Below are 114,543 nucleotides of genomic sequence, written 5' to 3' on the forward strand. Positions count from 1 at the left end.
GCCCCCGCCGGTATGTCGTATTGGCAGGTCGTCCGAAATTGCTGTGTGTTCATCATGGGCATATCCACGGTAGCGCGCCGCCCGGTCATGGCGGCGCGCCCCGTTGGTACTACTTCGCTAAGTACTACTTCTTAACGATGTCGTAGGCGTAGAACTGCGAGTTCAACCCGTTGATCGGGTAGCCGCTGAGCGTCGACGACGCCACGACGATCTGCGGGTAGAGGTAGAGCCAGTCACTCGCAGCATCGGCGACTATCTGCTCGTTGGCCTTCTTCAGCAGGGCCGTCTGGTCGGCGGTGCTGGTCGCCTGCTCGGCATCACCGATCCACTGGGTCACTTGCGTGTTGTCGTAGCCCCAGTAGAAGTCGGGGTTCCCGTAGAAGACCACGTCGCGGTCGTTGACGTGCTCCTGCAGGGTGGCGACGAAGTCATGTGCCTTGTACACCTTCGAGTACCACTCGTCGGCCGTGATGGTGTTGATCGTCACCGTGACGCCGATATTGGCTAGCTCGCTCTTGATGAACTCGGCAGCAGCGGGGTGCGGGTCGTAGTTCGGGGTGTCGAGGGTGAAGGTGAAGCCGTTCGGCAGACCGGCCTGCGCCAGTTCTTTCTTGGCGAGCGACGGGTCGTAGGGGTTCACACTCGTGAGGTTCTCGTACCAGGGGTCGCTCGGCGGAACCATCGACCCGGTCAGGGTGCCGTACTTGCCCCAGATGGAGCTGAGCAGCTTCTTGTTGTCGATGGCCGAGGTGACCGCCTTGCGCACCAGCACGTTATTGAACGGTGCGACCTTGTCGTTGAAGGCCAGCAGCAGCTTCGTCGTCGACTTGCCGTCGCTGACCGTGTAGTCGTTGTTCGAGGTGAACTGGCTCAGCGCGTCCGGGCTCTGCTCGCTGGTGACGATGTCGACCGCGTTCGTCAGCAGCGCGTTGTTCAGCGCCGTCGCGTCGGAGAAGTAGTTGAAGACCACCTCGGCGTTCTTCGCCTTGGTGCCCCAGTATCCGTCGAATCGCGTCAGGCTCAGGGTGCTTCCGCGCTTCCACTGGTCGAGCTCGTAGGGGCCGGTGCCGTCTTCGGACTTGGTGAAGTTCTTGGCCGCGTGGTTGTAGATCGACACGTAACTGAGGTTGTACGGCAGCGAGATCGAGCGACCCTTGAGGGTGATGACGACGGTGGAGTCATCCGGCGTCGCGACCGAGGCGATCGGCGCGAGGCTCGACTTGCGGGCCGACTGCGACGTGTCGGAGAGCACCTTCTCGATGCTGAACTTCACGTCTTTCGAGGTGAGCGTCGCGCCGGAGTGGAACTTCACGCCGCTCCGCAGCGTGAAGGTGTAGGTGAGGCCGTCTGCTGAGGCGGTGTAATCCTTGGCGAGCAGGTTCTCGACCTTGCCATCGTCGGTGAGCCTGAACAACCCCTCGTAGACGTTGCCGCTGAGTGCTTCGGTCACGCCCTGGCCACCGCCGGCGGTGTTGTCGAGGTTCTGCGGCTCGTAGACGGAGCCGATCTCGATGGTCGCGTTCTTGCCGGTTCCGTTGCCGGTGCCGCTTCCGCTCGACCCGCTCGCCGCGCACCCCGCGAGGGCGAGCGTAGCGGTCAGGGCGATGCCTATCAGGAGTGGTGCTTTCTTCACGGGTGGATCTCCAGTGCTGTGTCGGGTCTGGTGCGTCTCGTGCTGCTACGGCTGGTGGTGGTGCGTCTAGTGCTGGTGCGTCTGGTGCTGGTGCGTCTAGTGGTTCTCGAAACCGTCAGCGAAGACGATGTCGCGCTCGCCGGCTTCGATGGGCACGGTGAAGCGGTTCTGCTTGGGCGGCAGCGGGCAGTTGTACTGGTCGCTGAAGCCGCACGGCGGTACGAAAGCCTTGTTGAAGTCGAGCACCACGCGACCTTCGCTGTCGAAGTCGCTGCCCTCCGGACGCTCCACGAACAGGAACCGGCCCGACGGATAGGTCCCGCCCTCGGCGAACGGCAGCTGGTTGGTCGGGTCGGCAAAGACGAGCAGCAGAACGCCGCCGTCATCGAACGCGCTGAGCGTGTAGTCGACTCCGTCGCGGCTGAAACGGATGTCCCCGGGCACGGCCAATTCGCGCGTGCTGCCGTTGTCGCGCAGGTGCTCGAACGCCACGGTGCGGTCGGCGCCGACGTGGGTGAACTCGGCCTCGATCACCCAGTCGGGATTGAACGGGAAGACCGGCACCTCGTCGAAGTGCTGGATGGCCGGGGAGTTCGCGTCCCAGAGGCGGATCCCCTCCTGCGGACCACCGGTGTCGAGGTCGAGGCGGTGGAGGCGAGTCACGGTGACGGTGTCTGGCTGACCTTCGAGCGCCGCGGCATCCGTCACCGTCTCGCCGGCGTTCAGCCAGCGGGTCTCGATGAGGGCGAGGTCGCCCTGTGGGCCGGTGACGCGGGCGCGGCGCGCGGCGCGCCAGCCATCGCGAGAAGTGCGGGCGGCATCGACGGTAGCGGGAGCAGTCACGGGTCAATCTTTCTGTTCGTGGGGTCGAGGCGGTAATCCGATTGCGGAATGTGTCGTGCGGAATGTGTCCGCGGCCATCTGGCCCTAACGGCAGCGGAGGTGTTCGTATTCCTGCGCCCGTGCCGCGGCGGTTCTCCGTCATGGGACAATTGACCGTCCGGTGCGTTTGCGCCGTGTGGCACCCCCAGCACAGACAGAGGAATTGCGTGAGCCCCAGAGCAGTGAAGGCCCTCGAGCCGGCATCGACCGACCCCGCCTTCATCCGCAATTTCTGCATCATCGCGCACATCGACCACGGCAAGTCGACGCTCGCCGACCGGATGCTGCAGATCACCGGAGTGGTCAGCGATCGCGATATGCGGGCTCAGTACCTCGACCGCATGGACATCGAGCGCGAGCGCGGAATCACCATCAAGAGCCAGGCGGTGCGCATGCCGTGGGAGCTCGACGGCACTACCTTCGCGCTCAACATGATCGACACCCCCGGCCACGTCGACTTCACCTACGAGGTGTCGCGGTCGCTCGCCGCCTGCGAGGGCGCGATTCTGCTGGTCGACGCGGCGCAGGGCATCGAGGCTCAGACGCTCGCCAACCTGTACCTGGCCCTCGAGAACGACCTCGCGATCATCCCGGTGCTGAACAAGATCGACCTGCCGGCAGCCGACCCCGAGAAGTACATCAAGGAGATCGTCGGCCTGATCGGGTGCAAGCCCGAAGACATCCTGCTGGTGTCGGGCAAGACCGGCATCGGCGTGCCGGAGTTGCTCGATGAGGCGGTCCGCCGCATCCCGGCACCGACCGGAGACGCGGCGGCCCCGGCCCGCGCAATGATCTTCGACTCCGTGTACGACGCCTACCGCGGAGTCATCACCTACGTGCGCATGATCGATGGCAAGCTCAGCCCGCGCGAGAAGATCATGATGATGAGCACCAAGAGCGCTCATGAGGTGCTCGAGATCGGCGTGAGCGCACCGGAGCCGACGCCGACCAAGGGGCTCGGAGTCGGCGAGGTCGGCTACCTGATCACCGGGGTGAAGGATGTCCGGCTGTCGAAGGTGGGCGACACCGTCACCTCGTTCGCAAAGCCCGCCACGGTCGCGTTGCAGGGGTATTCGGAGCCGATGCCGATGGTCTTCTCCGGGCTGTATCCGATCGATGGTTCCGACTATCCGGTGCTGCGCGAGGCGCTCGACAAGTTGAAGCTCAGCGATGCAGCGCTCGTGTATGAGCCCGAGACATCCGTTGCCCTCGGTTTCGGCTTCCGCTGCGGATTCCTCGGGCTGTTGCACCTCGAGATCGTCACCGAGCGGCTGGAGCGCGAGTTCGGCCTCGACCTGATCGCGACCGCGCCGTCGGTGATCTACGAGGTCACCACCGAAGACAAGAAGCGCACCACGGTCACCAACCCGAGCGAGTTTCCCGGCGGCAAGATCTCGTCGGTGAGCGAGCCGATCGTGAAGGCGTCGATCCTGACCCCGAAAGACTTCGTCGGCACCGTCATGGAGCTGTGCCAGGGCCGGCGCGGAACCATGAACGGCATGGAATACGTCGGCGAAGACCGGGTCGAGCTTCACTACACGATGCCGCTCGGCGAGATCGTGTTCGACTTCTTCGATCAGCTGAAGAGTCGCACGCAGGGCTACGCGTCGCTCGATTACGAGCCCACCGGGGAGCAGGACGCGGACCTGGTGAAGGTCGACATCCTGCTGCAGGGCGAGGCCGTTGACGCGTTCAGCGCGATCGTTCACCGTGAGAAGGCGTACGCCTACGGCGTGCTGATGACGGAGCGGCTCAAGAAGCTCATCCCGCGCCAGCAGTTCGAGGTGCCGATTCAGGCGGCGATCGGTGCGCGCATCATCGCCCGCGAGTCGATTAGCGCCATGCGCAAAGACGTTCTCGCTAAGTGCTATGGCGGTGACATCACCCGTAAGCGCAAGCTGCTCGAGAAGCAGAAAGAGGGCAAGAAGCGCATGAAGATGGTCGGCCGCGTCGAGGTGCCGCAGGAGGCCTTCATCGCCGCGCTGTCTGGTGACACCGAGGCGAAAAAGAAAGAGAAGTAGCGCTTCGTCAGCTAGTTTCGTGAGATGAAATCAGCTACGGCTCAGACCCTTCTCGTCGTCGTTGCGCCGATCTGCATAGTCCTCGGGTTGGTCGGGCTCGGCGCGACAAACCGTTACGAATCGAATCTCGCGCTCGGCCTCTTTGTGATCGGCGGCATCGCGGCGCTGCTTCGTCTGGCGATCCACGGCCAGTCGCCCCGCTAGCGGACGCGAAACTCCCCACCGGGCGCCTTCGGAAACTCAGGACTGTGGTCGAGCGGCGCCGCGCTGAGGTGCCGAGCGTGAGTGTTCCGTGACCCGTTTCCTGAGTTTCCGAAGGATGCGTCGCTCGGGCAGGGATGGGCGGGGGTAGAAACCCCGCGTATTCTGTCCGCATGAGCCCGAACTGTGCCCGACGGTCGGCGAGCCCCCGATGAACAGCGTTGCGCTGTGGCAGCGGCCGGTGAGCTACGCCGCGGTCGGCGGCACTAAGGCTCCCGACCTGATGAGCTACCCGCCGGTCGGTTACCGGCCATACGAGGGCAGGGAGCGCATCGGGCACGGTGATGCGCGCTGGCAGTTCGCCTGGAACGCCGTGCTCACCTGGGGCATCCAACGCCGCAGCGGATTCCGCGTCACGCTCACCGATAGCCCCGCGGCCGTCACCGATCTCACCTACACCCCCGTGCGATTCGATGACGCGGGGGAGCCGCTCACCGCCGCGGTGGTGGGCGCAGCTCCCTCGGATGGCGAGCACCTCATCGTGCCCGGAGACACCGCTCTGCTCGGTATCCCGTTCGGGCCGTTCCGCGTCGGGGCCCCGGCCCGCGTCGTGTACGTAATCGACGAACCGGATCGCAAGGGCTTCGCCTACGGGACTATCGCCGGACATCCCGAGTCTGGCGAAGAGTCCTTCATCGTCGAGCGCGGGCCGGACGGCACGGTGTGGCTCGAGATTCGCGCGTTCTCGCGGCCATCGAACGCATTCTGGTGGATGGTCTACCCCGTGTTGCGGCTGTCTCAAGCCTTCTACACCCACCGTTACTTCCGTTCCCTGGCGGGCAAGATCTCCTAACCTTCTCGGCGGCCGTAACGGAAACTCAGGACTCTGGTCATAGCGAGCCGGTCGCACGGGCGTAGCACTGCGGTGTGCGTGACCGTCGTCCTGAGTTTCCCGCGAGGGCGGGCGGCGGGAGCACCACGTAGGCCGGGGATAATTGGCTAATGCCCAGCGCCCTCCCCCTCGCCGATCCGGCCCCAGCCGATGGGCTCCTGCCCGCTTCCGTCGCGGACGGTGTGAACGACCGCAACTTCGGCGTGTACCTGCACGTACCTTTCTGCCGCGTGCGCTGTGGCTATTGTGATTTCAACACCTACACGTCGGACGAGCTTCGGGGCGCCAAGCGCACCGACTACGCCGGCCAGGCCATCGCCGAGGTCGCCCTCGCCGGCAGCGTGCTCTCTGGGCTCCCGCATCGCGATGTCTCCACCGTCTTCTTCGGCGGCGGCACGCCGACCATGCTGCCCGCGACCGATCTTGCTGCGATGCTCGCGGCCGTGAGCAACACCTGGTCCCTCGCGCCCGGCGCCGAGGTCACCACCGAGGCGAACCCCGACTCCGTCGATGCCGCCTACCTGCTCGAGTTGGCGGCCGCCGGGTTCACCCGGGTCTCGTTCGGCATGCAGTCCGCCGTGCCGCACGTGCTCGCCACCCTCGAGCGCACTCACGACCCGGCTCGCGTGCCGCTGGTCGTCGAATGGGCTCGCGAGGCGGGACTCGATGTCAGCCTCGACCTCATCTACGGCACGCCGGGGGAGTCGCTCGACGATTGGCGCGCCTCCCTCGAGCACGCGATCGCGCAGCGTCCTGACCACATCTCCGCCTACGCGCTCATCGTCGAAGACGGCACCAAGCTCGCCCGCCAGATCCGGCGCGGCGAGGTCGCCCAACCCGACGACGACCTCCAGGCCGACATGTACGAGCTCGCCGACCGTCTGCTCGCCGACGCGGGCTACGAGTGGTACGAGGTCAGCAACTGGGCAAAGCGCACCGAGCCGGTGGCGACGGATACCGTGGCCGACCCGATCACGGGCGGCGAGTCCGCAGAAGACCTGGCCGAGCATCGCTCGCGCCACAATCTCGCCTACTGGCAGGGCCACGATTGGTGGGGAATCGGCCCGGGTGCCCACAGTCACGTCGGCGGTGTTCGCTGGTGGAACGTGAAGCATCCGGCCGCCTACGCCGAGCGGATGCTCGCAGGCGTGTCCCCGGCGGCGGGCCGCGAGACGCTCGATGCCGAGACGCGACGCGTCGAGCGGGTGTTACTGGGGTCGCGGATCCGTGAGGGGATCGCGGTGCGGGAGCTGACGGCATCCGGTCGCACGGCGGTCGCCGGCCTGATCGCCGAAGAACTCGTCGATCCGCGCGCAGCCATTCGCGGCACGATCGAACTGACGCTGAAGGGGCGGCTGCTCGCCGACCTGGTGGTGCGGCGGCTGCTCGCCGAAGACTGACGCGCTAGCGGATGAAACGGATCGCCAGCGGGTACTCGTAGTGCTCGCCCGTGTTGGCGGCGACGGCGGCGATCACGCTGAACACGATGTTGAGCGCGGCGACCGCCAGCAACACCAACAGGCCGACGATGAACCAGCTGGTGAAGATTCCGACGATGTAGCCGGCCAAAACCGTGAGTTGGAAGTTCAGCGCGGTGCGGGTCTGCTGGTGGATGAAGGCGCCGCGATCCCTGAGCACGAGATACCCGATCAGGGCGGGCAGGAAATGGAAGACGATGCCGCCGACGTGGATGAGGGTCGCCCAGAGGCGCTCGTCGCTCGCGGAGAGGGGCGGGACTGCGGTCGGCGTGGTATCTGACATGGGCCCATTAAAGCAAGAAGCCCGGCGCGAACTGCGCCGGGCCTCGTGCGACGAAAGCTACTTGATGAAGCGGAAGTTGAACGGGTACCGGTAGGCGATGCCATCCTTCGCCTTGGTGAAGGCGATGATCGAGAAGATCAGGCCGATGAGCCAGGCGATCCAGCCGAGTCCGCCGAAGATCGAGCTTCCGCCGTAGGTCACGAACAGCAGAGCGACCGAGAGGATCGTGCCGACGATCCCGAGCACGATCTCCGCGATCAGGATGGTGATCTGGAAATTCAGCGCCTCTTTGGACTCCTGCCGAGTAAACGTCCCACGGTCCTTGAAGACAAGGAAGATGATGAGTGACGGCAGGATGCTGAGGATGCCGCCGAGGTGAGCAAACGACGCCCACTGCCGGTCTTCGGCCTCGGACAGCGGCACGGCCGGTTGAGGGGCCGGAGCCGCGGGAGGTGGTTGGGTCATCTCGTGTGCCTTTCGACATGCTGCGGTGGGAAACGGGTCGGACTGGCCTTCGTGCGCACAGCGTGTGACACGCCGGTGTGAACACGTGCATAAGCTAGCGCTTCAGCGGCGCGCCGTGCAATGGCTGAGCCGCTATTTCTCGCGGTACAATTGGCAGTCTGAGGAGGCGAGTGCTAACAGCTCGCGCGTGATTCGAGAGGTGGTGCCCGTGGTTTCCGAACGCAGTCTCGAAGTGCTGCGGGTCATCGTGCAGGACTACATCGCCTCTCGCGAACCGGTCGGGTCGAAGTCGATCGTCGATCGCTACTCGTTCGGGGTGTCTGCCGCGACAATCCGCAATGACATGGCCCTGCTCGAAGAAGAGGAGCTGATCGCAGCCCCGCACACCTCGTCCGGTCGCATCCCGACAGACAAGGGCTACCGTGTCTTCGTCGACCAGCTCGCCGATCTGCGCCCACTGACATCCGCTCAGCGCACGGCGATCGAGACCTTTCTCGGCGCGTCCACCGACCTCGACGAGGTGCTCAGCCGCACCGTGCGCCTGCTCTCGCAGCTGACGCATCAGGTCGCTCTGGTTCAGTATCCGTCGCTCAGCCGGTCGCGCATCCGTCACATCGAATTGGTGCGCCTGGCTTCCGGCCGGATGATGACGGTGCTGATCACCGACACCGGCCGGGTCGAGCAACGGCTCATCGATATCCCGACCGGACTCACCGATCCGTTCTTCGACGAACTGCGCGCGAAGCTGAATTCGAGTCTCGGCGGCCTCGGGCTCGCCGAGGCCGCGGAGAAACTCGCCACGCTGCCGACCCAGTTCTCGCGGGAGGACGCTCCGACCGTCGAACTGATCACCATCGCCCTGATCGATCAGGTGCTCGCCAACCGCGCGGACAAGCTGGTCATGGCCGGCGCGGCGAACCTGGTGCGGACAGAAGAAGACTTCACCGGGAGCATCTACCCGGTGCTCGAGGCGATCGAGGAGCAGGTCACCCTGCTTCGCCTGTTCGGTGAAATGGCGCCGGATCAGAACGGTTTCGCCGTCTCGATCGGGCAGGAGAACGCCTCGTTCGGGCTCGGGGAGACGTCCGTGCTTACCAGCGGATACTCGACCTCGGGTGGTGAACTATCTCGTCTGGGCGTGCTCGGCCCGACCCGCATGGACTACTCGAACAACATGGCGGCGGTGCGAGCCGTCGCCCGCTATCTTTCCCGCCTTCTCGGCGAGAACTGACATCGGCGTCATCGACCGGCAGACAGCCGTCGATGCTGCGCCGGAAATGTAAAGGATCACTGTGGCAGACCACTACGAAGTACTCGGCGTCGACCGGAACGCCTCCGCCGACGAGATCAAGAAGGCGTACCGGCGCTTGGCGCGCGAGCTGCACCCCGACGTGAACCCGGGGGCGGATGCCTCCGAACGCTTCAAACTCGTCACCCACGCGTACGACGTGCTCTCCGACCCGCAGCAGCGCCAGCAGTTCGACGCCGGACCCCAGGCCGGTTTCGGCGGCGGCGGCGGCAACTTCGGCGGATTCGGCGACATCTTCGAGACGTTCTTCGGGGGAGGTCAGCAGACCCGCGGGCCCCGGTCTCGTCGCGAGCGCGGCCAGGACGCCCTGGTGCGCGTCGAGGTCGACCTCGACGACGTGATCTTCGGCACCACCCGCGACATCGAGGTGGACACCGCCATCCTCTGCGAGACCTGCAACGGTTCGTGCTGCGCGCCGGGAACCCAGCCGGTCACCTGTGACATCTGCCACGGCAGCGGACAGATTCAGCGCACCGTGCGCAGCCTCCTCGGCAACGTGATGACCTCGAGCCCCTGCGGTACCTGCCGCGGCTACGGCACCGTCATCCCGAACCCCTGCGGCACCTGCCAGGGTCAGGGTCGCGTGCGCGCCCGCCGCAGCATCCCCGTCGACATCCCCGCCGGTGTCGACACAGGACTGCGCCTTCAGCTGCCGAACCAGGGCGAGGTCGGGCCGGCCGGCGGCCAGAACGGCGACCTGTACCTCGAGATCAAGGTGCGCCACCACGACGTCTTCAGCCGCAACGGGGACGACCTGCTCGCCACCCTTGAGGTGCAGATGACGGATGCCATCCTCGGCACCAAGACCACGCTGAAGACCCTGGATGGTGAGGTCAGTTTCGACATCAAGCCGGGCACGCAGAGCGCGGAGGTGATCACGGTCAAGGATCGCGGCATCACCCGTCTGCGCGGCAACGGTCGCGGTGACCTGAAGATCGGCATTCAGGTGGCGACACCCACGAAGCTGAACCACAAGGAACAGAACCTGATGAAGCAGTTCGCCGACCTGCGCAAGCCGGCCGCACCGACGCTGACACACTTCCAGCAGGGCCTGTTCCAGAAGCTGCGCGACCGCTTCCTCAACATCTAGCCAGCTCCGCCCGACCCGGGGGGTTCGGAAACTCAGGACAATGGTCATGTGCTGCCGATGCGCGCCCGGAGTTCGGGGAATCCGTCCTCGGGGCCTTGACCACTTTCCTGAGTTTCCGAAGGGACCCCTCACCGCATGGCGCACTTCTATCTCAGCGAAGACCTCGAGCCCGTCGAGATCGGCGCGCAGATCTCGGTCACCGGCTCCGAGGCGAAGCACGCCGTCACGGTGAGTCGCATCCAGGTGGGGGAGTCCATCGCGATCGGCAACGGGTCCGGTTTCGTCGCGACCGGTGAGGTGGTGAGTGCCGCGCCGACCGAGTTCGTCGTGAAGGTCGAGCGGGTGTCATCCGTCGCCCCGGTGAGCCCCGCGATCTGGCTCGCCCAGGCGCTCGCGAAGGGCGACCGGGACGAATACGCGGTGCAGCAGGCCACCGAGCTCGGCGTGGACGGGGTGATCCCGTGGTCGGCGCAGCGATCGATCTCCAAGTGGGAGGGCCCTAAGGTGCGCAAGGGCCGCGACCGCTGGATGGCGATCGTGCGGGAGGCGACCAAGCAGTCGGTGCGCGGGTGGATCCCCGAGGTGGGCGACCTCGTCTCCACTCCTCAGCTCGCCCTCCTGGCCAAAGAGACGCGGATGCTCGTACTCGACCCGACCGCGAGCGGGACGCTCAGCGGACTCGACCTGGACGGCCGCGACCTCGTCGTCGTCGTCGGACCGGAGGGCGGAATCGCGCCTCCCGAGCTGTCACGGCTCGAGGGTGCGGGCGCTGAGCTGGTGCGGCTCGGCGACAACGTGTTGCGCACCTCCACCGCGGGGCCAGCCGCGATCGCGGTGCTCAGCGCGAAGCTCGGCCGCTGGTAGCGAGCACCGCTGACAGCGAACGACCGCGCGCCGGGGTGGGCCTCTCACTTAAGATTGGTCGCATGTCCGCTCCCGAGAAAACAGTCTTCGAGCTCATTGTGGAGCGCGCTATTCCGGCCGACATCGTCTTCGAAAACGACCGGGTGATCGCGTTCCGCGACATCGCCCCGCAGGCCCCGGTGCATCTGCTGGTGGTGCCGAAGAGTTCCGAATACCGCAACGTCACCGAGCTCGCCGCCGGTGATCCCGCTCTGCTCGCCGAGGTCGTGGCCATCGCCCAGCAGCTCGCCGACGAATACGCAAGTGGCGAGTACCGTCTCGTGTTCAACACCGGTTCGTCCGTCGGACAGACCGTTTTCCACGTGCACGCCCACCTCCTGGGCGGCCACCTCCCGGAAGGCTCACTTGCCTGATCGTTCGATTCCCCGTCCCGTCGCCGGAGCGACGGACCGCGTTGAGAAGCGCGTCGACGGCGTCGCCATGGTGCGACTTCTTGGTCCGCAGGACCGACTGCTTAAAACGATCGAGCGGCAGTATCCGCTCGTCACCGTGCTCGTGCGCGGCAATGAGATCACCCTGGAGGGTGACACCGATCAGGTCCACGCCGCCGTGCGCCTGGTCGACGAGCTGATCGAGATGGTGCGCGGCGACCGCGACCTTGGCGAGCAGGAAGTGACCGAGTCGGCAAAGATGCTCCGCAACGACCCCCAGTCCAGCCCCGCCGAGTTGCTCAGCCAGGCGATCCTCACCAGCCGAGGCAAGAGCATCCGGCCGAAGACGCTCGGCCAGAAAGACTACGTCGACGCCATCGATGAGAACACCATCGTGTTCGGCATCGGACCAGCCGGTACCGGCAAGACCTACCTGGCGATGGCGAAGGCGGTGCAGGCTCTGCAACGCAAAGAGGTGAGCCGCATCATCCTGACCCGGCCCGCCGTCGAGGCCGGCGAGCGACTGGGCTACCTGCCCGGAAGCCTCACCGACAAGATCGACCCGTATCTGCGCCCGCTGTACGACGCGCTCAACGAGATGATGGATCCGGAGATCGTGCCGAAGCTGCTCGCTGCCGGCACCATCGAGGTCGCCCCGCTTGCCTACATGCGCGGGCGCACCCTGAACGAGGCCTTCGTGGTGCTCGACGAGGCGCAGAACACCAGCCCCGAGCAGATGAAGATGTTCCTCACCCGGCTCGGACACGGCTCGAAGATGGTCGTGACCGGTGACATCACCCAGGTCGACCTGCCGGTGGGCGCGAGCGGTCTGCAGTTGGTGACCCGCGTGCTCGACAACATCGACGAGATCTACTTCGCGCGCCTGACCAGCCAGGATGTCGTGCGGCACAACCTGGTCGGCCGCATCGTCGACGCCTACACCAAGTACGACTCCGAGAAGCTCGCTGATCGGTACGAGCGGGAAAACCGCCGCGAAAACCAAGGACGCGCAGAATGACCATCGAGATCAACAACGAGTCGACGATCCCCGTCGATGAGGCTGCACTGCTGCGCCTGGCCGCCTTCGCCCTCGACAGCCTGCACGTGCACCGCGATGCCGAGCTCGCGATCGTGCTCGTGGACGAGGGCGCAATGGAGCAGTTGCACCTGCAGTGGATGGACGAGCCCGGCCCCACCGACGTGCTGAGCTTTCCGATGGACGAGCTGCGCCCCGGTACCGAGGATGCGATCACCCCCGCCGGTCTGCTCGGCGACATCGTGCTCTGCCCGCAGGTGGCCATCGTCCAGGCCGAGGCGGCTGGCCACTCACCGCTCGACGAAATGCTCCTGTTGACGACCCACGGCATCCTTCACCTTCTCGGCTTCGATCACGCGGAGCCCGACGAGGAGAAGGAGATGTTCGGCCTGCAGAAGGAGATCCTCACCGCATTCGCCCGTTCCGACGGGTCGGATGCGGAGCGATGGACCTTCCCGCGGCTGACCTCCGAACAGTCGGCTTCCGAACAGTCGACGGAGTAGTGCCGTGATTCCGATCTTCATCAGCGTGGCCGTGCTGCTGGTGATCTTCGGCGGCCTCCTCGCCGCGGTCGACTCCGCGCTCAGTGTGCTCTCTCGCGCCGACCTGCTCGAGCTGGCGGCGCACGCAACGCGGTCCCGCAAAGCTCTCAGCGCGATGGCGACGGATGTCGGCGCTCACATCAACGCGATCAACTTCATGCGTGTGGTTGCCGAGACCGCCGCGGCCGTGCTCGTGTCGCTCGCGCTGGCGTACCGCCTGGACTGGTGGCTGGCACTGATCATCGCCGTGCTCATCATGACGGTGGTCTCCTTCGTGCTGGTCGGGTCGAGCCCGCGCAGCGTCGGTCGGGTGCATGCTCGTGCGGTCATGCGTTTCTCGGCGGTGCTGGTGCACGCCGTCCGGGCGTTCCTCGGACCCATCGCCGCCGCCCTGGTCGCCATCGGCAACCGGGTCACTCCGGGGCGGACGGCGACCTTCTCCTCGGAGGAACAGCTGCTCAGCATGGTCGACGAGGCGACGGAGCTCGACGTGCTCGAGGAGGACGATCGCGAGCTCATCCACTCGATCTTCGAGTTCAACGACACCGTGGTGCGCGAGGTGATGATCCCGCGAACGGACATGGTCACCATCGACGCGGTCGAAGACGTCGGTACCGCGATGGGACTGTTCCTCAGCAAGGGCGTCTCGCGCATGCCGGTCATCGGGTCGGATGTCGATGAGGTCATCGGCATCCTCTATCTGCGGGATGTCGCGCGCCTCAGTTACGAGCGACCGAAAGGTCTCGACGGGGTGACCGTCGACTCGCTCGCGCGAACGGCACTGTTCATCCCCGAATCGAAGAAGGCTGACGACACCCTGCGCCACATGCAGCTGGAGTCGAATCACCTCGCGATGGTGGTGGACGAGTACGGCGGAATCGCCGGGCTGGTGACACTCGAGGATCTCATCGAGGAGCTGGTCGGTGACATCTCCGACGAGTACGACCACGAGGTGACCGAGGTCGAGGACCTCACGGGTGGGCGCTACCGTGTGGCCGCACGTCTGCCTGTCGACGAACTCGGGGAGCTGTTCGACATCGAGCTGGAAGACGACGATGTCGACTCGGTCGGGGGACTCCTGACCAAGGCCCTCGGAAGGCTGCCCCTCCCGGGCTCCACCGCCACGTACTCTGGACTCATCCTTACCGCCGACCGTACGGAGGGTCGCCGCAAGCGACTCAGCACCGTGCTGGTCGAGCGTGACCAGGCCCTTCTCGACGCGCAGGCCGCGTTCCGCCGCACCACCACTGGAGACGACAATGCTGAATGACGCCGAGTTCCGAGCCGGATTCGTCTCCTTCGTCGGGCGCCCGAACGTGGGCAAGTCCACGCTGACCAACGCGCTGGTCGGCGAGAAGGTCGCGATCACCTCGTCGAAGCCGCAGACCACCCGCCGCGCCATCCGGGGCATCGCGCACTCGGAGCAGGGTCAGCTGATCCTGGTTGATACCCCCGGCATGCACCGCCCGCGCACACTGCTCGGGGAGCGGCTCAACTCCATCGTGCAGTCGACCCTCGGCGACGTCGACGTGGTCGGCTTCTGCGTGCCAGCCGACGAGAAGATCGGCCCGGGCGACCGCTACATCAACGAGCAGCTCGACTCGTTCCCGCGGGCGAAGAAGGTGGCGATCGTGACCAAGATCGACGCCGCCTCGCGCCCCGCCGTGGCGGCCCAGCTGCTGGCGGTGTCGCAGCTGCGGGAGTGGGAGGCGATCATCCCGGTGTCTGCCACCAGCAAGATCCAGCTGGACACGCTCGCGACCGAGCTGATCCGTCTGCTGCCGGTGTCGACCGCGCTGTACCCTGCCGACTCGGTCACCGAGGAGAGCCTGGAATCGCGGATCTCGGAGCTCATTCGCGAGGCCGTGCTCGAGGGCGTCGAAGACGAACTGCCGCACTCGATCGCGGTGACCATAGACGACATCGTCGAGCGAGACGACAAGGATCTGGTCGAGGTCTTCGCCAACCTCTTCGTCGAGCGGGACAGCCAGAAGGGCATCATCATCGGACACCAGGGCTCGCGTCTGGCCGACGTGGGCGCCCGGGCTCGGGCTCAGATCGAGCCGCTCGTCGGCAAGCAGGTGTTTCTGTCGCTGCGCGTGAAGGTCGCGAAGGACTGGCAGCGCGATCCGAAGCAGCTCGGCCGCCTCGGCTTCTAGCCCGCGCCTCACCGCCGCCCCGCTACATCCCCGCGTCCCACCTTCGGAAACTCAGGATTGTGGTCGGCCTCTGGCCCGCACGCGGGGCCTGTCGGGCGCGGATGCGACCAGAGTCCTGAGTTTCCCTATGAGGGTGCACGGGTGGCCACCTCGCGACGACGGAGGTCCAGGACATGAGGAGCGGGCGACCTCTCGGGAGGCCGGGCGACACGGGTAGGCGGCCTTGTCACGGCAGCGTCGGTACCCAGCGTCGGTACCCAGCGTCAGTGCCCACCGTGAGTGCCCACCGTGAGTGCCCACCGTGAGTGCCCACCGTCAGTGCCCACCGTCAGTGCCCCTCATCAGGTTTCTCCAGGATTTTCTGAAGACTCACACAGGAAGCGCGAAATCACACCTGGGGCAGCGTCGACCCTCGCATACTGACTCACGGCACCCGCTCGAAAGGCACGACCGTGATCTCCGCACTGCTCTCGCTCCACCTGATCAGCGGGCCGTTGCCCGTCGTGGTCATGGCCCTCGGAGCGGCTGCACTGGTCGCGCTGCTCGTCACCCGCCGGTGGCGTCGCTGGTTGCCCGTTGCAGGGGTCGTCGGGCTTGCCGGACTCGGACTCGGCTATCTTCTCTGTTGGCTTCTCGGGGATGTCCTCGACCTCTTCGACGTGGATCTCTCCTTCACGACCCGGACCTGGTTCGCCGTTCTGGTAGCTGGCATGGCGCTCGGAATCGCCCGATCGTTCCGCGCGGGCCCGCGTTCGAAGGTGTTGGGTGCCGTGGTGGTGGTGGTGGCGGTGCTCGTCGGATCTGTGGGGATCAATGCCGATCTTGGCGAGTTTCCGACGGTGAAGGATGCGGTGGGCCTCGGTGGATACCGCCCGCTGGTCCTCCCCGCTCGTGGAGCGAGCGAGCCGATCGACACGTGGACCTCGCCGGCGCACATGCCGCAGAACGGTCGGGTCGGCACGGTTACCATTCCCGCGACGAGCTCGCATTTCGCTGCGCGACCGGCGATCGTCTACCTTCCGCCTGCCGCGCTGGTCGCTCGTCCGGCCAAGCTGCCCGTCCTCGTCATGCTCTCGGGACAGCCGGGAGCGCCCTCCGACCTGTTCACGTCCGGCGCGCTCGCGAGCGCACTCGACTCCTATGCGCACAGCCATGACGGGTTGGCTCCGATCGTCGTGGTGCCAGATCAGTTGGGGCAGGAGACGGCGAACCCGATGTGCGTCGACGGCGCGCTCGGCAACTCCGCGACCTATGTCACCCGCGATGTCGCAGCCTGGGTCCATGCGCATCTCACGGCACTATCGGGGCCGGCCGACCGGGGGATTGGCGGCTTCTCCCAAGGGGGAACCTGCTCCATCCAACTCGGCGCAGCACACCCCAGCCTCTACGGCAGCATCGTCGATATCTCGGGCCAGGTCGCGCCGAAGCGAGGCACAGTGCAGCAGACCATCGACGCGGGTTTCGCAGGCTCGCGGTCCGCATACGAGGCTGCATTACCCGCCGCGATCTTGGCCCGGTCAGCTCCGTACACGAACAGCTTTGCGCTCTTCGCGGTGGGATCGGGCGACCAGCGATACGGCCCGGGGCTGAGGCAGGTCGCCGCTGAGGCGTCGGCGGCCGGGATGACGACGCATCTGTACGTCTCCCCGGGAACCGCGCATGATTGGCACACCGTGCGCTACTCGTTGGCCAAGATGATTCCCGCGATAAGCGAGCATTGGGGGTTGATATCCCATGGTTAGGAAGACATTGCGCCGCCATCCGACCACCATCGTGCTCGTTGCTCTCACGCTCGTCGGGGCTGTACTCGGCCGCGGGTTCCTCGGCCCTACCTCATCCGTTTCCTTCGCCCTCGGTACCGGATACGAGCAGGTGGTCGGCTTCCACCGATGGTGGACACCGTTGACGTCGGCGTTCCTCACGGACGGCGGCCTCGATCTCCCGCTCGTCATCATCGCCATGGTGGTCGTGGTCGGCGCGGCGGAACGACTCATGGGTAGCCGCAGAACAGCCATCGCGTTCGTCACCACTGCACTGGCCGGGGTGGTGGTCGGAGTCGTGGTGCAGTCCGTCGGCTCGGCTCTCGGCGAACTCTGGTCGCGGCGGGTGAGCGAGATCGTCACCCTCGACCCCATGACAGCGATCGCGGGCACCATCATGACGGCCAGCGCGTTCGCCGGCCCACTGTGGCGCCGGAGAATCCGCGTCGTCACCGGGTCCATCGTGCTGATGTTCCTCCTCTACGCAGGTGACCCCTCCGACCTCTACCGAAGTCTCGCGACACTCGCCGGTCTCGGCCTCGGGGTCGCGCTCCACCCGACCGACGGTCCGCTTCGCTGGCAGCGCAGCTCGCACCGGGAGATGAGGGTGCTCCTTGCCGCGGTCGTCGCGATCACCGCGATCGGTCCGGCCATCACGGTCTTCAGCAGGGTGCGCCTCGGCGCGCTGGCGCCGCTGGGGCTGCTCCTCACCGATGCTCGTCCTGGAGGCGTGTCCACCGTCGACGAGTGCCGCGCCCTCGCCATTACCCACGCGTGCCTTCACGACATGACCCTGGAGCGAATCAGTGGCGTGGGTCCGGTGCTGTTGACCATCCTCCCGATGCTGACCCTCCTCGTCGCAGCGCTCGGCCTGTTGCGCGGCCGCCGATTCGGGGCGTGGCTCGCCATCGGGGTCAACGTCACCCTCGCGGCGCTCGCCGCTTACTTCTACGGCCTCCTTCCCTTGGTGGGCGACCCGGTGCGGGTGCACGGAACGCACTACTGGGAGGTGACGATCTCGCTCACCGCGTCTGTGCTGCTCCCGCTCGCGATCGCGTTGTTCGTGCTGGCCAACCTGCGGCACCTGAGACTTCGTGCGTCGCGGGAGACTGCGGTGCGCTACATCCTCACGGTGGCCATCGCGCTGGTCGGACTTTCTCTGCTCTACGTGGGTGGCGGGTGGCTGCTGAGTTCGCGCTTCCATCCCCGCGTCGGGCTCGCTGACTTACTTCTCGACCTGCCAGAGCGATTCGTGCCGATCGGTCTGCTCAAGGTGGACCGCCTCGCCTTCCTGCCCACAGACACCGCGACACACTTTCTCTACTACTGGATCGGGCCGGTGTTCTGGCTCACCGTGGTGGTCGGCGCGCTGCTAGTTGTCCTCCGCGCGCGGACTGCGGATGACGTGGCCGGGTCGGCGCGTATCCGCTCGCTACTGACGGGTGTTGGTGGTGGCTCGCTCTCGTATTGGGCGACGTGGCCCGGAAACTCCTACTGGTTCTCGCGGTCGGGCGAGGCAGGCGTGGCCTACCGTGTGATCGGCGACGTCGCGATCACCTCGTCGGAGCCGATCGGTGCACCGGATGCAGCGCTCGCCGCCATCGAGGAGTTCGCGACGTTCTGCGACGACAACGGGTGGACCCCCGTCTTCTACTCGATCCACGAGAGATACCTGGCGGAATGTGAGCGTCTGGGGTGGTCGTCGATGGGCGTCGGCGATGAGACCGTCGTGTTGCCGCAGCAATGGAAGACCACCGGGAAGCGTTGGCAGGACGTGCGCAGCTCGATAAACCGCGCGGAACGTGCCGGAGTGCGGGCGGTGTGGACAACCTATCCGTCGCTATCGGTTGCCCACGCGGCGCAGATCGGGGAAATCTCGGAGGCCTGGGTGGCCGAAAAGGAATTGCCCGAGATGGGATTCACCCTCGGTGGGATGGATGAGTTGCACGATCCGGCAGTAGGGCTGATGCTCGCCTGCGATGCGGACGATCGCGTGGTGGCGGTGACCAGTTGGCTGCCGACGTACCGCGATGGGCGCATCGTGGGGTGGACGCTCGACTTCATGCGGCGAGCGCCTGACGGGATGAACGGGATCATGGAGTTCGTGATTGCTCGTGCGGCAGAGCAATTCCGCGACGACGGGATCGAATTCATGAGTCTCTCGGCCGCTCCGCTCGCACACGGCGGAGTCGAGGTCGAACAGAGCGCGGCGGCCCGCACCCTCGCGTTCGTCGGCGCGCGGCTGGAGCCGGTGTACGGCTTCCGCTCGTTGTTCGCGTTCAAGCGAAAGTTCCAGCCCGAGTTCCGCCCGCTCGCGATGGCGTACCCCGACCCGCTGGCCTTGCCCGCGATCGGACTCGCGCTCGCCCGTGCCTACGTGCCCTCGCTGTCGGTGCGCGGCGGCATCCGCTTTCTCCGTTCCCTCGGCCCCGCCTCCGCCCCGGCTCCGGTTCCGGCTGCGCCTCCTGCCCTCGCCCCGGAGACGATAGACCCGCGCCCGGCGCCCGGGCCTGCAGTCGCCGTTCCGGAGCCCAACTCGGCAGCGCACGGCGCCACTCGAGGTACCGACCCCGCCCCCGCCCCGTCGGAAACTCAGGAAAGCGTTCCGGTCAAGACGTGAAACGGGTCCGCTCGGCAGCGGCAGTCGACCAGACTCCTGAGTTTCCAGCGGCGCGGGCCGCGGTGCTAGCCTGAAGACGTGCTTTCCGGTCTGCTCCTCCTTAGCTGCCGCGACGAGTCCTAACCCAGGCCTCACTCGTCGCGGCCAGTGCTGATCAAACGCAGCGTCATTGGCCTCACCCCCACCAGACGAGAGCAAAGACATGAAGAACACCCAGTCGGCTTCTGCAATGCCGATCCACAAGTACCGCCCGTACCGCGAGACCCTGGGCGTCGATCTGCCTGACCGCACCTGGCCGTCCAAGCACATCACCGAGGCGCCGCGGTGGTGCGCAGTCGACCTGCGTGACGGCAACCAGGCCCTGATCGACCCGATGAGCCCCGAGCGCAAGCGGATCATGTTCGATCTGCTCGTGAAGATGGGATACAAGGAGATCGAGGTCGGCTTCCCGAGCGCGAGCCAGACGGACTTCGACTTCGTCCGCACGCTCATCGACGAAGACCTGATCCCCGACGACGTCACTATCCAGGTGCTCACCCAGGCGCGCGAGAGCCTGATCAACCGCACCTACGAGTCGCTGATCGGTGCGAAGCGGGCCATCGTTCACCTCTACAACTCGACCAGCATTCTGCAGCGCGACGTGGTGTTCCGCACCGACAAGCAGGGCATCATCGACATCGCTCTTGAGGGCGCCCGGCTGTGCAAGGCTGCAGAGCCGATCGCCGCCGGCACCGAGATCTTCTACGAATACTCGCCAGAGAGCTACACCGGCACCGAGCTCGAGTTCGCGCTCGACGTCTGCAATCAGGTCATCGAGATCTTCGAGCCGACGCCCGAGCGCAAGGTCATCATCAATCTTCCCGCGACGGTCGAGATGGCAACCCCCAACGTCTACGCCGACTCGATCGAGTGGATGTCGCGGCGCCTGAACCACCGCGAGAACGTCATCCTGTCCCTGCACCCGCACAACGACCGCGGCACAGCGGTGGCAGCGGCCGAGCTCGGCTACCTCGCCGGAGCCGACCGCATCGAGGGCTGCCTGTTCGGCAATGGGGAGCGCACCGGCAACGTCGACCTGGTTGCCTTGGGCATCAACCTGTTCACCCAGGGCATCGACCCGCAGATCGATTTCAGCGACCTCGACGCGGTCAAGCGCACCGTCGAGTTCGTCAACCAGCTGCCCGTCCCCGAGCGTCACCCCTGGGCCGGCGACCTGGTCTACACCGCATTCAGCGGCTCCCATCAGGACGCCATCAAGAAGGGCTTCGAGGCGATGGCGACGGATGCCGCGGCCCGCGGCATCACGGTGGACGAGCTCACCTGGGCAGTGCCCTACCTGCCCGTCGACCCCAAGGATCTCGGACGTAGCTACGAGGCGGTCATCCGGGTCAACTCGCAGTCGGGCAAGGGCGGCGTTGCCTACCTGCTCAAGACCGACCATGCGCTGGATCTCCCGCGCAAGCTGCAGATCGAGTTCTCCGGCGTCGTGCAGACCAAGACCGACGCCGAGGGCGGTGAGGTCACCAGTGATCAGATCTGGGAGATCTTCCAGGACGAGTACCTGCCCGCGAGCTCGCCCGACGACAAGTGGGGCCGTTTCGAACTCGCCTCGACGCGCACGTCGAGTGACATGTCGGGCAGCACCATCCTGCTCACCGAGCTGCGGGTGGGCGACGACATGATCACTGCCGAGGCGGTCGGCAATGGTCCGATCGCGGCGTTCCTCACCGTGATCGCCGACCAGGGCGTGGAGGTCAAGCTGTACGACTACGTCGAGCATGCGCTCAGCGGCGGCGGGGATGCGGTCGCGGCGGCGTACGTCGAGCTGGACGTCAATGGCACGCGCCTCTGGGGCGTCGGCATCGATGCGGACATCTCCACGGCATCCCTCAAGGCGGTCGTGTCGGCGGTGAACCGCGCGGTGCGGTCGGCTTCGAGTGACCGTGAGCTCGCCGCGGTCTAGGGCGCGCCCGGTGTCCTGAGTTTCCATTTGTCTCTTTGCGGGCACCCCGCTCCAGTCAGATAACGGAAACTCAGGAGTGCGGTAACGGGTCGGGTCTGAATTGGCTCTCTGTGCAGGCGGCCGCGACCGGTGTCCTGAGTTTCCCCCGCGGCGCGTGGTGGGACGGGTGCCGAGCGACCCGCCAGTATCCTGAGGCAATGACGTCGGGGGAGCAGCTTCACGCCCGACCGCTCGCCACCCGCATCGTCGATCACGCCGCGATCGCCCGCAACATCGAGCGACTACGCCCCTCCAGCGGGGCCGGCATCATGGTCGTCGTCAAGGCAGATGGCTTCGGCCACGGCATGCTCGATGTCGCCCGCACCGCCGTGGCGATCGGCGCGGAATGGCTCGGCGTCGCCACCGTCGACGAGGCTCTTGCCCTGCGCGCGGCAGGCATCGACGCCCCCGTGCTCTGTTGGCTCGCTGACCCCTGGACCCGGTTGACGGATGCCGTGGCCGCCACCGTCACCATCTCCTGCGCCAACATCGAGACCCTCCGGGCGGTGGCCGATGCAGCGCGCATTACCGGCAGCACAGCCCAGGTGCACCTCGAGCTCGACACCGGCATGGCCCGCGGAGGCGCTGAACGCGCGCGCTGGGCCGAGCTCTGCGCCGCGGCCGCTCACCTCGAGGCAGTGGAGGTAACCGGAATCTGGTCGCACCTCGCCCTCGCTGCCGACCCGGACCCGCTGTCGACGACAGCACAGCGAGAAGCGTTCGAGCACGGGGTGGCCCTCGCCAGAAAAAGCGGCCTGACCCCGCGAGTGCTCCACCTGGCGAACTCCGCTGCCGCCCTCGATCACGAGCAGACCTGGTTCGACCTGGTGCGCTGCGGCGCCGGCGTGTACGGCATCGAAACCGTCAGTGACCGCGTGCACGGCCTCGAGCCGACGATGCGTGTTGTGAGCCGTGCCACGCAGGTGCGTCGAGTTGCCGCCGGCAGCGGCGTGAGTTACAACCACGCCTATGTGACCGAACGCGAGACGACACTCGTGCTCGTGCCGGTGGGCTATGGCGACGGGGTGCCGCGCGGGCTGTCGCACGGCGGCCAGGTCGTGATCGACGGCGTGCGGCATCCGATCGTCGGGGCCATCTCGATGGACCAGCTCGTGGTCGACGTGGGTAACGCTCCCGTAAGACTCGGAGCCGAGGTCGTGCTGCTCGGGTCACCGCGCGCGGGCGAGCCGGACGCCCAGGAATGGGCCGACGTGACCGGTACGATCGCCCATGAGATCCTCACCGGTCTCGGCGGCCGCATGGCAAGAGAACACATCAACCAGGTAGGGACAGCATCATCGTAAAGCGCATCGGCATCATCTTCGGCGGGGCTAACAGCGAGCACGAGGTGTCGCTGAACTCCGCCAGAAGTGCCTTCGACAACCTGGATGGCGAGCAGTTCGAGGGCGTGCTGATCGGCATCGACAAGTCCGGTCGCTTCCACCGGGTCGAGACCGTGGATGCCCTGGCCGACGCCGAAGGCGGCACACGGTTCCCGGATCTCGACGACATCGACGTCGCCTTCCCCGTGCTGCACGGACGATTCGGCGAAGACGGCACCGTGCAGGGTCTGCTCGAGCTGTCCGGAATCCCCTATGTCGGCTGCGGGGTGCTCTCGAGCGCACTCGCGATGGACAAACTGCTCTCCCAGCAGGTGCTGGAGGCCGCGGGCATCCCGACCATTCCGACCCGCGGCATCACCGCCGATACTCGCGACGAGGCGATCGAACTCTCGGCAGAGCTCGAGTACCCGCTGTTCGTCAAGCCGAACCGCGCCGGGTCGAGCGTCGGCGCGAGCCGCGTCGAGACGCCCGACGAGTTGCTCGCCGCCATCGACCTCGCGCTCGAGCACGACACAACTGCGCTGGTGCAGATGGCTATTGTCGGCGACGAGATCGACCTCGGCGTTCTGCAGGCCGTCAATGGAACGCTCGGCGTGGGGGCGCCGCTGCGCATCCGCCCGACCCACTCGGTGTTCTTCGACTACGAGGCCAAGTACACGGCCGGTGGCGCCGAGCTCGAGGTGCCGGCCCAGATTCCAGACGCCCTCGCCACTCAGCTGGGGGAGTACGCGCAGCAGGCCTTCCGCGCCCTCGACTGCGAGGGTCTTGCCCGCGTCGACTTCTTCGTCGGCGAGGACGGCACCATCACCCTCAACGAGGTCAACACCCTGCCCGGGTTCACCGCCTTCAGCCAGTACCCGCGCATGTGGCAGGCGGTCGGCGTGAGCTACACCGAGCTGCTGACGAGGCTCATCGACCGGGCTGTCGCGATCCGCTGACCCAGGTACACACGCGATAATCGGGGGATGCCTCTCTACCGTGACGAAGCCGTCGTGCTGCGCACCCACAAGCTGGGTGAGGCCGACCGCATCGTCACGATGCTCACCCGGCAGCACGGCAAGATCCGTGCGGTGGCGAAGGGCGTTCGCCGCACCGCGAGCAAGTTCGGTGCACGGCTCGAGCCGTTCATGGTCGCGGATGTGCAGCTGTTCGAGGGGCGAAGCCTCGACACCATCACCCAGGCCGAATCGGTCGGCTCGTACGGCGCCGAAATCACCGCGGACTATGGCAGCTACACGGCCGCCAGCGCCATGGTCGAGGCTGCCGACAAGCTGACGGATGCCGAGCCTAGCCTGCAGCAATACCTGCTGCTGGTCGGTGCGTTGCGCTCCCTCGCGCGCACCGAGCACGGCTCCAGCCTCACGCTCGACTCCTATCTGCTCCGCGCGCTCTCCATCGCCGGCTGGTCGCCGAGCTTCATCGACTGCGCCGTCACCGGCGCGCCCGGGCCGCACTCCGCCTTCGTCGTGCAGCTCGGCGGCGTCGTCGCCGACGAGGTCGCCCCGCCCGGTGCCCCGCGGCTCGACCCCGGCACTCTGGGGCTGCTGTTCTCGCTCCTGACCGGCGATTGGGCAGCGGCCGACGCGGCGGATGACCGCACCCGCTCTCAGGCGAGTGGCGTCGTCGCCGCATACACCCAGTTCCATCTCGACCGCGGACTCCGCTCCCTCGAGCACGTCGACCGCAGCCGCATCCCCTCCCAGGAAGTGTGACTCGATGCCCGTAGCCAAGACCCACCGCGACGCCGTCGACTTCAAGCCGGTCGACTGGACCGGTCTCTACCCGCCAGCCTTGCCGAAGGCCGCCGTACCCAACCACGTCGCGATCGTCATGGACGGCAATGGGCGCTGGGCCAATGGCAAGGGCCTCACCCGCGTCGAGGGTCACAAGGCCGGCGAGGCGTCACTCCTCGATGTCGTGGCGGGTGCCATCCAGATCGGCGTCAAGCACCTCAGCGTCTACGCCTTCTCGACCGAGAACTGGAAGCGTTCGCCAGATGAGGTCCGGTTTCTGATGGGCTTCAACCGCGATGTCCTTCACCGCCGCCGCGACCAGCTCAACGACTGGGGAGTGCGGGTGCGCTGGGCCGGACGCCGCCCCAAGCTCTGGCGATCGGTCATCGACGAGTTGCAGTTCGCCGAGCGACTCACCGCGGGAAACTCCACGTTGACCCTCACCATGTGCGTGAATTACGGCGGACGTACGGAGATTCAGGATGCCGTGCGCCGGATCGCCGACGAGGTCGCTGCGGGCAGGCTGAAGCCGTCCGGAATCTCGGAGAAGGTCATCCAGAAACACCTGTACCAGCCGGACCTTCCCGATGTCGACCTCTTCGTTCGGAGCTCGGGCGAGCAGCGCACCAGCAACTTCATGCTCTGGCAGAGCGCATACGCCGAGATGGTCTTCCTCGACACGCTCTGGCCGGACTTCACCCGCGACGACCTCTGGCAGGCGATCTCGTTGTATGCGTCGCGCAACCGACGGTTCGGCGGCGCGATTGATGCGCCGAGCGCCTAGTTGCGCGGAGCCGCATGCCGCTAGGCTGCGGGCGTGAGCGAGATCATCCCTGTCCCTGCCCCGGCGACACCCGAAGCGGCGCTGGTGCAGATCGGCGACGTCGTCTTCAGCAAGAGTTGGGTGGTCACCCCGATCGGTGCCCGGCCGATCCAGGGCACACAACTCTTCGTCACCGACCTCAGCCGCACCGAGTCGAAGATCCCCACCTGGGCGATCGTGCTGGCGGTCGTCCTCGCCTTCTTCTTCCTGCTCGGACTGCTCTTCCTGCTGGCGCGGGAGAACCGCACGGTCGGCTATCTGCTGGTGACGGTGCAGAACGGCGACCTGGTTTATGCAACGCAGATCCCCGCGCCGAACCCCTTTGTGGCACAGGACATCAACGGTCGCGTCACCTACGCCCGCCAGCTCATAGCCGCCGCCTGACCGCGCCCGCTGCGCGCTTCCCGTTCCCTGTCGAGGACCTAGCGCCTCGCCATCTTCGGAAACTCAGGACTCTGGTCGCGAGCCACGCGGTTAACGCCGGAAAACCGGCGCTGTGACGACCGCTTTCCTGAGTTTCCGTAACGCAGGAGGGTCATGCGCCCAGCGCAGTCGACAGCGGGCCAGCGAACCACCGCTCGTCGGTACGCTGGAGCCATGGCCGCACCCGACAAACCCCCGTTCATCTCGCGTTTGCGTCATGCGCTGGTCGGGCGCCACGAGGTTCCCGCTGCGAGCGGGCGCAACCCGGGCATGCTGGGGCACGCGCCCGAGCCCGGGCCATTCGACGAGCCGCCGGCCGAGCCGATCGAGCTCGCCGGACCGCTGCCGTGGGAGCTCCGCGAACCCGAAACCAGTGACACCGGTACCAGTGACACCGAGACAGAGGACTAGAAATGACCGCCATCCGCACCGGGATCATCGGCTACGGCCTCTCGGGACGTATCTTCCACTCGCCTTTCATCGCCGCGAACCCCGACTTCTCGCTCGACCTCATCTCCACCTCGAACGAGGCGCGAGCGCAGCAGGCGCGGGAGCAGCATCCCTCGGCCACGGTCGTCGCGACGCCGGACGAGCTGCTCGACGGAGAGCTCGACCTGGTCGTGCTGGCCTCCCCGGCGCAGGTGCATCTCGAGCAGGCGCAGGCGGCCATCGCCGCTGGGATCGCGGTCGTCATCGATAAGCCGTTCGCGGCATCCGTCGTCGAGGCGACCAGCATCATCGAGGCGTCTGAGGATGCCGGGGTGCCGCTGACCGTGTACCAGAACCGCCGCTGGGATGGCGATTTCCGCACTGTGCAGAAGCTCCTCGCCGATGGCACACTCGGCCGGGTGCACCGCTTCGAGTCGACGTTCGAGCGCTGGTCGCCGGCACTTCGCGACCGGTGGCAGGACACTACGCCGACCTCGGCTGGCGCGGGCATCACCTTCGACCTGGGCAGCCACCTCGTCGATCAGGCCGTGCAGCTGTTCGGGCCGGCGACTCTCGAGACCGCTGAACTCTCGGTGCTGCGTGAGGGCGGGGTGAGCGATGACGAAGCGTTCCTCTCGCTGCTGCACGAGAGCGGGGTGCGGTCGCATCTCACGATGAGCCGATTCGCCGCACAGAACGCGCCGCGGTTCCGGGTTCTCGGGTCGGCATCCGGATACACGGTGCAGGGTCTCGACGGGCAGGAGCCCGCGCTCATGGGCGGTGCCCAGCCGTCGGATCCGGGATTCGGCGACGTGCCCGAGGACCGCTGGGGACTGCTCGGCATCACCGGGTCGGCCGACGTGCCACCGACGCCATACCCCACCGAGCGCGGCGAGTACGCGGCGTTCTACGCGGGCGTCGCCCAAGCGCTCCGCGATGGCACTCCGATGCCGGTGGCCCCGCGCGACGCACTCGCTGCTCTCGATCTGATCGAGCAGGCGCATCGCCGCACCGGCATCTGACCGAAGCTGCACGCCGAGCTTCACCCGGCAGCCCCTTCGAAAATTCAGGAAATTTGTCGTGCCAGCCCAACCACGGTCCCGAATGCTCGGTCGTGGTGCTGTGAACCGCACACCGTCTTCCTGAGTTTCCGAAGCGTGGGCGCGCTCAGGAGGGTGTGAGGCCCCAGTCGTCTCCGCGCAGTGCACGCAGCAGGCTCATGCTCGCAGCAAGCGCCGGCACTCGGGCCGCGCCCTCGTTGGCCACCGCCTGGATGCTCCGGATGCTCGGCTTCCGGAGCTCACGCGTCACCGCCCCGGCGGGAAGCGCAGCGGTCGCGAGCGCCAGCCGCGGCAACATCGCCACTCCGAGTCCGCTTGCGACCATGCTGAGTACGGCACCGGCGTTGTCTGTCTCGAAGCCGATCCGCGGGATGAACCCCTCCGCCTCACACACAGCGAGGAGGTGGCCGCGGCAGCGCGGGCATCCGGCGATCCATCGTTCGTCGCCCAGCCTGGTCACGTCGACCCGGTCATCCGCGGCGCGCGCATGCCCGGCCGGAAGCACCACGACGAGCTCCTCGGTGAACAACGGCACCACGAGATCGGTGACATCGGGCTCACCGCGGTCACCGGGGTACGAGAAGGTGATCGCGACGTCGATCGCGCCCTCCCGAAGCATCGCAATGGCTTCGGGTGGCTCGGTCTCCAGGTAGCTCACATGGACTCCCGGGTGACGCTCCGCCATGCCGGCGAGGAACCTCGGCACGATGGTCGATGACGCCGTGGGAAACGCGGCCACCCGCACGGTGCCCGATCGCAGCCCGGCGAGATCCGCGAGCTCGCCCGCGGCTGCGTCCAGCGCTGAGGTGATTGCGAGCGCGTGGCGTGCTAGCAGCTGCCCTGCCTCGGTGAGTCGCACGGTGCGGCCGGCGGGCGCGACGAGCGGGAGTCCGATCCGACTCTCGGCGCGTTGCAGGTGCTGGCTCACGGCTGGCTGGCTGTAGCCGAGCATCCGTGCAGCTCCGGTGATGCTGCCGCTGTCGGCGATCGCCCGCACGATGCGGACGGTGTGCAGATCGAGATCCATTGACTCAGGTTATTGGTTGCATGGCACATGTCGTCTTGTCCAATGGATGTTGACCGCCCAGGCTGGTCACATGTCCCCGTCACCCCGGCTCGGCCGCGCCGTCGCCAGTTTCGCATCCCCGCGGGGATACCTCGCCGCCGCGACGATGGGCCTCCCGACCGCCGAGACGCTGGCTGCACAGCGTGCCGATCTCGATCTCTGGGAGTCGGCTCAGCGCAACCCGATGGATTATGACGGCGTCGTTTCGCGCACACGCGAGTCATATGCCCGACTCGTCGGCGTCGCCGCCGCCCGGGTGGCGATCGGCTCACAGACCTCCGCCATCGCGAGTGTCATCGCCGCGGCAGTGCCCGCCGGCGCCGAGGTGCTCACCGTCGACGGCGAGTTCAGCTCGATGGTCTTCCCGTTTCTTCAGCGCCGCGATGTGAGGGTGCGCTCCGTTCAGGTCGGGCAACTCGCCGAGGCTGTGGGCGATGACACGTGGCTAATTGCGTTCTCCCACATCCAGTCGTCCACCGGGCAGGTCGCCGATGTCGACGCGATCGTGGCGGCCGCGAAGCGCCATGGCGCGTACACGTTCTGCGACACGACGCAGTCCGCGGGGGTACACCCGGTGGATGCGTCCGTATTCGATGCAACCGTCTGTCACGCCTACAAGTGGTTGTGTTCGCCGCGCGGGGTCGCCTTTCTCACGCTGTCCGCGTCGTTTCAGAAACTACTGACGCCGACGCAGGCGGGCTGGTATTCGGGGGACGAGATCTGGCAATCGTGTTACGGGCCCGCAATGCGACTCGCCGACGACGCCCGGGCGTTCGACGTGTCTCCCGCCTGGCCCGCGTGGGTCGGGGCGGAGCCTGCCATCCGCATGTTCTCCGAACTGGACATCACCGAGATCTGGGATCGGGTCGCCGGCCTGGGCAATGCGCTGTGCGATGGCCTCGGGATCCCGCGGCAGGAGCGCGCGATCGTGACGTGGGCCGACCCTGACGGTGTCGACCTCGCGGCGTTGGCGGCAGCGGGCATCCGTGCGTCGGGTCGAGCGGGGAGGCTGCGAGCCGCCTTCCACCTCTGGAACGACGATTGCGACGTTGCGGCGGTGCTTGCCACCCTGCTGCCCCTTCGGAAACTCAGGACTGCGGTCACGACCACCCCGGAGGTGAACGATCTCCGTGTGCCAGTCTCCTGAGTTTCCAAAGGGCGGGGGATCGCTAGGCTGAAGGCTGCAATTCGACCGCCCACTCAGACCGCGCACCCAGCACGGCTGACCTTTGGAGTTACACGTGGCCAACGCCTCCCCGCTCGATCCCGTCATCAACCTCGCGAAGCGCCGCGGTTTCGTCTTCCAGTCGGGAGAGATCTACGGCGGATCGCGCTCCGCCTGGGATTACGGGCCGCTCGGCACCGCCCTCAAGGAGAACATCAAGCGCCAGTGGTGGCAGTTCATGGTGCAGGGTCGCGACGACATCGTCGGCCTCGACTCCGCGGTCATCCTTCCCCGCAAGGTCTGGGAGGTCTCCGGCCACGTCGAGGTATTCAGTGACCCCCTGGTCGAGTCGCTCTACACTCACAAGCGCTTTCGTGCCGACCACCTGCTCGAGGCCTATGAGGAGAAACACGGTCACCCGGCCCCGAACGGCCTCGCCGACATCAAAGACCCCGACACCGGCCAGCCCGGCAACTGGACCGAGCCGCAGAACTTCTCCGGTCTGCTGAAGACCTTCCTCGGCCCGGTCGACAACGAGGAGGGGATGGCGTACCTCCGCCCTGAGACGGCGCAGGGGATCTTCACCAACTTCGCGAACGTCATGGGTGCGGCGCGCATGAAGCCGCCATTCGGCATCGCGCAGGTCGGCAAGAGCTTCCGCAATGAGATCACGCCCGGAAACTTCATCTTCCGCACCCGCGAGTTCGAACAGATGGAGATGGAGTACTTCGTCGAGCCCGGCACCGACGACGAATGGTTCCAGTACTGGATCGACGCCTGCGAAGAGTGGTTCCTCGGGCTGGGCATGACGCCGGACAACATCCGACGCTACGAGCACCCGACCGAGAAGCTGTCGCACTACTCGAAGCGCACTGTCGACCTCGAGTACCGCTTCCGCTTCGCCGGCAGCGAGTGGGGCGAGTTGATGGGCGTCGCCAACCGCACCGACTTCGACCTGAAGACGCACTCGGAGGGATCCGGCGTCGACCTCAGCTACTTCGACCAGACCAAGAACGAGCGCTGGATCCCCTTCGTGATCGAGCCTGCATTCGGTTTGACACGCGCTCTGATGGCGTTCCTGGTCGATGCATACCACGAGGACGAAGCCCCCAACACGAAGGGCGGCGTGGACAAGCGCATCGTGCTGCGACTCGACCGCCGTCTCGCGCCGGTGAAGGTCGCCGTGCTTCCGCTGTCGCGCAACGAGCAGCTCTCCCCGGTGGCGAAGAACCTCGCAGCCGACCTCCGCAAGTACTGGAACATCGACTTCGACGACGCCGGAGCCATCGGCCGTCGCTACCGCCGCCAGGACGAGATCGGGACGCCGTTCTGCATCACGGTCGACTTCGACACCCTCGAAGACAACGCTGTGACTATCCGCGAACGCGACTCGATGGGACAGCAGCGCATCTCGCTCGAAAAAGTGCGCGGGTACCTCGCGGAGCAGCTGCTCGGCGCTTGACCCGCCCCGGGCCGCTGCGTCGCGCGGTCGCCGCGTTGCGCACGCCGGGCGTCACGTCGCGCGTGCCCACCTTCGGAAACTCAGGATTGTTGCCCCCGGCCCCAACGAGATTCCCGGATTTCCGGGGATGCGTGGTTGATGCCAGCTCACTAAGTCCTGAGTTTCCGTTGGGGTCTGCTCGTCCACAGATGAGCAGACGAGCGTCCTCTCCACAGAACCCGAGTTCAGGTCACGGTGAGCGGATGCCGCGGCTCACGATGTCTGCATGCGAGACATTGCCGCTATCGTCGACTCCCTCGGCGGGATGGCCCAAAAGCAACAGCTGGTCGCCCGCGGCGCGCGTGACCTCGACCTGACCGCCGCGGTGAAACGCGGCGACGTGATTCGGGCACGGCAGGGGTGGTACACGACCCTCCCGACAACCGATTTGCGGGTAAGGGCCGTACGGGTCGGCGGCCGCCTCACCGGTATCTCGGCGATTCTGGCGGCCGGCGGCTGGGTGCTCGGCGATCATCAGTTGCACGTCTCCGTGCACGACAACGCTGCGCGGCTCCGCTCGGTCCGCGACCGCCATGTCCGCTTCGATGTGACAGCGCCTCACGGTGTCGTGCTGCATTGGGATTCGAGGGATATCCGCGATCGAGGCGACGCGACATCCGTCGGCCTGATGGACGCCCTTCACCGCGTGGTGCTCGACGAAGACCTCGAGACCGCGGTGGCGGCCATCGACTGGGCGCTCCGCACCGGGCGCATCGAGCAATTCGACCTGGAGTTGCTCGTCCTGGGGCTGCCCGCAGACTTCGAAGGCCTTTCGCGCTGGGCGGATGATCGCTGCGACTCGCTGCCGGAGAGCCTCAGTCGCACGCGGCTCAGGAGCGGTGGCCACCGGCTCAGATCGCAGGTTCCGCTGACGACGGGCGAGCGGATCGACCTGGTCGTCGACGACACCGTGGCGCTGGAGATCAATGGCGAGGAGTTTCACGCGCCGAGGTTCGAGCAGGACCATCACAAGGGTGCGGTGACCACCATCGAAGGCTTTCACAGCCTGCGCGCGTCGGCGCGGATGGTGTTCACCGACTGGCAGCTCGTCGAAGCCCAGATCGACGCTGCCCTCGCCATGCGCTCGCCCCAGGGAAACTCAGGAGTCGCTTCGCCCGCGCGGGTGAACATCCCCGGAAGTAGGCGACGGCGCAGACGAGAGCGGCGACGAAGTCCTGAGTTTCCGATGGGTGTCGGCGGGAATACGCGTCGGGGTGGCGCGTTGGCACTGACATGAGTGAGCCGATCAAGGTAGACATCTGGTCCGACGTGCAGTGCCCCTGGTGTTTCATCGGAAAGCGTAAGTTCGAGGCCGGCGTCGCCGAATTCGGGGGAGCCGTCGAGGTGGAGTACCACTCCTTCGAACTGGCACCCGACACCCCGGTCGACTTCGAGGGCACCCCCATCGACTACCTGAGTGACCGCAAAGGCATCTCCCGCGACCAGGCCGAGCAGATGATCGGCCGCGTCACCGACATCGCGAAGTCCGTGGGCCTCGATTATGACTACGACCACATTCACCAGACCAACACGGTGAAGGCGCACGAGCTGCTGCACTATGCCAAGTCGAAGGGCCGTCAGCTCGAGATGAAGGAGCGCCTTCTGGAGGCGTACTTCGTCAACGGTGAACATGTCGGGCGCATCGCTGACCTGGCCGACATCGCGGCAGACCTGGGCTTTGATCGCGATGACGTGGTGCGCGCGCTCGAGTCCGAAGAGTTTCTCTCCGACGTCAAGGCCGACGTCGCGCAGGCGACCGAGTACGGCATCAACGGGGTTCCGTTCTTCGTGATCGACGGCAAGTACGGTGTGTCCGGCGCTCAGGAGGCTGCGGCGTTCGCTAACGTGCTCGCCAAGGTCGCCAGCGAGAGAGAGTCAGTCCAGTGACGGATGCACGCACCATCCCCCTCACCATCCTGGGAGATCCGTCAGCGGCGGCCTGCGTCGGCGACTTCTGCGCGATCCCTGAGCACCACGAGCAAGCGATCGTCAACGCGCGCCTTGACGACGACAACGTCTAGTCCGCGCTGACCCTGTGGACGGATGACTCCTCCACAGATTCGACGGATGTCGCTGCCGCGCTCCCCACGGTCGTCACGCTGGAGCGATGACGATTCCCCACTACGACGACACCGCTCTCGAGATACTCGACACTGACGCACTCCTCATGGTTCGCGTCGAGCAGCTGGTGGGCCGCGCGCTGCGCCGCCAGCTCTGGCTGATGTTTCTCGACCACGACGACGTGCAGCTCCCGTTGCTCATGCCGTCGGACATTCCACGACGGCCCGAGGCGGACTCGGTGATCAAATTCGCCGACTTCCTCACCGATCTGATCGCGGAGGTTCGCGCCAGCTCTGTCGTGTTCGTGCTCGAGCGATTCGGCTCGGACACGATCAGCGACGACGATCGACTCTGGCTCCAGCTGGTGACGGAGGCCGGACGCCTCGCCAGAGTGCGAGTGCGTGGCCCGTTTCTCAGCCACGAACGAGGAGTGCGTACCGTCGGTCCCGAGGACATCGGATCGATATGACTCAGCTGATGTCGGCCACGGTTGCGTGGAACGCGGCGATGAACGAGTCCGCGTCGACGAACGCACTGTAGCCGTGCGCGCCCGCGCCGAGCGCGATGCGCGATCCCGTGATGGACGCGTCCGCATAGACGGGCCAGTCACCGTAAGCGCCGAGCGGGGTGATGGTTCCCCGCGCATACCCGGTTGCCTCCAACGCCAGCTCCGGCGACGGCAACGAGAGCTTGTTGACACCGACGAGGGCCCGCAGCTTCGCCCAGGAGATCTGCCGGTCGCCGGGGACGAGGGCGAAGAGGTACTCGCTCGGCGCACCCTCGGGGGTGTGCTTGCGCACCACGAGAGACTTGATGATCTCGCGGGGCGTGAGTCCGAGCAGCTCTGCCGCATGCTCGAGGCTGTCGGCGGGTGGCCGCTCGACGATCTCTATCGCGAGGCCGCGAGCCGCGGCATCCGCTTCGACTCGTGCGGTTCCGGTGAGGGGTTCGGTCATGTCGGGTGCCTTCCACGCGCTGACGGTACGCAGCGAGCCTATCGAGGTCAGGCGAGCCGTCACCCAGAGAGAACATGGGACAATCGTGGGGTGACCATGACCGCAGCCCCGCAGAAGAATCTCACGATCGGGCCACTCGAGCTTGATGTTCCGGTGATCCTCGCGCCGATGGCAGGCATCACCAACACCGCCTTCCGTCGGCTTTGCCGCGAATTCGGTGCAGGGCTCTACGTGTCCGAGATGATCACCAGCCGCGCGCTGGTCGAGCGCACCGAGGGATCGATGCGCCTCATCAAGCACCACGAGTCGGAGACGCCGCGCAGCATCCAGCTTTACGGCGTCGACCCGAAGACCGTGTCCGAGGCCGTGACGATGCTCGTCGCCGAGGACCGGGCCGATCACATCGATCTGAATTTCGGATGTCCGGTGCCGAAGGTCACCCGAAAGGGCGGCGGCGCCGCACTCCCGTGGAAGCTCGACCTGTTCCGCGACATCGTCGAGGGAGCGGTGAAGGCTGCAGGAGACCGTCCGCTCACCATCAAGATGCGTAAGGGTATCGACGCAGACCACCTCACCTACCTCGAGGCCGGGCGCATCGCCGAGGGCGCAGGGGTGTCGAGCATCGCGCTGCACGCGCGAACCGCCTCCGAGTTCTACAGCGGTCACGCCGACTGGTCGGCCATCGCGAAGCTCAAGCAGACCATCACCAGCGTGCCGGTGCTCGGCAACGGCGACATCTGGTCGGGCGCCGACGCAATCCGCATGGTCGAAGAGACCGGCTGTGACGGCGTCGTCGTCGGGCGCGGCTGCCTCGGGCGACCGTGGCTGTTCGGCGAGTTGTCTGCCGCATTCCGTGGGGAGACCGACATCCCGCAGCCGTCGCTCGGTACCGTCGCCGCGACGCTGCGGCGGCACACCGAGCTACTGGTCGATTTCTTCGACGGCGACGAGGATCACGCGTGCCGCGACATCCGTAAGCACATCGCCTGGTACTTCAAGGGGTACCCGGTCGGTGGTGAGGTGCGAGCCGCCCTGGCGACCGTGGAGAGCCTGCAGCAGATGGACGATCTGCTGGGCACGCTCGACTGGGAGCAGCCGTACCCGGGGTCCGACGCGGAGGGTCCGCGCGGTCGCGCAGGAACTCCGAAGCGTCCTTCGCTACCCGATGGCTGGTTGCTGAGCCGCGAGCTGGAGCAGTCCGGCCGGGCCGAGATGGCGGAGTTCGAGCTGAGCAACAGTGGCGGCTGATCGCGGCGCCGGCCTGACCGGCATGGGGGAGCGAGTGGCAGCAGAGACCTACGGCGAGCACGACACGGCGCGGTGGTATCCCGAACAGCATTCCAGCAGGCGCAGCGACTTCGCACGCGACCGCGCTCGGCTGCTGCACTCGAGCGCGCTGCGTCGTCTCGCGGCAAAGACGCAGGTGCTCAGCCCCGCCGCCGGACTCGACTTCGCTCGCAACCGCCTGACCCATTCGCTCGAGGTCGCACAGGTCGGTCGCGAACTCGCTACCAGCCTGGGGCTCGATCCGGATGTCGTGGACACCGCCTGCCTCGCGCACGACCTCGGACACCCGCCGTTCGGCCACAACGGCGAGAAGGCTCTCAGCGTCTGGGCTTCTGACATCGGCGGCTTCGAGGGCAATGCGCAGACCCTGCGGGTGCTGACCCGCATCGAGCCGAAGGTCTTCGGCAGCGACGGACGGTCGTACGGGCTCAACCTCACCCGGGCGAGCCTTGATGCGAGTTGCAAGTATCCCTGGCCGGACAGCTCGGCGGTCGACGATCCGAGCGGGCGCTCGAAGTTCGGCTTTTACGCCGATGACGTGGATGCATTCACCTGGCTGCGGCAGGGCGCACCCGACCGCCGGCTGTGTATCGAGGCTCAAGTCATGGACCTCTCAGACGACATCGCCTACTCGGTCCACGACTTCGAGGATGCTGTGGTGAACGGCTACATCGACGTCGCCGCCCTCGGCGCTCGGGTCAACCACAGCGATCTGGTCGATTCGATGTTCTCGTGGATCGGGGGCGAGTTCGATCACAACGAGCTGATCGCCGCGTTCGATCGCCTCGATCTGCTCGACGTATGGCTCGACACGTGGGACGGCTCGCGCCGTGATCAGGGCCGACTGAAGAACCTGACCAGCCAGCTGATCGGACGCTTCGCGGGCGCTGCGGTGCAGGCAACGCGGGCAGCAGACGGCGATGGCAGCCTCATCCGCTTCCGAGCCAGCATGGTTGTGCCGCGCGAGATCGCCGCGGAGATCGCCGTGCTGAAAGGCATCGTCGCGGCCTTCGTCATGTCGCACAATACGCGGCAGCCGATCTACGCCGAACAGCGGGAGATCCTGACCGAACTCGCCGAGACGCTGTTGGCGCGGGGCGATTCCGTGCTCGACGCTGGCTTCGCGGCCGACTGGCGCGAGGCCAGCACTGACGCCGGCCGCAAGCGCGCGGTGGTGGACCAAGTAGCGTCCCTCACCGACCAGTCGGCGATGTCCTGGCACGAGCGCCTCGTCCGCTAGCGAAGCCCCGAACGCAACTCCTGAGTGTCCATAGTTGCCCGAGCCGAAATCGGAAACTCAGGAAAGTGGTCGCGTTTCGCCGTCGACACGTGCGCGGTGGGCGACTCCCCGCGCACAAGTCCTGAGTTTCCGTGGGGTCGCCCACAGGTGGGGCCGCCCCGGCCGGAGCGACCCCGCGCGAAAGTAGACTGGGCGGGTGCCCGGACTGATCAGACGCAATGACATCGACGAGGTGCGGGCGCGCGTCAACATCGCCGACGTGGTAGGGGACTACGTCACCCTGAAGGGCGCCGGTGTGGGCTCCATGAAGGGCCTCTGCCCGTTCCATGACGAGCGCAGCCCGAGCTTCCATGTGCGCCCCGGTGTCGGTCGGTACCACTGCTTCGGCTGCGGCGAAGACGGCGATGTCTTCAGCTTCTTGCAGAAGATGGACCACACCACGTTCTCCGAATCGGTCGAGCGCATGGCGGCCCGCATCGGCTTCGAGCTCCACTATGAAGACGGCGGCAACGCCAACCCCGACCAGGGCAACCGCGCCCGCATCCTCGGCGCCAACGAGGCGGCGGCAGCGTACTTCGTCGGCCAACTGGTCACGCCCGAGGCGGAGCCCGCCAGGCAGTTCCTCGGTGAGCGTGGCTTCGACCCCGCCGCCGCCCAGCGTTTCGGCGTCGGCTTCGCGCCGAAGAGCTACGACGCCCTGAGCAAGCACCTCAAATCGAAGGGTTTCACCGAGGCGGAGCTGCTCGCCGCCGGACTCGTCGGGCAGGGCGATCGCGGCACGTACGACCGATTCCGCGGCCGCCTGGTCTGGCCGATTCGCGACGTCACCGGCGCCGCGCTGGGGTTCGGCGCTCGGCGCCTGCTGGATGACGACCAGGGCCCCAAATACCTCAACACCCCCGAGACGGCGGTGTATCACAAGTCGCACGTCCTCTACGGGCTGGACCTGGCAAAACGTGACATCTCCCGCGGCAAACAGGTCGTGGTCGTCGAGGGCTATACGGATGTCATGGCCTGCCATCTCGCGGGCGTCACGACCGCGGTCGCCACCTGTGGCACCGCTTTCGGGGTGGACCACATCAAGGTCGTCCGCCGCGTGCTGGGCGACTTCGACAACGCCGATTCGCACGGGCTGGGTGAGGTCATCTTCACCTTCGACCCGGATGAGGCCGGCCAGAAGGCGGCGAGTCGCGCTTTCGCCGAGGAGCAGCGCTTCGCCGCCCAGACCTTTGTCGCGGTCGCGCCCGACGGACTCGACCCGTGCGACCTGCGCCTGCAGCGCGGCGACGACGCCGTGCGGCGGTTGATCACGAACAAGAAGCCGATGTTCGAGTTCATGCTGCGGCGCGTGCTCGCGGAGTACAACCTGGACACGGTCGAGGGCCGGGTCGGCGCGCTCCGGGCGTCCGCGCCGGTGCTCGCGGGCATCCGTGATCAGTCCCTCACCTCGGGCTACGTGCGCAGTCTCGCGGGCTGGCTCGGCATGGACCTCGGAGAGGTCGGTCGCGCGGTGACCTCGGTGCGGGGGCGCCCGGCCGAACCGCAGCGCAGAACGCAGCATCAGCCGGAGTCGGCCCAGACGGTCGTGCAGGACGCGATCGTCGGACCGTCCATGATGCAGCTGCCCACCGACCCATCCACGCGTCTCGAGCGCGACTCGCTCATGGCGATGCTGCAGTACCCGGAGTCCATCGGCATCGACCTGGTGCGCCGTGCCAGCCAGGCCGTCTACTCCAATCCGTCGCTGGCGGTGGTGAGCGACGGCATCACCGCGGCGCTCGGCTCGCCCGATGGTCCCGCAGCCTTCGCCACCACGGCGTGGGTCGACCGGGTGGTTGCCGAGGTGCCGCTGCCGTACGCGAACCTGGTGAAGGAGCTTGGCGTGGCTCCGATCCCCGAGAAGGAGGGGCGCGAGCTCACCATTTACGGCCGTGGGGTCACCTCCACCATGGTCGACCGTGATCTGTTGCGGCAGAAGACCGAGCTTCTCGGTGCGCTGCAACGAACGGATGCCGTGGCCGAGCCCCAGCGCTACCGCGACCTCCAGGTCGAACTGGTCCGCATCGAGGCCGAGCGGCGCACCCTCCGCGGGGACTGAGCCCGCCTCACTGCGGGCCACTCCCTGTGTTGCAGGTGGGTAAACATTCCGCCGTTTTGCCCCCGTGAATTGGTGGCCGACTCCGCTTCTCTGATAGCAAGGACGCATACAGCAATGCACGGCCCTCGTTCGGGGTGCCTTTTCGTGGTCTGCCGCATGCGCTCCCGAAGTCAATGAGCGCTCGTGGCCTGCCCGAGTGCTTTCAACCAAGAGAGCCGAGTGCTTTCGACCAAGAGAGGTAGACGCATGACGTCCGCATCCATCTTCCGCAAGCGTTCGCTTGCACTGCTGGGGGTCGCCGCCGTTGCGGCAATCACCCTGGCGGGTTGCTCGGCCGGCGGGGCAAACAGCAACAACGCTGCCTCCACGCCGCTCACCATCGGCACGACTGACAAGGTCACCGTGCTCGACCCGGCCGGTTCGTACGACAACGGCTCGTTCGCCGTGCAGAACCAGGTATTTCCGTTCCTCTTCAACACCCCGTACGGCAGCCCGGACGTTCAGCCCGACATCGCCGTCTCCGGTGACTTCACCTCGCCGACCGAGTTCACGGTCAAGCTGAAGCCAAACCTCAAGTTCGCCAACGGTGACAAGCTCACCTCCTCCGACGTCAAGTTCACCTTCGACCGCGACCTGAAGATCGCGGACGAGAACGGCCCGTCGTCGCTGCTGTACAACCTCGCGAGCGTCGCGGCCCCCGATGCGACCACCGTCGTGTTCACGCTCAAGCAGGCGAACGACCAGGTCTTCAAGCAGATTCTGTCGAGCCCCGCTGGCCCGATCGTCGACGAGCAGGTCTTCCCGGCCGACAAGCTCCTCAGCGACAACGACATCGTCAAGAGCAACGCCTTCGCCGGCCAGTACACGATCAAGAGCTATAACTTCAACAACCTGATCTCCTACAAGGCGAACCCCAACTACGACGGGGTGCTCGGCAAGGCGAAGACCGATGTGGTCAACGTCAAGTACTACACGTCGCAGTCGAACCTCAAGCTCGACGTGCAGAAGGGCGATGTGGATGTCGCCTTCCGCAGCCTGTCGCCCACCGACGTCTCGAGCCTCGAGAAGGAAAAAAACGTGACCGTTTACCACGGTCCCGGTGGCGAGATCCGCTACTTCGTCTTCAACTTCCAGACCGCTCCGTACGGAACGAAGACACCGGATGCCAACCCGGCCAAGGCTCTCGCTGTGCGCCAGGCGGCTGCCGACCTGGTCGACCGCGACGCTCTGTCGAAGGATGTCTACAAGGGCACGTACTCGCCGCTGTACTCCTACGTTCCGGACGGCCTGACCGGTGCCACCACGGTGCTGAAGGACCTGTACGGCAACGGCAAGGGCGGCCCGGACGAGTCGAAGGCCAAGAAGACCCTGCAGGACGCCGGCGTCACCACCCCGATCAAGCTCGACCTGCAGTACAACACCGATCACTACGGTGAGTCGTCGAGCGACGAGTACGCGGCACTGAAGAGCGAGCTCGAGACCGGCGGCCTGTTCTCGGTCAACCTGCAGTCCACCGAGTACGTGCAGTACTCGAAAGACCGCAAGGCCGGCGTCTACTCGGTGTTCCAGCTCGGTTGGTTCCCGGACTACTCCGACGCTGACAACTACCTCACGCCGTTCTTCTACAACCCGACGGACAAGGAGGCGTTCATCCTCAACCACTACGACAACCCGACCGTCGACGGCCTCATCCTCAAGCAGGGTGTGACCAGCGACAAGGCCGAGCGGGCGAAGATCATCGAAGAGATCCAGGCGGATGTCGCCGCGGACCTCCCGACCATCCCGCTGCTGCAGGGCGACCAGGTCGCTGTTGCGGGGAAGGATGTCAAGGGGATCAAGGACACGCTCGACGCGTCGTTCAAGTTCCGCTACGGAGCGCTCTCGAAGTAGGTCAGCGACTAAATAGCACGAAATAGCACGGCGTTCACGCGGCTAGAGTTTTCTCACCGTGTGAACCGAGGGCGACCCGCACGCAGGTAGCGGGTCGCCCTTTCCATCTGCATCACCTTTGATCGATTGGTCACGATGACGTCAACCGCCGTTACGACGGATGCCCCTCCCGGGGTTCCCGAGCCGACAGCAGCGAAGAAGACCAGGGGTGGCAGCCTCGGTCGCTACATCCTGGTGCGCTTCCTGCTCATCTTCCCGACCATCTTCATCCTGGTCACGATGGTGTTTCTTCTGCTGCGGGTGATCGGCGATCCCATCACCGCATCGCTCGGCGGCAAGCTCAACGCCGTGCAACTGCAAGAGCGCATCCATGCCGCAGGCTATGACCGCCCGATCCTGGTGCAGTACTTCGAGTACCTCGGCCAGATCTTCACCGGCAACTTCGGCACCACCATCAGCGACAACCGCCCGATCAGCGAGGTGCTGCTCACCTACGGCGGCGCGACACTCGAACTCGCCTTCTACGCGCTGATCGTCGCCTTCGTGGTCGGTATCCCGCTCGGCATGCTCGCCGCGTACCTGCGTGACCGCTGGCCCGACGCGATTCTGCGGGTTCTCGCCATCCTGTTCTACGCCACCCCGGTGTTCTTCGCCGGTCTCCTGCTGAAACTCGTGTTCGGAGTGTGGCTCGACGTGCTGCCGATCGCGGGGAGAGCGTCGACGAGTACCGAGCTGGAGATCCAGCTGCTGCCCAACAAGACCGGCATCTACCTGATCGACTCGTTCCTCACCGGCGACCCGGCCGCCATCGGCGACGTTCTGCAGCACGCTGTGCTGCCCGGCATTGCGCTCGGCCTGCTCACCGCGGGGGTCTTTCTCCGTCTGGTGCGCACGAACGTCATCGGAACGCTGTCCTCCGAATACGTCGACGCGGCGCGTTCGCGCGGTGTGAGCGAGTTCCGGCTGGTTCGCAAGCACGCGTACAAGCCCGCCCTGGTTCCGATCATCACGGTCATCGGCCTGCAGATCGCGCTGCTGCTCGGTGGTGCGGTGCTCACCGAGACGACCTTCGAATGGAAGGGGCTCGGCTTCATGCTGGCCCAGTACCTCTCCGCGCGTGACTTCGTGGCCGTGCAGGGCATCGTCGCGCTGCTCGCGGTCATCGTCGCCGTGACCAACTTCATCGTCGACATCATCGCGGCACTTGTCGATCCCCGAGTGAGGTACTGATGACCACCATCGCCACCCCCAAGCGCCCGCTCTGGCAGCGCATCCCGGTCGTGCACCAGCTGCGCCAGAGCGTCGGCCTGCAGCGCGGCATGCTCATCGCCGGACTCGTCATCACGGCGATCTTCGTGCTGACCGCGATCTTCGCGCCGCTGCTCGCCCCGTATCGGTACGACCAGCTGAAAGATGATTCGGGCAACTTCGGCGCACAGTTGCCTCCGGGCGGCAAGCACCTCCTGGGCACAACGGTCGGCGGCTACGACGTGCTCTCCCGGGTGATCTGGGGAGCGCAGACCGCGGCCCTGGTCATCGTCGTTGCACTCGTCCTCTCTGTTTTCGCGGGCATCCTGATCGGTCTGGTCTCCGGTTATATCGGTGGCTGGGTCGACCGTGTGCTGGTGACCATCGGCGACGCCGTCTACGCCTTCCCGAGCCTGCTGCTGGCGATCGTGTTCTCGATCGTGATCTCCGGCGGTCAGTCGGGGCTCTGGCCTGGAATCCTCTCGGCCGCGGTCTCGATCACCGTGGTATTCATCCCGCAGTATTTCCGGGTGATCCGCGCCGAGACGGTGCGCATCAAGTCCGAGGCGTACGTCGAGTCGGCCAAGGTGATCGGGGCGAGTAGCGCGCGCATCATGTTCCGCCACATCCTGCGCAATGCCACCCGGTCGCTTCCACTAATCTTCACCCTCAACGCGTCAGAGGCCCTGCTGACCCTCGCAGGTCTCGGCTTCCTCGGCTTCGGCATCGAGCCGACGAAGGCTGCCGAGTGGGGCTACGACCTCAACAAGTCGATCTCGGACGTCACGAGCGGAATCTGGTGGACGTCGCTGTTCCCCGGCCTCGCCATCGTGCTGGTCGTTCTCGGACTCACCCTGGTGGGTGAGAGCCTGAACGACCTGGCCGACCCGCGGCTGCGTACCCGTCGCCGCAGCGGTGGCGCGGCGACCGTCGCAGCGGTATCGACCGTGCCCGGGGGCAGCCTCGATATGGTCTCCGACATCGACGAGCTCGAAGCCGACGACCCGGATGCACGCGAACGCGAGGAGCAGAGATGAGCACGCTGAAGCGGGGCGAGCAGGCGGTCGGCATCACTGACCTCACGGTCACTTTCGCCACCGACGGTGGGGATGTCCGCGCGGTCGACGGCGTCAGCCTGGCGGTCGCCGCGGGCGAGGTTCTCGCCATCGTCGGCGAGTCGGGCAGTGGCAAGACCGTCACCGCCAAGACGATCCTCGGCCTCCTGCCCGAGACGGCCACGGCGTCGGGGGTGGTGCTGCTCGGCGGCGACAACGTCGTCACCGTCAGCCACTCGCGCCTGCGCGAATTGCGGGGCGCCAGCGCCGCGATGGTGTTCCAGGAGCCGTCCACCGCGCTGAATCCGGTGTACACGGTCGGCTGGCAGATCATCGAGGGGCTGCGTGCCCACGGAAAGTACAGCAGGGCCGAGGCGAGGGCGAAAGCCGTCGACATCCTGACCAAGGTCGGTATTCCAGATGCCGCGACCCGCATCGACTACTACCCGCACCAGTTCTCGGGCGGGCAGAAGCAGCGCGTGGTCATCGCGATGGCGCTCGTGCTCGACCCCGCCGTCATCGTCGCCGACGAGCCGACCACCGCGCTCGACGTGACGGTGCAGGCCGAGATCCTCGACCTGCTGCGGCGTTGCCGCGACGAGTTCGACACGGCGATCGTGCTGATCACCCACAACATGGGTGTGGTCGCCGACCTTGCCGATCGGGTTGCCGTGATGTATCAGGGCGAGCTCGTCGAGCAGGCGGACGTCGTCACGCTGTTCTCGAATCCGCAGGCGGACTACACCAAGAAGCTTCTCGCCGCCGTGCCGCGCATCGGCACCGGAACCGCACAGACGCGCGAGCGCGCGATCGACCGTGCCCTCGCCCCGACCGAGTCGCTCGTCGTCGCGAATGACCTCGTCATCGAGTATCCGGGTCGCCTCGGTCAGAAGGGATTCCGAGCGGTCAACGGGGTCAGCTTCGAGATCGGCACCCGAGAGGTGCTCGGGCTGGTCGGTGAGAGCGGATCGGGAAAGACCACGATCGGGCGCGCCATCGCCGGCCTCACCAAGGTCAGCGGTGGGTCGCTGAAGGTGCTCGGCCAGGAGATGCTCGGGGTGAAGGAGCGGAACTTCCGACCGCTGCGCAAAGAGATCGGCTTCGTCTTCCAAGACCCCGCCACCAGCTTCAACCCGCTGCTCACCATCGCCGAGTGCGTGGCCGAGCCGCTCATCGTTCACGGGGGAGCGGCGGATGCCCTCGCCGCCCGCACCCGAGTGCACGAGTTGCTCGAGGCAGTGCAGCTGCCGCGCTCGTTCGGGGACCGCTACCCGCACGAACTGAGCGGTGGCCAGCGACAGCGTGCCTCGCTCGCCCGCGCTCTCGCCTTGCAGCCCCGCCTGTTGATCGCCGACGAGCCGACCAGCGCCCTCGACGTCTCGGTGCAGGCCCGCGTGCTCGAGCTGTTCGCCGAGCTGCAGAAGGAATTCGGCTTCGCTGCCCTCTTCATCAGCCACGACCTCGCGGTGGTTGACCTGCTCGCCGACCGCATCGCGGTGCTGTACCACGGTGATCTGGTTGAGGAGGGGACTGGCGCCGAGGTGTTGGGAGCGCCGCGACATCCGTACACCCGTCGTCTGCTGGCATCGCTGCCGGTGCCCGACCCTCTCGACCAGGAGCGCCGCCGCGAAGAACTGCGAGCGATCGTCGCGGAAGAACGCGCGGCGAGCGTGAAGGAGGCTGGCTGACATGGTCGCATCGGGGGATGCACTTCCGGTGGTCAGGGCGCGGGACGTCTCGATCCACTACCGCTCCAACACCGCGTCGCCCGAGTATGTGGCGGTGCGCGGCGTGACGCTCGACATCGGTCTGGGCGAGGTCGTCGGTCTGGTCGGCGAGGCCGGTGCCGGCAAATCGACGCTCGGTCTCGCCATGGCCGGGCTTGCCTACCGCACCCATCCCGGCCTCGGTGTGCCCGAGATCTGCGGGGGCACGCTCGAGGTGCTCGGTCGACGGATGCGTCGGCTCGGCCACCGTGGGCGCGACAAGATCACGCTCCGGGTCGGCCACCTGCCGCAGGACGGCGCCGAACGCCTCGACTCCACCTTCACCATCGCTGAGAGCATCGCCGAGCCGATCTACCGCCGTGACCGCAAGTTCAACACGAGGGAGGCGGCGGACGCCGTCGCCTACCTGGTCGATGCCGTGCGCCTTCCCCTCAGCGTGATGAACCGGATGCCGTGGGAGTTGAGCAGTGGACAGCGGCAACGGGTCGCGCTGGCCCGCGCCCTCATCCTGGAGCCGGTGCTCCTGATCGCCGACGAGCCGACCCGCGGCGTCGACGTGTCGGTGCGGCAGGGTGTGCTCGATGCCTTGCGCGACCTGCAGCAGGATCGGGCGTTTTCGGCGCTGATCATCAGCAGTGACCTGTCGGTCGCCACCAGCATCTCCGACCGTCTTGCGGTGATGCAGCACGGCATTCTGGTCGGCCTCGGTACGCCAGCCGAGGTGCTCGAGCGGCCGGAACACGAGTACGTCAAAGACCTGTCGCGCACACGCCCGACGATGATCCATCCCGAACCGATCGACCGCACCCTCGACCTCGAAGGAACCACTCCATGAGTCAGCACCGCGCCGTTATCGCAATCCAGGCCGAGCCGCTGGCGGCCGATCTTCGGCCCGAAGGAGGGCCGGTCGCGATCGTTCCTGAATTCGACGACCTGTACGCCGAAGCCGTTCGTGCGGGAGGCGGCGTCGTTACCGACACCGACCTGGACGCTCGCGCCATCGTCTGGACCTCCCACGGCGCTGGACCACTCGAGGGGTACCTCGACACTCACCGCAACGTGGGCTGGGTCCAGCTCCCGCTGGCCGGAGTTGACGCGTACCGCGAGCTGATCGCCCGGCGACCAGACCTGCTCTGGACCAGTGCCAAGGGGTCGTTCGCTCAGCCGGTCGCCGAGCACGCCCTCACCCTGACCCTCGCCCTGCTGCGCGAACTGCCGAAGCGCGTCCTGGCCAGAACCTGGGATACCAACAAGACCGGTACCTCGCTGTTCGGTCTCGAGGTGCTCATCGTCGGAGCGGGCGGGATCGCCCTCGAACTGATCCGCCTACTCGAACCGTTCGGCGTCAGAATCACCATCGTGCGCCGCAGCCCAGACGCCGTTCCCGGCGCGCATCGCACGGTGACCGCTGAGCACCTTCTCGACGTGCTCCCCGACGCCGACGTCGTCGTGATCGCCGCGGCGTTTACCGACGACACCAAACACCTCATCGGTGAAGTCGAGCTGACCGCCATGCGTGACACCGCCATCCTGGTGAACATCGCCCGCGGAGGACTCGTCGACACGGATGCCCTGGCAGGAGCCCTCGCCAGCCGACTGATCAGCGGCGCCGGCCTCGATGTCACCGACCCGGAGCCGCTCCCCGACGGACACCCGCTCTGGAGCGAGCCGCTTGCCATCATCACCCCGCACGTCGCCGACACCCCGGAGATGGTGCAGCCGCTGCTCGCAGCGCGAATCCAGGAGAACACGGAGGCCTTCCTCGGCGACGCTCGGTTCGTCGGAGTCGTCGATTCGACGCTCGGCTATTGACCGATTTCTGGGTCGGGTCGTACACCGCGTCGATGGGTGGCCAGGCGCGAGGGATCGGGTGGGCGCAGACTCGGGACGACGGCACGCTCGAGTACCGCGGCGTGGCCGCCGAAGCCTCCTCGCCGTCGTTTCTCGCGCATGGCCATCCGAATTCCGTTGGCGCCGGCATCCTGTACGCAGTTGATGAGGCAGCAGCGCGCATCGAGGCGTATCGTGTCGTCGCCCCCGGGATGCTCGAGCCCCTCGGCGGCCAGGCGACGAGTGGCGCGGCCCCCTGTCACATCTCGGTGACTCAGGATCACCTATACGTCGCGAACTATGTCGGAGGAACTGCCGACCGATTCACACTGAACGTCGACGGAAGTGTCGGTGAGCTTGTCGACACGCTGCGCGGCACGGGTTCCGGGCCGCACGCGGCCCAGGAGGGCCCGCACCTGCACTCGACCCTGCCGGTGGGGGAGAGTGTTCTGAGCGCCGATCTCGGTTCGGACCTGGTGCGCGAGCAGCGGCTGGTCGGCGGCCAACGCGATCCGGCCGAGGCGACGTTTGCCATCGACGAGACGATTCGCCCCGACTCGCCATCACTCATGCTTGTCGCCGAAACGGAGTTCCCGCCCGCAACCGGTCCCCGCGATCTGCTGCTGACCGACGGCGAGATCTTCGCCCTCGGCGAATTGAGCGGTGCGCTGTTTCGTCTGAACGAGCATGGCGCCATTCTCGCCTCGGGCCGTTCCGTCGCCGACTGGGCACCGGGCGATCACGCCGCCGCCCTCGCGGCCTACGGCGACTGGCTCTACACCGGCCTCCGCGGCTCCAACCGCATCGCAGTCGCCCACCGCGGCGACCTCGCGCCGGCGTTCTCGCTTCCCACGGGCGGTGACTGGCCGAGGCACCTCATCGTCGCGGGCGAGACCCTGCACGTGGCCAACCAGCTCTCCAGCACGGTGACCAGCTTCCGCCTCGACCGGACCACCGGCATCCCCACCCCCGTCGGCGCGCCAGCCGCTGTCCCGTCACCCACCTACCTTCTGCCTGCCTAGCCGGCGCCCGCGCCTCCGCCGGTCCTGCTGGCGTCCGCGCCACGCCTGCCCCGCTCGCGCTCGCGCCCCGACTGCCCTGCCCTGCCCTGCCCTGCACCCTTAGGGAAACTCAGGAAGGTGGTCGCGGCTCCCCACGAGCGATCGGGCGGCATCCCGCTTGGCGTGACCACTTTCCTGAGTTTCCCAATCCGCGAGGGGATTTCGAGCAGGCGCAGCCCCGCCGCACCAGCCAACTCGGCCAACCCCATCCGCGGCAGCGCCCAACGGAAACTCAGGACTCTGGCCAGCGCGAGGCCCGATACACCCGCGTATCGCGGGGCGCGGTGACCACATTCCTGAGTTTCCGAAGGGGGGAGGCGAGGGTAGGCGAGGGAGATGCAAGGTGGGAGGTGGGGAGGGACCGGGCGGGCGCGACGCGCGCGGGATGCGTCGATTTTGCAGAAGCCCAACCTTTGGTAAAGTAATCACGCTGTTCACAGCAATCCTCGATAGCTCAATTGGCAGAGCATCGCACTGTTAATGCGGCGGTTCTTGGTTCGAGTCCAAGTCGGGGAGCTCGATAGTCGCAAGGGGCTCCACCCCCTGCGACTTTCGTTCGTTAAAGGCGAAGTTCGCCCGGGCGAAGGAGGCGCACGTGAGTATCTTCCTGCTGGCGATGGATCATCGCGATTCTCTCGAGCGCGACGTGTACGGATTCACCGCCGACCCGACACCCGAGCAAGCTGCGCAGATCGTGCACGGCAAGTCGCTCATCTTCGACGGCCTGCTGGCCGCAATCGACACGGCCGCGGGCGGCTCGTCACCCGTCCAGTCCGCGAACGGTGGGCAAGCGACTACCAGCGCAGCGGATGCCGCCTCCGCCGGTGTCCTCGTCGACGAGCGTTTCGGTGCTCAGGTCGCCCGCCGAGCGCACGAGCGGGGAGTGGACCTGGCGATGCCCATCGAGAAGAGCGGCCAGAAGCACTTCACCCTCGAGTACGGCACCATCACCGGCGGCGAATGGCTCGACCACATCGCCGACTTCGACCCCGACCAGGTGAAGCTCCTGGTGCGCGACAACCCCGACGACGCCCCGGATGCCCGCGAGAAGCAGTTCGAAGATCTCGCCCTGGTCTCCGAGCTGCTGGCCGAGGCAGCCCGGAGCTTCATCATCGAGCTGCTGGTTCCGGCGAGCCCGTCACAGCTGGCCAGCGTCGACGGCGACGTGGACCGTTACGATCGCGATGTCCGTCCAGCTCTCACCGCCCGGGTGATCACCGAGTTCCAGCAGCACAAGATCGAGCCGACGATTTGGAAGATTGAGGGGCTGGAGACCACCGAGGCCGCCGAGCTGATTGTGCGCACCGCACGCCAGGGCGGACGCGACGAGGTGTGCTGCATCGTGCTCGGTCGGGATGCGCCAGCCGACCGCCTCGACCACTGGCTCACCATCGCGGCTCCGGTGGAGGGGTTCATCGGCTTCGCGATCGGCCGCAGCATCTGGGAGCAGCCGCTGCGCGATCACCTCGCCGGCGGCTCAGAGCAGGAGTTGGTGGCGGCGGTCGCCCGCAACTACCGGCGCTTCGCCGACACGTACGCCGCCGCATCCGCTCTCCCCGAGGGGTCAGTACTCCCCAGGGAGTAGCCCGCAGGCTCCGCAGAGCGGATGTCGCGGTGCCCACCCCGAACTACGATCAAGGCATGCCACACTCGGGTCGGTTCGCGCGCGAGCGCTGGCGCGACCGCTGGCAGGAGCCGGGGATCGAGCACGAGATCGAACGGCACGCCCGCGTGCAGCAGTCCTCCCGCTGGGCCCGGCTCTGGGTGCCGGTGATCATCAGCCTGTTCGTCCAGGTGCCGGGGTCCTTCGTTCACGTGGTCCCCGGGCACGGTCTCGAGCGCGTTACCGAGTCGTCACTCGGCTGGTTCGTCCTCTCCCTCGCCATCACCCTGGTCGGGCCTATCGTGTTGATCGGCGCGCGCCGGTGGCCCGGTCCGGTGATCGCGGTGACCGCGGCGGCTGCGTCGGCCGACATCCTGCTGTTCCACGACGTGAACAGGCCGCCATATGTGGCCCTCGCCTTCGCCCTGGTCTCGTCGATCGTTCGCGGTGCGCGGCTCTGGGCCTGGATCTCGGTCGCGGCCGCCTGGGTGTTGGTGATCGCGATCGCGTTGCTCGGCGGGCTTGATCTGCCGCCGCAGCGCATCGCGGCGATCACGCTCGGCATCCTGATCGTCATGGGGCTCGGGGAGGCCGTTCGCACGCGCCGCGACAACTTCCTCGAGTTCTCCCGGCGGTTCGCCGAACGCAAACAGTCGGAGGTGCAGGCCGAGCGGGTGCGGATCGCCCGCGAACTGCACGACGTCCTCGCGCATTCGCTCAGCCAGATCAATGTGCAGGCCAGCGTCGGCCTGCATCTCATGGACACCCAGCCCGACAAGGCGAAGGATGCCCTGGCCAGCATCAAGGAGAGCAGCAAGTCCGCGCTCGACGAGGTTCGGTCGATGCTGGGGGTGCTGCGCGCGGAGGATGGCGCGGATCCCGGCGCGCCCCTCGTCCCCGAGCCCGACCTCTCCCGTCTCGCTGGGCTGGCCGCCTCGATCGAGGCGCAGGGCATTGCCGTCGACGTGCACAATCGCATCAGTTCGCCGCCGCCCGCGCCGGCACAGCTCGCGCTATACCGCATCGCCCAGGAGTCCCTCACGAATGTGCTTCGGCACGCGAAGGCGACAAGGGTGACCGTGCTGGCGGAGCAGATCGACGGGGAATACCGGCTGACTGTGACCGACAACGGCACCGGTGTGCCGGTGTCGACGAATGGCGGGCGCGGTCTGCTCGGCATGCACGAGCGCGCCGACCTGCTCGGTGGCACGCTCGAAGCAGGACCGCGCGCGGTCGGCGGGTTTGAGGTGCGCGCCACGATTCCCACCCAGACACAGCCAGGCACGAAGGACACCCCATGATCCGCGTCGCGATCGCCGACGATCAGCAGCTCATCCGGGCGGGCTTCCGCTCGCTGCTCGAGGCGGAGCCAGACCTCGAGATCGTGGGGGAGGCCGGCACGGGAAGCGACGCCGTCAGCCTGGTCACGCGCGAACGCCCCGACGTCGTGCTCATGGACATCCGGATGCCCGATGGCGACGGACTCTGGGCCACTGAACAGATCGTGGCGAACCCCACGCTCGCCGACACGCACATCGTGATCGTGACGACCTTCGAGCTTGACGAATACGTGGCGCGGGCGATCCGCGCTGGTGCGAGCGGCTTTCTGGTGAAAGACACCGAGCCCGTGGAACTCATCCGTGCTGTGCACGTGGTGGCAGGGGGCGATGCACTGCTGTCGCCGGGCGTGACGAAACGCCTGCTCGAGCGCGTGGCCGCGACCCTCGGTGAGGCGCCAGATACCCGGCAGCTCTCGGTGCTCACCGAGCGCGAGCGCGAGGTGCTCGGGCTGGTCGGGCTGGGGCTTACCAATGACGAGATCGGGCGCCGGCTGTATCTCAGCCCGCTGACCGCGAAAACGCACGTCTCCCGCATCATGGCGAAGCTCGCTGCTCGCGACCGGGTGCAGCTCGTGGTGGTCGCCTACGAGACCGGCCTGGTGCGCGCGGCCTACACCGACTAGGCCTGACTGCTCTCACGGGAGTATCCGAGTGCATCCGCTGGGCAGATTCGCTGATGTCGGGGTACGGCGAGTCTTGAGGTAACGGTTCCGCCGGAACCTCTACAGACAAGGATTCACCATGCTCTCCACTTTCGCTATGTCTCACCCGTGGGGCCCGCCGTTCGTGGGCGGTTTCGGGCTGTTCTTCCTGCTGATTCCGCTGTTCTGGATAGCGGTCATCGTGCTCGTCGCCACGCTCGGTCGTCGTCGCTGGCGCCGCACCTGGGCTGCCCAGGGCGGGCATCCGGGCTTCGGCGGCTGGACTGCCGGCACGAGCGCGGAGTCGACGCTGGCTGAGCGCTTCGCCCAGGGTGACATCGACGAGGTGGAGTACCGCGCCCGACTCGAGGTCATTCGCGCGAACGCCTCCCCCCGCCAGCGGTAGTTGGTCGGTCGAGTAGCGCGTGAGGGCCCGCGCTACTCGACTTACAAATCACCGCTACCCTCTAGTTCGGGCTTCAACCGGGGCCAGAGGGAGACACACGTGGACGCTTGGCTCGCCGAGAACGCACAGTTCCTGACGATGGTGCTCGCCATCGCGACCGCCGTGCTATTCGTTTTGGTGATCGTCTTCGCCATCCTCTGGGCGGTGACCGCCCGCGGTCGTCGACGCCAGCGACTTGCCCGCATCGCGGCCGAACGGCACCGCCTCGACACCGACGTCGAGCTGCAAGAGCAGCTCGGCCGCTTGCGTATAGTGCGCGAGCTGCACGAGGTCGCGGTGCACTCCGTGTCGGTCATCATCAGCCAGGCCGATGGCGCTCAGTACGCCGCCAAGACCGATCCGGATGCCGCAGTGCGCTCCGCGGCCGTGATCGCCGACACCGCCCGCTCCACCCTCGCAGACCTCCGCCGGGTCATGAGCGTCGTGCAGGACGGCGAGGCCGCAGCCTCCCCACAGCCGCGGCTCAAGACCGCGCGCGACCTGTTCGCGGTGATGCGGGACAACGGCCTCGACATCGATTTCGTGGAGACCGGTCAGCGCTTCGACCTGAAGGAGGGTGCGGAGCTGGCGATTTACCGCATCCTGCAGGAGGCATTGTCCAACGCGCTCGAATACGGGGGAGAGGGCACCAGGGTCAGGGTGTCGTTCACCTGGACCGAGGAGGGCCTCCAGGTGCTCGTCGACGATGAGGGCGCGAAGAACGCCGCCGTGCGCGTCGGACGCGACCCGAACGCCGAATCGCGCGAGCGTCCGTACACGATCGATGAAGACCTCCATGCCCTCACGAACGTCGTCAGCGGTCCGGGCATCACCGAGATGCGAGAGCGCGCGGCACTGTTTGGCGGCATCCTCAACGCCTACACGGTGCCGGGCGTCGGCTTTTCGATCTCCGCAATCTTCCCGGCGTTGCGCTACGACAACGGCGTGCACGGTGTGAATCTGGACCAGTCGTGACAAACCTGCCCGCGGCCCCGGTCATCCGGATCGTGTTGGCCGACGACCAGCCGCTTCAGCGCCAGGGCTATCGCATGGTGCTCGACTCGCAGCCCGACCTCGTCGTTCTGGGCGAAGCGAGCGACGGTGCGCAGGTGCTCGCTCTGGCGCGCAACGAGCTGACGGATGTCGTGCTCATGGACATCCAGATGCCGCGTGTCAACGGGCTGGTCGCCGCCAATCATCTCTCCCGTGACACGGAGGTGCGTGCCCTCGGGCCTGCGCCCCGCGTCATCCTGCTCACCGCGGTGGAGGTCACCGACGAGACCGTGGACGACGCCACCGACGGGGTGTTCGCGGTGTTGTTCAAAGACGTCGCACCCGAGCAACTGCTGGCAACGATTCGTGCCGCAGCGGCGAGCATCCCCGCGGAGGGATGACGCCGCGGGGCAATCGCGCTACGCGTCGAGGTCGTCGGTTCCCGGCAACCACGACTCGCCGGGCTTTCCCCAGCCGTTCTTGCGAATCGCCTTCGCCGCTGATTTAGCGTGGGAGTGCTCGAGCCGGTCGACGTAGAGCACGCCGTCGAGGTGGTCGTACTCGTGCTGGAAGATTCGGGCCAGCCATCCTTCGGCACGGATCTCGAACGGCTGCTGCCCCAGATCGACGGCGCGCAGGATGGTGAGCTCCGCCCGGCGCAGGGGAAAACGTTCGCCCGGAACCGAGAGGCACCCCTCGGACTCGTCGTCCTCATCCGCTTCCCCGATCGGCACCGGACTGATCCAGAGCTCGGGGTTGATCGCGACACCACGCCACAGCACCTCGTCGTCGTCCACCCAGTTGTAGACGAAGACCCGCAGCGGAACTCCGACCTGCGGCGCTGCCAACCCGACCCCCGGAGCCTTCTCCATGGTCTCGAACATGTCGTCAACCAGGGTCGCCAACTCGTCGTCGAAGCTGGTCACCTCACGGGCTCGGGAGTGGAGTACGGGTTCACCCGTGATCTGAATGGGGAGTACGGCCATTCGCCAAGAATATCGACCCGTCAGCGGGTAGGGTCGCCTTCGTGACACCAGTGCTATTCGAGGTCGCCTCCACCGCGCTCCTGTCGACCAGGACCTACATCGGCATCCCCATCGCTCTCGTGGGCGCGGTATTCCTCGCCTTCGGCGCACAGCTGCAGCACCGCGGTGTGAACAAGGTGGACGCCCAGAAGGAGGGCGGCGAGGCAACGGCCCTCCGCATCGGCCAGTTGTTTGCGCTACTGCGCCGGCCATCCTGGCTGTTCGGGACGCTCATGCTCGGCCTCGCGGTAGTGCTTCAGCTGACCGCGCTGTATTTCGCACCGATCATCGTGGTGCAGCCGCTGGGCGCCGTGGCCCTCGTGCTCACCGCGATCGTCAACGCCCGGGTATCCGGCGTAAAGCTCACGCTGCCGACCATCAGGTCGATCTCATTCTGCATCGTCGGCGTCGCGGTGTTCGTGACCATCGCGGCGTTCCAGGCTCAGGAGAAGGAGATCACCGAGCGCGAGCTGTCCACCGTGCTGATCCTGCTGCTGATCATCACCGCGCTGTTCGCGCTGGCGTTCGTGTTTTTTCGTCACCGATTCAAGGCGATCATCTACATCGTCGGTGCCGGTGTGCTGTACGGCTTCGTGGCGACGCTCGCCAAGGTGGTCATCGGCCGTATCCAGACGATCATCACCTATGGCGCAAACGGCTTCGAGTGGCTCACGATCGTGTGCGTGATCGCGCTGATCGCCGCGACGGCCCTCGGCGGCTATTTCGTGCAAACCGCCTACGCGTCGGGTCCGCCCGACCTGGTGATCGCGGGACTCACCGTCATTGACCCGCTCGTCGCCGTGACGATCGGCATCATCGTGCTCCGCGAGGCGTCGAACGCAGAATGGTGGGCGATCGTGGCGTTCATCGTCGCGGGGGCCCTGGCCGTTTATGGTGTGTTCCAGCTCGCGAAGTACCATCCGCAGTCCCAGCGATAAGCTGAAATTTCCGTTGTCTACCGCAAGGATCTCCTCACCGTGACTGATTTGCCGGACCACGCGCCCCGCGAGGACGCCGACCCGACGCGACCGCTCAAGATCCTGATCGGGGTCGACACCTTCCCGCCCGATGTCAACGGAGCGGCGATGTTCTCCGCTCGTCTTGCCGCCGGCCTCACCGAGCGCGGACACGACGTGCGCGTCGTTTCGCCGGCATCGGGCCGCAAGCGCGGCTTCATCCGCGAGACCCACGAGGGCGTCACCTTCGGCGTCTACCGCCTGCCATCCCAGCGTTGGTACCCGCACGACTGGCTGCGGTTCGTCTGGCCGTGGCGGGTGCGCCACTACTCCCGCAAGATCCTGGATGACTTCCAGCCCGACGTCATCCATATCCAGTCGCACATCGTGGTGGGCCGTGGCCTCACCCGCGAGGCGGTAATTCGAAACATCCCGGTTGTCGCCACCAACCACTTCATGCCCGAGAACCTCATGGAGCACACCCTGCTCCCGAAGTTCCTGCGGCGCACCGCGGCCCGCATCGCCTGGAACGACGCGGCGAAGACCTACCACCTCGTCTCCGCCGTCACGTCGCCGTCACGCAAGGCCGCCGATTTCCTCGAGGCGGAGACCGACATCACCGATGTCCACGCGGTTTCCTGCGGCATCGATGCGTCGTTGTACACGCCCAGCTTCGAGAAGCGCACCGAGAACCGCATCCTCTTCGTCGGTCGGGTCACCGCCGAGAAGCACATCGACGAACTGATGAAAGCGGTGGCGATACTCGATCCGGCTCTCGATGCGAAGCTGCAGATCGTCGGAGGCGGCGACCTGATGAACCAGCTGCAGCAGTTGGCGAAGACCCTCGGAATCGCCGACCGCACGACCTTCACCGGATATGTGACCGAGGAAGAGCTGCACGACGCTCTCACTCACGCGACGGTGTTCGCCATGCCGTCGATCGCCGAACTGCAGAGCATCGCCACCATGGAGGCCATGGCTTCTGGCGTGCCGATCGTCGCGGCCGATGCGATGGCGCTGCCCCACCTGGTGCACAACGGGGAGAACGGTTACCTGTTCACGCCCGGTGATGTCGATGATCTGGCGGCCAAGCTCACCACCGTGCTCACTCAGACGGATGCCGAGACCACCGCGATGAAAAAATGGAGTCTTCGCTACATCGCGGCCCACGACATCCAGCGCACCTTGAGCATCTTCGAAGCGCTGTATCGTGGAGAAAAGGTGACCGATCCGGTCACCGATGCGTCGCTCGAACTCTCCTGATTTCGTCGCGCACGGGGCGGTAGCTCAGCTGGTTAGAGCAGCGGACTCATAATCCGTCGGTCACGGGTTCAAGTCCCGTCCGCCCTACATAACTTTTACTTCTTCTCGATCTTCGTTGTCGCAGCACCTACGCTGGCGGTGTGCCGAGGATCTTCAGTACCGCGTTCGCGGCGGTCTATCCGCTCTACGTGACGAAGGTCGAGCGCAAGGGAAGGACAACCTCCGAGCTCGATCAGGTGATCACGTGGTTGACCGGCTTCGACGAGGCGACACTTCGTCGTCACATCGCCGGCGGGTCGACCTTCGAGCAGTTCTTCGCCGACGCGCCCATGAACCCTCACGCCGCGCTGATCACCGGGGTGGTGTGCGGCGTTCGCGTTGAGAACGTGGAGGATCCGCTCATGCAGCAGATCCGCTACCTCGACAAACTCGTCGACGAACTCGCTAAAGGTAAAGCAATGGACAAGATTCTTCGCGTGCCGACCGAGGCCGCTGCACAGTAACGGTGTCCCACGCACCCGGCCTTCGCCCCTTCGGAAACTCAGGAAAAGGAAACACCGCAGCGCGCTTCGCTCCCGGTGCGTCGACATACTTCCTGAGTTTCCGAAGGCGCGCAGTGGCGAGTGCTGGCCGGCGCCCTTCGATTGGGCAACCCGGGGAGCCCCCCGAAGCTCAACGCAGCGATTCTCCTCGGCGAACCGCCGGTCGGCGATTTGCAGCGGAGCGCCAGGGCGTCCGTCGATTTCCTCTCGACTTTCGAGCTGGCAGCTAGACAGCGGCGGGGTTCACGAGTTCACTCCTCGTCATGCCCGCTCTATTCATCGTCCTCATCGTTCTCGCTCTGATCTTCTTCGGCTTCGGTATCGCCATCACCGCGGTCAAGTGGCTGATCTACATCGCCATCATCCTGCTGCTGGTTGGCGTCATCGGCTTCATCCTGCGCGCCATTCGTAACCGGGCGTAGCACCCCAGCTCAGCCCTTTCGCTGGCTGCGATACTCCGTGGGGCTAACCCCGTGCATTTTCTGAAAGTGCCGGGAGAAGTAGAACGGGTCGGTGTAGCCGACGTCCGCACCGATCGCGGCCACAGTCATCGACGTGGAGTCCAGCAGTTGTCGTGCCCGCGCCATGCGCAGAGCTGTGTGGTGTGCGAGCACGCCGCCTCCCGTTGCACGGTGGAATAGCCCGCTGAGATGCGACGGCGATACCCCCACCAGCCGTGCAAGATCGGGAACCTGCACGCGGCTGTCGAGTCGGCTGGCGAGATACTCCATCGCGCGCTGGAGCGGGTCACCGTTCAGCGGCAGCAGCCGTTCGGTGGCAATCTGAGTGAGCAGCTTCCACGCGGCGCCAGACGCAGCAATGAGCCGCGCACGCGAGACGTCTTTCTCGAGCAAGGTGACGATCTCGTCGATTCCGGCGACCACACGCTCGGGCGACCGAAGTGCAAGGATTCGGCGGTCGGCCGCCGTGCCGGCCTCGGCAATGAGATCGTCGACGACGAGCCCCCGCAGGTGGCACCACCAGATCGTCCATGGTGCCTCGTCTGAGGCGCCGTAGCTGTGTGGCAATGACGGCGGAATCAGGATCGCCGTCGATGCTCCGATGCGCGTGCGCGCGCCGTCGACCACCACCGCTCCGGTGCCAGCGGTGCAGACCAGGATGACGGCTTCGGGGATGCCTTCCGGCCGGTCTTTCCAGTGCCCTGTGGCCTCAGGGAACAGCCCTGCCATCGTGACGGTCAGGTGACGAGTTATCGGTTGCTGCAGCGCGCTGTCAATGCTGGGATGCGGGATGACCGCAACCCGCTCGCCAAGAAAACTTGTCGGTCGCACCATTCCGCAGACCGTACACCCGACGTCGCAGCGATCATCCAACCCGACTGGCGGATGTCGGTGCCGAGGCTTAGAGTCGAAACCATCGAACATATGTTCGAGTGTTAAAAGGGAGCTGAGATGACACTCGTGGGTGCGACAGTGACAGTGTGGACGGGCGTGCGGGGGATCCCCGAGCGCTTCGTCTGGGACGGCCGACGATACCGGGTAAGCGATACCCCGACCGCGCTCGACGTCGACTATGCGGCGATCACCCACCCACCCGATCAGATGCCGCTCGGGTGGCGGTTTCAGGGCACGAGCGACGCGGGGGAGACACGCATGTTCGACGTGCTGTTCGACGAAAGCCGACAAGAATGGCAGTTGCTGCACACCTACGTGTGATGCCTCCGTGGCAGCGGGATGACGGGCCGCTACAGTGAGCGCATGAGACAGGCTGCACGCGTATGAGAAGACTTGCCATCGCTACTCGGGTGCTGATTGCCATCACCGTCATCGTGGCCATCGTCGGGCAGCTTTCGCTGAGTCTCAGCAACTGGCGCGACGCGGGCATCGACAACCCCGTCGTGCAGGTGGTCAACTTCTTCAGTTTCTTCACGATCGAGTCGAACGTGCTGACTGTTGTCGTCGCTCTGCTCGGAGCATGGTTTCTGCTCCGGGGTGATCGAGACGACCGTGGGTGGTACCTCGGCTTGCGTGCTGCGGCGGTCACCTATATGGCCACCACTGGCATCGTCTACAACCTCCTCCTCCGAGGCATCGAGCTGCCGCAGGGCACGACGCTCGGGTGGTCGAACGAGATCTTGCACGTGGTGGCACCGGCATATCTGATTCTCGACTGGCTATTCGCCCCCGGGCGTAGACCGCGCGAATGGAAGGCTGTCTGGCCAATTCTGATCTTTCCCTTGGTCTGGGGCATCTACACACTGATCCGCGGTCCGATCACCTTCGACGCAGTCACCGGCAAGTCGTACTGGTACCCGTACCCATTTCTCAATCCGAACACCTCGCCGGAGGGCTATCTGTCGGTCTCGTTCTACATCGTGCTAATTGCGGCGGTCATCGGGCTGGTCGGACTCGGGGTCGTCTGGGTGTCGAAGCGACCTCTTCCGGCGATCTCGCGGGGTTAGAGCCGTCGCCTCGCGATGCGGGGCAGCACGAGAAGCAAGAAGATAAGCACCACGAGGATCCCACAACCGGCGAGCACCCCGGTGATCAGGTTCACCAGGAAGCCGAACAAAAAGACCACGACCCCCGAGGTCAAAACCGAGACCAGGACCAGCACGATCTGCAGGATGACGTCGGCAATACCGACCATCTGCTCCTTGGCGTGGCGACGGAACAGGCGCCGATGGAGAGCGACCGGTGCAAGTCCGAAGGCTGTCGTAGTCGCCGCGAGGATCACCAGCACGATGTAGATCACCCGCTCGTAGTCCTGGATGTCCGCGAAGCGCTGCTGAAAAGGAAGCGTGAGAAGAAACCCGCTCATGATCTGCGTACCGGTCTGAGTTACCCGCAGTTCTTGCAGGATCTCGTCCCAGTTGCGGTCGTACCGCTGCGACGCCGTTTCCGGGCGCCCGTCGGCAGGATCGACGTCCCGATTGGCCGGATGGAGCGGCTCGGTCACGACGGGGCAACAACCTGCCGGACGACTGCGGCCACTCGCCGGGCCCGCGTATCGGGATTCTTGGTGCCCTCGACGCTCGTAACGTGCGCTTTCTGTCGCGAAGCGGAGAGCGCGTCGAAGGCCGCGCGGGCACCGTTAACCTGTGCAAGTGCTGTGGCGAGGTCATCCGGAATCTCGACCGTCCGGGGTGTGAGGTCAAGGTGCAGCGTCACCTCCACCTCGTCGCCGGTGCTGAGGTTGAGGGCGGCGCGGTGCGCCGCACTGAGCGGAATGAGATAGCCACCGCCGCGGGAACCGACCGTGCTCGCATAGCTGTAGTCGCCGATGGCGACCGTAACCGCGGGCTTTTTCGAGCCGCCGAGGTCGGTCACCACCTGGTCGGGGACGGGCAATCCGGTGGCCTGAAGCCCGGGCGCCTGCAGCACTGTCGTCGTGAATGTGACACTCATGCGGTCACTGTAGCGAGGCTTCGAACGATGAGAACGAAAAATTTCTTGTTCCGTTTGTGTCACATAGCTGTTGCGTTTGGGAGGAAGTGCACTAGCGTGGAACGTGCAGTTGCAGTACCTCGCACATCTTGAATGCTTGGAACTCCTCGAATTTTCTTCGGCGGGTGCCTTGACTCTTTCGGGAGCGGACGATGAACACCGCGACGAGCGGATCCGAAAGTCGGATTCGCGCGAAGACTCCTGAAGGAGAAAAATAATGGCACTAGGAACCGTGAAGTGGTTTAACGCTGAAAAGGGCTTTGGATTCATTGCTCCCGACGACGGAAGCCCCGACGTGTTCGCGCACTACAGCGCGATCAACTCGAGTGGCTACAAGTCCCTCGACGAGAACCAGAAGGTCGAATTCGACCTGGCGCAGGGCCCCAAGGGTCCGCAGGCGGAGAACATCCGTCCCCTCTAAGTCCTCGGGACTACGAGAGCGCTTCAGTTCAATCTGAAGGAAGCCGGTCATCGCGTAAGCGGTGGCCGGCTTCTTGCATGTCCCGCCCCGTCGCACGGCGGGCATAATCGCGAGTCGAGCGTGGTTGCAAAGAGGGAACCAAGGCAGGATGGAACCCATGACCGACACCACCGTCAACACCCCCGAATCGCAGTTCGAGAACTTCCACGCGCGTCGTGAGCTCTCGGTCGTGCAGCCGAAGGGCAGCCTCGCCCTCGTCAACACGCAGTGGATCGACTCCGAGCAGACAATCTGGGGCGTTCCCGGCACCTGGGCTCCGCTGCCCAAGGGCGAATCCGGCCTGCTGCTCACCGCGACTGCGGCTGAGGGCATCAGTGTCGACGGCGAACTGGTCGATGGTTCCGTCGTCGTTCGCGGTAAGGATGCCGAAAACCCGAGCGAGATCGTCTTCGGGCCGACAGTGACCGGCTTCGTCATCGCCAGCGAAGAGGGAACGTACGCTCTCCGGGTGTGGGATGCCGACTCCGAGGGCATCCAGGAGTTCGGCAGCATCGCTGCCTTCCCCTACAACCCCGACTGGGTCATCACGGGCACCTTCACCGAGATCGAGGGCGGAACCACGGTCGGTTTCGAGCACCTCAAAGACGACGGCAAGACCCGTGAGCTCGCGGTTCCCGGTGAGATCATCTTCACCAAGGACGGAGTCGACTACAACCTCGCTGCGTTCAAGTCCGGGCGCGCGCTCCAACTGGTGTTCTCCGACTCCACCAGTGGCGACAGCACCTACAGCGTCGGCCGGTTCCTGTTTGTCGCGCCGAAGGCCGACGGCACCATCGAGCTGGACTTCAACCGCGCGGTGCTTCCGCCCTGTGCCTTCAGCTACGCCTTCAATTGCCCCATGCCGCCGAAGCAGAATCGCTTCCCGGTTGCGATCGAGGCGGGCGAGAAGCAGGCGCTGAAGAAAGACGGCACGCTGCTGCACGAGTAGGGCGACATTCGCTCACCAACGGTCGGGCGCGGCGGGTAGGATCGCAGCACTCGTTCATCGGTGATCGGAGGCTGTGGTGGCGCGTCTGAAGGCGGCTCCTCCGATAAGCCTGCGACGGGCGCATGACGCGGTCATCGGCGAGGGAGTCCGCGCCGCTGGCATCCGTCCCCTGGTCGCGGCCTCCTGGAAACGGTCGCTCGACCTGCACCTCGACCCGGACCGGGTGAATCCCGGCTTCGAGTTCGACGACGACGATCTGCGCGAGTATCGCGATGGGCATCCGATGTCGCTGGTTCTGCCGACCATCCACAGCTTGCTGATCCGGCACAGCTTCGATGCCGGGTTGATCGTGGCCATCGGTGACGAGGCAGGAAGGCTGCTCTGGATCGACGGCGACCGCACCCTGCGTCGCAAAGCGGAGGGCATGCTCTTTGTCGAGGGGGCCGATTGGTCAGAAGCCGTCGTGGGTACCAGCGCGCCGGGCACCGCCCTGGCTCTCGACCACGGCATCCAGATCCAGGGCGCCGAACACTTCAACCGCATCGTGCATCCCTGGAGTTGCACGGCCGTGCCGGTGCACGACCCCAGCTCGGGCGCGGTGCTCGGGGTCATCGACATCACCGGGGGAGCGGATGCCGCGGCTCCCGCCACGCTGCCACTGGTCGAGGCCGCGGTAGCCGCCGCCGAATCCGAGTTACGCATCCGCCGCCTGGACGACAGCCGCTCCCGACAGCGGATGCCCCGTCGCCGCGCGGCTCCCGTCGCGGCGCCGCTACTGTCGGTGCTCGGAACCGATGTGGGGCGGATCACCTCCGGCTCCGGTGCCGCCGAGCTCAGCGCCCGTCATGCCGAGATTCTCACTCTGTTGGCCTGGCATTCCGAGGGGCTGTCGGTGGACCGGCTCGCGGCGATGCTCTACGACCACGAGGTCTCGGTGGTGACGCTCCGGGCCGAGATGGTACGACTGCGCAAAGTGCTCGAGCGCGTCGATCCGAGCCTGGTGCCGCTGTCTCGCCCCTACCGCCTGTCCCGTCGGCTCGAGCTCGACGCGCACCGCGTTCTCGCGTTCCTCGACCGTGGTGCGCATCGCGTCGCACTGGGTGCATACACGGGTGGGGTGCTCCCCACCTCGAACGCTCCGGGCATCATCGAGCTGCGGGATGAGGTGAGCAGTCGCCTGCGCGACGCTCTGCTGACCGATGCCTCGGTCGACACCCTGCTCGCCTACGCCCGCACCGACGAGGCGGCATACGACGCCGAGGTCTGGCGGCAGTGTCTGCGGCTTTTGCCCCCGAAGTCGCCGAAGCGCGCATCGGTCGTAGCGCGCCTGGAACGTATCGAAGCCGACTTGGGCTGAGCGCGCAACATCCTGCAACCTCGGCGCAACGGCCGAGGCTTAGCGTTGATCTGGTGGGCTCACCAGGCCCGCAAAGACAATGACGTCGAACAGGAGTTGTTATGACCGTGTACGCGGCCCCGGGTACCCCGGACGCAAAAGTCACCTTCAAGCCCCGCTACGAGCACTGGATCGGGGGTGAATGGGTTACACCGGTGAAGGGTCAGTACTTCGAAGACATCTCGCCGGTCAACGGCAAGCCGTTCGCCGAGGTCGCCCGCGGAACCGCCGAGGACATCGACGCGGCGCTCGACGCCGCACACAAAGCAGCGCCCGCCTGGGGCAAGACCAGCCCCGCCGAGCGCGCAGCAGTACTCAACAAGATGGCGGATGTCATCGACGCGAATCTCGAGCTGCTGGCCGTCGCCGAGACCTGGGACAACGGCAAGCCGGTCCGGGAGCCCTTGAACGCTGACCTTCCGCTCGCGTCCGACCACTTCCGATACTTCGCCTCTGCCATTCGCGCGCAAGACGGCGACTTCGCCGAACTGGATGGCGACACGGTCGCCTACCAATTCCATGAGCCGCTCGGCGTCGTGGGTCAGATCATCCCGTGGAACTTCCCGATCCTCATGGCGGTCTGGAAGATCGCGCCGGCGCTCGCGGCAGGAAACGCCATCGTGCTGAAGCCGGCCGAACAGACGCCGGTGTCGATCCTGGTGCTCATCGAGCTGATCGGGGACATCCTCCCCGCCGGCGTGCTGAACATCGTGAACGGATTCGGGGTGGAGGCGGGCAAGCCACTCGCGTCGAGCCCGCGTATCCGCAAGATCGCGTTCACGGGAGAGACCAGTACCGGTCGCCTGATCTCGCAGTACGCGAGCGCCAACCTCATCCCGGTCACACTGGAGCTCGGCGGCAAGTCGCCGAACATCTTCTTCTCCGATGTGGCAGACCACGACGATGCGTTCTACGACAAGGCGCAGGAGGGTTTCACGCTCTTCGCGTTCAACCAGGGCGAGGTCTGCACCTGCCCCTCGCGCGCTCTGATCCAGAAGCCGATCTACGACTCCTTCCTCGACACGGTCACCGAGCGCACGCGTATCGCGGTGCAGGGAAACCCGCTCGACACCGACACCCAGGTCGGTGCGCAGGCGTCGAACGACCAGCTCGAGAAGATCCTGAGCTACCTCGACATCGGCAAGCAGGAGGGTGCGAAGGTGCGTCTCGGCGGTGAGCGTGCCGACCTCGGCGGCGACCTCAGTGAGGGCTACTACGTGCAGCCCACCATCTTCGAGGGCAACAACAAGATGCGCATCTTCCAGGAAGAGATCTTCGGTCCGGTCGTCGCCGTCACCAGCTTCACCGACTACGACGACGCGATCTCCATCGCCAACGACACGCTATACGGCCTCGGGGCCGGCGTCTGGTCGCGCAACGGCAACGTGGCATACCGGGCGGGCCGCGACATCCAGGCCGGTCGCGTGTGGATCAACAACTACCACGCCTATCCGGCCGGAGCGGCGTTCGGTGGCTACAAGAGTTCGGGTATCGGTCGCGAGAACAACAAGCTCGCGCTCGACCACTACCAGCAGACGAAGAACCTGTTGGTGTCGTACTCCGAGAACAAGCTCGGGTTCTTCTAAACCGAAACACAGTGCGGGGATCGGGCCAAATTGGGGGGCGGCCCGATCCACGCCCTTCGGGCGCATACTGAAGTACGCACTACCGACGGAAGCTGAGGACGAGGATGTCTGCATCAACAAGCACGGCCACCGAAACGGTTATCGCCACTGTCACCATTCCTGGCGAAACCAAACCGCGGGTCGAGTTTCTGCCGGTGGCCGTCGAACTGCTACGCAAACTCTGGGACCAGTACGGTCCATTGATGTTCCACCAGTCCGGCGGATGCTGCGACGGCTCCAGCCCGATGTGCTACCCAGCGGGAGACTTCATCACCTCGGATCAGGATGTGCGGCTGGGACGTCTGGACATCGCTCCAGATGGCTCGGAGCCGCAGGAGATCGACTTCTGGATGTCGTCGGAGCAGTTCGCCTACTGGAGTCACACCTTCCTCACGGTCGACGTGGTCAAGGGACGCGGTAGCGGCTTCTCGGTGGAGGCACCGGAAGGCGTCCGATTCATGATCCGGTCGCGGCTGATGGAGACCGCCGAGCCTTTCGTGTGATCTGAGCCAGTGGTGTCATCGGGCACAGTCGTGTCGCTGGCACAGTCGTGTGGCTGGCACAGTCGTGTGGGCGGCACAGTTGTGTCACCGGCACAGTCTTGTCGCTGGCACAGGGCAGACTTGAGTCGTGTACGTCGCCCTGTTCGAGTCCTCGCACGGGGCGGTGCTGCAGCCGCTCGACGAGAGCGGTCTCGCGACCGGTGAGGCGCGTGATGTCGGTGCGAGCGGGCTGGCTGCTGCCGTGGCGGAGCTGGAGGCCGGGCACCCGCGCTGGGTGTGGGACGACACGTCACGCTGGTACCCACGACTGCTGGCGGAGGGCGTGCGGATCGAGCGGTGTGTCGACCTGCGGTTGAGTCATGCGATCTTGCGAAACTCGGCCCTGACCGCATCCTCCACCTTGGCACGGAGCGCGGCCTCGAGCTGGGATCGGGCCGCGCCGGAGACCGTGGAACTGACCGCAGATGCAGCCCTGTTCGACTTCGACGGGCCTGCGCAGCTGAATTCTGCCGAGGACACACTCGCCGAGTTCGCGCTCCAGCGGGCGGCGATCGCCGGTGCCGCCGATCCCGCCAGACTCGGGCTGCTGCTCGCTGCAGAATCTGCCGGGGCGCTGGTCGCCGCCGAGATCCTGTACGCGGGATTGCCATGGCGGGAAGACGTTCACGACGCGATCCTGGCCAGGCACCTGGGGCCGCGACCCGCCCCCGGCGTGCGACCGGCGAAGCTGCAGGCAGTGCTCGAACGGCTGCGGGAGGCTCTCGACGCCCCCACCCTCAACCCCGACTCACCGCCCGAGCTGCTGAAGGCACTCGCGCGAGCGGGACTGATAGTGCGCTCGACCCGTTCGTGGGAGTTGAAGAAGCTCACGCATCCGTCGATCGAGCCGCTGCTCGAATACAAGAAGCTCGCACGACTGCTCAGTGCGAACGGCTGGCATTGGCTCGACACGAACGTGCGGCACGGCCGATTTCACCCTGAGTATGTTCCGGGCGGCGTCGTCACCGGCCGCTGGGCGAGCAAGGGTGGCGGCGGCGCGCTGCAACTACCGAAGCAAATCCGCTCCGCGGTCGTCGCTGATCCTGGCTGGAAATTGGTCGTGGCCGACGCCTCGCAGCTGGAACCCCGCATTCTCGCTGCGTTGTCGGGTGATCGGGGAATGGCCGAGGCTGGCGCAGCCGGTGACCTGTACGCGGGCATCGTCGCGAGCGGAGCGGTGGCAACCCGTGATCAGGCGAAGGTCGCCATGCTGGGGGCAATGTATGGCGCGACGACAGGGGAGAGCGGCAGACTCATGCCGGCGCTCACCAGGGCGTATCCGCGGGCCATCGGCCTGGTGGAGACGGCCGCCCGCGCGGGGGAGAAGGGCGAGATCGTCAGCACTCGTCTGGGCAGGAGCTCGCCACCGCCCGGACCCGTGTGGCGGACGAGCCAGTCCGAGGCCTATGGCGAGGGGGCAACCGATGCGGATGTGTCCCGTGCCCGTGGCCAGGCCCGCAGCTGGGGGCGGTTCACCCGCAACTTCGTCGTGCAAGGCAGCGCGGCGGAGTGGGCGTTGTGCTGGATGGCGACGCTGCGTGGCACGCTCGACGAGCTCGGCGACGGCGCGTGGCTGACAGACTCGCCACACCTGGTCTTCTTCATGCACGATGAGGTCGTCGTGCACTGCCCCGCGGATGCCGCGGCCTCCGTCGAAGCGGCGGTGCGGGAATCCGCGGCGCAAGCCGGTCGGCTCCTGTTCGGCGCAGCCCCGGTGACCTTCCCGCTGACCGTGGCCGTCGTCGACGACTACGGTCAGGCGAAGTAGGCCCCGCTCTCAGCCGGTTGGTTGAGTAGGCGGCACTTGATTGGTTGAGTAGACCGCGACGAAGGAGCAGCCGCATCGAAACCCGCGAGGGTTTTGCGGGGTGGGTCTCGATACGCGTCCTCGTTCCTCGGGCGCTACTCGACCGGCGGTGCGGGCGCCGGGCGTCGGCCACGGCGGGGGCGCGCCTCGTTGAGTGGACGAAAGCCCTCGTAGTCCGAGAGCGCAGCAATGGCAGAGCCCAGCCACGCGATGGCGGCGACGCCCTGGGTCTCGCGGGCGATCGCCGCGAGCCGGGCATCCATGGAATCGGGCTTTGCGGCATCACGGGCTGCGGCGAGATCCGCCTCCCACCACCGACGGAAGTCCTCGGCCAGACTCTTGGCCCGGTTCGGCGCGATCGAGGTCACGACCACGACCTGGTCGAGCATCTCGGTCCACTCGGGCAGCGCGGCGAGCTCCACCGTCGACATCCAGCGATCCGCGGCGGCGTGGCCTGCCCGGGTGAGGCGGTGCAGAGGGAGAGAGTCATCCGTCGTCCCGGCCGGCTCGATGAGTTTGCGCGCGGTCAGTCGATCGAGGGTGCCGTAAATCTGACCGACGTTGACCGCGCCGCGATGCGGGGTGCGAATGGCCAATTCGGCGTGCAACTGATGCCCGTAGGCGGGTCCGAGGGTGAGGATGGCGAGCAGCGCATCGCGAACGGACACGGAACCTCCGGAGGCAGTCGACGAGCGATGAATATACGGAGTATAGGTTGACGCCGAATGCTCGGCAATTACACAGTTGTGATTTCGTTACATGACCAGCAATAATGGGCCTGGCGGCTCGCCGTCTAATTTCATATGCAGCGCGGACGCAATTTACATTCCGAGGTCGATGGGGAAGTCGCACCTCAACGGAATGGAGATCATCGTGGCTGCAACGGATGTCGCTGCAACGGATGCCGTCGCAATGGCACGCGGAGTGCTGTACGTGCACTCTGCTCCCCGCGCGCTGTGCCCCCACGTGGAGTGGGCGGCAGGGCGCGCCCTTGATCGCGCCGTGAATTTTCGGTGGTCGGCGCAGCCTGTGCTCAAGGGATCGATGCGTAGCGAGTTCTATTGGGAGGGTCCCCAGGGCACGGGTGCGGCACTGGCATCAGCGCTGCGCGGCTGGGAACACCTCCGCTACGAGGTGACCGAGGATGCGTCGCCCGGGAGCGACGGCGGTCGCTGGATGCACACGCCCGACCTCGGCGTATTCTTCGCGCAGATCGACAGCGCGGGAAACACCGTCATCCCCGAGGATCGGGTGCGCTATGCCATGGAGATCGCCGGCTCCGATGCCTTCGAGCTGCACCGTGAGCTTCGGCTCGCGCTCGGACAGTCCTGGGACGAAGAACTCGAGGCGTTCCGTTACGCCAGCGACGACAATCAGGTGGTCTGGCTGCACAAAGTCGGCTGAGCCGGCTCGGTTCTGGGGCTTCACTCTAGGCGTGACCTGTACTCACGAAATATGCTGGCCTGATGTACATCGTCGTGTCCGTGCTCATGCTCGCCCTGGTGATCGGTGCGCTCGTCGATATCATCACGCGTGACGACTGGCAGGTGAAGCACCTCCCCAAGTTGGTCTGGGTTCTGCTGGTGGTCTTCCTGCCTCTGGTGGGCAGCATCATCTGGTTCGCCGTCGGGCGCGAATACAGCCGTCCGGTTGACCGCGGCACTTTCGGTGACTCGCGACGCTGGGGAGCATCGTTGCCCGCTGCCCGGCCGGCGAAGTCGACCGAGGAACAGCTCGCCGAGCTCGAACGTGAGATCGAGTTCTACGAGGGCAAGCGCGGTCCCAACGCCGATAAGGCCTAGTGCCGATAAGGCCTAGTGCAGATACGGCTTAGGCCGCGGCAGTGGTGGTGCGATAGATCTCGACCACGCGCGCAACGTAGTTTGCCGGGGCGAACGCCTCGCGGTCGGCGCGCGCACCTGCCGAGAGTCCGGGAAGCAGGGCCGGGTCGCTCACCAGCTCGACGATCGCATCGGCGAGACCCGCGACATCCGGCGTCTCGCTGAGGAAGCCAGAATTGAGCAGCCCCTCGCGCAACTGTGGGTCGCAATACAGCACCCCGCGTTCGCGGCTTACCGCCTCGGCGATGGTCATCGGCTGGTTGTCGAAGCCGAGTGAGCTGAGAACGACGGCGGAGGACACGTCCATCAGATCGAGCACCTGGTCGTGGGGGAGCACGCCCTGGATGCGAATCTCGTCATGCCCCTCCGCGAGCGCGCGCAGTTCCGCCAGGTCGGCACCCTCGCCGACGAAGTCGACGCTGAAGGCATTGTCGGTGCGGCCCAGCGCCTCAATGGCCGCGCGCGCGAAGACCAGGGGGCGCTTGATCGGCTCGCAGCGAGCCACCCAGAGAAAGCGGGGGCGGAGCCCGGGCTCCAGCGGCACCGACGGGCGGTCGGAGGTCGCCACCGGGTTGGGGACCACCGCGATGTCACCGGACACGCCGGCCGCGGCGAGGTCTCGGGCCTGGTGAGCGGACGGGGAGATCACCCGATCGGCCCGCAGCGCCATCCCGAGCGTGAGATTGCGGATGACGTTGTCGCCCGCGCGCGAGGTGAAGACCTTATTGGGGAGCTTGGCCTTGGTGACCACGCGCAGGCCCAGCCGCAAAAACCACGCGACGGATGCCTGCGGGCCGGACTCACTGGCCCAGTAGAAGGTGTGCACGGTGTGGACGACGGGGATGCCGAGCTTCTTCGCGACATCGGCTGCGGCGCGTGCCAGGCTGAACTCGGTCTGCACGTGGACGACCTCGATGCGCTGAGCTCGGAAGTACGCCTCGAGCTTGGCCCGCACGCGGCCGTTGTTCGGTACGACGGGCAGTTCGAGCCCCGGGATGGTGAAGTTGGGCTGGAACATGGCGTCCCCGTCGACGAGCCGCATGCGCCGCCCGGCGAGGCCGCGACGGGTCGAGACCATGACCACGTCGTGCCCCGCCTCTTCAAGCGCGAGACGCTGCTGCTTCATCGACGTCTGGGCACCGCCGACGTAATCGAGAAAGTAGTCGCTGACTATCGCAATCCGCATGAGTGTCGCGGCCGCGGGCGGCTACACGCTCCGAATGGCGAGAACCGAGTTGTGACCACCGAACCCGAAGGAGTTGCTGATCGCGAGCAGCGGTCCCTCCGGCAGAGCCTGTGCCGTACCGGACACCGAGAGGGGAATCTCCGGGTCCTGCTCGGTGATGTTGATCGTCGGTGGGGCGACGCGATCCCGCAGGGCGAGGATGGTGAAGATCGCCTCGAGCGCGCCGGTTCCCCCCAACAGGTGACCGGTGGCGGCCTTCGTCGCGGAGAGCGGGATGCCGTGCACCCGGTCGCCGAACACACTCAGCAGCGCCTTGTACTCGGCGATGTCGCCGACCGGCGTGCTGGTGGCGTGGGCATTGATGTGCTGCACCTCGTCGGGCGTCGCGCCGGCCTGCGCGAGCGCGGCGTGCACCGCGCGGGCGGCACCCCAGCCCTCGGGATCCGGGGCGGTGATGTGATACGAGTCGCTGGTGACTCCGCCGCCGGCGATCTCGGCGTAGATGCGGGCACCGCGGGCGAGCGCGTGCTCTTCGGTTTCCAGCACCAGGGTCGCCGCGCCCTCGCCCATCACGAAGCCATCGCGGCTGATGTCGTATGGACGTGACGCGGTGGCGGGGTCATCGTTGCGCTTGGACAGCGCCTGCATGCCGGCGAAGGCCGCGATGGTGAAGGGGTGGATGACCGACTCGGTTCCTCCGGCGACGATCACGTCGGCGAGGCCCTGCTGAAGGTGGTCGTAGGCATTCGAGATCGACTCGGTGCTGGAGGCGCAAGCCGAGACATCGGTTCGGGCGAAAGCGCGCGCGTTGATGTCCATGCTGATCGCGGCGGCAGCCGCGTTAGGCATGAGCATCGGCACCGTCATCGGGAGAACGCGGCGCGGACCTTTCTCACGGAGGGTGTCCCATCCGTTGAGCAGGGTCCACAGTCCGCCGATGCCGGTGGCGTAGTCGACACCGAGGCGTTCCGGGGCGACCTCGGGGGAGCCGGCATCCGCCCACGCCTCGCGAGCCGAGACGAGGGCGAGCTGCGCGGACGGGTCGAGCCGCTTCGACTCCTGGCGTTCGAGCACCGTGTCGGGGCGAACCTCTGCCTCGGCGGCGAAGGTGACGGGGAGCGTGTACTGCTCAACCCAGTCGTAGGCGAGGCTGCGGCCGCCGGACTTGCCTGCGAGCAGCGCTGCCCAGGATTCGGGGGCGGTGCCACCGATCGGCGATGTTGCGCCGATCCCGGTGACGACGATCTTCTTGGTCATAACGGCATTTCTCTCTGGTGGATCTTCGACGATGGGCTCGTCATACGGGCGGCCAGCTCAGAAGAACTGGGCTGGCCGACCACGTGTGGGGCTGAATTAGCCCTGAGCGTTGACGATGAAGCTGACAGCGTCGCCGACGGTCTTGAGGTTCTTGACCTCTTCGTCCGGGATCTTTACGTCGAACTTCTCTTCTGCGTTCACGACAATGGTCATCATCGAGATGGAGTCGATGTCCAGGTCGTCGGTGAACGACTTGCCCAGCTCGACCGTGTCGGTGGCGATGCCGGTTTCGTCGTTGATGAGTTCCGCGAGACCTGCCAGAACTTCTTCTGTGGACAATGCCATTGTGTTTTCTCCTTGAGGGGTGTCGTTTGACCGTTGATTATCTTACGGGAGGACCACTACCTGGGCCCCGAAGACGAGGCCGGCACCGAATCCGATCTGCAGGGCAAGGCCGCCGCTGAGTTCGGGGTGCTCTTCGAGCAGGCGATGGGTCGCGAGGGGGATGGATGCGGCTGAGGTGTTGCCCGTGGTCGCGATGTCCCGGCCGACGATCACCGTATCCGGCAACTTGAGCTGCTTGGCGAACTCGTCGATGATGCGCATGTTCGCCTGGTGAGGAATGAACGCGGCAAGATCGCTCGCCTCGATGCCGGCAACCTCGAGCGCCTGGTGCGCGACCTTGACCATCTCCCAGACCGCCCAGCGGAACACCGTCGGACCCTCCTGCACGAGAGTCGGCCATTCGATCAGGCCATCGCGGAAGTCGGCGAGGGTGCCATTCATGCCCACGGCATCCGCCTTGGATCCATCGGAGCCCCAGACGGGAGCCGCGATGCCGGGGAAATCGCTCGGGCCGATCACCACGGCGCCCGCGCCGTCACCGAGGAGGAATGAGATGGAGCGGTCGGCCGGGTGGACGATGTCGGAGAGCTTCTCTGCACCGATCACCAGCGCATAGTGCGCGGCACCCGAGCGGATGAGTGCGTCGGCCTGGGTGACCCCGTAGCTGAATCCCGCACACGCGGCGTTCTCGTCGTAGGCCGCGGCCGGGTTAGCGCCGACGCGGTCGGCGACGATCGCAGACATCGACGGTGTCTGGCGCGGGTTGCTGATGGTGGCGCAGATGACGAGGTCGATGAGGGCCGGGTCGATACCGGACTTCTCGATGGCCTCACGCGCGGCATCCGTTGCCAAGTCGATCGCGTCGACCTCACGCGGCGCGCGCTTGCGGGTGATGATGCCCGTGCGCTGCCGGATCCACTCGTCGCTGGAATTGATCGGACCGATGAGGTCGTCGTTCGGAACCACGAGCTCTCCGCGTGCGGCGCCGTAGCTGTAGATGCGGGTGAATTCAGCCCCGCGGGACTGCTTCAAGGTGGGCTGGCTCATGAGTTCCCGTCGATGAGATCGAATGCCGCGGCGAGATCGTCGGGCGTCTTGACGGCCACGGTGGGCACGCCCTTGAGGCCGCGCTTCGCCAGACCGACTAGCGCGCCGGCCGGAGCAAGTTCGACAATCCCGGTCACACCGGCCTCTGCGAACGAGTCCATGGTCTTGTCCCACCGTACCGGCGAGGAAACCTGGCCGACGAGCAGGTCGATGAACTCGGTGCCGCTCGCGACGGTAGAGCCGTCGCGGTTGGTCCAGATGGTCATATTCGGGTCGTGCTTCTCGAGGCCGCCGGCGACCTCACGCAGACGCTCGACCGCTGGCTGCATGTAGCGGGTGTGAAAGGCGCCGGCGACCTGCAGCGGAATGACGCGCGCACCGGCGGGTGGGTCGTTCTTCAGTGCCTCGAGCGCCGGCAGTTCACCCGCGACGACGATCTGACCGCCGCCGTTGAAGTTGGCCGGGTACAGACCCAGGATGTCGAGCTTGGCAAGCAGGTCGGCCTCGACTCCGCCGACCACGGCGCTCATGCCGGTCTCGGTGATCGCGGCCGCGGCGGCCATCGCCGTCCCGCGCTCGCGCACCAGGGTCATCGCGTCGTCGTTGCTGAGGATGCCAGCGGCCGCCGCAGCGGTGACCTCGCCGACCGAGTGGCCCGCCACGCCGCCAATGCGCGCGGAGCGGGTCTCGAGCAGCGCGGAGAGCGAGAGCAGGCCGGCCGCGACGATCAGGGGCTGAGCGACGGCGGTGTCACGGATCGTGTCTGCATCACTCACGGTGCCGTGGGTGACGAGGTCGATGCCGACGCCGTCGGAGATGGCTTCGAGCTGCTCGCGGAACCGGGTTTCGGTGAGCCACGGGGTGAGGAATCCTGGAGTTTGGGAGCCCTGACCCGGGCACACGACGACGATCATCCCTCCAGTCTGCTACGGGTCAGTCGACAAGCGGCTGTGGGACACGACTAATAAAGCCGAAAAGCTTTGTCGTGCGTCTACAGAGAGGCGTCCGCAATGAGCTAGCGGCGGCGCAGCGGACCGTCCGGCTCGGCAATCGAGCCCAGGATGAGCGCGGCCTGAAGAATAAGCGACTCGCGCGCACCCGTGGCATCCCAACCGATCACCTCGGTCACGCGCTTCAGGCGGTATCGCACGGTGTTGGGGTGCACAAACAGCTCCCGCGCGGTCGCCTCGAGCGAGCGACCATTGTCGAGATAGCACCACAGCGTCGTGAGCAGTTCGGTCGAATGCGCCTGAAGCGGCTTGTAGATGCGATTGATGAGAGTGGCGCGGGCGAGGCCGTCGCCGGCCAGTGCGCGCTCCGGCAGCAGATCGTCGGCGAGCGTCGGGCGCGGAGCATTGCGCCACGACCGCGCGACGGCGAACCCGGCGAGGGCTGCCTTCGCACTCCGGGAGGCTTCGACCAGCGAGGGGACCTCGTGGCCGAGCACCAGGTGTCCGTCACCGAAGCCGGGCTCGAGTGCGGTCGCGATGTCGAGGAAGGCGATGAGGCCCGTGGCCGGCGGGTCTCCGTCTTCGGGGCTGGGATGTGCGCGCCCGATGACCAGGACCAGGCGGCTTCCCTGCACCCCGATCAGCACATCGGCATCGAGGTGCCGTGCGGTGCGGCGCAACATGTCGACGTCGAGCATCTTCGGAGCGGTACCGACGAGCACCGAGACCTCGCCGTGCCCGTGCCAGCCGAGCGCGGCGATGCGCGAGGGCAGTTCGTCGTCATATTCCCCGCTGAGAATGGAGTCGACGACAAGCGCTTCGAGCCGAGCGTCCCACAGGCCGCGGGCCTCCGCCGCACGGGCATAGACGTCGGCTGCCGCGAAGGCGATCTCGCGCGAGTAGAGCAGGATGGCTTCGCGCACCGATTCGTCACTGCCCTTGACGCGATCCTCGACCACCTCGACGGTCACCTTGATGAGCTGGAGCGTCTGGGTGAGGCTGACAGACCTGAGGAGTTCGCGTGGCGCTCCGCCGAAGACATCCGCCGCGATCCACGGTGTCGAACTCGGCTCGTCGTACCAGTGAATGAACGACGTGATGCCGGCCTGGGCCACCAGGCCGACGGCGGAGCGTCGGCCTGGTGGCATGTCTCCATACCAGGGCAGGGTGTCATCGAGGCGCTTGAGCGTCGCGGTAGCGAGTTCGCCGGAGAGCGAGCGCAACCATGCGAGCGTCTGCTCCTTCGTTCTCGCCGGCGCCATGGTGGTGGGGGTACCCCTAGCTCTCGCCGCCGACAGAGCCGGTCGTGCCCGCGTTCACGTCGTGAAGACGGTAGCGGTCGATCGCCTGCTGCGGCACACTCGGGTCGAGTTTTCCCTGGGCGACGAGCGACTCCAGGGTGCGAACGACCAGCGACGGTCCGTCGATCTTGAAGAAGCGACGGGCCGCGGCGCGAGTGTCGGAGAAGCCGAAGTCGTCGGCGCCGAGGGTGGCGAAGTCACCGGGCACGAACTGCCGGATCTGGTCGGGCACCGCGTGCATGAAGTCGGAGACGGCGAGGAACGGACCCTCGGCGTCGCGCAGCTTCTGCGTCACGTACGGCACGACCTTGTCGTCGTTCGGGTGCAGGAAATTGTGCTCCTCGGCGGCGATGCCATCGCGGCGCAGCTCTGTCCAGGAGGTGACCGACCAGACATCGGCCGAAACGCCCCAGTCGTTTGCCAGCAGTTCCTGTGCCTCGAGAGCCCACGGAACCGCGACACCGGATGCGAGCAGCTGCGCGCGGGGACCGCCGACGGAGGCGCCCTTCAGCAGGTAGATGCCCTTGAGCACTCCGTCGACATCGAGATTCTCGGGCTCGGCCGGCTGCTGGATCGGCTCGTTGTAGACCGTGAGGTAATACATGACATTCGGGTTCGGATGCGAACCGCCGTACATGCGCTCGAGGCCGTCCTTGACGATGTGGCCGAGTTCGTAGCCGTACGCCGCGTCATAGGCGACGATCGCCGGGTTGGTCGACGCCAGCAGGATCGAATGGCCATCAGCATGCTGCAGGCCCTCACCGGTGAGCGTGGTGCGACCAGCGGTTGCACCGACGATGAAGCCGCGAGCCATCTGGTCGCCCGCAGCCCACATGGCGTCGCCAGTGCGCTGGAAGCCGAACATCGAGTAGAAGACGTAGACCGGGATCAGCGGCTCACCGTGAGTGGCGTACGACGTGCCCGCCGCGGTGAACGCCGCGAATCCGCCGGCCTCGTTGATGCCGACGTGAACGATCTGCCCCTGAGGGCTCTCCTTGTACGCCAGCAGCAGCTCGCGGTCGACCGAGGTGTAGTTCTGTCCGTGCGGGTTGTAGATCTTGGCCGTCGGGAAGTAGGCGTCCATGCCGAAGGTGCGTGCCTCATCCGGAATGATCGGCACGATGCGATTTCCAAAGCCCGGCGCCTTGAGCAGGTCTTTCAACAGGCGGGCGAACGCCATCGTGGTGGCGATCTCCTGCTTGCCAGAACCCTTCTTGGCGATCGCGTACGACGCCTCCTCTGGCACCGCGACCTGGGTGTACTTCGACCGGCGCTCCGGCAGGTAGCCGCCGAGCGCGCGGCGACGCTCCTGCAGGTACTGGATCGCCTCGTCGTTCTCACCCGGGTGGTAGTAGGGCGGCATGTATGGGTTCTCTTCGAGCTGCGCGTCAGTGATCGGAATGCGCATGGCATCGCGGAAAGACTTGAGCCCGTCGAGGGTGAGCTTCTTCATCTGGTGGGTCGCGTTGCGGCCCTCGAAGGCCGGCCCGAGTCCGTAGCCCTTGATGGTGTGGGCGATGATGACGGTCGGCTGGCCCTTGTGCTCGGAGGCCGCCTTGAAGGCCGCGTAGACCTTCTTGTAGTCGTGCCCACCCCGCTTGAGGTTCCAGATCTGGTCGTCGGTGTAGTCCTTGACCAGCTCGAGGGTGCGCGGATCGCGGCCGAAGAAGTTCTCGCGAACGTAGGCGCCGTTCTCGGCCTTGTAGGTCTGGTAGTCGCCATCCGGAGTGCGGTTCATCAGGTCGCGGAGCGCGCCGTCGGTGTCGCGCGCGAGCAGGTCGTCCCACTCGCGGCCCCAGATCACCTTGATGACGTTCCAGCCGGCCCCGCGGAAGAAGCTTTCGAGCTCCTGGATGATCTTGCCGTTACCGCGAACTGGGCCGTCGAGGCGCTGCAGATTCGCGTTGATGACGAAGTTGAGGTTGTCGAGGCCGTCATTCGCGGCCAGCTGAAGAGCACCGCGGCTCTCAACCTCATCCATTTCGCCGTCGCCGAGGAAGGCCCAGACCTGGGAGTCGGAGACATCCTTCAGGCCGCGGTTGGTGAGGTACTTGTTCGACTGCGCCTGGTAGATCGCGTTGATCGGGCCGAGACCCATCGAGACCGTCGGGAACTGCCAGAAATCCGGCATAAGACGCGGGTGCGGGTAGGAGGAGAGACCTCCACCGGCGTGCGACTTCTCCTGACGGAACCCGTCGAGCTGGTCAGGCGTGAGCCGGCCCTCGAGGAAGGCGCGGGCGTACATGCCGGGAGAGGCATGCCCCTGATAGAAGATCTGGTCGCCGCCGCTGGCGTCATTCTGGCCGCGGAAGAAGTGGTTGTGTCCCACCTCGTACAGAGCAGCAGAGGAGGCATAGGTGGAGATGTGGCCACCGACGCCGATGCCGGGGCGCTGGGCGCGGTGCACCGTGATGGCGGCGTTCCACCGGATCCAGGCGCGATAGCGCCGCTCGAGTTCCTCGTTGCCCGGGAAAGTCGGCTCGTTCTCGGGAGCAATCGTGTTGAGGTAGTCGGTGGTGGGAACCATCGGCACGCCGAGGTGCAGTTCCTTCGACCGCTTCAGCAGGCTCAGCATGATCTCGCGACCACGCTCGTGCCCCTGTGCCGCGACCAGCGCGTCGAGGGACTCCTGCCACTCAGCAGTTTCGTCAGGGTCTCGATCGGTGTGGGTCACCGAGTAAGGGTCCTGGTCGTTTACCGTCAACGTCGACCTCGCTCTTGTTCGCGGACAATCTTTACCGTGCTGGCTCGAGCCGATCGGGTTGCGATCGGCCGGGTCCGGAGCACGGCCTCAATGAGTCTAGTTCCGTGCGAGGACATGGTTGCTCCATGCGGCCGCCCTCCCTGGAGTAGCGTCTCCCGTATGGCACTCCACACTCTGGACAACGGGATACTGCGCGTCTCGATCGAGTCTCGCGGCGCCGAATTGCAGTCCCTGGTGGATTCTGTCGGCACCGAGCTGCTCTGGCAGGGAGGCGCTGCCTGGGGCCGCCGGGCTCCCGTGCTCTTCCCGATCGTCGGCCAGATGCCGGGCGGGGTGCTCGAGCACGACGGCATCGACTATCCGATCTCGCAGCACGGTTTCGCCCGCGACCTCGATTTCACAGCCTCCGAGGCGACGGATGACCGCGTGCTCTTCACCCTCGAAGACTCGGCCGAGACCCGCACGCACTTCCCGTTCTCGTTCCGCCTCGAGATCCGCTACTCGCTGGAGGGCACGACGCTCAGCGTGGAGACGACGGTGACCAACCTCGGCGACGAGACGTTCTCCGCGTCGGTGGGGGAGCATCCTGGATTCGCCTGGCCGTTGCTGCCGGGAATCGAGCGAGAGGCGCACACACTTCAATTTGCTCGTGACGAAAGCGCTCCCATCCGTCGCATCTTCGGTGGACTGCTGCTGCCCGAGCCGATTGCGACACCGGTGGTGGGTGACACTCTTCACCTCGATGACGGTCTTTTCGTCGACGACGCGGTGATCTTCGACCAGCTCGAGAGCCGCACCGTGCGCTACACGGCACCGGGCGCGCCGGTGATCACCGTCGATTTTCCCGACTTCCCGCTGCTCGGTGTCTGGTCGAAGGCTCCCGGCGAGTTCGTCTGCATCGAACCGTGGTTCGGGATGACGGCACCGCAAGGATTCGAGGGCGAATATTCGGCGAAACCGGGGCAGTTCACCCTTGTGCCCGGCGCATCCCGACGATTTGCCTACGCGGTTTCCGTGGATTCGGTGGAATAAGCAGAAACCGTGCAGAGCAGGCGTAACATTGCCGACTGTGTTTACCGGGTGTTTACTCTCCCGGAGATAAGGATCTGAACATGGCACTGGAGAACGACATCCAGGCACCCGACTTCGATTTGCCCAACCAGTTCGGCGAGCACATTCGCCTGAGCGAGTTTCGCGGCAAGAAGCCGGTAGTGCTCGTCTTTTTCCCCCTCGCATTCTCGAGCACCTGCACCAGTGAGCTTTGCGAACTGCGCGACAACCTGTCGCTGTTCAAAGACAAGAGCATCGAGCTGATCGGCATCTCTGTCGATTCAAAGGCCACCCTGCGTGCTTTCGCCGAGGCCGAAGGATATGACTTCAACGTGTTGGCAGACTTCTGGCCACACGGCTCCGTCGCCAAGGAGTACGGCGTGTTCGTGCCGGAGAAGGGTTTCGCCAACCGGGCGACTTTCATCATCGATACCACCGGCATCATTCGCGCGAGCTTCATCACTGCGCCCGGCGAAGCCCGTTCGATCGCCGCTTACCGCGCAGCCCTCGCCGAGCTGACCCCGGTCGCCGCGTAGATTTCCCCTGGTGCCGACAATCGGTACTATGGACCAGTCGTGATGCGCCCCGCGAGGGCGTGATCGCGGGCCTTTAGCTCAGTTGGTAGAGCGCCACGTTTACACCGTGGATGTCATCGGTTCGAGCCCGGTAGGGCCCACCACGTAGTCAGTGAGTCGACGGAGTGCCGGTCTCGTGAGCCGAATCCGTAATCGGACGGTTCGCGGGTCGTTGCGCGGAGAAAGTCGCCCATTCGGCGCGTGGCCGCTGCTGCCTCCGGGGTGCCGACCATTGCCGGGTACACGTGCGAAGCCCTTCGCCGACATTCAGTTGCACGTCGACGCTGGCTTCTTCCGCCGAGGCGGCTAGGCGTACTCGGCCCGCGAGGGAGGCGTTCGTCGTGGGGAGAACCACGTATACGGAGAATGGTCGTGCGTGTCGTCCAATCGATCTTCGCGGACAACTGGGCGAGGAAGAACTTCAGCTGGTTCCCCTCGAATAGACCGTCCTGCGGAGGGCCCTAATCCCAGCCGAATAGCGAGAGGTGCTGTCCCGCTAGGTCGAGATCGGCGTAGCTATGCAGACGCCCGATCAGATCCGGGGTAAGTGCGGGATGATGAACTCGCAAAAAGTGTGGGTGAAGTGCGACGTGTGGTTCACGCGTGTCGCTGACATTGTTCAGTTGTTTGACTGGAAAGGAAGCACGGACCATGGCCTCGATTCCCGAACTTCTCGAATCCAACCTGCATCGCGTTTTCGGGGCAAAAAACGACGACGATAGGCACACCGCGGTGCTTGAGACCTATGCGGACCAGGTCACATTCACGGATCCCGAGGGCACCTCCGTCGGCATACGTAGCGTGGAAGCACGAGCGAGGGCACTCTCAGAGGCGGCTCCGGCAGACTTTCGATTCATCAAAGATGGTCCGGTGTACGTCGGCGACCACAATGGCGCCCAGGCCTGGGCCCTCGGTCCAGAAGGCGGAGAGCCTGTGGCGCGAGGAATCGATTTCGTGACGGTCGAAAGCGGGAAGATCACCTCGGTGATCACGCTGCTGACCGAGATGTCGAAAGACGTCTGATTCGGCCCAGGCGCTGGGGCAGAGCTCGGCTGGCGTGGGGCGGGGAGCTGCTTCGCCTTCGGGACGGGCAGGTGACGCCCCGATCGGCTGATCTCACTCGGCCGCGACGATCGCCCGGGAAGTACCTGACGCGGCCTGGAGAGACCAGTACTGGCCGAGCAGATGGCTGCGTAAAACGGCCGGGAAAAATCGACTTTGTTCTCAGGAAAACTTCAGAGTTCGTACAGCTTCAGTTGAAATTGGAACCAACGAGAGCGCGTCGTATCCGTCAGTTCCACGTTTCGAGAGGAGTAGCAGATTCAAGTGAATCGACCGGAAACGAAGGCGCCGGCTCTATCGACTCGCCGGGGCCTTCGTCATTTCGAGATCCGGCGCCCGCGCGGGCACGATCAGAGGTACGTGAGCGAGCTCAATATCGGAGGCCGCTCAGAAATAGATGATCTTGATCAGGGTTTCCAGGCCGAAAAAGTCTTTACCGTCACGAGTGATCAGAGCAGCGCCATCGGCAGCGGCCGTGGCAGCGATCATCACGTCAGGCACACGACCGCGAGGGCTCCGGCCAGCCCCCGGAACGAACTCAGTGATGTAGCCGTACTGCCGTGCAGCAGCGTCATCGAATGGAAGCCCCTCACTGAACGTCTGGTTGATCACGTCCAGGCGCTGCAGTCGCTGGATTCTCACCGAGACCTGATCAGCGACCGCTGCACTTCCGATATGCACCTCCGCCGTGAACTAGCCGTCGTCTTCTCCGGCAGACTCGAGAACACCCAGCCGAAAGCGGTTGCCCTCGTACACGACGACGGGAAGCGTAATGAACTGCCGCTGTTGCCAATTGAGATCCAATCGCTCAAGCCGATGAACAATGAGAAAGGGCGGGTGGCCATGGCCACCCGCCCCTTCTTGGTTACTGGCAGAGCGAGCTTGAACCCGCCTGCGTTCCGAATCGGTCGTCTCAGAACCATGAAAGTCGAGACGCTTCGATCTGAGCTCAATACCGTCTCAATAAATACCGTCTCAATAAATAGTCGAAAGCAGTGGTCTATCGGCGCGCGACTCTCTGGGTGGTCACGGCCTTGTACGTCAGCTGCGCGGCGACGGCGATGAGGAGGCAGCCGAACAGCACGCTCGACACACGAGGGGGCAGGATCAGTGCCAGCCAGGCGCCCGGGATCGACGCCACCGTTGCCGATAGACCGAGCACGAGCCCTGCCCGCACGTTTACCGTGCCCGCCCGCCAATTCGACGCGGTGCCCACGATGCTGGTTGGGATCATCACCAGGAGGGAGGTTCCTTTGGCCACGAGGTCGCCGATGGCAAATACCCCGATGAGTGCGGGAACCGCGATGATTCCCCCGCCGATTCCGAAGAGGGCGGACAGGACTCCCATGAGAAGCCCGAGCACAATGTATGCCGCGGCGATGGAGACGCTAAGGGCGACTTCCTGTCCGCGTTCCGGGGTCACCAGGAACAGGCGGGCGGCAACGAGCAGTATGAAGATGATGAACAGCCACCGCAGCCAGGTGAGCGGGATGCGCTTCAGGAATCTACTGCCGAGCAGTGCTCCGGCGACCGCCCCGATCGAGACGAATCCGGCGGCAACGAGATCCACCTCCCCAGCGATCACATAGGTGATGGAACCGACGATCGAGGTGGGCACGATCGCAGCGAGGGAGGTCGCCGCAGCGGCTCGCTGATTGAGTTTGGCGAACGCGGTGAGCAGCGGCACCATGATGATTCCGCCTCCGATGGCGAACAGTCCGGAGAGGAGCCCGCCCGCGAGGCCGATTAATACCATCGCCCTCCACCGGGGGGAGTCCGGCGGCCCGGCGTTTTCAGACTGCTCTGTGTTCTTCGACGGCTCTGCGTTTTCAGACGGTCCGGTGTTTTTCGATGGCTCTGGGCTAGAGGTCACGATCAGGGCCTTCCGCTTCGCTCGGCGTGTGGAGTGGATTGCTGGCACGATTCACCATCACCGGATCATGGTAACGCCGGCGCCGCAGCCGAAAATCGTCACTCCCGTCGTTAAACCACCTCGTCCATTTTCGACCTTCGTCGCCTGTCGACACTGGGGTGATACCCGGATTCGATGATGCGCACAATATGGTGCGCTGTCCACAACTTTCAATTTCACGAGGAGCTCGCCATGCCGGTGGTCACCATCCCCGACGGAGTTGGAACTTTCTCCCCGGGCCGGTGCATCGACCAGCTCATTGTGCTTCGTCACGCACTCCCACGAAGCCCTAGCCGGGTCGAGCGAAGAGTGGCATCGTAGTGATCCCAAACATCCTGCCGCCGACCTCTCCACACGGCCGCTGCTCAAGACTTTCTGACCTTCCTCACGAGCGAGACACGAAAATTACCAAGGAGTAGCAATGGCCACCATCACCGTCGGAGAAGAAAACTCTGCACCCATCGAGCTGTACTACGAGGATCAAGGCGTGGGGCGCCCGGTCGTGCTTCTGGCTGGCTGGCCGTTCGACGCTCGCTCGTGGGAGCCACAGTTGCACCCCCTCCTCGACGCGGGGTACCGCGTCGTCAGTATCGATCGTCGCGGGTTCGGTCGCTCGAGCGCTCCGATTTCGGGCTACGACTTCGACACCCTCAGCGCAGACGTCGATGTGGTGCTGACGAAACTCGACCTGCGGGACGTCACGCTCGTGGGGTTCTCGCTCGGCACCGGTGAAGTTGCGCGGTACATCGGCCGATTCGGCACCGATCGGCTTCGCAGCGCCGTGCTGATCGAAAGCCTCACGCCGACATTCGCCCACAGCGATGACAACCCGAAAGGTGTCGATGAGGCGGGGGTCAAGGGAGTGCAGGACGCGATCCTCGCCGATCGGTTCGCGTGGCTCACCGGCATGATGGGCAACTTCTTGAACCTCGACGACTATCAAGGCACGCGAGTCAGCGAAGACACCGTGCGGGCGATGTGGTCGGCGGGCGCCGACGCGTCGCCGTACGCAACGTGGGCCTGCCCCCAAACCTGGCTCGAGGACTTCCACGCCGACCTGGAACGCTTCGACGTGCCGACCCTGATCATGCATGGCACTGCAGACCGGATTCTCTCCATCGACGGGCAGGGAGCTCGCGCTCACGAATCCCTTCCCTCCGCCCGCTACGTGGAAATCGAGGGTGGTCCCCACATCAATCCCGTCACCCACACCGCGGAGGTCAATCAGGAGCTCTTGAGTTTTCTCGACAGCGCGTCGTAGCGGTCGGGACGAGAGGATGTTCGAGGATTTCGATTCCCGTCTGGTCGACGTCGACCGAGGAACAATATTCGCGCGGGTCGGAGGGGAGGGACCTCCGCTGCTGCTGCTTCACGGGTACCCCCAGACCCACGTCATATGGCATGACGTCGTTCCGCAGCTCACGAGCCACCACACCGTCGTCGTTGTCGACCTCCCCGGGTACGGTCGCTCATTCCGACCGGAGACCACCGACGACCACAGCCCCTATTCGAAGCGCGCTATGGCGAACGACCTGGTACAGCTCATGGCCGTTCTGGGCTTCGAACAATTCGCCGTCGCCGGGCACGATCGGGGCGGACGCATCGCCTATCGGATGGCGCTCGATCACGGCGCGACAATTACCGCGGTGGGCGTATTCGACGTCGTTCCCACGGGAGAAGTGTGGGCTCGCGCTAACGCGCAGTTAGCGCTCACCTACTGGCACTGGGCATTTCTGGCTCAACCGGAGCCGTTGCCGGAAGAACTCATCAACTCAAACCCGGGAGCGTTCTTCGATCATCATATTCTGGCACTCGGGTTGGGCCGCACGGCAAAGAGGTACCCAGTAGAGCTGATGACCCTCTATCGAGAGATTCTCGATGACCCCACCGTAGTTCACGGAATCTGCGAAGACTATCGCGCCGGAGCCGGCATCGACCGGGTCCACGACGACGAGGACGTCAGCTCCGGAAACCTCATCACCTGCCCGCTGCTGGCGTTGTGGAGCGCACCGGGTGCCCTTCCCAAGTTTTATGGCGATGTCCTGGCAATCTGGCGACGCTGGGCGACCGACGTGCGTGGAACTGGCCTGGCCGCGACTCATTTCCTGGTAGAAGACCAGCCTGATCAGGTGGCGAACGAGCTTCTCCTGCTGCTCGATCCTGCTGCTCAATCCCGCTGATCCCCATTCCCGCTGATCCCCAACCTCGAAAGGACCGCACCGTGAACTCCCCAGACGTCGAACCCACCGCCACCGCGGATGACCAGGATCAACTCTCACGAAAACTCAAGCGCACGGAAGTGCAGCACGAGTCGTCATCCATTCCGGGCCGTGACATCGTGCAGGTGCTCACCGAAATTCCGGTAAACGTCTCGTCGGGCTGGCACCACCACCCCGGTGAGGAAGTGGGGTACATCGTGGCGGGGACGGTTCAAATGGAACGCCGCGACGGCGAGACGCGAATTCTCAACGCGGGCGACGGATTTCTCATTCCGCCCGGTGTTCCGCACAACGCCACGGACCTTGGACCTGACACCGGCCGAATGCTGTCGACCTACATTGTGGAGACCGGCAAACCCGTCTCCACACTCGACTCCTGACCTCCGAACATCCCGGCGAGCTACGCCTCGATAACGCGCCTAGACCATGGGATTCAGCCAGGCCGACCTGCAGGCGTACCGGGGCGGCACGTTACCCGACCTGATCTCACATCACCTGCGCCTGCTGATCGTGGGTATCAATCCGGGGCTCCTGACCATCGCGGTGCAGGCCCACTTCGCCCGTCGGGGCAATCGGTTCTATCCCGCCCTATACGGTGCCGGGATCACCGATCACGTCATCGACGCATCCGCCGGTCTGAAACCGGACGATGCGAGACACCTCGACGAGCGGGGGATCGGGATCACCTCGATCGTGCCGGCCGCGACGGCACGCGCGTCGGAATTGACCGCGGCGCAGCTTCGTGACGGCGGTATCGCACTGCGGGCTCGCGTTGCCGAGTTGCGGCCAGCAGTAGTGGCGTTTCTCGGAATCACCGCCTATCGCATCGCCTTCGATGAGCCTCACGCCCAGGTGGGCAGGCAGGAGCAGCGATGGGGTTCATCGCAGCTCTGGGTCGTCCCGAACCCCAGCGGGCTGAATGCGCACTCGTCGCTGTCTGATCTCGCTTCCGCGTATCGGGCCGTCGCGGTGGCTGCCGGCATCGAGACGTATCCCACCCACGATGAGGCTTGAATGGAGAGCACCGACCGGTTGGAGGATCGATGTTCCGCACCCACCACGCAGTGGCGATCGCCGCGACCGTCGCGCTCGCACTTTCCGGCTGCACTGGGAGCGCGGTCGATCCGCCGGCGTCGGTGACTCCAGCCCCCAGCTCGTCGGCGCTCGGAGTCGACGAGGTCGAACCGACCGGAGCCAGAAAGGTTGTTGCCAGCGGGCTCGACGCCCCGTGGTCGGTGATTCTCGACGGTGACGGCGCGCTGGTGAGCGAACGTGACTCCGCCGACATCCTGCAGCTTCGAGCCAGTGGTGCCCTGCGCGTCGTGGGCACTGTGCCCGGAGTGGCCCACGGCGGTGAGGGCGGACTCCTCGGGCTCGCGCTCGACGACCAGCATCGCCTCTACGTCTACTCCACGGGCGACGACGGCAACCGCATTCAGCGCTTCGCCCTCGCTGGGCCGGCCGGCACCCCGCGGCTCGGCCGGGCGACAACCATCCTCGATGGCCTGCCTGCGCAGCGCGTGCACAACGGCGGCCGCATTGCTTTTGGACCCGACGGGATGTTGTACGCCTCCGTCGGCGACGCTACCAACCGCGGCTCGGCACAGGATCTCGACGAGCTCTCGGGCAAGATCCTGCGGATGACCCCCGACGGCGACGTGCCCGACGACAACCCGTTCGACGGCTCGCTCGTCTACAGCTACGGACACCGCAACGTGCAGGGCCTTGGCTGGGCCGAGGACGGCACCATGTTCGCCTCCGAGTTCGGTCAGGACACCTGGGACGAACTGAACATCATCGAACCCGGCGCCAACTACGGGTGGCCGATCGTGGAGGGCAAGGGCGGTGGCAAGGGGCTCACCGACCCCGTGCAGCAGTGGCCGACGGATGATGCGAGCCCGAGCGGTCTCGCCGTGCTGGGGGGCACGGTCTTCATCGCCAATCTTCAGGGCGAGCGGATCCGCGGGGTGCCGGTGGCCGACCCGACCACGGCGCGGGAGTACTTTATCGGCGACTACGGCCGCATCCGTTCGGTGCTGGAGGGGCCAGATGGCTCGCTCTGGTTCGTGACCAACAACACCGACGGGCGTGGCTCCCCACGGGAGGGCGACGACCGCATCGTCTCCGCACAGCTGGTCGGTGGCTGATCTCAGGCGCGCAGGGCGATCGCCTCGCTCACCCAGAGCGAGTAGAGCGACCACGGATCCGTGACTCCGCGGCTCACGGCCGCGACCAGGTCGGCGAGTCCCTGGTTCGCCTCGAACCACTCCGTGTGGGGGATGCGATGCGCAGCGAACTGGCGGTGCCGAGCCTGCTCGAGCGCGCGGTCTCCGCGCTCGAACGCGAGCACCTCATCGTGCGGAAGCGCGGCGATGCGTCGGCGCGGGTTTGCGGAGGTGCCGATCTTGATGCGGTCGCCGTATCGGAGGTAGTAGACGACGTCCACGCGAGGTGCTGCCGTCATGTCAGGCCGATCGCCCACCCGCCATTCGCAGAGTGCACATAGCCATCCGCTGGGATACCGCACACCCAGCCGTGACCCGCAGGCGGCGCACGGAGCGGGGAGAACATCCGTTTCACCGATCTCGCCAATGACCCAGCCGTGGGCTTCGAGGAGGTGGTTGAGACAGAGTTGCAGGGGAGCATCGGCGGCGACCGCGGCCGAGCACCCGTCTAACGCGCACGTGTTCACGCCAGCACCATAGGGGTGACCCCCGACAGCGATCAGCCCCAGGCGGATGCCGGAGCCGTGAAGACGTCGACCGGCGTGTAGTGCCAGTGCGCCCCGTTGGCGTAATGGCTACTGGCCCACGGTGAGGCCCAGATCGCGTGCTCCGTGACCTCGGTCGGAGCGGAGGCGGCGAAGTCTGCCGCCACCTCGGCGAACAGGGGATTCTTCTGCAGGTTGGCCGCGGCCATCTTCGCAGCGGTGACGAGGTCGGGGTAGCTGCCGAGTCCGGCTCCGCCACCCGATCCCCAGCCGTTGTTCAGTGGATTGTTGCGGTTCCACCAGTCATTCGGACCGTTTTCCTGCCGCATCCACCGGGTCATCACCGTGACGTTGGCGTCGCTCATCGGCCACCCCGCCGTCGACATGACCAGCTTCGCCCAGTCGTAGTTGGTGCCGCTCGCCGCGAGAGTCTTGGCGCCCGGCGTGCCCGAATACACGTCGCGTGACGCAGACGTGATGCTGGAGTCGTCGGCCATGGACAAGTTCTGCACCTTCGACGCCAGGTAGGCGCTGCGTAGCGTGCTCGCGTAGGCGCTCGGCGGTGGGGGAACAGTAGTGATGGCGACGAGGGCACAGGCAGCGGCCGCCGCGAGAAAGACCAGCGACTTACGGGTTCCGCCTCGCGCGGTAGGGGGACGCATCGTGTCACGAAGGGTGACCAGAAAATAGCGTCTGCGTGTCATAAACCTGTGGTCCTCCGCCGAAGTTCGGCTCGGTGTGCCCGGATGTCGATGACCAGAGTAACAACGGCTTCTGGACTGATCCTGGGTGCATCGGTGCCGGGCGACTCTGCGGTCGCCCTGAACCCGGTGAGAATCAGCCGGACAACGGAGTCAACCCCCTGTTGCGTAATGGCGCAGAGATTTAGCATGGGGTCAGCGATGGACAGTAGCCGCGAGTGAGATCACCCACTCGGACCGTGCCGTCATCGCGATCGTGCTGGGAGGTTCGATGAAGAACAACGCAACAGGTCCGTGCCCCGCCGAATATCTGCTTGTGAGCAGAATCTCGGTGGACGAATGGCGGATCGCCGACGGCAGATTGAGTGACGGATCCGCGGCCAAGGTGCTGGGGTTCATTCAGTATCGCAATGCGCAGTACGAAGTTCTCAACATCAAAATTCCCGATCACGACGAGGTCTTCTCGGATTGGGAGAGCGCTGTCGGATTTTTCGCCGCACCTGTCGTGCGCGAGAAGGCTCAGATCAAGCGATAACGAATAAATCACGACAGTCGCTTTGTCAACCCCCTGACGGCGCAGTCCCGCGGTCCCATAGCCTGAGATCACATCGGAAATGTAACCAATTTGGGGGGTCAGCGATGACAACTGCAGTGACCAGCTCTTCGGACCGTTTCACCACGTCCGCCCCTGGCATGGAGGTATCGGTCGACCCGCTGCGGGATTACCTGCAGCGCATCGGCCGTGCTCGCCTCCTCACCGCGGAGGAAGAGGTCTTCCTTGCCCGTCGAATCGAGGTCGGCGTGATCGCGGGCGAGCGCCTGGTCAAAAACCTCGATCTCTCCGGCAAGGAGATCCGCGAGCTGAAGTATCTGCAGCAGGATGGCGCCGCTGCGTATGAGCATTTCATTCACGCCAACTTGCGTCTCGTGGTGAGCATCGCCAAGCGCTACGCGGGGCGAGGACTACCGATCATGGACGTCATCCAGGAAGGCAACCTCGGTCTGGTGCGCGCCGTCGAGAAGTTCGACTACACCACCGGCAACAAGTTCTCGACCTACGCCACCTGGTGGATTCGCCAGTCAATTCTTCGTGGGATCGCCGACGCGAGCCGCCTCATCCGCATCCCGGTACACACCGTCGAGAAGATCGAGAAACTAGACCGCATCCGTCGCGACCTGAGTGGCGAGCTGGGACGAGTGCCGACGCTGATCGAGCTTGCCGATGCCGCGCAGATCAGCACCGAGGAAGTGCTCAAGTTGCAGCGCACCGAGCACGACACCGTGTCGCTGGGGTTGCCCGTTGGTGACGACGGTACGGCCGAGCTCGGAGACCTGATCGAGGACGCGCACAGCGCCGAACCCTTCGAAGCGGTCGAACTCGACTTCCGCCACGATGACATCACCCGGCGCCTGGATGAATTGCCGCAACGCGACGCCACGGTGATCCGTCTGCGCTTCGGCCTCGACGGACGCCAGGCTATGACGCTGGACGAGGTGGGCGAGTTGTATGGCATCACCCGCGAGCGAGTGCGCCAGCTCGAGACCCGCAGTCTGAAGCGTCTGCGTTCGGCAGAGCTGCACTCCTACCTCGCCTGACACCGGTCTGGCGCGATCGAAAGAACGCGATCGAAAGAATCCGTCGGCTGCTCGCGGGGATGCGGGCGGCCGACGGTTTTCCGTGCCCAGGGTGATTACCGGCTATCGTTCCGAGGCGCTACTCTTCCGACGTCCGACCCAGCGCGCCGACCTCGTCGGTCAGTTGAAGCCCCTGGGCGCTGTTGGACGAATTGGTGAGCACGTCGAGCCACTCGCGGTTGATCTTCGGCATGCGTCCACCGTTGTATCGGAACACCAGCGGAATCGACGGATCGAGCCAGATCACGCTGCGACCATCGCCGACGCTCTGTTCGTCGCGCCAGGAGAAGAAGAAACTCTCGCCGCGGCGCAGCTTCAATCCGATAACCAGCTGCAGATGGGCGAGCACTCGATCGTCGAAGACGACCTCGATGGTCGGGCCGTACAGTAGCTTCCCCACGTGCAACTCCTCGAATCATCCGGCGCCGAAACTGCCGTCTGTGATGATCATACGGACTGGTTACTCTGGCACCACGTCTGCGGGTGATTTGTCGGGCCGGAAGCCCCGCCAGGTGGGCTGTCGCAGGCGCCCGGTCGACGTCCATTCGGCGAACTGCACCTCGGCGACGAGGTCAGCGCGCACCCAATTGGCGTCCTTGGCGTCGGCGGTCGGCACGTCATAGAGCGGGGAGGTCGCGCGGGCGCGGTGCGCGAACACCGCGGCAAGTTCGTCGAGGGCTCGGTCGCTGAAGCCGGTGCCCACTCGTCCGACGTAACGGATGCCGTGGTCATCCGGGATCCCCAGCAGTACCGAACCGACGCCGTCGGCCCGCCTGCCGTTGCCGGGCCGCCAGCCACCGATGACGACCTCCTGGGTGCGATGGTGCTTGAGCTTGATCCAGGCCGGTGACCGTCGTCCCGCGGAGTACGGCTCGGAGCGTTCTTTGGCCACTACGCCCTCCAGCCCGAGTTCGAGGCTGGTGGCCATCGCATCATCGAGGTCGCCGTCGAACGCCGGCGGAACCTGCACCACCCCGCGTTCCCGGTCTCGGACCAGGTCGGTCAAGGCAGTGCGGCGAGAGTCGTAGTCCCGTTTCAGGAGGGATTCGCCGTCGAGCAGGAGCAGATCGAAGAGCATGAGCTTCACCGGGGTGGAGGCTCGCAGCCGTTCGATCTCACGCGCGTCGGTCACATTCATCCGCGACTGCAGCACTCCGAAATCAGGGCGCCCGGAGCGGTCGAGGGCAACGATCTCGCCATCGAGCGTCGCGCTGTGGCCGCCGACGGCAGCCGTCACGGCCGCGAGTTCGGGATAGGTGCGGGTCATGTCGTTACCATTGCGGCTGGTCAGGGTGACGCCGTCAGGGCCAGCGGTGACGATGGCGCGGATGCCGTCCCACTTCATCTCGAAGGCCCAGTCCGCTTCGGTGCGGATGTCTGTGGTGCTTCCTGCCGACGCGAGCATGGCTTTCGGTGGGGGCATTGGGTCGGCGGCTGCGGCGCGTGGCTGCTCCTTCATGAGGTGCATGAGCCAGTTTTGGTCGTCTTTGCCGCCGCCGTGCTTTGCTCCGCCGTGGCCGGTATGGATCAGCGCTACGCGTCGCGGGATTCCGCCGAGACCGCCGTCCGCGCGACCGTTCAGGGTGACGATGACCTCCTCCCCGTCGCGCCACTTCTCGAGGTCGTAGGTGCCTGCATCCCAGATCGAGACGGTGCCACCGCCGTATTCGCCCGCCGGGATGGTGCCCTCGAAGCTTCCGTACTCAAGCGGATGATCCTCGGTGTGAACCGCGAGGTGATTCTGCTTCGGCTCGGTCGGAACGTTCTTCGGTACTGCCCAGCTCACGAGCACTCCGTCGTGCTCCAGGCGGAAGTCGAAGTGCAGACGGCGGGCGTGATGCTCCTGAATGACGAAGCTGCGACCATCTGAGGTTTCGGCGGGGCCGGCGGGCACCGGCTCTGGGGTGCGATCAGCGCTGCGCTTGCCGCGGTAGGTCGCCAGCCGGTCGGTCCGCTCGAAGGCGGCGAGGTGCGCCGGCGTCGGCTCGAGCGAGTTGAGATGGCCGGAGGCGAGATCGGCAAGCGGATCACCCCGGCGCTTCACCCGCCGGAGTACTTCCTCATAGTCCAGCTGGTCGAGATTCTTGGAGGCCAGTTCGCGCCAGGTTCGGGGGGCCGCGACGGTGGGGGTGAAGCGTCCTCGGAGGGAGTACGGCGCGATGGTGGTCTTCGACCCGTTGTTCTGGCTCCAGTCGAGCAGCACCTTGCCGGTGCGGAGCGTCTTCTTCATGTCGCTGACCACGAGGTCGGGGTGGTCGGCTTCAAGGGCTCGGGCCAGTTCATGGGCAACGGCGGAGACCTGATCGGAGTTCTGTGACCCATCCAGAGCCGCGTAGAGGTGGATGCCCTTGCTGCCGCTTGTCACCGGCATGGCGGTGAGCCCCATGTCGCTCAGGATGTCGCGTACCAGTCGAGCGACCTCCGCGCACTCCAGCAGACCAGCGCCATCGCCCGGGTCGAGGTCGAGCACCAGGCGGTCGGGGTTGCGACGCGTTCCGGTGCGCCCGAACCGCCACTGCGGCACATGGATCTCGAGGGCGGCGATCTGGGCCAACCAGGTGAGTGTGGCCAGGTCGTTGACCAGGGGATAGAGGTTCTCGTGGTCTTTGTGCTCGATGGTTCGACGCTTCACCCAGGTCGGGGCTGAGTCTTCGAGGTTCTTCTGGAAGAAGACCTCACCGGGATGCTCGGGGGTGCCGACCCCGTGCACCCAGCGCTTGCGGGTTGCGGGGCGATTGCTGGCGTGGGGGATCAGAACGGAGGCGATCTCGGCGTAGTAGCTCAGAACATCCGCTTTGGTCGTCCCGGTCTCGGGGTAGAGCACCTTGTCGAGATTGGTCAGCTTCAGCCGATGTCCCTCGACGCTGACCGTCTCGCCTGAACCGCCCGATGAACGGGCGCCCGATGAACGGGCGCTCGATGAACGGCTGCTCGATCGCGTCGCTGGCATGGCCGCCAATGTACGCCGATCCCTTGATCCGCGGGACGGAGGGGTATCGAATTGGGTGATGAGAGCCATCTGGACAGGTGCCATCACCTTTGGTCTGGTGAACGTGCCGGTGAAGGTCTACAGCGCGACCGAAGACCACGACATCCACCTGCACCAGGTGCATGACAAGGATGGCGGGCGCATCCGCTACGAGCGGCACTGCGAGATCTGCGGAGAGCTCGTGCCGTACAACCACATCGACAAGGCATTCGACGATGGCGAGCGCACGGTCGTGCTGACAGACGACGACCTGAAGTCCCTCCCGGCGGAGCGCAGTCGAGAGATCGATGTCGTCGAGTTCGTGCCGAGCGATGAACTCGACCCAATCATGTTCGACCGCAGTTATTTCCTCGAGCCGGATTCGAAGTCTCCGAAGGCCTATGCGCTGTTGCGGAAGACGCTGGAAGAGACCGATCGCACGGCCATCGTGCACTTCGCTCTGCGACAGAAGACCCGCCTGGGGGCACTACGCGTGCGAGGCAAGGTGCTCATGCTCCAGTCTCTGCTCTGGGATGACGAGGTGCGAGAGGCCGACTTTCCCGCTCTGAAGGAGGTCACCCGGGTGTCGGCGAAAGAACTCGAGATGTCGGGCGCCCTGGTGGACAGCTTCTCGTCGAGGTTCGATCCGGCCAAGTTCACCGACGAGTATCAGGAGGAGTTGCGCACCCTCATCGACGCGAAGCTTGCCGAGGGGGAGTCGCTCGACACCGCCGCGACGTTCGGTGAGGAGCCGGGGGACGACCAGGGCGCAGAGGTGCTCGATCTCATGGAGGCCCTTCGACGCAGCGTAGAGAAGAGTCGTGGGGCGAAGGCGGGCACCAATTCGCCCTCGAAATCGAGCGCGAAGGCGACTTCGCAATCCACTTCGACGCGGGGAGCAGCGCCTACCAAGAAGGCAAAAAAACCGGCGTGATCGAGTCTTCCCTACGCGTATTCGGGCCGGGCGCAACCCCCTAGTAGCTGAGCATCATCGGCATATTGTCTGTTCTGCCCTGGGAGCACCGTGCTCACCTTCTGGGAACAGAAAGGCACATATCCGATGAATATCCTCTTGATCGTCATCTTCGTCATCGCAGTAGTCCTCCTGATCACGGGTGGATTCGTCCAGTCGTTGAACTTCTTGCTGTGGGTGGGAATCGTGTTGGCCATCATCGCGGTCATCGTCTTCCTCGCGAGAGTCATCACCGGTCGTCGCTCCTAGACGACCACCGGCGAACGGCGGCGGAGTGCCAGCTCCGCCGCCGTTCGGCGTTTAACCAGGGCAGTGCGCCGAGGCCGGAAGTCTTTCGCTCGAGGTCTTTCGCCCGAGGTCCGTGGCTCGCGGTCCTTCGCTCTAGGGTCGAGTAGTGAGCCGAGCCGCGACATCCGCCCCACCCGCCAGGCTGCCGGTTATCGCGCTTGTGCTCGCCTCGGTGCTGTGGGGAACCACGGGTACGGCTGCCAGCTTCTTCCCCGCAGGGGTCAGCCCGCTCGCGGTCGGTGCCGTGACCATGGCGTTCGGCGGCCTGCTGCTCGTGGTCGTCTCGCTCCGTCGTTCTGTGGCCGTGCTCCGCGATAGTGCCGCTCGCCGCTGGGTGTTGATCGGCACCATCGGGGTAGTGGCGTATCCGCTCGCCTTCTACAGCGCCATGAACCTGGCCGGTGTCGCGATCGGCAACGTCGTGGCTCTGGGCTCCGGCCCTGTTTTCGCCGCCATCATCGAATGGCTGGTCGAGCGCCATCGACCCACCCGTCGGTGGGCGGTCAGCACCCTGGTTGCGATCGTCGGAATCGCCCTGCTCTCGGTACTCGGTCGCCAGGTGACGGATGTCGGCGACCGCCTGCTTCCCGGAGTGGCGCTCGGTCTCGTCGCCGGGCTGGCATACGCCCTCTATGCCTACGCGTCGTCGAGGGCGCTCGCCGCTGGCCACAGCGGTCGGGGCGTGATGGGGGCGATGTTCGGTGCCGGCGCGATACCTCTGCTCCTGGTGATGGCGGTCGTCGGTGCGCCCCTGCTCCAGTCCGGTCGCACCGTCGGCATTGCCGCGTATCTGGTGATCGTGCCGATGTTCCTGGCCTATCTGCTCTTCGGCATCGGGTTGCGAGGTGTTCGCAGCAGCGCGGCGACCACGATCACACTGGTCGAGCCTCTGGTCGCGACGGTGCTCGCGGTCACCGTGGTGGGGGAGCGGTTGACGTTGCCCGGATGGCTCGGACTGCTCCTGATTCTGGGGGGAGTGACGGCGATGGCTACGGCCCGTCAGCCGAGGGCCAACCCGGCCGCCCCGTAGTATTTGTTGCATGGCAAGCGACGACGACGCGGAAGAAAGCGGCATCGCCGAAGACCCGAATCAGCCCCAGGGACCGCGACGGTCTACCTTCACGCCTCCGCCCTCGGGCGCCACGGGGGAGCGCTCTGCCGACGGGCAGGACTACGACGACGACGCGCTTGCTGCCGCGCTCGCCGAGCAGTTTGCGCCATTCGGCTCGACCGGCATTCTGCCGGCGACGCCTGCTGCACTCGAGGATTTCCCTGCGCCGTCGGGACCGCCGGTCGTATTCGGCACCGACGATCTCGCGCTCCCGACCGAGCCGACCGCCCCATCGGCGGAAGAACTTTCCCGTTTCGCGCCGCCGGAGGCGTCGCCTACCGGACCCGTCTGGTCTCCGCCCGGACCGACCCGGCAGTCGTACACGCCGCCGGCGGAATTCGTGGATCCCGAACTCGTGCTCGCCGAGCCGAAGCCCGAGCCGACGCCCGAGGCGGCGCCGGTCGAGAGCGCGCCGGTCGAGAGCGCGCCCGTCGAAAGCGCGCCGGTCGAAAGCGCGCCGACCGAGAAGGCGCCGACCGAGAAGGCGCCGGCGGACGGCGTGCTGCCTTCGGTGCCCGAACGCCGTTCCCTTGCGGACGATGAGCTGGTGAGGACCCTCGAGACAGAGGTCGCGTCGGGCTCGACACTCGACGCCATGACGCAACTCGAGGAACAGCTGCGCCTGCGGCAACAGGATGCCGACGACTTCGACCGGTGGCAGTCGACGATGCGCAGCATCGGCACGCCCGAGGCCATCGACTCGATCGAGGCGGCTATCCCGACCTTCACGGATGTCATCAACCTCCCCACCCCGGACCAGCTCGCCGGCGCAGAGGCACCAGCCCAAGTCTGGCCTGCGCGAGAACTCCACCCCGCCGAACCTGCCGCGGACACGTCGGAGCCCGAGCGGGCTGGAGAGCCGGAGCCGGAGAGTGAAGCGGATCCGGAGACTGAATTGGAGCCGGAGTCGGAGCCGGAGACTGAACCGGATCCAGATCCGGATCCGGAACCAGCCCCGGAGCAGTCGGCACCGGTCGCCGAGCCCGTCGTCTACGAACTGATCGAACCCCTCGTCACGCCAACCCCCGGCTCTGGCATCGCCCCGCTCGCGTCTCTTGACCTGGTGCGCGATTCGGTCGAGGGCATCCTCGACCCTGGAGTGCCACATCTCGACGAGGTGCCGGCACCGACCGGTCGCGAACACCTGCCCGGGTTTGATGACCTGATCGGTTTCGACGATCTGCTCAGCGGCAGGATCCGGACAGTTGCCGGCGACACCGATACCGACACCGATACCTATCCGGACGCCCACACCGCGCCCGGCGGCGACCCGGTCGAGACCGGACAGCCCGAGGCCGGGCCCCTCGACCCGGCTACGCCCCTCGATGCTGCTGCGACGCTCGACGCTCGCACTCCCGACTCGGCCCCCGTGCTGCTGACGGTGGACCCTGTGCTGCCGACGGTCGACCCTGTGCTGGCGTCGGCTCCCGTGCTGACCGTGGACCCCGTGCCAACCCCGGCCGTGCCGACCCGCGCCGTCGCGGAGCGTCCGCAGCGGACATCCGTTCTCACCCCGGAGCGCGCCGGAGTCGAGCCGACCCCGATGGACCAGCGGGTCGGTCGAGCAGCGCGGATGTTCTGGCTCTGGTTCGCCACCAACTCCTCGCTGATCAGCCTCGCCTTCGGTGGTGTGCTGCTCTCGCTCGGCATGAGCCTGCGCCAAGCGGTGGTCGCGGCGTTGATCGGAGTGGCCATCTCGTTCCTCCCGCTGGGTCTCGGCACCCTCGCCGGTAAGTGGAGTGGTCAGCCGACCATGATCGTCTCCCGCGCCAGCTTCGGGATGATCGGCAACATCGTTCCGGCCTCGCTCGCGGTGATCACCCGGGTGTTCTGGGGGGCCGTGCTGCTGTGGTTGCTCGGCTCATCCACCGCGCGCATTCTGATCGGAAACCGCACTGACGGCACGCTCTTCGGGCTCGGCGAGACGAAGATTAGCGCTCTGGCCATCGCGGTCGGATTCGTGGTGTCGCTGGCGGTCGCCGTGCTCGGGTACGCCGTCTTCTCGCGGGTGCAGCTCATTCTGAGCATCGTGTCGACGGTATTGATCGTCGCGTTCGTTGCGGTCAGCTGGCACGCGGTCGACGTCGGTCAGGCTCTCACCGTCGGCGATGGCCCGTGGATCCTGGTGGTGACCGGAGTGGTGCTCGTCGTGAGCTTCCTCGGTGTGGTCTGGGCGACCAGCAGTGCCGACCTGGCGCGGTATCAGCGGCCGTCGAGTTCCGGCGCCGCAGCGATGCTGTGGGCTCCGTTTGGTGCAACGCTGCCCGCCTTCGTGCTGATCGCGTACGGCGCGCTGCTGTCGGCATCCTCACCTGCCCTGGCGCGTGGTCTGGTCGACGCTCCGCTCGACACGATCGCCTCGCTCACGCCCGCATGGTTTCCGGTGCCCCTGCTGCTCGCGACCGTGCTCAGTTTGCTGGTCGGCGTCGTACTGAGCATCTACTCCGGCGGATTCGCGCTGCAGGCCGTGGGGCTTCGGGTGCCGCGTTCCTGGTCGTCGACCACCATCGGCGTTCTGGTCTTCGTCGTCGCCCTCGTACTCACCCTCACCGTCGGGTCGATGGCCGCGGTGTTCCGCGATCTCACTACCACCATCGCCGTTCCGGTCTCCGCCTGGATCGGAATCTTCTCGGCCGAAATGATCCTCCGTCGTCGACGCTTCGATTCCGCTTCCTTGCTCCGCCGCGGAGGCACATACAGCGACGTGAACTGGGTGAACCTCACGATGCTGGTGGTCGCTTCGGCGATCGGGTTCGGCCTCACCACGGCGACCGTCGGTTGGCTCGGCTGGCAGGGCTACCTGTTCGGCGCCTTCGGGGTGCCGCTCGACGGTCAGCTCGCCGGCACCGATGTCGGTGTGCTCGTCGCGCTGGTGCTCGGTCTGCTCACCCCCTTCGTCTCGGGCCTGCCGACAATCCGCAAGCAGGAACGACAGCCGCGCTATTCGGCCTAGTCACCCGCCCGGATCGACCTCGCGTCGAAAGTAGACTGACCCCATGCCTCACAGCCTCGCCGAGATACTCAGCGTCACCGAGCGACTCTGGCCGATGTCCGGTGCCGAAGGGTGGGATGCCGCGGGTCTGCTCTCCGGCGATCCGGCCAGGCCCGTCACGTCCATTCACCTGGCGGTCGATGCGGTCCCTGATGTCGCGGACGAAGCCATCGACGCGGGCGCCGATCTGCTGCTGGTGCATCACCCGCTGCTGTTGCGTGGCGTCACCTCGATCGCCGAAAACCGCTTCACGGGCGCAGTGCTCGCCCGACTGATTCGCGGCGGCTGCGCGCTCGTGTCCGCCCACACCAATGCGGATGTCGTCGAGACCGGCACCTCCGCCGTGCTGGCCGAGCGGCTCGGGGTGCACGCCGCGCTCCCGATCGTCGAGGGAACATCAGCATCACGCGGCATCGGCCGGGTCGGACGACTGGCCGAGCCGACAACGCTCGGCCGACTTGCCCGTCAGTTGGGGGAGATCTTGCCCGCGACGGCCACGGGCATCCGTGTCTCGGGCGACTACGGCCGGCCGATCGAGAGGGTTGCTCTCTGCGGTGGTGCCGGCGATAGCCTGCTTGCCGAGCCCGCTGTGCTCAGTGCCGACGTCTACATCACCTCCGATCTGCGCTTCCACCCCGCCTCGGCGTTCCGCGAGGATGCGAAACTGGTGGGCGGCCCGGCGCTGATCGACATCTCGCATTGGGCGAGCGAGTGGCTCTGGCTTGCTACCGCCGCCGACGAACTGCGTACGGCACTTCCCGACATCACGGTCACCGTCAGTGACCTGCGCACGGACCCGTGGGATTTCGCCGTCGTGCAGTAGCGCGTCCCCGCTCATTTCACTCGCAATTACAGAAGGACGACACCCATGGCACTCAAGGCCAGCCCCACCGAGCAGGCTCGTCTGCTCGACCTGCAGGCGCTCGACACCCGCATCCGCCAGCTCGACCACCGTGCCAAGTCGCTGCCGGAACTGAAGGTGCTCGCCGGTCTCGGCGTCGAAGTAGACGGTCTGCGGGTCGAGCGGCTGAGCGCGACGGGCGCCGTCGAGGACGCCCGTCTCGAGCTCGGACGGATCGAGTCGGATGTCGCCGTGGTCGAGGCGCGGATCACCCGCGACACCGATCGGCTTCAGTCATCCACGTCGGTCAAGGACGTCGCGGGACTCGAGAGCGAGCTGTCGGGGCTGCGCAAGCGCCAGAACGACCTCGAGGAGATCGAGCTGACCGTGATGGAGCGGCTGGAGAACCTCGAAGCGGTGCTCCGTGAGGCCGACGTGCGCGTCACCGAGGTCGAGCAGAAGATCGCTGAGGCGACGGCGGACAAGGATGCTGCGCTCCGTGCCATCATCGACGAGCGCACGAAGGCGGCTGCCGATCGCTCCGCCCTGGCAGCCCAGGTCTCCGCTGAGCTGCTGGCCCTGTACCAGCGCCAGCTCGACCGCTACGGCGCCGGGGCATCGTTTCTGCAGTACGGCACGTCGAGCGCCAGCGGCGTGAAACTCAATGAGAACGACATGCAGACCATCCGTGCCGCCGCGCCCGACGACGTTATCCTCTGCCCGGACTCCAGCGCGATCCTGGTGCGGACGGCGGAGTCGGGCCTCTAGCTCTCCGGCTTCCGGGTCTCGAGGGTCTGGAGCCGCCCGGTTTGTGACCGGACCTCTCGATTGCCAGCTCGGCGTGGTCAGGCCTTCGCCTGATCGAGGGCCGACTGCAACGAGCTGATGTACGCGTCGCTCGTATAGGTAGCCCCGCTGACGGAATCGATCTGCGCAGACTGGGCGGCGAGGGCTTCGGAGCGCAGGATAGGCGCGGCCTGGTTGTTGATTTGGTCGGAGCGAGCCTCGTTGCCGCTGAGCACAGGAGTGCTGACGTCGGTGATCGCACCGCCGGAGACGGTGATCGCGACCTGCACGTCGCCGAAGCGTGTCGTCTGTCTCGAGCCCGTGAAGGTGCCGTCCTTCAGCTTCGTGCTCGGCAACTGTGCGGGAAGCACCGAGCCGCTGGTATTGGATGCTGTGGTCGACGAACCGCCGGTTATAGATGCCGTCACCTGCCACCCGATCACCACGGCGACGAGCGAGCCGAAGACGCCGGTGAGTACTCGCCGTGTGCGGATCACCACTCGAACCTTTCACTGTGGAGCTGATGGTCGGGCAGACCCGCTGCGCGGGCATCCGCTTCGATGGCGTCGAGCCAGGCGGTCGGGCCGCAGACGTAGAGGTCAGAGGAGAGCAGCTCGGGAAAGACACTGCGCAGGCTCACGCCGCGCTGGGCGTCGGCGGCAGTCATCCAGGTCGGGGCGGTGATCGAGCGCGGTCCGGTCATCGTGTAGAGCCGAGCGCCCTTCCGTTCGGCGAGATCGGCCATCTCTGCCCAGAGATAGGCGTCGTCAGTGCTGGAAGCGCGCAGGAGTACGGTCGCCTCGCCGGGCCTCAGGTCGGACTGTTCCAGCAGAGCCCGGGCCGGGGTGATGCCGATGCCGGCCGCGACGATCGCGAGCTTCGGCGCCGTGCGCGCGCTCGGGGTGAACAGGCCGTACGGTCCCTCCAGCGAGACCGCGGTGCCGACGGGAATGGTCGAAATATACCTGCTGCCGACGCCCAGGTCGCGAACGGTGATGCGCGCCGTGGTCTCGGTCGACACAGAGGAGAGCGAGATCGGGTGCGAGTGCCACCAGGTGCTGCCCGTCCAGAACCGCCAGACGAAGAACTGGCCGCCGTGCGACCCGAGCGCGCGCAGATCACGACCGGTCAGATGGATCGAAACGACTCCGGGGGAGATCGTCTCGACCTCGCTCACCCGGATGCGGTGGCGAAGCGACGAGACCGCTGGCTCGATGAACCGGAAGATGCCGATTGCTCCGAAAGCCAGCGCGTAGAGGGTGATCCAGTAGATGCGTTGCACGGTTCCGGTCGCGAGCACCCCGCCGAGGCTGAGCTGATGGGGGAGTGCGAAGGCGACCGCGACATAACTGAGAAGGTGGATGAGGTGCCACCCCTCGTAGCTGAACCTGCGGCGCACCGCAACCAGAGACGTCACGACCACGGCGATGAGTAGCCCGATTGCGATGATGGCGAGAGGGACGTCCGGAGTGGCCCAGAGGTTGGCGAGTTCGACGAACGGATTCACCCCCTGATCGATCGCGTACCCGATTGTCAGCAGGGCACCGTGGCCGAGCAGCAGGTAGAGGGCCGGCTTGCCGAGCTTGCGGTGCACAGCGATCGCCCGGTCGTGCCCGATCGTGGCGTCGATCGCGGGGATGCGTGCGGCGAGCACGAGCATCACCAGGATGAAGTCGGTGCCGACCAGCCCGGCCAGAATGCCGACGCTGCTGATCGCGGCGCCGAGGGACCCGAAGGGTGCGGACCCCGAGGAGGTGAGGAACAGGATTCCGGCGACCACCCCGGAAGCCCAGACGAGAAACGTGAGGAGGGCGGCGCGCGCCGCGCGGCGACGGTGGGAGAGGGAGTGGTCGGGAGGCGACATCCGCTCTTCTGGTGCGCTGACGGTAGTGGTCATGGTCTCACTGTGACCGCCGTTTCTATGGACCTCCTCTGTGCCGGGCCTATGGGGGATGAGAATTGATACAGACAAGCTGACGATAAGATTGCACGCGAATGGGTCGGCAAGACGGTCGCGTCGCTTCTCTGGTGTGAAAGCACGGCGAGAGGCGCCGAGGAACGTCCGGGCTCCGCAGAGCAGGATGGTGGGTAACACCCACCCGGGGTAACCCGCGAGAAAGTGCAACAGAAAGCAGACCGCCAGGGACTTCGGTGCCTGGTCAGGGTGAAACGGTGGTGTAAGAGACCACCAGCGGCCCGTGTGAGCGGGTCGGCTAGGTAAACCTCGTCCGGAGCAAGGTCAGACAGAAGGCTATGAGGCTGCTCGCCTCGTCTTCGGGTAGACCGCTAGAGGGCTGCGGCAACGTAGCTCCGAGATAGATGGCCGTCGATGTCGCCTCGTGCGGCGGGACAGAACCCGGCGTAATAGCCGGCCCATTCACCCTCTGTCTCGGCGGCGGCTAGACCACGCCGCTGGTGCCGAGCGCGGAGCCGATCAGGTAGGTGGCCGCGAGGGCTATCGCGCCACCGACCACCACCCGGATCATCGCGCGAAGCACGGGGCTGCCGCCGATCCGAGCACTGGTGGCGCCGGTGATCGCTAGAGCGACGAGCACAGCCACGAACGTGACCGGAACGCGAACGGATGCCGGCGGCAGCAGAATCGCGAGCATCGGCAGTATCGCGCCGATGGTGAACGCGAGTGCCGACGCGCCTGCCGCCTGCCAGGGGCTGGCGATGTCTGCCTCGGTGATGTTGAGTTCGGCCTCCAGGTGTGCGGCGAGCACGTCGTGGTCGGTGAGTTCGATGGCGACCTGGCGTGCTGTCACCTCCGACAGGCCTTTGTCGCGGTACAGGGCGGTCAGCTCTTCTAGCTCGACCTCGGGCTCCTCGGCGAGCTCGCGCTTCTCCTTGGCGATCAGCGCGCGCTGGCTGTCGCGCTGACTGCTCACCGACACGTACTCGCCGAGCGCCATGGAGATCGCGCCACCGACCAGGCCGGCGGTACCGGCCGTGAGGATCGCTGGAACGGAGGATGTCGCCCCCGCGACCCCGACCACGATGGCCGCCACCGAGACGATGCCGTCGTTTGCGCCCAACACGCCGGCGCGCAGCCAGTTGAGGCGCGCGGCGATGCCGGTACCGTGCGGTTCGTCGGGATGCGGTTGTGCTGACATGGGGCAAGCCAAGCACTCTTGGCCGCGCCCGGCTAGCAAGGAGAGGCTGCCCTGGCTGGTGGCTGCGGTCCTGAGCCTGTCAGCATTTCGGTCCCTGGGCGTGTCGGCATTTCGGTCCCTGGCAGCCTCAGCATTCGGTCCCTGAGCTTGTCGAACGGCGCCCTCTTCTCCTCCACAGGTAGCCCGGCGTGGTGGGTTATAAACAGGGTCTGGTCAGCATTATTGGTGCCGACTCGAATGTCGGTGGTCGCTGCGACAATCGGGTCATGAAGGTCTCCACCGACGCACTGACCGCCCATCTCGCGGCCCTGGCGCAGGTGTGGGACGACACCATCGTTGACCAACCAGGCACGCTGTTGCAGCTGATTGGGGAGCTGGCGGCGGTGCAGCGCTGCATCGATGCGCTGCGGGTTGAGGTTGCGGGAGAACTTGCTGACCTGTCCGCTGCCCACCGGGGCGGCGAGGGGATGGCGCGCCGGGCCGGATATTCCCGACCAGGCTCGTATCTGGCCGAGCTGTGGCAGATCAGCGTCGCCGAAGCAACCAGGCTGTGTGAGCTGGGTCTGGCAACGCGGCAACGGACCGGCTTGGACGGCTCCCTATTGCCGGCCCGATACCCGGCTGTGGGCGAGGCGATCGGCGCCGGGTCGGTGGGGGTGGAGGCGGCTGTGGTGATCGTGCGCGAACTGGACCTGGCCGCCCCATTCTGCTCGGCCGAAGCGCGCGCGGCGGGGGAGCGACTGCTGGTGGAGCACGCGCCAGGGTTGACGGTCAAGCAGGTGCACGGGCTGGCCCGGCAGGTACGCGACCATCTCGATCAGGACGGTGCCGAATCCCGCGATGTGATCCGGAGGCAGCGACGAGCACTGTCCTGGGTGACTCAACCGGATGGGATGGTGCGCCTGGTCTGGGTGATGCCCCCAGAAACCGCCGGCCTGGTGCGCGCCGGGATCGACCAGCTGGTCGGTGAGCAGCTGCGCGCCGCCCGCGACCGGATTCCCGAATCTCTGGGGCAAGACGGGTTCACCGACACGGACGATCGGACCATGCCGCAACGCCGCGCCGATGCCGCCGAGACCCTGTTCCGGAAGGCCATCGGCTGTGGCTGCGGTGGTGGTGGTGGTGGTGGTGATGGGGGTCCGCTGGTGACGATGGTCGTGCGGATGACCCTCGACCAGTTACGCGACGGCCTCGGCAGCGCCCAGATCGATGGGATCGATGCCGGGATCTCCGCCACCACAGCCCGCCGTCTTGCCGCAGATGCCAACATCATCCCCGTAGTCCTTGGCGGGGCCGGGGAAGTCCTTGATCTGGGCAGGTCGCGGCGACTATTCAGCCCCGCCCAACGCCACGCGTTGGCCGAAACGTATGGCGGGTGCGCGTTCCCGGCCTGCGGTCACCCACCCAGCTACACCGAAGCCCACCACCTCCACTGGTGGTCCAGCGGTGGGGTAACGGATCTGGACAACGGGATCCCGTTGTGTTCGTTCCACCACCACCGCATCCACGACGACGGGTGGGAAATCCAACTTCGGGAGCAGGTGCCGTATTTCATCCCGCCACCCTGGATCGACCCCGACCAAACACCCAGACGAGGAGGAAAGCTCATGCTGGTCGAGTGACAGCCCAGTGACAGCCCGGTGACGGCCCAGCGGCGGGCGGCAGCGGAGTCAGCGTGGGGTAGGGCGATAGCAGGTTCTCGCCTTGGGGGCGAAACTGACGCGCCGAGCCCAACAACTCCGAACCGGACCGGACCGGACCCTAGATCACCCGGCATCCGGCGCAAAGCGGTAGCCCATACCCGGTTCGGTCAGCAGGTACCGGGGTCTCGACGGCTCTGGTTCGAGCTTTTTGCGCAGCTGGGCGAGGTAGAGCCGCAGGTATCCGTCTTCCTTCTCGTACCCGGGACCCCACACCGAAGTGAGCAGAAGGTGCTTGGTGACCAACCGCCTCGGGTTGCGCACGAGTACCTCGAGAATGTGCCACTCCGTCGGCGTCAGCTTCACCGGCTCGCCCGCCTTGGTGACGGTGTGCCCGGCGAGATCGACCACCACGTCACCGAAACTGGTGACCGGCTCATCCGGCTCGGTGGTCGCCCGACGGCTCAGCGCACGGATGCGCGCCAACAGCTCGTCGATCGCGAACGGCTTGGTCACATAGTCGTCGGCTCCGGCGTCGAGAGCATCGACTTTGTCCGCAGAATCCGATCGCCCGCTGACCACGAGGATCGGCACCTCGGTCCAGCCGCGCAAGCCCTCGATCACCCGAATTCCGCTGAACCCCGGGAGCCCGAGATCGAGCAGCACGAGTTCCGGTTTGGTCTTCGCCGCGACGTCGAGAGCTTCGGGTCCCGAGCGCGCCAGCGAGACGTCGTAGCCGCGCGCGGCGAGGTTGATCCGCAACGCCTTGAGGATCTGCGCATCGTCGTCGACCACGAGAATTCGCATCAGGAAGTCCTCGCCGGAGAAACGACAGCGGACGCCGCGATCGGAAGGGAGACGACCATGGTGAGACCTCCACCGGGGGTGTCCTCGGCCTGCAAGCTGCCCCCCATCGCCGTCATGAAGCCATTGGACAGTGCAAGACCGAGACCGATGCCGGTGGTGTTGTCGGTGTCCCCGAGTCGCTGGAACGGTTGGAAGGCCTCCGCCCGAGCGGCCGGGGGAATGCCGGGTCCGCGATCGATGACGCGCAGCTCGACGCGGTCTCCGAACGAACTTGCCGTGACGAGTGGCGGAGTGCTGACGGGGGAGTAGCGCAGAGCGTTGCTGACAAGATTCACAATCACGCGCTGTACCAACGCCGGATCGCACCGAACCTCGGGAAGGCTTGCCGGAACGTCGACCACTACCTGACCGCTGGCAAGGCCCAGCTCATCGAGAGCGAGCGGCGCAATCTCGTCCATGCCCACGGTGCTGAGCGAGATCGGCAGCACGCCGGCCTGCAGTCGACTAGCGTCGAGCAGGTCGGCTACCAGATCGGCGAGGCGGTGCAGGGATACTTCCGCAGTCTCCAGCAGTTCGTCGCGGTCCTGCTCGCTCCAGCGCACATCCGTTGCTCGCAGGCTGGAGACCGCAGCGGTTGCCGACGACAGCGGCGTGCGCAGATCGTGCCCGACCGCGGCGAGCAGGGCGGTCCGAAGCCGATCGGCCTCCTCCAGCGGACGTATGCCCTGCGCCTGTTCGCGCAGGTCGCGCTGTTCCAGCGCCGCATCGATCTGCGCCACGAAGGCGTCGAGAATGCGTCCATCGGAGGCAAGCAACTCGCGCCCGGTGAGGATGATCTGTCCGCCCTCGCTGAGGGCGACGACGGTGCGGTTGGGGGTGCGGTTGGGGGTGCGCGGTCCGGCAGCAACGGCGCCGGACTCGAACAGTACGGCATCCTTCGAACGGATGACCACACTCGCCATCCCGAACACCTCACGCAACCGGTTCGCCAGTGCCTCCACCGCGTTCTCACCCCGGATGATGCTGCCGGCCACGGTCGCGAGCGTCTCGGCTTCGGCAGCGGACCTCCGTGCCGCCCGGCTGCGGCTGGCCGATCTGTCGACCACGAGTGACACAAGCACACCCACCAGCAAGAAGATCAGCAGCGTGACGAGATGCGCAGGGTCGGCGATCCGCACCGTGTAGAAGGGCACGACGAAGAAGAAGTCGAGGCAGAACCCCGCGATCACCGCCGCCGTCACCGCGGGCCAGAGTCCCCCGACCAGGGCGACGATGACAACCAAAAGTTGAAACGCGAGCACGTCGCTCACCAGCGCTTCTGGACGACGCACCAGCGTCAGGAACAGCGTGAGGAGCGGGGTGACCAGCACAGTGACCGCGAAACCCAACAGCCGCTGTTTCCAGGTGAGCGAACCGCGCGAGCGAGGAAGTTGCAGCGTTCCGGCAGCGGCGTGGGACACGATGTGCACGTCGATGTCGCCCGACGCACGGATGACCGTCGCACCGATTCCCTGCCCGGTGAGGAATGCGGTGAGTCGGCTCCGCCGGCTGACCCCGATGACCAGCTGAGTCGCATTCACCGCGCGGGCGAACTCTACGAGCGCTGTCGGCGTGCTGTCGCCGACCACCTGGTGATAGGTCCCGCCGAGGCTTTCGACGAGTGCGCGCTGTTGCGCGAGGGCGCCGGGGTCGGACTCGGCGAGACCGTCGGGACTCGACACATGGAGAGCGAGCAGCTGGCCGCCGCTCGTGCGGGCGGCGATTCGAGCGCCCCGACGGATGAGCGTTTCTCCCTCACTGCCGCCCGGCAGTGCCACCACGACCCGCTCACGGGCCTCCCATTTGCCGCGGATACCGTGACCGTCGCGATAAGCCTGGAGCGCGACATCCACCTCATCGGCCAGCCAGAGCAACGCGAGTTCGCGCAGAGCGGTGAGGTTGCCGAGCCGGAAATAGTTGCTGAGGGCCGCGTCGATGGTTCCTGCCGGGTACACGTCTCCGCCGGCGAGCCTGGCCCGCAGTGCTTCGGGCGCCAGGTCGACGACCTCGATCTGGTCGGCAGAGCGCAGCACGGAATCGGGAATGGTCTCACGCTGCACCACCCCGGTGATCGACTGCACGACGTCATTGAGAGATTCGATGTGTTGGATGTTGACCGTCGAGAGGACGTTGATTCCCGCGTCCAACAACCGCCGGACATCCTGCCAGCGTTTCGAATTCTCCGACCCGGGGGCATTGCTGTGGGCCAACTCGTCCACCAGTGCCCATTGCGGAGCTCGCGCGATCAGCGCGTGGATGTCCATCTCCTCGAGATCCACCTCACGGTGCGAGACCCGGCGGCGGGGAAGAACTTCCAGACCTTCGAGCATCGAGGCGGTGCCCGAGCGCCCGTGCGTTTCGACGAGTCCGACCACGACGTCAAGGCCCTGCTCCCGGAGCCGGCGTCCCTCCTCGAGCATCGAGAATGTTTTGCCGACTCCGGGCGCAGCGCCCAGATAGACCTTGAGGAATCCCTCGGTCACTTAATTGCCATTCGCTCAGCCCAGCTTGCTGAGAGCGATGTTGAGCTCCAGCACATTGACGGTGGGGTAGCTGAGGTAGCCGAGCACCGGAGCCTGCACGTGCGCCTCGACGAGGGCTGCGACATCCGACTCCTTGAGACCGCGTGTTTCGGCGACGCGCGCCACCTGCTCACGAGCGTACTCGGGGCTGATGTGCGGATCGATTCCCGAGGCGGATGCCGTGAGGGCGTCGGCAGGGATCGACGCCGGGTCGACACCATCGAGCTTGGCGATCGCCGCACGGCGTTCCTTGATGGCCTTGATCAGGTCCGGGTTCTCGGGGCCCTGGTTGCTGCCGCTGGACGCTCCGCCGTCGTCACCGGTGGCGGACGGTCGCGACTGGAACCACTGCGGGAGAGCCTTGCCCTTTTTGTCGGCAAAGCTCTGGCCGATGAGGCTCGAGCCGACAGTCTTGCCGTCGACCTGCACCAGCGCGCCGTGTGCCTGTGCTGGTGCGAGGAGACCGATGCCGGTGATGACGAGCGGGTAGCCGATGCCGAGCACGACCGTCAAGACGATCAGCGCGCGGAGTGCGACCCAGTACTGCCTGGTAATGCCGCGTTGTGAGGCCATGATTGTGATTTCCTTACGAAGGTTGTGGCTTAGAAACCGGGGATCAGCGAGATCACGAGGTCGATGATCTTGATGCCGATGAACGGCGCGATGAGCCCGCCGACACCGTAGATCCACAGATTGCGACTGAGGATCTTGGAAACGCTCGACGCTCTGTACTTCACGCCGCGCAGGGCCAACGGGATCAGCACGATGATGATCAGTGCGTTGAACACGACCGCGGACAGGATCGCCGAGGCGGGGGAGTGCAGCTGCATGAAGTTCAGCGCGGCGAGTCCCGGGTAGCTGGCCACGAACATCGCGGGGATGATCGCGAAATACTTGGCCACGTCGTTGGCAATCGAGAAGGTGGTCAGCGATCCGCGGGTGATCAGCAACTGCTTGCCGATGGCCACGATGTCGATGAGTTTCGTCGGGTCGGAGTCGAGGTCAACCATGTTGCCGGCCTCTTTCGCGGCCGACGTTCCGGTGTTCATCGCGACGCCGACGTCTGCCTGCGCGAGTGCCGGGGCATCGTTGGTGCCGTCTCCGGTCATTGCGACGAGGTTGCCGCCCTGCTGCTCCTTCTTGATCAGCTCCATCTTGTCTTCCGGCGTCGCCTCGGCGAGGAAGTCGTCGACACCGGCCTCCGCGGCGATGGCCTTCGCGGTGAGGGGGTTGTCACCCGTGATCATCACCGTGCGGATGCCCATCCGCCGCAGGTCGGCGAAGCGCTCGGCCAGGCCGGTCTTCACGACGTCTTTCAGATAGATGACACCCAGAACGGATGCCGTCCCCTCAGCCGTTCGCTCGGCGACGACCAGCGGGGTGCCGCCGGCCTCCGAGATGCGGGTGACGATGGCGTCGAGCTCATGCTGGATCTTGACGTCGGTCACCCCGGTCCAGGCTGCGACCTGCGATCCGGCGCCCTTGCGCACCTGGCTGCCGTCCGCGTAGTCGACTCCCGACATTCTGGTCTGAGCAGTGAACGGAACGACCTCGCCCGTGACCTCGGTGGGAATGGTGAACCCTAGCTCGTGAGCCAGGTCGAGCACCGACTTTCCCTCTGGCGTCGGGTCGCTGAGCGATGAGGTCGCCGCAGCACGGGCCAGACGTTCGAGGCTCACCCCGCTGACGGGAGCGAACTCGGCGGCGCGACGGTTGCCGTAGGTGATGGTGCCGGTCTTGTCGAGCAACAGGGTGGTCACATCTCCCGCTGCCTCGACGGCACGGCCCGACATGGCGAGCACGTTGTGCTGCACGAGTCGGTCCATTCCGGCGATGCCGATCGCAGAAAGCAGAGCACCGATGGTGGTCGGGATCAGGCAGACCAGCAGCGCTACCAGCACGGGCACGCTCTGTGTGGCGTTGGAGTAGCTGGCGATCGGATTGATGATCAGCACGACGACCACGAAGATGATCGTGAGGCTTGCCAGCAGGATGTTCAGCGCGATCTCGTTCGGCGTCTTCTGCCGGGAGGCGCCCTCGACCAGGGCGATCATTCGGTCGACGAAGGTCTCACCGGGCTTGCTGGTGATCTGCACCACGATACGGTCGGAGAGCACCCGGGTGCCACCGGTGACAGCGCTGCGGTCACCGCCGGATTCGCGAACGACCGGAGCCGACTCCCCGGTGATGGCGGACTCGTCGACGGAGGCGATTCCCCAGACGATGTCTCCGTCGCCCGGGATCGACTCCCCGGCGGTCACCACCACGATGTCGCCGAGGGTGAGTTCTGCCGAGGCGCGCTGCACCATCGTGCTGCGCAGAGCTGCGGCATCCGTCTTCGGGTCATAGCCGTCGACCACGTTGGCCATGGTGCTGGTGCGACTCTCGCGCAGGCTCTTCGCCTGTGCCTTGCCGCGGCCTTCGGCGACGGCCTCGGCCATGTTGGCGAACACCACGGTGAGCCAAAGCCAGACCGCGATGGCCCAGATGAACGCGAGGGAGGTGGGAGACGCAGTCGACGTGGAGGCGTCACCGACGAAGGGCTGCGCGATCGCCAGCACCGTGGTCAGTGCGGCGCCGATCTCGACGACGAACATGACCGGATTGCGCCACATGGTGCGCGGGTCGAGCTTGCGCAGCGCACCGGGGATGCTCGCGACGAGCTGACCGGCGCTGAACGCCGACGCGGTCTTTCGGGTGGGGGTGTCCCCGCTTGCCCCGCTGTTGGTGGGGCTGATGAGTGTGGTGGACATGGTTAGTTGAGTCCTTCTGCCAACGGGCCGAGAGCGAGAACGGGGAGGTAGGTGAGTGCTGAGACGATCAGGATGACGCCGATCAGCAGGCCGACGAACTGCGGGCGGTGCGTGGGCAGCGTGCCTGCGGTGACCGGGATCTTGTCCTGAGCGGCGAAAGAACCAGCCAGGGCGAGCACGAACACGATCGGCAGGAAGCGTCCGAGGAGCATCGCCACCCCGAGTGCAGTGTCGAACCACGGGGTGCTGGCGGTGAGGCCGGCGAAGGCGGATCCGTTGTTATTGCCGGCCGAGGTGAAGGCGTACAACACCTCAGAGAAGCCGTGCAGCCCCGGGTTTGCCAACGACGTGCCGACGACGGATGAGCGCACCGCCGGTATCGCGAAGCTGAGGGCGGTACCGGCCAGGACGATGGTCGGCGTGATCAGGATGTACAGGCTCGCGAGCTTGATCTCGCGGGCACCGATCTTCTTGCCGAGGTATTCCGGCGTACGCCCCACCATCAGGCCGGCGACGAATACCGCAACGATCGCCATGATGAGGATGCCGTAGAGACCAGAACCGACGCCGCCGGGGGCGACCTCGCCGAGCATCATGTTCAGCATGGCCAGTCCGCCGCCGAGAGCGGTGAAACTGTCGTGCATCGAGTTGACGGCACCGGTGGAGGTGGCGGTGCTACTGGTGGCGAAGATGGTCGAATCGACGATGCCGAATCGGGTTTCCTTGCCTTCCATCGCGCCGCCGGCCAACTGTGAGGCGGTGCCGTGTCCGACCGATTCGAGCAGCGTCAACAACGCCGCAGAGACGATCCAGATCAGGCCCATCGCCGACAGGAGCGCGTAGCCCTGTCGCACGTCGCCGACCATCCGACCAAAGGTGCGGGTGAGGGCGAAGGGGATGGCGAGCATCAGCACGATCTCGAACAGGTTGGTCCACCCATTCGGGTTCTCGAAGGGGTGGGCGGAGTTCACGTTGAAGAACCCGCCACCGTTGGTTCCGAGAATCTTGATCGCTTCCTGCGAGGCGACCGGGCCACCGGGAACCGTCACAGCACTACCGGCGATCGAGGTGAAGTGCTGGAAGCCGTCGAAGTTCTGCACGACCCCGCTGACCAGCAGCACGATGGCGGCGAATACCGACAGCGGCAGCAGGATGCGCACCGTACCGCGCGTCAGGTCCACCCAGAAGTTTCCGATGGTCAGACTGCGACGTGCGGCGAGCCCGCGGATGAGCGCAATGGCGATCGCGATGCCGACGGCGGAAGAGACGAAGTTCTGCACCGCCAGAGCGACCAGCTGCACCGTGTAGCCCATGGTCACCTCAGGCGAGTACGACTGCCAGTTGGTGTTGGTGACGAAGGAGATCGCGGTGTTCCACGCCAGGCTCTGCTCCACCGGCGGCAGGCCGAGGGAGTATGGCAAGAACTGCTGGAGGCGCTGCACTCCATAGACGAGGAGCACGCCCAGCGCGGAGAATGCCAGAACGCTGCGCAGGTACACGGCCCAGGTCTGACTGGAGTGCGGGTTCACCCCGATGATGCGATAGAAGCCACGCTCGACTTTGAGGTCTTTCTTGCTCGTGTAGACCATGGCCATGTAATCGCCCAGGGGGCGGTAGATGAGGCCGAGAATCACCACGAGAGTGAGCATGGTGAAGACGAAGAGCCAGATGTTGCTCACTAAAAACGCTCCGGCTTGATCAGGGCGAACACCAGGTAGACCAGTGCCGCGAATCCGAGGACGACAGAGAGGATGCTGAGGACGATCACAGCTTCTCTACCCCCCAGGCGACAAGGGCGACGATGGCAAACAATGCCACTACGCCAGCGAGGTAAGCGAGATCGAGCATGGGGTTCCTCCGCGAGGGTTGACTCTGTGTGCGCTGCCACTTCGGCAGCGCACCGACGAGTCAATCCTTGTCAGAGCAGGAGGAGCGCGGTCCTAACGTTTTTCTAACGTCGGCCGCAGGGAATCTAACGCCCCGATCAGACGACAGCTGCTAGACGACAGCTGCTACTTTCCGGATGCGAGCGCGGCGGCACCGAGAATGCCCGCATTGTTGCGCAGCGTCGCCGGAACGATCGGGATGTCCAGCTTCAGCAGCGGGAGGAAGTCCTCGTACTCCTTGGAAACACCTCCGCCGACGATGATCAGGTCTGGGTGGAACAGCTTCACCAGCTGGTCGTAGTACACCTGCAGCCGTGCGGCCCAGTCGGCCCACGACAGCGACTCGCGCTCCTTCGCCGAGTACGCGGCCTGGGTCTCATAATCGACGCCGTTGATCTCGAGGTGGCCGAGTTCCGCGTTCGGCACGAGTACGCCGTTGTAGATCAGCGCGGTGCCGATTCCGGTGCCGAGCGTCGTGACGAGAACGAGGCCTTTTTTCTTCTTGGCGGCACCGTAGACCGACTCGGCGTAGCCGGCGGCATCCGCATCGTTGACGAAATGGATGTCGCGTTTGATGCCGGCCTCGAACAGCTTCTCGGCCTCGAGGCCGATCCACTTCTTCGACACGTTCGCGGCGGAGAGGGTGCGACCGTTCACGACGACGGCGGGGAAGCAGATGCCCACCGGCTCGTTCTTGACGATGCCCTTCTCGTCTTCTGCGGCGAGGCGACTCAGAATCGTGGCCACCGTTTCCACGATCGCGTCAGGCTCGCCGCCGGTCGGTGTCGGGAGCTTGATGCGCTGGCTGAGCAGCTTTCCCGAGGACACATCGACGATGGCTCCCTTGATCCCGGTGCCGCCGATATCGATGCCTACCGCTTTGTGAGCCATCTGACCATTCTTTACTACTCAGAGCGCTGGCCTCGACAGCGGGGGTGGGGTGTCGGTGCGGGGTTAGGGAAGTGTCAGCACTTCCGCGCCGCGCTCGGTCACGACGAGGGTGTGTTCGAACTGTGCGGTGAGACTGCGGTCGCGGGTGACGACGGTCCAGTCATCCGCCCACATCTCCCACTCGATCGAACCCAGGGTGAGCATCGGCTCGATCGTGAAGACCATGCCTTCCACTATCTCGTTCGCATAGGCCGGGGCCGCGTCGTAGTGCGGGATGATCAGCCCGGAGTGGAAGGCCGTGCCGACGCCGTGACCGGTGAAGTCGCGTACCACGCCGTAGTCGAAACGCTGGGCATACGACTGGATGGCCCGGCCGATCACGTTGACAGCCCGACCGGGGGCGACGGCCTTGATGCCGCGGTTGAGGGATTCACGGGTGCGGTCGACGAGCTCGATCGCCTGCTGCGATGCCTCGCCCACGATGAAGGTGCGGTTCGAGTCGCCGTGAACGCCGTTCTTGTACGCGGTGATGTCGATGTTGATGATGTCGCCGTCGTCGAGCACCGTGTCGTCGGGGATGCCGTGGCAGATCACCTCATTGATCGAACTGCACAGCGACTTCGGGAAGCCGCGGTAGCCGAGCGTCGAGGGGTACGCGTCATTGTCGATGAGGTACTGATGCCCGATCGCGTCGAGCTCATCGGTGGTGATACCGGGACGGATGCTGGCGCCGACCACGGAGATCGCATCGGCGGCGATCCTGCCCGACTCCCTGATCAGCTCGACGGCGGCGGCGGGGTAGACATCCGAGCCGGTGAATGGCGTCGGCGACTGCTTGCCGACATACTCGGGTCTGGCGATGTGCTTCGGCACCGCTCGCATCGGGGAGATGTGCCCCGGCACAAGATGGCCTTCGGAATCCTTGGGCATAGGATCAATTTTAGTTGGGAGACAGGAGCACTCATGACCGACTGGTATTACAACATCAAGACCCACGAGGTCGAAGAGGGCCCTCAGTCGCTTGCCTCGGATCTGGACGGTCCGTTCGCAACCCGCGAGGAGGCGGAGCGGGCACCCCAGATTCTGGCCGAGCGCTCGGCGAAGTGGGCCGAAGAGGACGCGAACGGCTGAGCCTCAGCTTCGCGCTGACGGTGTTTGCACCCGGTCCCATCGATAATGGTCTCTGCCGCTCGATGAGCGGCGCGATAAGAGAGACGGCTGGTATCAGGTGAACTACTTCGGCAGACTGTCGCGCGCGCTGCGCACCGAGGGTGTCAAGTCCGCGGCCTGGCGTGCGGGCAAGTGGGTGTCTACCCGCAGCGGTCCGTTCCGGGTTCAGCCGCTGTCATCCGTGTACCCAGAAGACGTGATCGCGGCCGACTGGTCGAGGCCTCGCGACTTCAATTCCCACATCGTGCCGCGGCCGGCCGATGGCTACAAGGTCGCCTGGGTGATCACGCCTCCGAGCGCGACCAGCGGCGGCCACCAGAACGCTTTCCGTTTCATGAGTTTTCTCGAGGCTGCCGGCCACGAGCTCACCGTGTATCTGTTCTCGCCGCCCAAATATCCCGTGGTGAACCCCGACGCGATCCTCGAGATGATGGCCGGGAACACCGGGTATCCCACTCTCAAGGCAGAGTTCCGGGTCTATGACCCGGAGGTCGGCATCGAGGGCGATCCGCACGCGATCTTCGCCTCCGATTGGGAGGCCGCGTACGCGATCTACCGCTACCCGAAGGTTGCCAAGCGTTTCTACTTCACCCAGGACTTCGAACC

Annotated in this window: 111 protein-coding genes, 3 tRNA genes, 1 other RNA gene and 1 pseudogene (1 of these 116 cut by a window edge); 81 read left to right on the plus strand and 35 right to left on the minus strand. The window is 65.9% G+C overall.

Annotated elements, in window-relative coordinates; translation table 11 throughout:
• Positions 1-124: 124 nt before the first annotated feature.
• The gene (locus tag IV501_RS02965; protein WP_200554909.1) at positions 125-1,633 is read right to left on the minus strand and encodes an ABC transporter substrate-binding protein; all 1,509 of its coding nucleotides are present in this window, start codon (positions 1,631-1,633) and stop codon (positions 125-127) included.
• Between the two features lie 96 nt (positions 1,634-1,729).
• The gene (locus IV501_RS02970) at positions 1,730-2,476 is read right to left on the minus strand and encodes a DUF1684 domain-containing protein (RefSeq protein WP_200554910.1); all 747 of its coding nucleotides are present in this window, start codon (positions 2,474-2,476) and stop codon (positions 1,730-1,732) included.
• A gap of 206 nt (positions 2,477-2,682) precedes the next feature.
• Here IV501_RS02970 and lepA point away from each other — a divergent pair, with 206 nt between their 5' ends.
• From lepA to IV501_RS02990, 4 genes are all read left to right on the plus strand, one after another.
• Complete coding sequence (lepA, locus tag IV501_RS02975; protein ID WP_200554911.1) at positions 2,683-4,536, plus strand: translation elongation factor 4; 1,854 nt, start codon at positions 2,683-2,685, stop codon at positions 4,534-4,536.
• A gap of 24 nt (positions 4,537-4,560) precedes the next feature.
• On the plus strand, positions 4,561-4,740 hold the full coding sequence (locus tag IV501_RS02980; protein WP_200554912.1) for a hypothetical protein: 180 nt from the start codon (positions 4,561-4,563) through the stop codon (positions 4,738-4,740).
• 208 nt (positions 4,741-4,948) lie between these two features.
• The gene (locus IV501_RS02985; protein WP_200554913.1) at positions 4,949-5,590 is read left to right on the plus strand and encodes a DUF1990 domain-containing protein; all 642 of its coding nucleotides are present in this window, start codon (positions 4,949-4,951) and stop codon (positions 5,588-5,590) included.
• A 149-nt stretch (positions 5,591-5,739) separates the two neighbouring features.
• Positions 5,740-7,029: a coproporphyrinogen-III oxidase family protein gene (locus IV501_RS02990; protein WP_200554914.1), complete on the plus strand. Its 1,290-nt coding sequence runs from the start codon at positions 5,740-5,742 to the stop codon at positions 7,027-7,029.
• A gap of 4 nt (positions 7,030-7,033) precedes the next feature.
• Here the strand turns inward: IV501_RS02990 and IV501_RS02995 are convergent, their stop codons facing one another.
• Positions 7,034-7,390 (minus strand): DUF4870 domain-containing protein, encoded by a 357-nt coding sequence (locus IV501_RS02995; RefSeq protein WP_200554915.1) that lies wholly within the window; start codon positions 7,388-7,390, stop codon positions 7,034-7,036.
• Between the two features lie 57 nt (positions 7,391-7,447).
• On the minus strand, positions 7,448-7,855 hold the full coding sequence (locus IV501_RS03000; protein WP_200554916.1) for a DUF4870 domain-containing protein: 408 nt from the start codon (positions 7,853-7,855) through the stop codon (positions 7,448-7,450).
• A 208-nt stretch (positions 7,856-8,063) separates the two neighbouring features.
• Between IV501_RS03000 and hrcA the strand changes: the two genes are divergently transcribed.
• The 18 genes and pseudogenes from hrcA (at position 8,064) to IV501_RS03090 (ending at position 27,441) form a co-directional block, all read left to right on the plus strand.
• Complete coding sequence (gene hrcA, locus IV501_RS03005; RefSeq protein ID WP_200554917.1) at positions 8,064-9,086, plus strand: heat-inducible transcriptional repressor HrcA; 1,023 nt, start codon at positions 8,064-8,066, stop codon at positions 9,084-9,086.
• A 61-nt stretch (positions 9,087-9,147) separates the two neighbouring features.
• Positions 9,148-10,254 carry a molecular chaperone DnaJ gene (dnaJ, locus tag IV501_RS03010; protein WP_200554918.1) on the plus strand — a complete coding sequence of 369 codons (1,107 nt, stop codon included), beginning with the start codon at positions 9,148-9,150 and terminating at the stop codon, positions 10,252-10,254.
• A 135-nt stretch (positions 10,255-10,389) separates the two neighbouring features.
• Positions 10,390-11,118 (plus strand): 16S rRNA (uracil(1498)-N(3))-methyltransferase, encoded by a 729-nt coding sequence (locus IV501_RS03015; protein ID WP_200554919.1) that lies wholly within the window; start codon positions 10,390-10,392, stop codon positions 11,116-11,118.
• Positions 11,119-11,180: 62 nt separating this feature from the next.
• Positions 11,181-11,531 (plus strand): histidine triad nucleotide-binding protein, encoded by a 351-nt coding sequence (locus IV501_RS03020; RefSeq protein ID WP_200554920.1) that lies wholly within the window; start codon positions 11,181-11,183, stop codon positions 11,529-11,531.
• A 67-nt stretch (positions 11,532-11,598) separates the two neighbouring features.
• Positions 11,599-12,567 (plus strand): PhoH family protein, encoded by a 969-nt coding sequence (locus tag IV501_RS03025; RefSeq protein ID WP_200555413.1) that lies wholly within the window; start codon positions 11,599-11,601, stop codon positions 12,565-12,567.
• Positions 12,564-13,013 (plus strand): annotated as a pseudogene (gene ybeY, locus IV501_RS03030) (rRNA maturation RNase YbeY); the annotation flags it as partial. The gene IV501_RS03025 and the pseudogene ybeY, both read left to right, overlap by 4 nt.
• Before the next feature lie 79 nt (positions 13,014-13,092).
• Entirely contained in the window at positions 13,093-14,397 is a 1,305-nt protein-coding gene (locus IV501_RS03035; protein WP_307812149.1) for a hemolysin family protein, read from the plus strand.
• Positions 14,387-15,286 carry a GTPase Era gene (gene era / locus IV501_RS03040; protein WP_200554922.1) on the plus strand — a complete coding sequence of 300 codons (900 nt, stop codon included), beginning with the start codon at positions 14,387-14,389 and terminating at the stop codon, positions 15,284-15,286. The genes IV501_RS03035 and era overlap by 11 nt, the downstream gene beginning before the upstream one ends.
• A 452-nt stretch (positions 15,287-15,738) precedes the next feature.
• Positions 15,739-17,028, plus strand: coding sequence for an alpha/beta hydrolase (locus tag IV501_RS16505; protein WP_200554923.1), 1,290 nt, complete (start codon positions 15,739-15,741; stop codon positions 17,026-17,028).
• The gene (locus IV501_RS03050; RefSeq protein ID WP_200554924.1) at positions 17,021-19,666 is read left to right on the plus strand and encodes a DUF2156 domain-containing protein; all 2,646 of its coding nucleotides are present in this window, start codon (positions 17,021-17,023) and stop codon (positions 19,664-19,666) included. The genes IV501_RS16505 and IV501_RS03050 overlap by 8 nt, the downstream gene beginning before the upstream one ends.
• 202 nt (positions 19,667-19,868) lie before the next feature.
• Positions 19,869-21,629, plus strand: coding sequence for a 2-isopropylmalate synthase (leuA, locus tag IV501_RS03055; protein WP_200554925.1), 1,761 nt, complete (start codon positions 19,869-19,871; stop codon positions 21,627-21,629).
• 197 nt (positions 21,630-21,826) lie between these two features.
• Entirely contained in the window at positions 21,827-22,972 is a 1,146-nt protein-coding gene (alr, locus tag IV501_RS03060; protein ID WP_200554926.1) for an alanine racemase, read from the plus strand.
• A 14-nt stretch (positions 22,973-22,986) separates the two neighbouring features.
• Entirely contained in the window at positions 22,987-23,949 is a 963-nt protein-coding gene (locus IV501_RS03065) for a D-alanine--D-alanine ligase family protein (RefSeq protein ID WP_307812195.1), read from the plus strand.
• Positions 23,950-23,976: 27 nt separating this feature from the next.
• Positions 23,977-24,723, plus strand: a complete 747-nt coding sequence (gene recO / locus IV501_RS03070) for a DNA repair protein RecO (RefSeq protein ID WP_200554927.1) — start codon at positions 23,977-23,979, stop codon at positions 24,721-24,723.
• A gap of 4 nt (positions 24,724-24,727) precedes the next feature.
• Entirely contained in the window at positions 24,728-25,528 is an 801-nt protein-coding gene (locus tag IV501_RS03075; protein WP_200554928.1) for an isoprenyl transferase, read from the plus strand.
• A 33-nt stretch (positions 25,529-25,561) separates the two neighbouring features.
• On the plus strand, positions 25,562-25,951 hold the full coding sequence (locus IV501_RS03080; protein ID WP_200554929.1) for a hypothetical protein: 390 nt from the start codon (positions 25,562-25,564) through the stop codon (positions 25,949-25,951).
• A gap of 213 nt (positions 25,952-26,164) precedes the next feature.
• Positions 26,165-26,401: a hypothetical protein gene (locus tag IV501_RS03085; RefSeq protein ID WP_200554930.1), complete on the plus strand. Its 237-nt coding sequence runs from the start codon at positions 26,165-26,167 to the stop codon at positions 26,399-26,401.
• A 2-nt stretch (positions 26,402-26,403) separates the two neighbouring features.
• A complete protein-coding gene (locus IV501_RS03090) occupies positions 26,404-27,441 on the plus strand; it encodes a Gfo/Idh/MocA family protein (protein ID WP_200554931.1) in 1,038 nt (345 codons plus the stop codon).
• A 145-nt stretch (positions 27,442-27,586) separates the two neighbouring features.
• On the opposite strand, the gene IV501_RS03095 is transcribed toward IV501_RS03090, so the two are convergent.
• Positions 27,587-28,507: a LysR family transcriptional regulator gene (locus IV501_RS03095; protein WP_200554932.1), complete on the minus strand. Its 921-nt coding sequence runs from the start codon at positions 28,505-28,507 to the stop codon at positions 27,587-27,589.
• Positions 28,508-28,577: 70 nt separating this feature from the next.
• Here IV501_RS03095 and IV501_RS03100 point away from each other — a divergent pair, with 70 nt between their 5' ends.
• The 6 genes from IV501_RS03100 to IV501_RS03125 all read left to right on the plus strand — a co-directional run bounded on the left by IV501_RS03100 (position 28,578) and on the right by IV501_RS03125 (position 33,742).
• A complete protein-coding gene (locus tag IV501_RS03100; RefSeq protein ID WP_200554933.1) occupies positions 28,578-29,693 on the plus strand; it encodes an aminotransferase class V-fold PLP-dependent enzyme in 1,116 nt (371 codons plus the stop codon).
• Positions 29,694-29,787: 94 nt separating this feature from the next.
• Entirely contained in the window at positions 29,788-31,173 is a 1,386-nt protein-coding gene (locus tag IV501_RS03105) for a glycine--tRNA ligase (protein ID WP_200554934.1), read from the plus strand.
• A gap of 265 nt (positions 31,174-31,438) precedes the next feature.
• Positions 31,439-32,449, plus strand: coding sequence for a hypothetical protein (locus IV501_RS03110; RefSeq protein ID WP_200554935.1), 1,011 nt, complete (start codon positions 31,439-31,441; stop codon positions 32,447-32,449).
• A complete protein-coding gene (locus IV501_RS03115; RefSeq protein ID WP_200554936.1) occupies positions 32,446-33,099 on the plus strand; it encodes a DsbA family oxidoreductase in 654 nt (217 codons plus the stop codon). The genes IV501_RS03110 and IV501_RS03115 overlap by 4 nt, the downstream gene beginning before the upstream one ends.
• The gene (locus IV501_RS03120) at positions 33,096-33,233 is read left to right on the plus strand and encodes a hypothetical protein (RefSeq protein ID WP_200554937.1); all 138 of its coding nucleotides are present in this window, start codon (positions 33,096-33,098) and stop codon (positions 33,231-33,233) included. The genes IV501_RS03115 and IV501_RS03120 overlap by 4 nt, the downstream gene beginning before the upstream one ends.
• Before the next feature lie 86 nt (positions 33,234-33,319).
• Positions 33,320-33,742, plus strand: coding sequence for a hypothetical protein (locus IV501_RS03125; protein WP_200554938.1), 423 nt, complete (start codon positions 33,320-33,322; stop codon positions 33,740-33,742).
• 1 nt (position 33,743) lies between these two features.
• Here the strand turns inward: IV501_RS03125 and IV501_RS03130 are convergent, their stop codons facing one another.
• A complete protein-coding gene (locus IV501_RS03130; RefSeq protein ID WP_200554939.1) occupies positions 33,744-34,229 on the minus strand; it encodes an aminoacyl-tRNA deacylase in 486 nt (161 codons plus the stop codon).
• A gap of 96 nt (positions 34,230-34,325) precedes the next feature.
• On the opposite strand from IV501_RS03130, the gene dusB reads away from it, so the two are divergent.
• The 17 genes from dusB (at position 34,326) to IV501_RS03215 (ending at position 53,088) form a co-directional block, all read left to right on the plus strand.
• Positions 34,326-35,477 (plus strand): tRNA dihydrouridine synthase DusB, encoded by a 1,152-nt coding sequence (dusB, locus tag IV501_RS03135; RefSeq protein ID WP_200555416.1) that lies wholly within the window; start codon positions 34,326-34,328, stop codon positions 35,475-35,477.
• A 22-nt stretch (positions 35,478-35,499) separates the two neighbouring features.
• Complete coding sequence (locus tag IV501_RS03140; protein WP_200555417.1) at positions 35,500-36,756, plus strand: deoxyguanosinetriphosphate triphosphohydrolase; 1,257 nt, start codon at positions 35,500-35,502, stop codon at positions 36,754-36,756.
• Between the two features lie 196 nt (positions 36,757-36,952).
• The gene (dnaG, locus tag IV501_RS03145; protein ID WP_200554940.1) at positions 36,953-38,854 is read left to right on the plus strand and encodes a DNA primase; all 1,902 of its coding nucleotides are present in this window, start codon (positions 36,953-36,955) and stop codon (positions 38,852-38,854) included.
• A gap of 246 nt (positions 38,855-39,100) precedes the next feature.
• Positions 39,101-40,744, plus strand: a complete 1,644-nt coding sequence (locus IV501_RS03150) for an ABC transporter substrate-binding protein (protein WP_200554941.1) — start codon at positions 39,101-39,103, stop codon at positions 40,742-40,744.
• Between the two features lie 135 nt (positions 40,745-40,879).
• Positions 40,880-41,974 carry an ABC transporter permease gene (locus IV501_RS03155; protein ID WP_200554942.1) on the plus strand — a complete coding sequence of 365 codons (1,095 nt, stop codon included), beginning with the start codon at positions 40,880-40,882 and terminating at the stop codon, positions 41,972-41,974.
• Entirely contained in the window at positions 41,974-43,029 is a 1,056-nt protein-coding gene (locus IV501_RS03160; RefSeq protein WP_200554943.1) for an ABC transporter permease, read from the plus strand. The genes IV501_RS03155 and IV501_RS03160 overlap by 1 nt, the downstream gene beginning before the upstream one ends.
• Complete coding sequence (locus IV501_RS03165; protein ID WP_200554944.1) at positions 43,026-44,735, plus strand: dipeptide ABC transporter ATP-binding protein; 1,710 nt, start codon at positions 43,026-43,028, stop codon at positions 44,733-44,735. Before IV501_RS03160 ends, IV501_RS03165 begins: the two co-directional genes overlap by 4 nt.
• 1 nt (position 44,736) lies before the next feature.
• Complete coding sequence (locus IV501_RS03170) at positions 44,737-45,609, plus strand: ATP-binding cassette domain-containing protein (RefSeq protein WP_200554945.1); 873 nt, start codon at positions 44,737-44,739, stop codon at positions 45,607-45,609.
• Positions 45,606-46,586, plus strand: coding sequence for a D-isomer specific 2-hydroxyacid dehydrogenase family protein (locus IV501_RS03175; RefSeq protein WP_200554946.1), 981 nt, complete (start codon positions 45,606-45,608; stop codon positions 46,584-46,586). The genes IV501_RS03170 and IV501_RS03175 overlap by 4 nt, the downstream gene beginning before the upstream one ends.
• On the plus strand, positions 46,583-47,626 hold the full coding sequence (locus IV501_RS03180) for a lactonase family protein (RefSeq protein WP_200554947.1): 1,044 nt from the start codon (positions 46,583-46,585) through the stop codon (positions 47,624-47,626). The genes IV501_RS03175 and IV501_RS03180 overlap by 4 nt, the downstream gene beginning before the upstream one ends.
• A gap of 482 nt (positions 47,627-48,108) precedes the next feature.
• A tRNA-Asn gene (locus IV501_RS03185) sits at positions 48,109-48,181 on the plus strand.
• Positions 48,182-48,260: 79 nt separating this feature from the next.
• A complete protein-coding gene (locus IV501_RS03190) occupies positions 48,261-49,250 on the plus strand; it encodes a 2-deoxy-5-keto-D-gluconate 6-phosphate aldolase domain-containing protein (protein ID WP_200554948.1) in 990 nt (329 codons plus the stop codon).
• Positions 49,251-49,306: 56 nt separating this feature from the next.
• The gene (locus IV501_RS03195) at positions 49,307-50,569 is read left to right on the plus strand and encodes a sensor histidine kinase (protein WP_200554949.1); all 1,263 of its coding nucleotides are present in this window, start codon (positions 49,307-49,309) and stop codon (positions 50,567-50,569) included.
• Positions 50,566-51,231: a response regulator gene (locus IV501_RS03200; RefSeq protein WP_200554950.1), complete on the plus strand. Its 666-nt coding sequence runs from the start codon at positions 50,566-50,568 to the stop codon at positions 51,229-51,231. Before IV501_RS03195 ends, IV501_RS03200 begins: the two co-directional genes overlap by 4 nt.
• A 136-nt stretch (positions 51,232-51,367) precedes the next feature.
• Entirely contained in the window at positions 51,368-51,655 is a 288-nt protein-coding gene (locus IV501_RS03205) for an SHOCT domain-containing protein (protein ID WP_234698105.1), read from the plus strand.
• A 99-nt stretch (positions 51,656-51,754) separates the two neighbouring features.
• Entirely contained in the window at positions 51,755-52,669 is a 915-nt protein-coding gene (locus tag IV501_RS03210; protein ID WP_307812150.1) for a sensor histidine kinase, read from the plus strand.
• Positions 52,666-53,088, plus strand: coding sequence for a response regulator (locus IV501_RS03215; protein WP_200554952.1), 423 nt, complete (start codon positions 52,666-52,668; stop codon positions 53,086-53,088). The genes IV501_RS03210 and IV501_RS03215 overlap by 4 nt, the downstream gene beginning before the upstream one ends.
• 18 nt (positions 53,089-53,106) lie before the next feature.
• Here the strand turns inward: IV501_RS03215 and def are convergent, their stop codons facing one another.
• A complete protein-coding gene (def, locus tag IV501_RS03220; RefSeq protein ID WP_200554953.1) occupies positions 53,107-53,673 on the minus strand; it encodes a peptide deformylase in 567 nt (188 codons plus the stop codon).
• A gap of 41 nt (positions 53,674-53,714) precedes the next feature.
• Here def and IV501_RS03225 point away from each other — a divergent pair, with 41 nt between their 5' ends.
• The 5 genes from IV501_RS03225 to IV501_RS03245 all read left to right on the plus strand — a co-directional run bounded on the left by IV501_RS03225 (position 53,715) and on the right by IV501_RS03245 (position 56,895).
• A complete protein-coding gene (locus tag IV501_RS03225) occupies positions 53,715-54,650 on the plus strand; it encodes a DMT family transporter (protein WP_307812151.1) in 936 nt (311 codons plus the stop codon).
• Positions 54,651-54,689: 39 nt separating this feature from the next.
• Positions 54,690-55,931 (plus strand): glycosyltransferase, encoded by a 1,242-nt coding sequence (locus IV501_RS03230; RefSeq protein ID WP_307812152.1) that lies wholly within the window; start codon positions 54,690-54,692, stop codon positions 55,929-55,931.
• 13 nt (positions 55,932-55,944) lie between these two features.
• Positions 55,945-56,018, plus strand: a tRNA-Ile gene (locus IV501_RS03235).
• A 53-nt stretch (positions 56,019-56,071) separates the two neighbouring features.
• A complete protein-coding gene (locus IV501_RS03240) occupies positions 56,072-56,434 on the plus strand; it encodes a DUF2200 domain-containing protein (protein WP_200554954.1) in 363 nt (120 codons plus the stop codon).
• A 302-nt stretch (positions 56,435-56,736) separates the two neighbouring features.
• Entirely contained in the window at positions 56,737-56,895 is a 159-nt protein-coding gene (locus IV501_RS03245; protein ID WP_200554955.1) for a hypothetical protein, read from the plus strand.
• Positions 56,896-56,904: 9 nt separating this feature from the next.
• On the opposite strand, the gene IV501_RS03250 is transcribed toward IV501_RS03245, so the two are convergent.
• Positions 56,905-57,768, minus strand: coding sequence for an AraC family transcriptional regulator (locus IV501_RS03250; RefSeq protein ID WP_200554956.1), 864 nt, complete (start codon positions 57,766-57,768; stop codon positions 56,905-56,907).
• Between the two features lie 117 nt (positions 57,769-57,885).
• Between IV501_RS03250 and IV501_RS03255 the strand changes: the two genes are divergently transcribed.
• Both IV501_RS03255 and IV501_RS03260 read left to right on the plus strand, forming a co-directional pair.
• Positions 57,886-58,149, plus strand: coding sequence for a hypothetical protein (locus tag IV501_RS03255; RefSeq protein WP_200554957.1), 264 nt, complete (start codon positions 57,886-57,888; stop codon positions 58,147-58,149).
• A 62-nt stretch (positions 58,150-58,211) separates the two neighbouring features.
• The gene (locus IV501_RS03260) at positions 58,212-58,895 is read left to right on the plus strand and encodes a Pr6Pr family membrane protein (protein WP_200554958.1); all 684 of its coding nucleotides are present in this window, start codon (positions 58,212-58,214) and stop codon (positions 58,893-58,895) included.
• Here the strand turns inward: IV501_RS03260 and IV501_RS03265 are convergent.
• Both IV501_RS03265 and IV501_RS03270 read right to left on the minus strand, forming a co-directional pair.
• Entirely contained in the window at positions 58,892-59,392 is a 501-nt protein-coding gene (locus tag IV501_RS03265; protein WP_200554959.1) for a DUF6328 family protein, read from the minus strand. The two genes, IV501_RS03260 and IV501_RS03265, sit on opposite strands and share 4 nt — an antisense overlap.
• Positions 59,389-59,841: a YdeI/OmpD-associated family protein gene (locus IV501_RS03270; protein ID WP_200554960.1), complete on the minus strand. Its 453-nt coding sequence runs from the start codon at positions 59,839-59,841 to the stop codon at positions 59,389-59,391. Before IV501_RS03270 ends, IV501_RS03265 begins: the two co-directional genes overlap by 4 nt.
• 256 nt (positions 59,842-60,097) lie before the next feature.
• On the opposite strand from IV501_RS03270, the gene IV501_RS03275 reads away from it, so the two are divergent.
• From IV501_RS03275 to IV501_RS03300, 6 genes are all read left to right on the plus strand, one after another.
• On the plus strand, positions 60,098-60,301 hold the full coding sequence (locus IV501_RS03275; RefSeq protein WP_200554961.1) for a cold-shock protein: 204 nt from the start codon (positions 60,098-60,100) through the stop codon (positions 60,299-60,301).
• Positions 60,302-60,458: 157 nt separating this feature from the next.
• A complete protein-coding gene (locus tag IV501_RS03280) occupies positions 60,459-61,289 on the plus strand; it encodes a DUF1684 domain-containing protein (protein WP_200554962.1) in 831 nt (276 codons plus the stop codon).
• 76 nt (positions 61,290-61,365) lie between these two features.
• A complete protein-coding gene (locus tag IV501_RS03285) occupies positions 61,366-62,646 on the plus strand; it encodes a transcriptional regulator (RefSeq protein ID WP_307812153.1) in 1,281 nt (426 codons plus the stop codon).
• Between the two features lie 101 nt (positions 62,647-62,747).
• Positions 62,748-64,271 (plus strand): acetaldehyde dehydrogenase ExaC, encoded by a 1,524-nt coding sequence (exaC, locus tag IV501_RS03290; protein ID WP_200554964.1) that lies wholly within the window; start codon positions 62,748-62,750, stop codon positions 64,269-64,271.
• 104 nt (positions 64,272-64,375) lie between these two features.
• On the plus strand, positions 64,376-64,813 hold the full coding sequence (locus tag IV501_RS03295; RefSeq protein ID WP_200554965.1) for a DUF779 domain-containing protein: 438 nt from the start codon (positions 64,376-64,378) through the stop codon (positions 64,811-64,813).
• Between the two features lie 127 nt (positions 64,814-64,940).
• Positions 64,941-66,620 carry a bifunctional 3'-5' exonuclease/DNA polymerase gene (locus IV501_RS03300; RefSeq protein ID WP_200554966.1) on the plus strand — a complete coding sequence of 560 codons (1,680 nt, stop codon included), beginning with the start codon at positions 64,941-64,943 and terminating at the stop codon, positions 66,618-66,620.
• A gap of 134 nt (positions 66,621-66,754) precedes the next feature.
• On the opposite strand, the gene IV501_RS03305 is transcribed toward IV501_RS03300, so the two are convergent.
• A complete protein-coding gene (locus IV501_RS03305) occupies positions 66,755-67,327 on the minus strand; it encodes a PadR family transcriptional regulator (RefSeq protein WP_200554967.1) in 573 nt (190 codons plus the stop codon).
• A 244-nt stretch (positions 67,328-67,571) separates the two neighbouring features.
• On the opposite strand from IV501_RS03305, the gene IV501_RS03310 reads away from it, so the two are divergent.
• Together IV501_RS03310 and IV501_RS03315 are read left to right on the plus strand one after the other, a co-directional pair.
• On the plus strand, positions 67,572-68,063 hold the full coding sequence (locus tag IV501_RS03310) for a DUF3145 domain-containing protein (RefSeq protein WP_234698245.1): 492 nt from the start codon (positions 67,572-67,574) through the stop codon (positions 68,061-68,063).
• A gap of 62 nt (positions 68,064-68,125) precedes the next feature.
• Positions 68,126-68,461: a PLDc N-terminal domain-containing protein gene (locus IV501_RS03315; protein ID WP_200554969.1), complete on the plus strand. Its 336-nt coding sequence runs from the start codon at positions 68,126-68,128 to the stop codon at positions 68,459-68,461.
• A 28-nt stretch (positions 68,462-68,489) separates the two neighbouring features.
• Here the strand turns inward: IV501_RS03315 and IV501_RS03320 are convergent, their stop codons facing one another.
• The 7 genes from IV501_RS03320 to aceE form a co-directional block, all read right to left on the minus strand.
• A complete protein-coding gene (locus IV501_RS03320; protein WP_200554970.1) occupies positions 68,490-69,686 on the minus strand; it encodes a glycosyltransferase in 1,197 nt (398 codons plus the stop codon).
• A 21-nt stretch (positions 69,687-69,707) separates the two neighbouring features.
• Positions 69,708-70,943, minus strand: a complete 1,236-nt coding sequence (locus tag IV501_RS03325; protein WP_200554971.1) for a beta-ketoacyl-[acyl-carrier-protein] synthase family protein — start codon at positions 70,941-70,943, stop codon at positions 69,708-69,710.
• 96 nt (positions 70,944-71,039) lie between these two features.
• On the minus strand, positions 71,040-71,288 hold the full coding sequence (locus tag IV501_RS03330; protein WP_200554972.1) for an acyl carrier protein: 249 nt from the start codon (positions 71,286-71,288) through the stop codon (positions 71,040-71,042).
• Between the two features lie 42 nt (positions 71,289-71,330).
• The gene (locus tag IV501_RS03335; RefSeq protein WP_200554973.1) at positions 71,331-72,335 is read right to left on the minus strand and encodes a beta-ketoacyl-ACP synthase III; all 1,005 of its coding nucleotides are present in this window, start codon (positions 72,333-72,335) and stop codon (positions 71,331-71,333) included.
• Complete coding sequence (locus IV501_RS03340; protein ID WP_200554974.1) at positions 72,332-73,249, minus strand: ACP S-malonyltransferase; 918 nt, start codon at positions 73,247-73,249, stop codon at positions 72,332-72,334. The genes IV501_RS03335 and IV501_RS03340 overlap by 4 nt, the downstream gene beginning before the upstream one ends.
• A 101-nt stretch (positions 73,250-73,350) precedes the next feature.
• Positions 73,351-74,547, minus strand: coding sequence for a PucR family transcriptional regulator (locus IV501_RS03345; protein ID WP_200554975.1), 1,197 nt, complete (start codon positions 74,545-74,547; stop codon positions 73,351-73,353).
• Positions 74,548-74,563: 16 nt separating this feature from the next.
• Positions 74,564-77,290, minus strand: a complete 2,727-nt coding sequence (gene aceE / locus IV501_RS03350; RefSeq protein WP_200554976.1) for a pyruvate dehydrogenase (acetyl-transferring), homodimeric type — start codon at positions 77,288-77,290, stop codon at positions 74,564-74,566.
• Positions 77,291-77,449: 159 nt separating this feature from the next.
• Here aceE and IV501_RS03355 point away from each other — a divergent pair, with 159 nt between their 5' ends.
• The 4 genes from IV501_RS03355 to IV501_RS03370 all read left to right on the plus strand — a co-directional run bounded on the left by IV501_RS03355 (position 77,450) and on the right by IV501_RS03370 (position 79,938).
• On the plus strand, positions 77,450-78,322 hold the full coding sequence (locus IV501_RS03355; protein WP_200554977.1) for an aldose 1-epimerase family protein: 873 nt from the start codon (positions 77,450-77,452) through the stop codon (positions 78,320-78,322).
• 80 nt (positions 78,323-78,402) lie between these two features.
• Entirely contained in the window at positions 78,403-78,876 is a 474-nt protein-coding gene (locus IV501_RS03360) for a peroxiredoxin (protein ID WP_200554978.1), read from the plus strand.
• 67 nt (positions 78,877-78,943) lie between these two features.
• A tRNA-Val gene (locus IV501_RS03365) sits at positions 78,944-79,019 on the plus strand.
• Positions 79,020-79,518: 499 nt separating this feature from the next.
• Entirely contained in the window at positions 79,519-79,938 is a 420-nt protein-coding gene (locus IV501_RS03370) for a nuclear transport factor 2 family protein (protein ID WP_307812154.1), read from the plus strand.
• A gap of 426 nt (positions 79,939-80,364) precedes the next feature.
• On the opposite strand, the gene IV501_RS03375 is transcribed toward IV501_RS03370, so the two are convergent.
• Together IV501_RS03375 and IV501_RS03380 are read right to left on the minus strand one after the other, a co-directional pair.
• The gene (locus IV501_RS03375) at positions 80,365-80,589 is read right to left on the minus strand and encodes a PIN domain-containing protein (protein ID WP_200554979.1); all 225 of its coding nucleotides are present in this window, start codon (positions 80,587-80,589) and stop codon (positions 80,365-80,367) included.
• 388 nt (positions 80,590-80,977) lie between these two features.
• The gene (locus IV501_RS03380; RefSeq protein WP_307812155.1) at positions 80,978-81,898 is read right to left on the minus strand and encodes a sulfite exporter TauE/SafE family protein; all 921 of its coding nucleotides are present in this window, start codon (positions 81,896-81,898) and stop codon (positions 80,978-80,980) included.
• A 412-nt stretch (positions 81,899-82,310) separates the two neighbouring features.
• On the opposite strand from IV501_RS03380, the gene IV501_RS03385 reads away from it, so the two are divergent.
• Genes IV501_RS03385 through IV501_RS03405 form a run of 5 tightly spaced genes read left to right on the plus strand, consistent with a single transcriptional unit; the run spans position 82,311 to position 86,255 of the window.
• Positions 82,311-83,150: an alpha/beta fold hydrolase gene (locus tag IV501_RS03385; RefSeq protein WP_200554981.1), complete on the plus strand. Its 840-nt coding sequence runs from the start codon at positions 82,311-82,313 to the stop codon at positions 83,148-83,150.
• A 16-nt stretch (positions 83,151-83,166) separates the two neighbouring features.
• Entirely contained in the window at positions 83,167-84,069 is a 903-nt protein-coding gene (locus IV501_RS03390) for an alpha/beta fold hydrolase (RefSeq protein WP_200554982.1), read from the plus strand.
• A 41-nt stretch (positions 84,070-84,110) separates the two neighbouring features.
• The gene (locus IV501_RS03395; protein ID WP_200554983.1) at positions 84,111-84,488 is read left to right on the plus strand and encodes a cupin domain-containing protein; all 378 of its coding nucleotides are present in this window, start codon (positions 84,111-84,113) and stop codon (positions 84,486-84,488) included.
• A gap of 46 nt (positions 84,489-84,534) precedes the next feature.
• Entirely contained in the window at positions 84,535-85,122 is a 588-nt protein-coding gene (locus tag IV501_RS03400; RefSeq protein WP_200554984.1) for a mismatch-specific DNA-glycosylase, read from the plus strand.
• Positions 85,123-85,151: 29 nt separating this feature from the next.
• On the plus strand, positions 85,152-86,255 hold the full coding sequence (locus tag IV501_RS03405) for a PQQ-dependent sugar dehydrogenase (RefSeq protein ID WP_200554985.1): 1,104 nt from the start codon (positions 85,152-85,154) through the stop codon (positions 86,253-86,255).
• 2 nt (positions 86,256-86,257) lie between these two features.
• Here the strand turns inward: IV501_RS03405 and IV501_RS16510 are convergent, their stop codons facing one another.
• A complete protein-coding gene (locus IV501_RS16510; protein WP_307812156.1) occupies positions 86,258-86,572 on the minus strand; it encodes a GIY-YIG nuclease family protein in 315 nt (104 codons plus the stop codon).
• A 260-nt stretch (positions 86,573-86,832) separates the two neighbouring features.
• Positions 86,833-87,522 (minus strand): hypothetical protein, encoded by a 690-nt coding sequence (locus tag IV501_RS03415; RefSeq protein ID WP_234698106.1) that lies wholly within the window; start codon positions 87,520-87,522, stop codon positions 86,833-86,835.
• Positions 87,523-87,790: 268 nt separating this feature from the next.
• Between IV501_RS03415 and IV501_RS03420 the strand changes: the two genes are divergently transcribed.
• Together IV501_RS03420 and IV501_RS03425 are read left to right on the plus strand one after the other, a co-directional pair.
• Positions 87,791-88,054: a hypothetical protein gene (locus IV501_RS03420; RefSeq protein WP_200554987.1), complete on the plus strand. Its 264-nt coding sequence runs from the start codon at positions 87,791-87,793 to the stop codon at positions 88,052-88,054.
• Between the two features lie 116 nt (positions 88,055-88,170).
• Positions 88,171-89,115 (plus strand): sigma-70 family RNA polymerase sigma factor, encoded by a 945-nt coding sequence (locus IV501_RS03425; protein WP_307812157.1) that lies wholly within the window; start codon positions 88,171-88,173, stop codon positions 89,113-89,115.
• Positions 89,116-89,233: 118 nt separating this feature from the next.
• On the opposite strand, the gene IV501_RS03430 is transcribed toward IV501_RS03425, so the two are convergent.
• Positions 89,234-89,554 (minus strand): DUF7882 family protein, encoded by a 321-nt coding sequence (locus tag IV501_RS03430; protein ID WP_200554988.1) that lies wholly within the window; start codon positions 89,552-89,554, stop codon positions 89,234-89,236.
• A 60-nt stretch (positions 89,555-89,614) separates the two neighbouring features.
• Positions 89,615-92,104 (minus strand): ATP-dependent DNA ligase, encoded by a 2,490-nt coding sequence (locus IV501_RS03435; protein ID WP_200554989.1) that lies wholly within the window; start codon positions 92,102-92,104, stop codon positions 89,615-89,617.
• Between the two features lie 58 nt (positions 92,105-92,162).
• Here IV501_RS03435 and ku point away from each other — a divergent pair, with 58 nt between their 5' ends.
• The 6 genes from ku (at position 92,163) to IV501_RS03465 (ending at position 99,095) form a co-directional block, all read left to right on the plus strand.
• Entirely contained in the window at positions 92,163-93,056 is an 894-nt protein-coding gene (ku, locus tag IV501_RS03440; protein ID WP_200554990.1) for a non-homologous end joining protein Ku, read from the plus strand.
• Positions 93,057-93,182: 126 nt separating this feature from the next.
• Positions 93,183-93,344: a hypothetical protein gene (locus IV501_RS03445; RefSeq protein ID WP_200554991.1), complete on the plus strand. Its 162-nt coding sequence runs from the start codon at positions 93,183-93,185 to the stop codon at positions 93,342-93,344.
• Between the two features lie 145 nt (positions 93,345-93,489).
• On the plus strand, positions 93,490-94,413 hold the full coding sequence (locus tag IV501_RS03450; protein WP_200554992.1) for a DMT family transporter: 924 nt from the start codon (positions 93,490-93,492) through the stop codon (positions 94,411-94,413).
• 10 nt (positions 94,414-94,423) lie between these two features.
• A complete protein-coding gene (locus IV501_RS03455; RefSeq protein ID WP_200554993.1) occupies positions 94,424-97,447 on the plus strand; it encodes a cytosine permease in 3,024 nt (1,007 codons plus the stop codon).
• 43 nt (positions 97,448-97,490) lie between these two features.
• Entirely contained in the window at positions 97,491-98,309 is an 819-nt protein-coding gene (locus tag IV501_RS03460) for a Nif3-like dinuclear metal center hexameric protein (RefSeq protein ID WP_200554994.1), read from the plus strand.
• Between the two features lie 45 nt (positions 98,310-98,354).
• Positions 98,355-99,095 (plus strand): zinc ribbon domain-containing protein, encoded by a 741-nt coding sequence (locus IV501_RS03465; RefSeq protein WP_200554995.1) that lies wholly within the window; start codon positions 98,355-98,357, stop codon positions 99,093-99,095.
• Between the two features lie 77 nt (positions 99,096-99,172).
• Here the strand turns inward: IV501_RS03465 and IV501_RS03470 are convergent, their stop codons facing one another.
• The gene (locus IV501_RS03470; RefSeq protein ID WP_307812158.1) at positions 99,173-99,610 is read right to left on the minus strand and encodes an FMN-binding protein; all 438 of its coding nucleotides are present in this window, start codon (positions 99,608-99,610) and stop codon (positions 99,173-99,175) included.
• Positions 99,607-101,010: a ferredoxin reductase family protein gene (locus IV501_RS03475; protein ID WP_200554996.1), complete on the minus strand. Its 1,404-nt coding sequence runs from the start codon at positions 101,008-101,010 to the stop codon at positions 99,607-99,609. The genes IV501_RS03470 and IV501_RS03475 overlap by 4 nt, the downstream gene beginning before the upstream one ends.
• Positions 101,011-101,109: 99 nt before the next feature.
• Between IV501_RS03475 and rnpB the strand changes: the two genes are divergently transcribed.
• Positions 101,110-101,493, plus strand: an RNA gene (rnpB, locus tag IV501_RS03480) — RNase P RNA component class A.
• Positions 101,494-101,512: 19 nt separating this feature from the next.
• On the opposite strand, the gene IV501_RS03485 is transcribed toward rnpB, so the two are convergent.
• The gene (locus IV501_RS03485) at positions 101,513-102,229 is read right to left on the minus strand and encodes a VIT1/CCC1 transporter family protein (RefSeq protein ID WP_200554997.1); all 717 of its coding nucleotides are present in this window, start codon (positions 102,227-102,229) and stop codon (positions 101,513-101,515) included.
• 266 nt (positions 102,230-102,495) lie between these two features.
• On the opposite strand from IV501_RS03485, the gene IV501_RS03490 reads away from it, so the two are divergent.
• The gene (locus IV501_RS03490; protein ID WP_200554998.1) at positions 102,496-103,851 is read left to right on the plus strand and encodes an HNH endonuclease signature motif containing protein; all 1,356 of its coding nucleotides are present in this window, start codon (positions 102,496-102,498) and stop codon (positions 103,849-103,851) included.
• Positions 103,852-103,995: 144 nt separating this feature from the next.
• Here the strand turns inward: IV501_RS03490 and IV501_RS03495 are convergent, their stop codons facing one another.
• From IV501_RS03495 to map, 8 genes are all read right to left on the minus strand, one after another.
• A complete protein-coding gene (locus IV501_RS03495) occupies positions 103,996-104,676 on the minus strand; it encodes a response regulator (RefSeq protein WP_307812159.1) in 681 nt (226 codons plus the stop codon).
• On the minus strand, positions 104,676-107,198 hold the full coding sequence (locus IV501_RS03500) for a DUF4118 domain-containing protein (RefSeq protein ID WP_200554999.1): 2,523 nt from the start codon (positions 107,196-107,198) through the stop codon (positions 104,676-104,678). Before IV501_RS03500 ends, IV501_RS03495 begins: the two co-directional genes overlap by 1 nt.
• A gap of 15 nt (positions 107,199-107,213) precedes the next feature.
• A complete protein-coding gene (gene kdpC, locus IV501_RS03505) occupies positions 107,214-107,810 on the minus strand; it encodes a potassium-transporting ATPase subunit KdpC (protein WP_200555000.1) in 597 nt (198 codons plus the stop codon).
• 29 nt (positions 107,811-107,839) lie between these two features.
• Complete coding sequence (kdpB, locus tag IV501_RS03510) at positions 107,840-109,990, minus strand: potassium-transporting ATPase subunit KdpB (RefSeq protein WP_200555001.1); 2,151 nt, start codon at positions 109,988-109,990, stop codon at positions 107,840-107,842.
• Between the two features lie 2 nt (positions 109,991-109,992).
• Positions 109,993-111,639, minus strand: coding sequence for a potassium-transporting ATPase subunit KdpA (gene kdpA / locus IV501_RS03515; protein WP_200555426.1), 1,647 nt, complete (start codon positions 111,637-111,639; stop codon positions 109,993-109,995).
• 29 nt (positions 111,640-111,668) lie between these two features.
• A complete protein-coding gene (kdpF, locus tag IV501_RS16515; RefSeq protein ID WP_200555002.1) occupies positions 111,669-111,758 on the minus strand; it encodes a K(+)-transporting ATPase subunit F in 90 nt (29 codons plus the stop codon).
• A gap of 244 nt (positions 111,759-112,002) precedes the next feature.
• Positions 112,003-112,767 (minus strand): polyphosphate--glucose phosphotransferase, encoded by a 765-nt coding sequence (gene ppgK / locus IV501_RS03525; RefSeq protein WP_200555003.1) that lies wholly within the window; start codon positions 112,765-112,767, stop codon positions 112,003-112,005.
• 63 nt (positions 112,768-112,830) lie between these two features.
• Positions 112,831-113,697: a type I methionyl aminopeptidase gene (gene map / locus IV501_RS03530; protein WP_200555004.1), complete on the minus strand. Its 867-nt coding sequence runs from the start codon at positions 113,695-113,697 to the stop codon at positions 112,831-112,833.
• Positions 113,698-113,730: 33 nt separating this feature from the next.
• On the opposite strand from map, the gene IV501_RS03535 reads away from it, so the two are divergent.
• Both IV501_RS03535 and IV501_RS03540 read left to right on the plus strand, forming a co-directional pair.
• On the plus strand, positions 113,731-113,898 hold the full coding sequence (locus tag IV501_RS03535) for a methionine aminopeptidase (RefSeq protein ID WP_200555005.1): 168 nt from the start codon (positions 113,731-113,733) through the stop codon (positions 113,896-113,898).
• Between the two features lie 97 nt (positions 113,899-113,995).
• Positions 113,996-114,543 carry the beginning of a rhamnosyltransferase WsaF family glycosyltransferase gene (locus IV501_RS03540; protein ID WP_200555006.1) on the plus strand. Its footprint extends 694 nt past the window's final position, so 548 of the gene's 1,242 nt are visible here — the first part of the coding sequence; its start codon is at positions 113,996-113,998; its stop codon lies beyond the right edge, outside the window.

The organism is Lacisediminihabitans changchengi, from assembly GCF_016634425.1.
Classification (GTDB): Bacteria; Actinomycetota; Actinomycetes; order Actinomycetales; family Microbacteriaceae; genus Lacisediminihabitans; species Lacisediminihabitans changchengi.

Bases quoted from the DNA above. Each gene is read 5' to 3' on its own strand.
- IV501_RS02980 (WP_200554912.1), top strand. From the start codon at position 4,561: ATGAAATCAGCTACGGCTCAGACCCTTCTCGTCGTCGTTGCGCCGATC.
- IV501_RS02985 (WP_200554913.1), top strand. From the start codon at position 4,949: ATGAACAGCGTTGCGCTGTGGCAGCGGCCGGTGAGCTACGCCGCGGTC.
- IV501_RS02990 (WP_200554914.1), top strand. From the start codon at position 5,740: ATGCCCAGCGCCCTCCCCCTCGCCGATCCGGCCCCAGCCGATGGGCTC.
- IV501_RS02995 (WP_200554915.1), bottom strand. From the start codon at position 7,390: ATGTCAGATACCACGCCGACCGCAGTCCCGCCCCTCTCCGCGAGCGAC.
- IV501_RS03000 (WP_200554916.1), bottom strand. From the start codon at position 7,855: ATGACCCAACCACCTCCCGCGGCTCCGGCCCCTCAACCGGCCGTGCCG.
- IV501_RS03015 (WP_200554919.1), top strand. From the start codon at position 10,390: ATGGCGCACTTCTATCTCAGCGAAGACCTCGAGCCCGTCGAGATCGGC.
- IV501_RS03020 (WP_200554920.1), top strand. From the start codon at position 11,181: ATGTCCGCTCCCGAGAAAACAGTCTTCGAGCTCATTGTGGAGCGCGCT.
- IV501_RS03025 (WP_200555413.1), top strand. From the start codon at position 11,599: ATGGTGCGACTTCTTGGTCCGCAGGACCGACTGCTTAAAACGATCGAG.
- era (WP_200554922.1), top strand. From the start codon at position 14,387: ATGCTGAATGACGCCGAGTTCCGAGCCGGATTCGTCTCCTTCGTCGGG.
- IV501_RS03050 (WP_200554924.1), top strand. From the start codon at position 17,021: ATGGTTAGGAAGACATTGCGCCGCCATCCGACCACCATCGTGCTCGTT.
- leuA (WP_200554925.1), top strand. From the start codon at position 19,869: ATGAAGAACACCCAGTCGGCTTCTGCAATGCCGATCCACAAGTACCGC.
- alr (WP_200554926.1), top strand. From the start codon at position 21,827: ATGACGTCGGGGGAGCAGCTTCACGCCCGACCGCTCGCCACCCGCATC.
- recO (WP_200554927.1), top strand. From the start codon at position 23,977: ATGCCTCTCTACCGTGACGAAGCCGTCGTGCTGCGCACCCACAAGCTG.
- IV501_RS03075 (WP_200554928.1), top strand. From the start codon at position 24,728: ATGCCCGTAGCCAAGACCCACCGCGACGCCGTCGACTTCAAGCCGGTC.
- IV501_RS03085 (WP_200554930.1), top strand. From the start codon at position 26,165: ATGGCCGCACCCGACAAACCCCCGTTCATCTCGCGTTTGCGTCATGCG.
- IV501_RS03090 (WP_200554931.1), top strand. From the start codon at position 26,404: ATGACCGCCATCCGCACCGGGATCATCGGCTACGGCCTCTCGGGACGT.
- IV501_RS03095 (WP_200554932.1), bottom strand. From the start codon at position 28,507: ATGGATCTCGATCTGCACACCGTCCGCATCGTGCGGGCGATCGCCGAC.
- IV501_RS03100 (WP_200554933.1), top strand. From the start codon at position 28,578: ATGTCCCCGTCACCCCGGCTCGGCCGCGCCGTCGCCAGTTTCGCATCC.
- IV501_RS03110 (WP_200554935.1), top strand. From the start codon at position 31,439: ATGCGAGACATTGCCGCTATCGTCGACTCCCTCGGCGGGATGGCCCAA.
- IV501_RS03115 (WP_200554936.1), top strand. From the start codon at position 32,446: ATGAGTGAGCCGATCAAGGTAGACATCTGGTCCGACGTGCAGTGCCCC.
- IV501_RS03125 (WP_200554938.1), top strand. From the start codon at position 33,320: ATGACGATTCCCCACTACGACGACACCGCTCTCGAGATACTCGACACT.
- IV501_RS03130 (WP_200554939.1), bottom strand. From the start codon at position 34,229: ATGACCGAACCCCTCACCGGAACCGCACGAGTCGAAGCGGATGCCGCG.
- dusB (WP_200555416.1), top strand. From the start codon at position 34,326: ATGACCGCAGCCCCGCAGAAGAATCTCACGATCGGGCCACTCGAGCTT.
- IV501_RS03140 (WP_200555417.1), top strand. From the start codon at position 35,500: ATGGGGGAGCGAGTGGCAGCAGAGACCTACGGCGAGCACGACACGGCG.
- IV501_RS03150 (WP_200554941.1), top strand. From the start codon at position 39,101: ATGACGTCCGCATCCATCTTCCGCAAGCGTTCGCTTGCACTGCTGGGG.
- IV501_RS03155 (WP_200554942.1), top strand. From the start codon at position 40,880: ATGACGTCAACCGCCGTTACGACGGATGCCCCTCCCGGGGTTCCCGAG.
- IV501_RS03160 (WP_200554943.1), top strand. From the start codon at position 41,974: ATGACCACCATCGCCACCCCCAAGCGCCCGCTCTGGCAGCGCATCCCG.
- IV501_RS03165 (WP_200554944.1), top strand. From the start codon at position 43,026: ATGAGCACGCTGAAGCGGGGCGAGCAGGCGGTCGGCATCACTGACCTC.
- IV501_RS03170 (WP_200554945.1), top strand. From the start codon at position 44,737: ATGGTCGCATCGGGGGATGCACTTCCGGTGGTCAGGGCGCGGGACGTC.
- IV501_RS03175 (WP_200554946.1), top strand. From the start codon at position 45,606: ATGAGTCAGCACCGCGCCGTTATCGCAATCCAGGCCGAGCCGCTGGCG.
- IV501_RS03195 (WP_200554949.1), top strand. From the start codon at position 49,307: ATGCCACACTCGGGTCGGTTCGCGCGCGAGCGCTGGCGCGACCGCTGG.
- IV501_RS03200 (WP_200554950.1), top strand. From the start codon at position 50,566: ATGATCCGCGTCGCGATCGCCGACGATCAGCAGCTCATCCGGGCGGGC.
- IV501_RS03205 (WP_234698105.1), top strand. From the start codon at position 51,368: ATGTCTCACCCGTGGGGCCCGCCGTTCGTGGGCGGTTTCGGGCTGTTC.
- def (WP_200554953.1), bottom strand. From the start codon at position 53,673: ATGGCCGTACTCCCCATTCAGATCACGGGTGAACCCGTACTCCACTCC.
- IV501_RS03245 (WP_200554955.1), top strand. From the start codon at position 56,737: ATGCCCGCTCTATTCATCGTCCTCATCGTTCTCGCTCTGATCTTCTTC.
- IV501_RS03250 (WP_200554956.1), bottom strand. From the start codon at position 57,768: ATGGTGCGACCGACAAGTTTTCTTGGCGAGCGGGTTGCGGTCATCCCG.
- IV501_RS03255 (WP_200554957.1), top strand. From the start codon at position 57,886: ATGACACTCGTGGGTGCGACAGTGACAGTGTGGACGGGCGTGCGGGGG.
- IV501_RS03260 (WP_200554958.1), top strand. From the start codon at position 58,212: ATGAGAAGACTTGCCATCGCTACTCGGGTGCTGATTGCCATCACCGTC.
- IV501_RS03270 (WP_200554960.1), bottom strand. From the start codon at position 59,841: ATGAGTGTCACATTCACGACGACAGTGCTGCAGGCGCCCGGGCTTCAG.
- IV501_RS03275 (WP_200554961.1), top strand. From the start codon at position 60,098: ATGGCACTAGGAACCGTGAAGTGGTTTAACGCTGAAAAGGGCTTTGGA.
- IV501_RS03280 (WP_200554962.1), top strand. From the start codon at position 60,459: ATGACCGACACCACCGTCAACACCCCCGAATCGCAGTTCGAGAACTTC.
- exaC (WP_200554964.1), top strand. From the start codon at position 62,748: ATGACCGTGTACGCGGCCCCGGGTACCCCGGACGCAAAAGTCACCTTC.
- IV501_RS03295 (WP_200554965.1), top strand. From the start codon at position 64,376: ATGTCTGCATCAACAAGCACGGCCACCGAAACGGTTATCGCCACTGTC.
- IV501_RS03310 (WP_234698245.1), top strand. From the start codon at position 67,572: ATGGCACGCGGAGTGCTGTACGTGCACTCTGCTCCCCGCGCGCTGTGC.
- IV501_RS03315 (WP_200554969.1), top strand. From the start codon at position 68,126: ATGTACATCGTCGTGTCCGTGCTCATGCTCGCCCTGGTGATCGGTGCG.
- IV501_RS03320 (WP_200554970.1), bottom strand. From the start codon at position 69,686: ATGCGGATTGCGATAGTCAGCGACTACTTTCTCGATTACGTCGGCGGT.
- IV501_RS03325 (WP_200554971.1), bottom strand. From the start codon at position 70,943: ATGACCAAGAAGATCGTCGTCACCGGGATCGGCGCAACATCGCCGATC.
- IV501_RS03330 (WP_200554972.1), bottom strand. From the start codon at position 71,288: ATGGCATTGTCCACAGAAGAAGTTCTGGCAGGTCTCGCGGAACTCATC.
- IV501_RS03335 (WP_200554973.1), bottom strand. From the start codon at position 72,335: ATGAGCCAGCCCACCTTGAAGCAGTCCCGCGGGGCTGAATTCACCCGC.
- IV501_RS03340 (WP_200554974.1), bottom strand. From the start codon at position 73,249: ATGATCGTCGTCGTGTGCCCGGGTCAGGGCTCCCAAACTCCAGGATTC.
- IV501_RS03345 (WP_200554975.1), bottom strand. From the start codon at position 74,547: ATGGCGCCGGCGAGAACGAAGGAGCAGACGCTCGCATGGTTGCGCTCG.
- IV501_RS03355 (WP_200554977.1), top strand. From the start codon at position 77,450: ATGGCACTCCACACTCTGGACAACGGGATACTGCGCGTCTCGATCGAG.
- IV501_RS03360 (WP_200554978.1), top strand. From the start codon at position 78,403: ATGGCACTGGAGAACGACATCCAGGCACCCGACTTCGATTTGCCCAAC.
- IV501_RS03385 (WP_200554981.1), top strand. From the start codon at position 82,311: ATGGCCACCATCACCGTCGGAGAAGAAAACTCTGCACCCATCGAGCTG.
- IV501_RS03390 (WP_200554982.1), top strand. From the start codon at position 83,167: ATGTTCGAGGATTTCGATTCCCGTCTGGTCGACGTCGACCGAGGAACA.
- IV501_RS03400 (WP_200554984.1), top strand. From the start codon at position 84,535: ATGGGATTCAGCCAGGCCGACCTGCAGGCGTACCGGGGCGGCACGTTA.
- IV501_RS03405 (WP_200554985.1), top strand. From the start codon at position 85,152: ATGTTCCGCACCCACCACGCAGTGGCGATCGCCGCGACCGTCGCGCTC.
- IV501_RS16510 (WP_307812156.1), bottom strand. From the start codon at position 86,572: ATGACGGCAGCACCTCGCGTGGACGTCGTCTACTACCTCCGATACGGC.
- IV501_RS03415 (WP_234698106.1), bottom strand. From the start codon at position 87,522: ATGACACGCAGACGCTATTTTCTGGTCACCCTTCGTGACACGATGCGT.
- IV501_RS03420 (WP_200554987.1), top strand. From the start codon at position 87,791: ATGAAGAACAACGCAACAGGTCCGTGCCCCGCCGAATATCTGCTTGTG.
- IV501_RS03435 (WP_200554989.1), bottom strand. From the start codon at position 92,104: ATGCCAGCGACGCGATCGAGCAGCCGTTCATCGAGCGCCCGTTCATCG.
- ku (WP_200554990.1), top strand. From the start codon at position 92,163: ATGAGAGCCATCTGGACAGGTGCCATCACCTTTGGTCTGGTGAACGTG.
- IV501_RS03445 (WP_200554991.1), top strand. From the start codon at position 93,183: ATGAATATCCTCTTGATCGTCATCTTCGTCATCGCAGTAGTCCTCCTG.
- IV501_RS03455 (WP_200554993.1), top strand. From the start codon at position 94,424: ATGGCAAGCGACGACGACGCGGAAGAAAGCGGCATCGCCGAAGACCCG.
- IV501_RS03460 (WP_200554994.1), top strand. From the start codon at position 97,491: ATGCCTCACAGCCTCGCCGAGATACTCAGCGTCACCGAGCGACTCTGG.
- IV501_RS03465 (WP_200554995.1), top strand. From the start codon at position 98,355: ATGGCACTCAAGGCCAGCCCCACCGAGCAGGCTCGTCTGCTCGACCTG.
- IV501_RS03475 (WP_200554996.1), bottom strand. From the start codon at position 101,010: ATGACCACTACCGTCAGCGCACCAGAAGAGCGGATGTCGCCTCCCGAC.
- IV501_RS03485 (WP_200554997.1), bottom strand. From the start codon at position 102,229: ATGTCAGCACAACCGCATCCCGACGAACCGCACGGTACCGGCATCGCC.
- IV501_RS03490 (WP_200554998.1), top strand. From the start codon at position 102,496: ATGAAGGTCTCCACCGACGCACTGACCGCCCATCTCGCGGCCCTGGCG.
- IV501_RS03495 (WP_307812159.1), bottom strand. From the start codon at position 104,676: ATGCGAATTCTCGTGGTCGACGACGATGCGCAGATCCTCAAGGCGTTG.
- kdpC (WP_200555000.1), bottom strand. From the start codon at position 107,810: ATGGCCTCACAACGCGGCATTACCAGGCAGTACTGGGTCGCACTCCGC.
- kdpB (WP_200555001.1), bottom strand. From the start codon at position 109,990: ATGTCCACCACACTCATCAGCCCCACCAACAGCGGGGCAAGCGGGGAC.
- kdpA (WP_200555426.1), bottom strand. From the start codon at position 111,639: ATGCTCACTCTCGTGGTGATTCTCGGCCTCATCTACCGCCCCCTGGGC.
- ppgK (WP_200555003.1), bottom strand. From the start codon at position 112,767: ATGGCTCACAAAGCGGTAGGCATCGATATCGGCGGCACCGGGATCAAG.
- map (WP_200555004.1), bottom strand. From the start codon at position 113,697: ATGCCCAAGGATTCCGAAGGCCATCTTGTGCCGGGGCACATCTCCCCG.
- IV501_RS03535 (WP_200555005.1), top strand. From the start codon at position 113,731: ATGACCGACTGGTATTACAACATCAAGACCCACGAGGTCGAAGAGGGC.